Below are 92211 nucleotides of genomic sequence, written 5' to 3'. Positions count from 1 at the left end.
AACTCGTCCAACTTACACGGCTCGTTTTCACCGGTCAAACCCGGGTCGGTCACCATGCACAGCGGGGGAAGATCCGTCTCCGGGCGCTTGCGCGCCGTGCCGTCGATCTGTTCCACCTGCTGGTCGGAAGCCCTGCGTCGGCACCGTTTCCGGCCCGTTCCGCTGTGCTGTCCAACAAGAAGAACACTACCCGGCCCTGTGCGAGAACTCCAAATCGGGGTACCCCTCATGGTCGGTGCCCCTGCAATTGCAGGCACGGCTCCCGGCGTCGACGCCGCGAACGTCAGATGAACGTCGCGAGACGCGCGAAGTCGAGCACCGTCAGCTGCTCTCCGCGGGCCTGCGGCGAGAGCCCCGCCGCGACGAGCGCCTGCTCGGCGAGTGCGCCGGAACCCGCCAGGTTCGACAGGGCGGCCCGCATGGTCTTGCGACGCTGCGCGAAGGCCGCGTCGGCGACGGCGAACGTGCGCAGCCGCAGCTCCCCGTCGCCCGGCGGCTCGTGCCGCACCCAGCTGACGAGCGATGACTCGACGTTCGGCATCGGCCAGAAGACGCTGCGACCGACCGAGCCCGCGAGCTTCATGTCGGCGTACCAGGCGGCCTTGACGCTCGGCACCCCGTACGTCTTGGAACCGGGGCCGGCCGCCAATCGGTGGGCGACCTCGGCCTGGACCATGACCAGGCCCGTGCGGATCGTGGGGAACCGCTCGAAGAACGTCAGCAGCACGGGGACCGAGACGTTGTACGGCAGGTTCGCGACCAAGGCCGTCGGCTCCGGGCCCGGCAGCTCGGTCACCTTCATGGCGTCGGCCACCACCAGGTCGAACGACGCGGCCTGGTCGGGAGCGTGCTCGGCGATCGTCGCCGGCAGCTGGCCGGCCAGCACCTCGTCGATCTCGACCGCCGTGACGTGGGCGGCCACCTCGAGCAGACCGAGGGTCAGCGAGCCCAGGCCCGGGCCGATCTCGACGACGACGTCGTCACCCGTGATGCCCGAGGCCTTGACGATGCGGCGCACCGTGTTGGCGTCGTGCACGAAGTTCTGGCCACGTTGCTTCGTGGGCCGGACGCCGCATGACTCGGCCAGGCGGCGGACGTCCGCCGCACCCAGGAGCCGCGGCGGGGCGGGGGTCGACGGCGTCAGTTGAACCGCGCCCCGGCACAGCCCCACTGGCCCCACCCGGAGCGGGCCTGCAGGATCTTGGCGTACTTGATCTGGACCTCGCGGCTGTTCTCGTGAGGCAGGCCGGGCCCGCCGACGCTCTTCCACGTCGCGGCGCTGAACTGCAGCCCGCCGTAGTAGCCGTTGCCGGTGTTGATCGACCAGTTGCCGCCCGACTCGCACTTGGCGATCTTGTCCCAGACGCTGTCGGGGGGCGTGCGGCTCGTGCCGCGCGAGACGACCTCGGTGACCGGCTTGCTGACGGCGTCGGACGCGACCACCACCCGGTCGCGCAGCTTACCGTCGGCGTAGACCAAGGTGACGGTCTCGCGGTTCTCGCCGTTCTTGCCCTCGGTGAGCACCTCGGTCTCGCCCGCGAGCGCCTCTGGATCGTCCTTGACCTCGACGTCGTGCTTGACCTTGACGGTCTCGACCTTCTCGACCTTCTCGATGCGGACGACCCGCAGCTTCTGGTCGGGCTGCACGTAGTCGTCGACCCCGGGCTTGATCTCGTCGTCGGCGTCGAGCGCGACGCCCGCCTCGTCGAGGACGTCGGCGACGGTCGGCTCGGTCGTCGTCAGGTTCTTGGTCTGGCCGTCGGCCACCACCGTCACGTTCTTGGGGGTGCTGACGACCAGCGACATGCCGCCGCGCGGGACGGTCGCACCGGACTTCGCCGAGACGTACGACCCTGCGGCGGGGGCGACGTCGAGCGATGCCAGCGCCTTGCCGACGGTGGGTTCGTACACCAGTTGCTTGCTGACGACTCCGTCGACCGTGAGGGTCAGGGGCCGCCCGTACGCGACGTCGATCGTGTCGCCGTCGGAGATCGTCGAGGTCGGTGCGACGTTGAGGCGGTCGTCGGGCGACACCTCGACGCCGTGGTCGTCGAGGACGTCGGCGACCGTGCCACCGAACGTCCGGACGGTGTCGCTGCGGCCGTCGACCGTCAGCGTGACGGTCTGGCTGAGGGCACCGTAGGCGGCCGTGCCACCGGCGAGCACCATGACGATCGCGAGGTTGAGCGCGATCAGCGGCGCGGACTTGCGGCGACGGCGCTTGGCGCGGTGGCCGTGGGGCCTGCTGGCGGTGCCGGACTTCTGGTGGAGCACTGAATCCCTCGGACGTCGATGACTGGGCCGAATTTCCACGATAGCCAGCGACTCCTCACCGTCAAGTTCTGTGTGCCCAGGGGCCCCCGAAGGCCCTGCTGGTGTTGGCGTCGATCGCTCGACACAGGTCGTCGACCGAAATCCCTGCAACGCCAGCCATGAACCGGACCGTCAACGGGATCAGGAACGAGGCGTTCGGCTGACCGCGATGCGGGGACGGTGTGAGGAACGGCGCATCGGTCTCGACAAGGATACGGTCGATCGGCGTCACGCGGAGGGCTTCGCGCAGGTTCTCGGCGTTCTTGAACGTCACGGTGCCCGCGAACGACAGGTAGGCACCGCGGTCGAGGCACTCCCGGGCGAAGTCCGCGTCGCCCGAGAAGCAGTGCATCACGGTGCGGTCCGGCACCCCCTCGGCGTCGAGCACCGCCAGGACGTCGTCGTGCGCGTCACGGTCGTGGATGACCAGGGTCTTGCCGTGACGCTTCGCGATGCGGACGTGCTCGCGGAACGAGACGTGCTGCGCGTCGCGACCGTCCTCGCCCGTGCGGAAGTAGTCGAGGCCCGTCTCGCCGACCGCCCGCACGTGGTCGCCCGCCCCCGCCAACCGGTCGATCTCGGCCAGGGCGTCGTCGAGGCGGCCGGCCTCCGCGAGGAGCGGCGCCTCGTTGGGGTGCAGCGCGACGGCCGCCACGACCGAGTCGTGCGTCCGGGCCGTCTCGACGGCCCAGCGCGAGCCCTCGAGATCGCAGCCGACCTGGACGACCCGGGTCACGCCCACCGCGGCCGCCCGGTCGAGCGCCTCGTCGACCGGGATCAGCAGCCCGCCCTCGACGGCCCTGCTGTGCGCGCGGTGGTCGAGGTGGCAGTGGTTGTCGACGACCGGGAGGGGCAGGGCCTCGGGCGCGTCGGGCCAGCCGGCGGTCTGCGTCACGCGGTCTCGACGGTCTCGATGCGGGGGAACAGCGAGGCGGGCTTCGTGATCGTCGAGCCGGGGGCCAGACGACCCCACGTCGCGACGGCGTCGATCCGCTGGGCGGCGAGCGCCCCGAGCGTCGGCTCCGCGCCCAGGGAGTCCCACAGCACCGCCGACGCCTTGGGCATGATGGGGTTGAGCACGACCGCCAGCACCCGCAGCCCCTCGGCCGTCGTGTTGAGGATCGTCGCGAGCCGCGTGGCGGCCTCCTCGTCGGTGGCCGCGTCCTTCGCGACCTTCCACGGCGCCTGGTCGGTGATGTAGCCGTTGAGCTCGTCGACGATGCGCCAGATCGAGGCGAGCGCGTCCTGGGGCGCGACGGCCTCGATCGCCTCGTCGGCGCCGCGGACCGCCTCGGCCACGGTGTCGACGACCGCCAGCTCGGCGTCGCCCAGGTCGCCCGCCGCGGGCAGCGAGCCGTCGAAGTACTTGCCGATCATGGCGGCGACACGTGACGCGAGGTTGCCGAAGCCGTTGGCCAGCTCGGCGTGGTAGCGGGCCGAGATGTCCTCCCACGAGATCGAGCCGTCGCTGCCGAACGTCAGCGCCCGCGCGAAGTAGTAGCGGTACGCGTCCGAGCCGAAGGTGTCGACGATCTCGTCGGGACGGATGCCATTGGCCTTGGACTTGCTCATCTTCTGGCCGCCGACGAGCAGCCAGCCGTGGGCGAACACCTGGTGCGGGACGGGCTGGCCGGCCGCCATCAGCATCGCGGGCCAGATCACGGCGTGGAAGCGGGCGATGTCCTTGCCGACGATGTGGATGTTGGCGGGCCACAGCTCGGCGAAGCGCTCGTCGTCCACGCCGTAGCCGGCGGCCGTGACGTAGTTGAGCAACGCCTCGATCCACACGTACATGACGTGCTCGTCGTCCCACGGCACGCCGATGCCCCAGTCGAACGTCGAGCGGGAGATCGAGAGGTCGCGCAGCCCGCGGCTCACGAACGAGATGACCTCGTTGCGGGCCGACTCGGGCTGGATGAACGTCGGGTTGGCCTCGTAGAAGTCGAGCAGCTTCTGCTGGTAGTCGCCCAGGCGGAAGAAGTAGTTCTCCTCGCTCATGTACTCGACGCGGCTGCCGTCGAGCGTGCTGACCTTGAAGCCCTCGTCGTCGCCCTCGCCGTCGACGACGTCGTCCTCGCCGACGAACTCCTCGCTGCCGACGCTGTAGTGGCCCTCGAACGAGCCCTTGTAGACGGCGTCGCGCTCGTAGAGCGCCTGCCAGAACGCCTTGGAGCCGTCGATGTGCCGCTGGTCGGTCGTGCGGATGTAGTCGTCGTTGGCGATGTCGAGCGTCTCGAGCATCGGGCGCCACTCGTCGTCGACAAGCTGGTCGACCCACTGCTGCGGCGAGACGCCGTTCAGCTCGGCCTTGCGCAGGACCTTCTGGCCGTGCTCGTCGGTGCCCGTGAGGTACCAGACCCGCTCGCCGCGCTGCCGGTGCCAGCGCGTCAGGATGTCGCCCATGACCGTCGTGTAGCCGTGCCCGATGTGGGGCGCGTCGTTGACGTAGAAGATGGGCGTGGTGACGTAGAACGTTTCGGCGGACACGCCTGAAGTCTAGTGAGTCGTCTCGGCGGGCCCTGAGCGGTGGCGCTAGGAGTGCGCGGCGTCGTAGACGTCCTTCTTGCGGGTGCCCGTCTCACCGGCGACCTGCTCGATCGCGTCCTTGCGGCTGAGTCCCTCGCCCTGCCGCTGCGCGACGAGCGCCCGCAGGTCGTCGGGCGCGTACGTGCGGGCCTCGGCGACCATGCCCCCGACGACGATCGTGACCTCGCCGCGGACGCCCTGCTCCTGGCCGCCCGCCCACTCGACGAGCTCGGCGAGGCCGCCGCGGGCGACCTCCTCGTACGTCTTGGTGAGCTCGCGGCACACCGCGGCCTGCCGGTCGGCCCCGAAGACGTCGGCCATGGCCCGCAGGGAGGTCTCGGTGCGGTGCGGCGACTCGAAGAACACCATCGTGCGGCGCTCGCGCGCCAGCTCGGTCAGCGCAGTGGTGCGCTCCCCCGCCTTGCGGGGCAGGAAGCCCTCGAAGCAGAACCGGTCGACCGGCAGGCCCGACACCGCGAGTGCCGTGAGCACGGCCGACGGTCCGGGGATCGCGGTGACCGCGACGTCGGCGGCGATCGCGGCGACCACCAGCCGGTAGCCCGGGTCGGACACGCTGGGCATGCCGGCGTCCGTGACCAGGACGACCGTCTGCCCGTCGGCGAGCACGGCTGCGAGCTCGGGCGTGCGTCGCTCCTCGTTGCCCTCGAAGTACGAGACGATGCGACCGCCGATCTCGACACCGAGGTCGGACGCCAGGCGCTTGAGCCGGCGCGTGTCCTCCGCGGCGACGACGTCGGCCGACACCAGGGCGTCGGCGAGTCGTCTGCTCGCGTCCGCGACCTGGCCGATGGGGGTCGCGGCGAGGATCAGCATGCCGACCAGTCTGGCACCCGCCCGCCGAGGAGGTGGATCCGCGACCTCACGACGTCCGCGGGCCCGAGGAGGTGGATCGGCAACCGTCTGGGAGCTCAGACGGTTGCGGATCCACCTTCCTGCGGCGGGGCCGGGGCTTCGGCTGGCGGAACAGCTCGTCCCACATCGATCCGAAGACGGGCGACGGTCCGTCGTAACCCGCCGAGACCAGCTCGCGGTGGACCCGTCCGACCATGGCCTTCGGAGCGCGCAGGTGCTTCTTCGTCACCTGGACGTACGACCAGCCCTCGCGGCGGACACGGGCGTAGCGGTCGACGTCGCTCGCGATCTGGTCGGCGTCGGTGAAGTGCTGACCGCCCTCGTACTCGATCAGCAGCCTCCACAGCCGGTAGAGCAGGTCGCCGCACGCGACGAACGATCCCGCGTCGTCGTGCACGTCGACGTTCACCTCGGGTCGTGGCAGACCGGCAGCCTGGAGGCAGACCCGCACCTCCGACTCCGGGATCGATCTCGACCGGCTGTCGAGCAACGGCACGACCTCGCGCAGCTCGGCGACGCCGGGACGCCAGCTCTGCGCGTCGGCGAGTGCGAGCAGCCGGCCGACCGAGGTGAACCCGCGGTGCAGCAGCCAGTCGCCCACCACGACCCGATCGACCAGACGAGCCGAGGCGACGTACCCGATGAAGGCGGCCTCGACGCTGACGGCATCGTCGTCGTGCGGAGGCATCACGACGGTGCGGTGGAGCACGATGCCGGGCAGGTCGAGGTGCAGGTCGCGTGGAACCGTGAAGTGCAGCGGGAGGAGGGGACCGCGCTCGACGCCGAGCATCCGCAACCGGGTCGCGTGGCTGATCCGCGCGTCGGGCGGCAGGGCCAGACGCGCGGCTGCGATCCGACCGCGCTCGTCGAGATCGACCGCGCCGAGCCGGTAGACGGACGGGTGGACCTGGACGAACCGCGGGTGCTGGAGCATCCGCGGCGTGATGCCGGCGTCGACGGCCTCGGAACGGCTGAACGCCCGCCATGCCAGGTGCGGGGGAACGGGACGAGGTGGTCTCATGACGGCAGCCTCGGTCTGGTCGACGTCCCGCCGCACCGGGGCGGCGCTGACCTGTGGGCTCCGCTCGACCACGTCGGCACCTGAGGACATCCGGTCAGGAGGTGGATCGGCAACCGTCTGGGAGCTCAGACGGTTGCCGATCCACCTTCCCGGGGTGGGGAGCCGCGTGAGGTTGCGGATCCACCTCCTCAGGATCGGCCTCTAGGCTGTTCGGCGTGACGGTCCTGACACGCATCCCCCAGCGGGCCTGGGGATGGATCGGACCGATCGGCGTGACGCTGCTGGCGTTCGTGCTGCGCGTCTGGAACCTCGGGTTCCCCAACGCGTTCGTGTTCGACGAGACGTACTACGCCAAGGACGCCTACTCGCTCCTGCAGCACGGGTACGTGCAGGACTTCACCGAGACCGCCAACGCCCAGGTCGTCAAGGGCCAGCTCGACGGCATCATGACCGGCCAGCCGTCGTGGATCGTCCACCCCGACGGCGGCAAGTGGCTCATCGCGATCGGCGAGCAGCTGTTCGGCTTCGACTCGTTCGGGTGGCGCATCTCCGGCGTCGTCATCGGCGCGCTGACGGTGCTCGTGCTCGCCCGACTCGTGCTGCGCATGACCGGATCGGTCGTCGTCGCGTGCATCGCCGCCCTGCTGCTGTCGGTCGACGGCATGCACTTCGTGATGTCGCGGCTCGCGCTGCTCGACGTCTTCCTGACGTTCTGGATCGTCTGCGGCGTGGCGTGCGTCGTCGCCGACCGCGACTGGATCCGCGACCGGATCGACACCTACCGGCTCGTCCGTCCCTGGCAGCTCCTGGCGGGAGCGTGCTTCGGCATGGCGTGCGCCACGAAGTGGAGCGGCGTGTACGTCCTCGCGGCGTTCGGGGTCGTCGTCGTCGTGTGGGAGCTCCTGGCCCGGCGCACGGCCGGCCCTCACGACCACTGGGTCGTCCGGACGCTGAAGGTCGGCGTGCCCGCGTTCGTCTCGCTGGTCGGCGTCGCGCTCGTCGTCTACCTCGTCTCGTGGACGGGCTTCCTGCTGCACCACGAGGTGTACGAGGCCCGCTTCGGCCGCGGATACGGCGACTACTCGGCGCCGTGGGGCGCCTACGTCGACCGTCCGACGACGGGCTTCCTGGGCGAGACGCGGGACGCCTTCCGGTCGCTGTGGCACTTCCACGTCATGACCTACGGCTTCCACACGACCGACCTGAACACCGCGACCCACCCGTACCAGTCGAACCCGGCGAGCTGGCTCGTGCAGTGGCGCCCGGTCGGAGCCGACGCGCAGTTCGACCTGCCGGCCTCGACGCGGTGCGGACAGGCCGAGGGCAGCACGTGCATCCGCGAGATCCTGATCCTGGGCAACCCGATCATCTGGTGGACGGGAGTGCTCGCGCTGGCCGCGGCCCTGCTCGCGTGGGCGCGGACCCGCTCGTGGACGTGGGGGGTCCCCGTCGTGGCCGTGCTGGTGTGCTGGCTGCCGTGGTTCCGGTTCGACGACCGGCCGATCTTCTCGTTCTACGCCGTCACGTTCGTCCCGTTCACGATCATCGCGATCTGCCTGGTGGTCAACGGGCTCGTCCGGTCGGCGGTCACCCCCCGTCAGCGGTACCTCGCGTGCCTGACGACAGGGGTGTTCGTGGTGTCCGCGGTGGTCGCGTTCTGGTACTTCCACCCCATCTACACCGACGACCTGATCCCCTACGAGGCGTGGCGCGACCGGATGTGGCTGGACCGCTGGATCTGACCCCTCCCGTCCGCCGGCGGGGCACCGATCACCGGATTCGTGCCGGGATGCCCATAATGGTCGGGCACGCGCTCACATCGACATCGGGGAGGATCTGGTCGTGAGGACGCCCCGCAGGCGACGCCCTGCCGCGCTCGTCGTTCTGGCACTCGCCGCGGCGGGCCTCGGACTCGCGCCATCGCCGGTGTCGGCCGCTGGTGAACCGTGCCCCAGCGGTGCCGCCTCGTGCGTCGTCGTCACCTACGTGCAGACCGTCGACGGCCAGACGACCGACACCGGGACGACGCTCGAGTACTCGCTGGACGACCTGAAGGCACAGGGGAGCACCGCGGGTGTCTACAACCTGCGCAAGAACCCGAAGTCGCAAGGCGGCAAGGTCGACAAGCGGCCCGTCGCGGTGGGTCAGCGCGTGCCGATCGGTCAGCTGCTCAGGCTCGACCCTGACCGCGCGACGACTGCCACGTTCGTGGAGACGCTCAACGCCGACGGTGTGCCTGCCGTGCTGTCGGCCGCCGACCTCGCGACACCGGGCGCCTCCGACTACCCTTTCGCCAAAGGACTCCAGCCCGCCGTGTTCGTGACCGACAGCGGGAAGCTCGGCTACGTCCGCCCGTTGCGGAACGACGGCGAGGACACGAACGCCTCCGACTACTTCTTCAGCACCGGGCGACTCGACCTGACGGTTCACACGACCGGCACGCTCCTTGCGCCCGCCGTGGTCTCGAGTGCCGGCACCGAGCTCGACCTCGACGCCTCCACCACATTCTCGGCCTCGCTGCCCGAGGGGACCAGCGGTGACGTGCTCACGACGCGGTGGGACTTCGGCGACGGATCGACCAAGGGCACCAAGCGCGAGCAGCCGACCAAGACGTACGCGAAGCGCGGGACGTACCCCGTCTCCGTCGCGGTGCGCACCAGCGACGGCTCGTACGGCCGATCGGCGCCCCTCGAGGTCAAGATCGCGAACCCCCCGAAGGCCCCCTCGAGCGGCACCGGCGGCGGCAGCGACCTCGGCGGGGGTGGCGGCTACACCGGCGGAGGCGGCCTGCCGGCACCGTTCGACCCGTTCGAGGGCGACGTCGACCAGCCCGCCCCCAGCGACGAGCTGCCCGACGTCGAGGAGGACCCGGCGCCGACCGCACCGGTCGACGACGGCCTCGAGCCCGTCGAGGGGTACGTCCTCGCCGGCGCCGAGACGGTCCCCGGCGGGACGCCCGAGACGATCCCCGGGACCCAGGCCTCCACGGCCCCCGCACCCGCCACGCAGGCCTCCACCCGTCAGCGCATCGCGACGTGGGCGGTCGCCGCCGCTGCCGTGCTGCTGCTGGTCGGCCTGGGCGCCGCCAGCGAGACCCGATGGCTTCGACACCGACTGCGCCACCTCAGGAGAGCCGCATGAGCGACACGATCTACGACATCATCTTCCGCGTCGCGGAGGTGCTCGAGCTGCCGGTCGTGATCCTCACGCTGCTGGCCCTGGCCGCAGCGCTCGTCGAGGTCGGCGCGTTCATCGCCGAGATGGTCAAGCGCCGCGGCCGCACGTTCGCCTCGCTGGCCAAGGCCGGCGCGTCGGCCCGTCGCGCGGTCGACGAGAAGCGCTTCGACGAGGCGAGCGCCCTGCTGCAGACCGTCGCGTGGAGCGCGCCCGTGGGCAAGGCCTTCCGGGTGCTGGTCGACGCCGTGTCGAAGCCCGGGGCCGACACCCGCATCGCCAAGGAGCTCGCCGACTTCGACTTCGGCCGCCAGGCACGCCTGTCGCGCACCCGGCTGCTGGTGCGACTCGGTCCGGCGCTCGGCCTCATGGGGACGCTGATCCCCCTCGCTCCCGCCCTGGACGGTCTGGCACGCGGAGACGTCGACGCCCTCACCGAGAACCTGCGGCTGGCCTTCAGCATCACGGTGCTGGGCATCCTGATCGGCGTCATCGCCCTGGCCCTCTCGCTGTTCCGGGAGCGCCGCTACGGACAGGACTTCTCCGACCTCGAGTACGTCGCCGCGATCCTGACCGACGACGGATCGGCCGCTGCGTCGATCAACACGTCGTCCACGACGCCGGCGCCGCCGGCTCCCCCGGTCGCGCCGACCGCGCCCAGCACCTCGACGACGGATCCCGTCCCGAGCCCCTCGTCGGCGCCGACGACCACGCTGCCGCCTCTCGTCCCGCCCGCCAAGGACGCCGGGAGCCCGTCGTGATCAAGGTGACGCCGCGGGCCCGCGTGCACCACGACCGCGCCGGCGACCCGCTCGACGGCCTGGTCAACATGTTCGACATCGGCATCGTGCTGGCCGTCGGCTTCCTGCTGGCAGCCCTGTCGTCGCTGGGCCTCACGGATGCCGTCAACAAGGACGGGCTCACGAAGCCGACGCTCGGCGAGGTGACCCTCGAGCCGGGCCAGACCGTCGAGGACGTGCCCGGTCAGGGCGTCAAGACCCTCGGTCGTGGCACGCCCGTCGGGACGGTCTACCGGCTGGCCGACGGCCGACTCGTCTACGTGACGGGTGACGGCACCACGGCGCCCGTCACCCCTGACGACACGGCCCCCGACGAGTCGACGCCGGACGAGGGGCTGCTGCCCGACGAGTCGGGTCTCGACCCGTCCTTCCCCGACTCGCTGCCGACCCCGGACTCCTCCGACACGGCACCGTAGGAGGGTTCGGGCTCTCCTGCAGACCCTCCGTCTCGCTACGGTCGAGTGTCGGTGGTGGCTGCGGCGCCGTCGAGCATGAGGCCCACGATCCAGCCGATGTCGGCCGCGGCCTCGACCGGTGGCTTGGACGGGCGCGTGAGAGCCGACAGCACGAGCCGCACGACCGCCTCGACGACGACCGCGAACTGCTCGGGCGCGAGCCCCGTCGGGGGGTACAGCTCCGCGACGGTCTGCTGGATGACCATGACGGCGGCGGCGACGATCTCGCCCGACTCGGTCGTCAGGATCATCAGGAAGTCGTGATCGCGATCGGCCGGCGCGAGGCCGACGATCGTGCGCACCAGCAGGCTCTCCTCGCCCAGCAGCAGGGCCCCCTCGCACGCGGCCCGGATGCCGTCGCGCAGGTCGCGCTCCCCCTCCATGCGGGCGCGGACGACCGCGAGGAATCGCTGAAGCTCGCGCAGGGCCAGGTGCTCGGCCAGGCCGTGCTTGGTGCCGAACTCGTTGTAGACGGTCTGCCGGCTGACCCCGGCCACGGTCGCGACGCCGGACATCGTGACCGACGACCACCCGGAACCCTCGATCGTCGCCTGCGCGGCGTCGAGCAGCCGTTCGCGGACGGGCGCACGGCCCCCCGCCGTCACGTCGTGGCGTCCTCACCGATCATGTCGTCCAGCCTCGCACCTGCGGCGATCCACTCCCGCGCCGCCCTGACGTCACGGGGTCGCCCGACCGACACGACACCTCGCACCACGCCGTCGTCGAGCAGGTAGGCGACGAAGTCCCGCTCGTCCAGCGACCCGCGCACGACGAGGTCGTGGGCCGCGTCGGGCCATCCCGCCACCTGGAGGTTCAGCCCGTACTGGTCGGACCAGCACCACGGCACCTCCTCGAACGCGACGTCTCCCCCGGCCATGACCCGGCCGACGGCCGTCCCGTGGTTCTGCGCGCCCTGCCAGTGCTCGACCCGGTGACGTCCGCCCAGGACCGGACGCGGCTGGTTGGCGACGTCCCCGGCGGCGAAGACGCCCTCGACGGACGTGCGTCCGTGAGCGTCGACCAGGACTCCCCCGCCGTCGACCGGATCGGCCAGCGCGATGCCCGCGCCCTCGGCGAGCTCGGTGCGCGGCTCCATGCCGACCGCGACGACGACGACCGGGGCGGTCCACGACCGTCCGTCGGCGGCTCGCACCGTGGTGCCGTCCGCCCCGTCCTCGACGGCGGCCACCGACACCCCGGTGTGCAGGTCGGTGCCCTCGGCGCGGTGGACGTCGGCGTACATCCGGCCCAGCACGGCCGGCAGGAGGCGCGGCAGCGGGAGGGCCGCGGTCTCGAGCAGCGTGACGGCGCACCCCAGCTCGCGGGCGCTCGCCGCGATCTCCGAGCCGATCAGGCCGGCGCCGACCACGACGACGGGCGTTCCGGCGGCGAGCTCACCGGCCAGGCGCGGGACGTCGTCGAGCGTCCGAAGGGTACGGACGCCCGCGGCGTCCCACGGCGACCTGGCCCGGCCGCCCGTCGCCAGCAGCAGCCGGTCGTACGCCAGCGACGAGCCGTCGTCGAGGCCGACGGTCCGGTTCTCGACGTCGATCGCGAGCGCCGCCCGGCCCGTCACCAGGGTCACGTCCTTGTCGACGAACCACTCGGCCTTCTTGATGCGGATCTCGTCGGGCGACTTCTCACCCCGCACGATCTCCTTGCTGACCGGCGGACGCCGGTAGGGCAGCTCGGGCTCCTCGCCGACCAGGTGGATCGACCCGTCGTACCCCGCCGCCCTCATGGCCGCGACGGCGCTGACGCCGGCGATGCCGGTGCCGATGACGACGGTGCGGCCGGTCATCGGTGCGTCACAACTCGACCATGACGAAGTCGGCCTTGGACGCACCGCAGTCGGGGCACGTCCAGTCGTCGGGGATGTCGTCCCACTTGGTGCCGGGGGCGATGTCCTCCTCGGGCCATCCCTCCGCCTCGTCGTAGACGAATCCGCACTGCTGGCACTCGAACCGCTTCACGATGTCTCCTTCTGCTGTTGACGCGTCTGCGCCGCTCGCGCCTCTGCGCTGATGATCCGGCCGTCCTGGTCGTTGTGCTCGAACTCCTCGATCGGCAGGAAGTCGACCTGCTCGCGCACCCCGCAGTCGGGGCAGGTCCAGTCTGCGTCGATGTCGGCGAACGGCGTGCCGGCGGGCCATCCCTCGCGGGGGTCGCCCTTCGTCTCGTCGTAGACGTACTCGCAGTTGGGGCAGATGAACTGTGCCATGTCAGGCCGTCGCCTTCCCGTGCTTGCGCTCGTACGCATCCGCCATCCGCGGGTGCAGGTTGGTGCGGGCCAGGTCGCCGTCGTAGTGGTCGATGACCCGGTGGTCCATGACGCGCCGCCACACCTGCGGGACCCACGTCAGCACGATCATGCCCGCGTAGCCGGTCGGCAGCACGGGAGCCTCCTTGAAGTCGCGCAGCGCCTGGTACCGACGGGTCGGGTTGGCGTGGTGGTCGCTGTGCCGCTGCAGGTGGTAGAGCAGCACGTTGGTGCCGATGTTGTTGGAGTTCCAGCTGTGGCTCGGGTTGACCCGTTCGTACCGGCCGGACTCGAGCTTCTGACGCTTCATGCCGTAGTGCTCGAGGAAGTTGACCGACTCGAGCAGCCAGATGCCCGCGACGGCCTGCAGCACGAGGTACGGGAAGATCTGCCACCCGAACGCGACCATGAGTCCGGCCCAGAGGACGACCGAGAACGCCCAGGCGTTGAGCACGTCGTTCTTCGGCGACCAGTGGGACGTGCCGAGCCGCTCGAAGCGCTTCTTCTCCAGGCCCCAGGCACTCGTGAGGCTGCCGGCGACCGTGCGCGGCATGAACTCCCAGACCGTCTCGCCCAGACGTCCGCTGGCGGGGTCCTCGGGGGTCGCGACACGGACGTGGTGACCGCGGTTGTGCTCGATGAAGAAGTGGCCGTAGAACGTCTGGGCGAGCGCGGCGCGCGCGAACCAGCGCTCGTACTCGACCTTCTTGTGGCCGAGCTCGTGGGCGGTGTTGATGCCGATGCCGGCGACCATGCCGAGGCCGAGGGCCAGGCCGATCTTCGCGGCGACCGACAGCGGCTCGTCGATGCCGGGGAGGGTTCCCCCGCCCAGGAGGTACGAGCCCCAGATCAGACCGCCGATCTGCGCGGGGATGAACAGGTACGTGACCCAGCGGTAGTAGCGGTCGTCCTCGAGCTGCTCGAGCACCTCGTCGGGAGGGTTCTCACCGTCGCGGCCCGCGATCAGGTCGGCGATCGGCACGATCACGAACAGGAAGAACGGGCCGAAGTACCAGACGACGGTCGATCCCGTGAGGACGTACAGGCCCCACATGCTGACGGGGATCAGGGGGACGATGGCCCCGATGATCCAGAGATAACGCTTGCGGTCGCGCCACTGGACGGTCGTGCCGTCGACGGTCGCCTCGATGGTCATGGCTCCTCCTCGGTGCGCCGTGGGAGCGGCGCTTTACACGAAGGTAGCAAATGTAAAGTGACGTGGCAATGGTCACTTGCGGAGCCCGAAGACGCTGCACGTGCTCATCTTGTCGAGCGTCACGGCTGCACCGTTGAGCGAGAGACCGAGGCCCGCGAGCCCCGTGTTGAGCGCCGTCGTCAGCTGCGAACCCAGATTCACGCCTCCCCCGTTGAGGATCACCGCGGAGGTCTTCCCCGAGTTCGAGAGCAGCGTGGCGAGGCTGACCGGGCCGACGAGGTCGGAGCCGACGCCGCCCACGTGGTTCCAGGTGCTGGGCGACTGCGTGAACGTGTGGGTCGACGTCGAGGCCAACGCCTGGGGCAGGCCGACCTGCACCTGCAGCAGCGGGCTCAGCACCTCGAGGCTCAACGAACCGTTGGTTGCCGATGTCGTCGTCGAGACCGACACGTCCGGGCTCGGCTCGCACGCGTTGACGGCCGTCACCTTGGTGGTGGCGCTGACGGCCCCCAGCACGAGCTTGAACCGCAGGACGTCCATGCCGTCGCTGCCCCAGCTGCCGCCCAGGGTCGACAGCAGGGAACCCACCAGACCGCCCAGCGCGCACACGAGGTCGAGGGCGCCGCACTTCTTGTACTTCGGCACCGACAGCGTGACGTTGGCCTCGAGCGACACCTGCGACGACGTGACCTCCGAGCCGGCACCGCCGCAGACGGTCTTGGGAGGGTTGACGACCGTCGCCTTGAGACTCGTGATCGCGAAGCCGGGCACCGTCACACCGAGCTGCTTGAGATCGACGACGTGCGCACCGTCGAAGGCCATCACCGTGCCGGTCAGGAGGTCGAAGACGTTGACGTCACCCGACAGCACCGCGGCGCTGTTGCCCACTCCGAGCTGCAGGAGCTCGCCAAGCTTGATCGTCTCGGAGATGCCGGCGGAGCCGCTGACGGACGCGATCCGATTGAGCTCCGAGACGACCCCGGTCGCGGCACCGCCTGGCTGCTTCTCGAGCACGCGGACGGCCGCGCTGGCCAGGCTGCCGAGCGTCACGTCGGCGTCGAGGGGCGACGACGGGTTGGCGACGTTGAGCTCGGCGACGAGCTGGGCCAGCGGGACGCTGACGCTCTTGATCGCCACCAGGCCGGCGCTGGAGAAGACCGCCGCGGACGTCGGCGCGATCTCGTTGAGGAAGTTCGACAGGGGCGTGCCGCCGGCCGACGTGTCGAGCGCTGCGAGGTAGGAGCCGGCCGTGATGCAGGCCGAACGGGGCTGGCGCGCGGCGATCGCGGTCCGCCGTGGCTTCGCGGGGTCGCTGCCGGGCCACAGGCGTATCGAGCTGACGCCCGAGGCGCTGACCCGGACCGCGTTCGGGTACTCGGCCCCGCCGGCGTCCCGGAGCCACGTGCCGTCGGCCTTGGCCATGCCGAACGTGACGACGACGTCGGAGTCGGCGACCGTCGCGGCCACCGACGGGCGGTTGCGAGCCAACGTCGCGGCCAGAGCGGACGTGTAGGCGCTCGACGCCTTGATCTGGTCGGTCGTCTTCGAGCCGTCGATGACGGTCGACACGTCCATCGCCGTCGTGTCGGCCAACGACTGCATGTCGGTGCGGACGATGCGATCGATGCCGAGGTCGACGACGAAGGCCGCGACGACCATCAGGACCGTCGTGATGAGGACCGTGAAGACCATGATCGCGCCGCGCTCGTCGCGCGGGGCCCGGTGCGGGCGCCTCACTGCGACACCCGGGCGGACGACACGTACGTCAGGGCCGACGGGTACAGGGCGCCCGGCACGAACGGCATCGACCCCGTGACCTGGTGATCACGGTAGTTGTACGTCAGGCGCACGGTGACGCACTTCTTGTCACCGTCGCACGTGGTGGGAGCGCTGACCGAGCACGTGCCGGCTGCGACCCCCTTGCGGCTCAGCACCCCGCCTGCGCACGTGACGTCGGCCTGCGCTCCGAGGGTCCCGTTGATCGCGGCCAGCGCATCGCTCGTGCGTGCCGACGTCGTGGCGTTGAGCGGCTGCACGGCGGCCGCCCGCGCGCCCTCGGTCGCCGCCTGGCTGAGTGCCTGACGGAAGCTGAACATCGTGCCCATGCCGATCAGCAGGAAGATCAGGAACAGGAAGAACGGCAGCACCAGCACGAACTCGATGGTCACCGCTCCCCGGTCGGCCTCCTGCGACCGACGATTCCTCCGCTGCATCCGCATCTCCCTCAGCCCTCCCAAGCCGGGCACCCCGACCTCGGGCGCGTAGTCCCACAGTAGGGATGAAGGTCCCTACCTGGCGGTGGAATGCGTGATCTGAGCCACAAAGACCATGTCGGCGGGTCAACGCGGACAGGGGGTCATAGTTCTTTCGAACTATCTTTGGCGGGACTTTGGTCTTTTTGTCCCGAATCCTGTTGCAGACCTCTCCGGCAGGTCTAACTTCTTCTCAAGCGCTTCCGCTCGGAGGCGCTCAGGGAGTGGCGCTGAGGGGCGCCAACTAGGGAGAGGGAGTGTGATCCACATGTGGTCACCCATGCACACCATCGCGTTCGTCAAGTCGGTCCTGTTCCAGGCTGCGGAGTCTCGTGAGGAGCGCGGGGCCGCGTTCACCGAGTACGTCGTGCTGCTCGGCGCGGTCGTCGCCTTCGTCCTCGCGGTCGGATTCGGCCTGATCCAGACCGGCCTGACCAGCAGGATCACCGACATCGCCGGCAAGATCTAGACCAGCACCAGCTCGTGTCAGCGGGTCGTCTCTCGGGAGGCGCCCGCTGACGCGTGCTTTCACGACAGCACCGCAACCGTGAGGGTGGTTGAGCACGCGTGAACATCAACAAGCGAGTCGTCGCCGCGATCGCCGCGGTCGTCCTGGCGCTGCTGGGGATCGTGAGTCTCGTCGCCTACGTCAACGACGCCGACGACCGGGCCTTCGAGGGCACCGAGCTCGTGCCGGCGATCCGGGTCGTCAGCGACGTACCTGCCGGCACCGAGGCGTCCGGTCTCGGCGATGCCGTCGAGACCGTCCAGCTGCCGAAGGCGGCGGTGCCCGACACGGCCGTGACGACGCTCGACGACGTCGCGGGTCTGGTCACGACGTCCGCGCTGGTTCCCGGCGAGGTGCTCGTGTCCGGTCGGTTCGGAGACACCGCGGACGGCTCGGGCGCCGACGACGGCAAGGGCGTCGAGGTGCCGAAGGGCATGCAGGAGATCACGATCAAGGTCGCCGCGGTGCGCGCCCTCGGCGGGACGCTGAAGGCCGGCGACACCGTCGGCGTGGCCGCGAGCTACGACGCCGAGCGCCAGACCAACTTCGCGGTCAACAAGGTGCTGGTGCTGTCGAGCAAGGGGGTCGCCGGGATCGGTGCGGACGGTGCCACCGACGAGTACGAGGTACGTCTGGCCGTCATGTCGCTCGACGCCGAGAAGATCGTCCACACCGCCGAGTTCGGACGCATCTACCTGACCAAGCAGGGCGACGACGCAGAGATCGACCGCCGCCTCGTGACCGCGGACGGCGTCCTGAAGTGAGCACCGTCCTGCTCGTCGCGGTCGACCCGGCGTTCGGGGAGCGGGTCTCCTCGCTCCCCGGGCACCGGGTCGTCTCCGCTGACCGGCAGGCAGACCTCTCGCCGTCCGACGAGCCGAGGTCGGACCTCCACCCCGATGTCGTCTTCGTCGGATCAGGCGTCTCGGAGGAGCGGGCGCTCACCTACGCGCGCAACGTGCTGGCCGACTGGCCCGATCTCGTCATGGTGCTGGTGGCGCCGCCGACCCGCGGCGTCGCCCGTCGGGCCGCCAAGGCGGGCTTCGCTCACGTGATCGATCCCGCCACGGACGCCGCCGACCTGGCGCGACTGGTCGACGGCGAGACCCGGGACCCCGAGCAGGGCACCGTCGCGTCGGTCGCACCCCGGGTCGTCGTCGTGGCCTCGCCGAAGGGCGGCGTGGGCAAGACCACGACGGCGGTGAACCTGACGGCCGTCCTGGCGGCGGCGGCTCCGTGGGAGGTCGTGCTGATCGACCTCGACCTGCAGTTCGGCGACGTCGCCTCGATGCTCGACCTGCGACCCGAGCACACCGTCGTCGACGCGTTCGCCTCCGAGGGCGTCGACTCGATGTACGTGCGCACGTTGCTGTCGACCCACGCCGAGGGCTTCTACGTGCTGTGCGGCGCGACCGGCCCGGCCGACTGCGCCGACGTCACGGGCGACCAGATCCGCAAGCTCGTCAGCCAGCTGTCCGCCTCGTTCCGCTACGTCGTCGTCGACACGTCGGCCGGGCTCCTGGAGGAGACGCTCTCGAGCCTCGAGGAGGCCTCCGACGTCGTCATGGTGACGGCGCTGGACGTCGCGACGCTGCGATCGGCCCGCAAGGCCCTCGACGTCCTCGGCGACCTCGGGCTGCTCCCATCGGGACGTCACGTGCTGCTCAACCGCGCCGACCGACGGGCCGGGCTCTCCGTCCGCGACGCCGAGCGCATGCTCGGGCTGCCGATCACGACCGTCGTGCCGATGTCGGACCGGATCGCGCTGGCCGCCAACCACGGCCAGCTGGCCGTCGGGACGAAGAGGAACCCCCTCCGCAAGCCGTTGCAGGTCCTGACCGCCGAGATCACGGAGTCCAGGACCGTCCACCACACCCACCGAGGGGAGAAGCTCTCATGAGTCTCGCCGACCGCATCGCCGCCAAGCACCGCCAGGAACCCGGCCACCCCGCCCCTCCCCTGGTTGACACGCCGCCAGCGCGTCAGCACTCCTCCACCTCGCCGCGTGCGCCTCAGACGTCGTCGGACCTCGGGTCGACCACCGTGCTGGCACCTCCGCGTCCGCCGGTCCGGACCGCCACGACAGCAACGGCCCCTGCCCCCGCCCCCGTCACGGACGGCCTCGCGCAGACCAAGGCCCGCGTGCTGTCGGTGCTGTACGAGCGCATCGGCTCGCGCATCAACGATCCCGACCTGACCGAGGCCCAGCTGCACGACCTCGTGCGCTCGGAGCTCGCGAAGGTCGTCGATGACGAGCGCCTCGTGCTGGCCCCCGGCGAGCGACGCACCGTCCTGCAGGAGCTCGAGGACGACGCCCTCGGCCTCGGCCCCCTGCAGCGCCTGCTGGAGGACCCGACCGTCACCGAGATCATGGTCAACGGCCACGACACGATCTACGTCGAGCGCAACGGCATCACGCTGTCGGGACTGCGCTTCACCGACGAGGACCACCTGCGGCGCGTCATCGAGCGCATCGTCGCGCGCGTCGGACGCCGCATCGACGAGTCGTCGCCGCTGGTGGACGCCCGCCTGCAGGACGGATCACGGGTCAACGCGGTCATCCCGCCGCTCGCCGTCAACGGGTCCTCCCTGACGATCCGCAAGTTCTCCGACACCCCGTTCACGGTGGACGACCTGATCTCGTTCGGCTCGTTCAGCCCACGGCTCGCCGAGTTCTTCCGCCAATGCGTCGAGGCGAAGCTCAACATCCTCGTGTCGGGCGGCACCGGAACCGGCAAGACGACGATGCTCAACGTGCTGTCGTCGTTCATCCCCGCGACCGAACGCATCGTCACGATCGAGGACGCCGTCGAGCTCAAGCTGCAGCAGGACCACGTCGTGACCCTCGAGAGCCGACCCCCGAACATCGAGGGCAACGGCGAGGTGACGATCCGCGACCTGGTGCGCAACTCGCTGCGCATGCGACCCGATCGCATCATCGTCGGCGAGTGCCGCGGTGGCGAGGCGCTCGACATGCTGCAGGCCATGAACACGGGGCATGAGGGGTCGATCTCGACCCTGCACGCCAACAGCCCGCGCGACGCGCTCGCCCGTCTGGAGACGCTCGTGCTGATGGCCGGGATGGAGCTGCCGCTGCGAGCCATCCGCGAGCAGACCGCGTCGGCGATCGACCTCGTCATCCAGATCCAGCGCATGCGCGACGGCAGCCGCCGGGTCACGCACGTGACCGAGGTGATCGGCATGGAGGGCGACATCGTGACGCTGCAGGACGCCTTCGTGTTCGACCACTCACAGGGTCTCGACGAGAACGGCCGTCCACGGGGCGAGGCACGACCGACCGGGCTGCGGCCGCGCTTCCTCGACCGGTTCGACGAAGCCGGCGTGCCGTACGACCTCTCGATGTTCGACCCGGCGGCCTGACGTGTTCGCCGCAGGTGTGCTGTTCGTGCTGCTCGCACTGGCCCTGGTCGTGTACCTCCTGACCGCGCCTCCCGCGCCGCGCGTGCCGGTGGAACGACGCCTCGCCCCGGGCGAGGTGCGAACCTCCCCGCTCGAGACGCTCGTCGAGCACATGGAGGCGACGGTCGACCGGGTGCTGCGCAGCCGGGGCTGGAACCCCTTCCCGAGCCGCGACCTCGAGATGGCCGGCATCCGGATGCAGCAGTCGAGCTTCGCGACGGCCGTCATCGCGACCGCAGTGGTCGTCTCCATGCTGGGCTACGTGCTCGGCGGCGTGCTGGTCGGGCTGCTGCTGGGTGCGCTGGTGCCCTTCGGCGCGCGTGTCGTGATCGGCTCTCGCAAGCGCAAGCGACAGGAGGCCTTCGCCGACCAGCTCGAGTCGACGCTCGAGGTCATCTCGTCGGCCCTGCGCGCCGGGCACAGTCTGCCGAGCGCGCTCGACACCGTCTCCGCCGATGCCCAGAGCCCCACGGCCGAGGAGTTCGCGCGCATCGTGAACGAGGGCCGGCTGGGGCTCGACACCGTCGACGCGATGCGCGAGACAGCGACCCGCATGCGCAGCGAGGACTTCGGTTGGATCACCGACGCCGTCGCGATCCAGCGCGACACCGGCGGCAACCTCAGTGAGGTGCTCGACCGCGTCGGCGAGACGATCCGTGAGCGCAACACCCTCGCCAAGCAGGTGCGCGCGATCTCAGCGGAAGGTCGAGCGTCGGCGAAGGTCATGATGGCGCTGCCGATCGTGATGGCCGCGTTCATGTTCTGGCGGAACCCGAGCACGTTCACGCCCCTGTTCACGACCGGGACCGGCCAGCTGCTGGTGGGCGTCTCCGGGGTGCTCTACGTCGTCGGGTACTTCTGGATCGGCAAGCTCGTGGATGTGAAGGTCTGATGCTGCTTCTCGGAACCGCGCTGATCATGGGCGCCTGCACGCTCCTGTTCGTCAGTCTGGGACTCACCGTGCCCCGGCCCGCAGCCACCTCGGGCGCGACGTGGCGACGTGCACGGCCCTCGGGGTCGGCAGCGATCTTCGTCGACAACGACGTCGAGTCGCTCGGGCGCCTGAGGATGCTGACGGTGCCGCTGCTCGTGCGTCGCGCCGAGCGCAACATCGCACTGTCCGGGCACCGGGCCGGCTGGACGCTCCGACGGTTGATGCTGGTCAAGACCGTGGCCGCGACCGTCGCAGCCGTCCTGACGATGTCGCTGTGGGCCGCGAGTCCCTCGGGCCGGGGACTCGCCCTGTCGATCGTCGTCACGGGCGCGGCGTTCTTCTACCCCGATCTCTGGCTGAGCTCGCGGGCCAAGGAGCGGCAGCTGGCCTTGGAGCGCGAGCTTCCGGACCTGCTCGACCAGGTCATCATCGCGATCGAGTCGGGCATGAGCTTCGAGGGCGCTCTCGGTCGCGTCGGCGAACGAGGATCGGGGCCGCTGGCCCAGGAGTTCATGCGGACCCTGCAGGACATGCGGCTCGGCATGTCACGCCGGGCCGCCTACAACGCCTTGGCCGATCGGACGACTATCCCCGATCTCAAGCGCTTCTGCACGCAGATCATCCAGGCCGAGGAGTTCGGCGTCTCGACCGCGACCCTGGTGCGCAACCTCGCCGCCGAGATGCGCATCAAGCGGCGCTTCCGCGCCGAGGAGACGGCGCAGAAGCTGCCGGTCAAGATGATCTTCCCCTTGGTGTCCTGCTTCTTTCCTGTGCTGTTCGTCGTCATCCTGTTCCCCGCCTTCTACGGGATCGGCCAGAATCTCTGACCTCGAGCGGGGTGACGATCAGCCGATCAGGCGGATCCTGAGGCGCCGCCAGAAGCCGGAGGCCTCGGCCAGGCGCCGCCGACGCTCGGCGCGGCGGGCGTCCTCGTGGGCGCCGGCACCGGCGAACGAGGCGGCCCCGATGGCGTCGCCGACGGCGCCGGAGCCGTGGCCCGAGCCGATCGAGCCCGCCGCAGCGGCCAGGCCTGTCAGGGTGGCGAAGCACTGCTCGCACAGGGGCCGGCCGGTGGGCGAGACCTTGCTCGCGCGGCGGACTCCGCACTCGGCGCAGGTGTTGATCGTGGTTGCCATCATGGCTCCTTCGGCGAGCTCGGTCGGGGAGGATGTCGTGGGCGTCGGAGGGCGGACGCCGGCTCGCCGGCGGCACAGGCGGCCAGCGCCACCAGCCACCAGACGGCCGAGATCGCCAGCGCGGCCGGGCCGGCCGAGGCGCTGACCAGATCGGGGCCCGTGCCACCGGCCGCCACGCTCGTCAGCCCGATCGCGAGCAGCGCCTGCGGCGCCCAGGCGTGCGCGCCCACCAGCCGGACGGCCACGAGCCCGCACCCGCACAGCGCAAACGTCCAGGCCGCGACGGGCGTCGCGATCGGGCGGTCCAGCATGACCACGGCACCCGAGAGCGCCAGGGCGGTGGACGTCAGGCCTGCCGCCAGACGGAACCGTCGCGTGAAGCGCGCCGACTGGCGCTCGAGCTGGGTGTGCGAGGTCGAGGCCACCGGCAGCGAGAACAGGGCCATGAGCGACGGCAGGCAGATCCACAACGGCGTCGACCGCACGCCCAGCGGCAGCTCGACGCTGACCTGCGCCCAGTGGCGCAGGGCCACGGCTGCGACGACGCAGGCCACGGCCGCGGGCACCACACCATGCCGCCTGGCCCACAGCTCGAGCTCGATCACTCGACACCCGGCGGCAGGGCCACGGCGTCGAGATCACACGACAGCAGCTGGCCGTAGGTGCGACGGATCCAGTCGGCCTGGGCAGCGGTCGTCCGCGACAGCCACACGTGCCCGGGCTCGGCGGCGAAGGCAGCCAGCGGCTCGGCCCCCGTGCGCAGGAGGATCCATTGCTGCAGGAGTCGCTGCGCGTCGAAGAGTGCCTGTGGGGGCGGGGTCGAGCCCGTGTACTGGGGACAGCCGGCGGGGGTCGTCAGGTACGCAGCGACCGGCGCCGGTGACGGCGACCGGTTGAGCGCCTCGGACTCGATGAACAGCGGACCGGCGTCGCGGGCCAGGGCACGCCCCGGCACCACCTGCCGGTAGCGGTCGACGAGCGGCACGCCGACCTGCCGCAGGGGGCGCGCCGCCTCGTGCAACGCCTGAGCCAGCGGCTCGAGTCGGCGCGAGGTCTGCTCGGCCAGGCACACCCGGGGACGCTCCCCGCGGCACTCGTACGAGATGACCGCCGAGGTGCGCTGCAGCCGGTCGGACGGACCGACGCTCAGCACGACGTACGTCGCCGCGAACCCGGCGGAGCCGAGGGCCAGCACGAGGCGCGCGACACGAGGGCGGACCGGGCTGTCGGACAGGACCAGCGCTCCTGCGACCGCGACGACCGCGAGCACCAGCCCCGCCGCGACGACCAGGGCGAGGACGGGGTTCCAGGTCAGGCCCAGCAGGCTGCCGGTCGAGCCGCCGACCCGCAGGTACGGCGGCACGGTGCCGCCACTGGCCAGGTAGGTGCCGGCGAACAGCACGACCACCGAGCTGGGCGCGGCGAAGAGGGCGGGCAGCGCCAGCCCGACGCCGGCGCCGACCGAGGCGCTGGCCAGCAGCATCAGCAACGCCAGCGGGACGGTGCGCAGGTCGGGGAGCCCGCCGGCGCCCACGATCAGGTTCATCACCAGGACGATGGCCAGACCCCCGAGCTGCACGGCGCAGCCGACCGCGGCGTTCGCCGCCGTCAGCAGCACCGAGCTCAGCGCGCCGCGCGGCACGGACCGCAACAACCCGCGCACCCGGCTGCCACGCCACGTCGACACGTCGAAGGCCGCGCATCCCGCGACGAGCGGGCCGAGCAGGATCGTGGCGCCGTTGGCCCAGTCGACCGACCAGTTCCACTCGCCCCACCACGGCGTTCCGCGGGAGAAGATCGCGTACAGCTCCGCGACCACCAGCACCGGCACGGCCGTGAACGCGGCCGATCGCCGCACGAGCGTCATGCCCGCCCACCGTGGCCGACCAGGTCGAGGAATCCACGCTCGAGGGCCGAGCCGTGGACGCCCTCGCCCGGGGCGACCCGCGCTGCGATCGTGCCGGCGTCACCGTCGAAGACGACCCTGCCGGCGTCGAGCACCAGGATGCGGTCGGCGAGGTAGCCGATGTCCTCGACGATGTGGCTCGCCAGGACGACGCTGCGGGTGCGCCCGATCTGCTCGATGAGGTCGCGCACCTCGGCCCGCTGGTGCGGGTCGAGCCCCGCCGTGGACTCGTCGAGCAGGACGATCGCGGGATCGGCCAGGAGCGCCTGCGCGATCGCGGCACGCCGCAGCATGCCGCCGGACAGGTCGCCCATGCGCGACCGGAGGCGATCGTCGAGGCCCACCAGCGCACTGGCCCGCACGACCGCCTCCTCGCGCCCCGCCCGCGGGACGTCGCGCATCCACGCCATGTACCGCAGGAAGTCGCGCAGCGAGAACCGTCGCGGGAACTCGAGCTCCTGCGGCACCAGGCCGATCCGCGAGACGGCACCGCGCCGCGTCGCGTGATCGTAGGGATCGCTCCCCCCGACCGACACCGACCCCTCGGACGGCACGCACGTGCCGGCCGCGATGCTCAGCAGCGTCGACTTGCCGGCACCGTTGACCCCGAGGATGCCCGTGACACCCACGCCGATCCGCAGGTCGACCGAGGTCAGGGCCTGCAGCGATCCGTACCGGTGCCCGATCGCGCTGAACCGCAGCGGGACGTCGGGAGCGGGAGCGATCATCGACGGCCCCTAGTACGAGAAGGAGCGGTAGACCCAGCTGGAGCACGGGTCGCCGGAGTAGGCCTGGTCCTCGCAGACGTGGATCGCCCCGCGGGACTGGCTGGCCTTGGCCGACAGCGCGTCGGACACCGTCTCGGAGACCCACGTGCCGGAGGTCGTGCGTCCCGTCTCGTCGCCGCCGGCGTACACCCACTGCTCGCGGCAGCCGTCGGCGCCGCCCGAGCACGCGTACTGGTACAGGTAGAAGTCGGTGTCGACGTAGACGCCGTTGCCGCCGGCCTTGTAGTCCTTGCGGGTCGTCGCGTTCTTGGCGTAGGAGCCGTTGGAGTTGTAGTAGTTGCCGTAGGCGGCGCCTCGCGTGGAGCCGCCCTCCTTGACCTTGAGCGGGTCGGACTGCGAGTACCACGTGGCCGCCATGGCGGGCTGCGCCACGGCCAGGAGCGCCACGGAACCTGCCGCGACGGCACCGATCCTGCGCGAGAGAGACATCATCTGATCACCTGTCTGTCGAGGGGTGTCCAGGGTGGACGGACCCCGATTGCTACGTAAGAGTAGCGACGGGGTCCGACGTCGTCCAGACCCCGACGACGGCCTGTGGATGGCCGACGCGGGTCCCGGAGGCGGTGGGCACGACGAACGACGCGGCGCCCGGGTCGATGACCCGGGCGCCGCGTGGTGCTGCTACTTCTGGTGGTGGAGCATAGGAGATTCGAACTCCTGACCTCTTCGATGCGAACGAAGCGCGCTACCAACTGCGCCAATGCCCCAGGGTCGTGCTGATCGTGCTGGTGGTTCGTGCTCCCGCGAGCGGGTGCTCCGCAACTTTATCAGGCGCGTCAGTGACCGACCGCGCGGCGGTGCTCACCGGTGTCGTCGGACCGCGACGGCAGCTCGACGTCCTCGCCCTCGATGTGCCCCGAGGTCCACGTGTGGGGCTGCGAGAAGTCGATCGTCCGCACCGTGCGACCCGCCCGCGGCTTGGTGACGTACGTCGGCAGCGTGACGGGCAGCGGGTCCCAGAGGGCCTCGCCCGCGGTGGAGACCGACGGGACGGCGATGACGATCTTGTCGTCGAGCGCGTCGGCCTCGAGGGCGACGTCCTCCATGACGTGCTTGCGACCGGGGTCGATGTCCTCGAACTGGCCGGACACGATGACGGTGTCCTCCTCGACCGCGGCGGACGACGACGAGCGCTGGGCCTTGGCCTTCGCCCGCGGGGCCTTGGCCTTGGGGGCCTTGACGACGGCCGCGCCGGCCCGCTTGAGCCGTCCGAGCCGGAGGCGTGGCACCGAGATGCGACGCACGACCGAGCCGAGCCGACCGGAGCCGGCGACGCCGCGCTCACGGCGCACCTGCACGCGGCAGGCCACGAGCCAGGCCACGACGAGGGCGACGGGGGCCGCGATCCAGGGCAGGGCGATGACGCCGAAGCCGACGACGCCGCCCACGACGACGGTCAGGGCCAGCAGGGTCAACAGGGTCCGACGGCGGCGGGCGGCAGCCAGACGTGCTGCCGGGCGGTCGGCGCTGCGGGGTGCCGGACGCGTCACGGCCGGCTCGGCCGCCACGGCGGCGGTCTCGACCGCGGGCGCCGACTGCTGGCGGGGACGGTTCACGACCCTGCTGAGCGATCCGGTGGCCTCGACCGACGCGCTCTTGCTGGCCTCGTCGTACCGGCGCAGCATGAGCGGGATGAAGTACGCCGCCCACACGACCACGACGAACGCGATGATCAGACCACTACTGTGCACGATGGAAACGGTAGGCCGTCGAGACCTCGTTGGGCCGCACGCGGGGCCGTGTGTCGCCTGAGAACTTGTGTGGCCGGTGGGACGGACCGGGATCAGGCGGGTCCGGGGGCCGGGTCGAGCCGCGCGACGAGCCCCTCGGGCACGTCCTCGGCCAGGATCTGGAACACGCGGTGGTCGCGCCAGTGGCCCGCGATGTGCAGGTACGCCTTGGCGACGCCGACCTCGGTGAACCCCAGCTTCTCGACGACGCGCAGGCTCGCGGCGTTCTCGGGGCGGATCGAGATCTCGATGCGGTGCAGGCCGACGGTCTGCAGCAGGTGGTCGCAGACCAGCGCGACCGCGGTCGGCGTGACCCCACGGCCCGCGTGCGTCCGCGAGACCCAGTAGCCCATGCTGGCCCAGCGCGCCGACCCCCACGTGATGCCGTTGACCGTCAGCATGCCGACGACCTCGCCGTCCCACGTCACCGCGAACGGCATGACCTGGCCGAGCCGGGCGCGCCGGCGCAGCGAGCCGATCATGCCGACGTAGGACGTCGCGGCCGGCCCCGCCTCGCGCGGCAGCGTCGCCTCCCACGGTCCCAGCCAGTCGGCGTTGGCGGCGCGCAGGCGCGACCAGGTGCGCGCGTCGCGGCGGCGCAGCGGACGCACGCCGACCGGACCCCGGCCGAGCACGACCGGCCAGCCCGCGCTCACGCGGCACCGCTCACGACGTGCTGCCCGGGTGGTCGCCGCCCCGCAGCTGGTCGACCGCGTGCGGCAGGACGTCCGCGAGCACCGCGAGACCGTCCTTGACCCCGCCCCGCGAGCCCGGCAGGTTGACCACGACCGCCGTGCCGGCGACGCCCGCGAGCCCGCGCGACAGCACCGCGGTCGGCACTCCCTTCGCGACGCCCTCGGCACGCAGGGCCTCGGCGACGCCCGGCAGCTCGCGGTCGAGGTGCGGGCGGGTGGCCTCGGGCGTGCGGTCGGTCGGGTTGATGCCGGTGCCCCCGGTCGTCACCACGGCCGCGACGCCCGACGCCAGCGCCTCGCCGATCGCGACGCCCACGGGATCACCGTCGTGCACCACCACCGCGTCGCCGACCTCGAACCCCCACGAGCGCAGGGTCTCGACGATCAGGGGGCCGGTCTCGTCGGCGTACACGCCGTCGGCCGCCCGGTTGGAGGCCACGACCACGGCGGCCGAGGCGGGACGCGGGGACGTCATGGACGCCGCCAGTCGCCACTCTTGCCGCCGGACTTCGCGACGACCTCGATGTCGGTGATGCGCGCGAGCTTGTCGACGGCCTTGACCATGTCGACGACCGTCAGCGCGGCGACGCCGACCGCGGTCAAGGCCTCCATCTCGACGCCGGTGCGGTCGGCCGTGCGGACCGTCGCCTCGATGCGGACCCCGTCGTCGTCGACGGTCAGGTCGACCTCGACGCCGCCGATCGCGAGGGGGTGGCACAGGGGGATCAGGTCGGGCGTGCGCTTGGTGGCCATGATGCCGGCGATGCGGGCGACCGCCAGGGCGTCGCCCTTCGGCACGCCCTCGCCGCGCAGCAGGGCGACGACCTCGGCGCTGACGTCGACCCGTCCGCGCGCCGTGGCGGTGCGCGCCGTGACGGCCTTGGTGGTGACGTCCACCATGCGGGCGGCACCCGTCTCGTCGACGTGCGTCAGGCGGTCGGCCACGACGGTCCCGTCGTCCGGTGCGCCATCAGAACGGCCGGTCGAGCACGAGGGTGCGCACCGTGTCGCCGAGGTTGAGGGCCGTCTGGTCCTCGCCGACGATGATCAGCGCGTTGGCCTGGGCCAGCGTGCCGATCATGTGCGAGCCGGCCCCCGTCAGCGGCGTGACCTTGGCACCGCGGTGGGTGACCTCGAAGACCGCACGGACGTACTGGCGCACGCCGGGCCGCGACTGCAGGTCGGCGGCGAGGACCGCGTGCACCATCGGCCTGCGGTAGGGCGTGCGACCCATCATGCGACGGATCGCGGGGAGCACGAAGACCTCGAACGAGACGTAGGCCGACACGGCGTTGCCGGGCAGCGTGATGATCGGCGTCTGCTCGTCGAAGACCTTGCCGAAGCCCTGCGGCTTGCCGGGCTGCATCGCGACCTCGACGAAGTCGACCGTGCCGAGCGCCGAGAGCGTCTGCTTGACGACGTCGTGGTCGCCCTTGCTGATGCCGCCGCTGGTGACGACGAGGTCGGCGCGCACGAGCTGCTCGGACAGCACCTTCTGGAACGTGCGCGGGTTGTCGTCGACGGCACCGACGCGGTAGCAGATCGCGCCGGCCTCGCGGACCGCCGCGGCCAGCATGTAGCTGTTGCCGTCGTTGATCGAGTCGTAGTCGAGATGCGTGCCGGGCTCGCGCAGCTCGCTGCCCGTCGAGATGACGACGACGCGCGGCCGGGGCCGCGCCTTGACCCGCGGGGCGCCCAGCGCCGCGAGCAGACCGATCTCGCGAGGGCCGAGGACCGTGCCCTCGGCCAGCACGGTGTCGCCCGCGCGGACGTCGTCGCCCTTGGGCCGGATGCGCTGGCCGACCTCGGTCGGCGCGTGGATCTGGACCCGCGCGTTGCCGCGGTCGGTCTGCTCGTACGGCACGACGGAGTCGGCGCCTCGCGGGATCGGCGCCCCCGTCATGATCTTGACCGCGGTGCCCGCGCTGATCGCGAACGGACGCGCCGAGCCCGCGGAGATCTCGCCGACGACCGGCAGCGTGACGGGACGCTCGCGCGACGCCGACGCGACGTCCTCGGCGCGCACGGCATAGCCGTCCATCGCGGAGTTGTCGAACAGCGGCAGGTCCATCGGGGCGACGAACGCCTCGTGCAGGGGCAGCCCCAGCGACTCGACGAGCGGCTGGTCGTACGCGCTGAGGGGGCCGATGCCGCGCAGGATCTTCTCGAGGTGGTCCTCGACCGTCAGGAGGCCGTCGGGGATGCTCGCGGCGCGCAGGCGGGGCTGGCCGGTGGCCGGACGGGCGGGCGGCGGGGTGAGCTGGTCGCCGGACGGGGCAGGCGGGGTCGTGGCCCGGGGGGCCTCGACCGGCTCGGCCGGGGCCCGCGGGGTCGTGGGCGCCGCCGGGGGCGTGGGCTCGGGCCGGTTCGCCGGCTCCGCCGGGGGCGTGCGCTCGGGCTCGACGGGGCCGGCGGTGAGCCGCGTCGGCTGCGTCAGCTCCTCGTCGGCAGCCGTGCTGGGGGGCGTCTGCGCGGGAGCGTCCGGACCGATCGGCAGCATCTCCTGCTCCGATCCCGGGCCCGTCTCTCCTGTCGACATGTCGATCAGCCTAACGTCGACGCCACAGCCACGGTCCGGGCCTCGCCCGTGTCGTCGAGCGTGGCGTCGCCGCGCACCACCACGTCGGGCTCGAACGTCCAGTCGCCGCGCACCGTCAGCGAGCGCGCCTCGGCCAGCGACGGCGGGCTCGGGAGGCGGGCGTCGAAGTCGCCGATCGTGGTGAAGTAGCGCCGGTCGAGGTCGACCAGCGGCACGGCGTCGACCTGGGCCCGGACGCGGAAGTCGTCGCCGACCCCGTAGACGTCGGAGCGCAGCAGCAGCAGGTCGTTGGTGGTCTTGACCGGCAGGAAGCGCGACCGGTCGACCTCGATCGCGGTCGCACCGTCGAACACCTCGACCGCGGCACCCATCGCCGACTCGATCTGGATGACCTTGGTCGACGTGGGGTCGGTGGGATCGACGGTCTTGCTGTTGCGGATCAGCGGCAGGCCCAGCACGCCGTCGCGCTCCTCGAGCGTCCGCTTGAGGACCCGCAGGTCGAACCACAGGTTGTTGGTGTGGAAGTAGCGGTGACGCTCGGGGTCGGCGGCCGCCGCGGCGTCCTCGTCGGGCGTCTGGGCCGTCTCGCGCAGCACGAGCCGTCCGTCGTCCTTGCGGACGACGATGTGCCCGCCCTTGACGTCGGCGGGCGTGCGCCGGCACACCTCGGCGGCGTACGGCGCGCCGGAGGCCGCGAACCAGCCCATCATGCGGGCGTCGGGCGCGGCGCCCAGGTTGTCGGCGTTCGAGACCGTCGCGTAGCGGTAGCCCCCCTCGAGCAGGGCGTCGAGGATGCCCGACACCTCGAGGGCCGTGTACAGGTCGCCGTGCCCCGGCGGGCACCACTCGAGGGTCGGGTCGGCCGGCCAGTCGACCGGTGTCAGGTCGTCGGCGCGCAGCTTGGGCTCGCGGTTCTGGACGAAGTCGATCGGCAGGCCGTCGACCGCGAGGTCGTCGTACCGGGCGAGGGCGGCCAGCGTGTCGTCGCGGGTGCGGAAGCTGTTCATGAACAGCAGCGGCAGCGGGACGTCGAGCTCGGCACGCATCGCGCGCACCTGGCCCGCGATGACGTCGAGGAACGTCAGGTCGGCGCGGACGGGCAGCAGCGTCTTGGCCCGGTCGAGGCCCATCGACGTGCCGAGGCCGCCGTTGAGCTTGATCACGGCGGTGACGGCCGCGGCCTCGCGGCACTGCTCATCGCTGAGCTCGATCTCGTCGGCGCGGTCGATGTCGACCAAGGGCTCGACGTCGGCCTCGGGGATCATCCCCGTGGCGCCCTGCTCGAGTCGGTCGTAGAACGACGAGAAGACGTCGATCGCGCGTTGCGGGACGTCCCCGTCCCTCATCCGCTGCTGCGCCTGCTCCAGACCGCCCACGAGCTCTCCCTCTGTCGTCGGAGCCCTAGGCTAACGTCAGGTCGTGACCAAGGCACGGCAACGGGACGAGCTGCTGGCCCGGCGCCGCGCACGGACGCTCCCGCAGCGCGCCGAGGCGGCCGAGGCCATCGCCCAGCACGTGCTCGCGGTGCCGCTCGTCGCCCGCGCCCGGCGCCTCGCCTGCTACCTGTCGATGCCGTCCGAGCCGGGCACCGGCCCGCTCGTCGCGGCCCTGCACGACCGGGGGGTCGAGGTCGTCGTGCCGGTCAGCCGGCCCGACCGCACGCTCGACTGGGTGCTGCTCGAGCCGGGCACCGGCACGACGGTCTCGCCGCTCGGCATCCCCGAACCGGCCGGACGACCACTCGGCGCCGACGCGCTCGCGTCGTGCTCGGTCGTGATCGTCCCGGCGCTCGCGGTCGACCATGCGGGCCACCGTCTCGGGCGGGGTGCGGGCTACTACGACCGCGCCCTCGTCGACGTCGCCGCCCCGGTGTGCGCGCTGGTGTTCGCCGACGAGCTGCTGCCCGTCGTGCCGCACGAGCCGCACGACGTGCCGGTGCAGATGGCCGTCACGCCGTCGGGCCTGTTCCGCGTCCCGGGCTGAGCCCGCCCGGCGCGGTCACGGCACGGGCGTGAGGGTCAGGGTGTCGTCCGTCGCCTCGTCGACCGCCTCGCGGCTGAACGCCCACGGCAGCGTCCGCCCCGCGCGCCACGTGTCCTGCTGGTCGACGTAGTGCTCGTGGAACGCGTGCCCCGAGGCGCCGGTCAGGTTGATCCAGCGCGAGCGGTCGAGGTCGTCGAGGTCGACGACCATCCGCATCGACGGGACCGCCGTGACCTCGTAGCCCTTCGCGGCGTCCCAGCTCGTCGCGTCGACGATGCCGTTGCCGCCGCCGATCTTGTAGGGCCCTCGGTTGAACAGCCGGTCGACGAGACCGACGCCCGAGTCGCCGAGCGTCGGGTTGACCAGCTCGAGCCGGTGCATCGTGCCCCAGCGCCACTCCCCCGGGTCGCGGGACTGGATCATCGTCAGCTCGTCGCGGGCGTCGCGCATCGCGTCGGCCAGCACCTGGTCGCGGGTCTCGCGGACGCCGGGCGTCGTGACGTCGTCCCACCACCGGCTCGCCGGACGGTCGAGCAGGCGGTCGACGACCGCGAACCACCGCTCGCCCCCGTCGGGCCACTGCCCCTCGGGCAGCTCGTCGTGGAACGTGCGGGCGAGCAGGTGGCGCCACACCGACGCGAAGTAGGCCGCACCGGGCGAGTCGGCGTCCTGCATGAAGTCCCACTTGGCGAGGACCTCCTGCCCCTGCGAGTAGTACGTCGTGTCGAGCGGCACCGTGAGCAGCTCGGGCACGAGCCGTGCGGCGTTGGCGTTGTACGTGTCGGTCTGCAGGCGCGCCATGTCGTCGACCGTCAGGCCCTCGCCCGTCGACGCCGATCGTCCCGAGATCAGGTCGCGGATGCGCTCGGACCGGTAGCCGGCGGCGGTGTCGGCCCCGAGGTTGACGGGGTACTGGTCGCCGATGACCTTGTTGTTGGCCGTCACGACGAACCCCTCGTCGGGGTTGTAGACCGTCGGCAGCTGGTCGAACGGCACCGAGCCGGACCACTCGTACGCGGGGTCCCAGCCCGACACGGGCCACCGCCCGTCGCCCGTCGTGCGGATCGGGATCGTGCCGGGCGACTGGTAGCCGATGTTGCCGTCGACGTCGGCGTAGACCAGGTTCTGCGACGGCACCGTGAACTGCTTGGCGGCGACGCGGAACTGCTCCCAGTCCTGCGCGCGGCCGAGCGAGAAGACCGCCCTGATCGTGGGCTTCGGGTCGAGCGCGGTCCAGCGCAGCGCGACCTCGTACGACGTGCCGGCGGCGGTGCCGGCCGCCGCGTCCTGCGCCCGGCGGGTGGTCGCGACGGCGGCGGCGTCGTCGTCGAGGTCGGACAGGATCGGGCCGTGCCGCGTCGAGCGGACCGTGATGGTCTCGGGCTCGCCGCCCGCCACCTCGAACGTCTCCTCCCGGGTCTCGAGCGGCACCTGCTGGCCGGCGTACTCGTACGTGTCGCCCGTGACGCGCTCGACGTAGAGGTCGGCGACGTCGGCGTACATCGTCGTGACGCCCCAGGCGATCTTCGCGTTGTGGCCGACCACGACGCCCGGCAGGCCCGAGAACGAGAAGCCCGAGACGTCGTAGGGGCAGGCCTCGTCGACGGTGCGGCAGTGCAGGCCGACCTGGTACCAGATGCCGGGCATCGACGGCGCCAGGTGCGGGTCGTTGGCCAGCATCGGCCGGCCGGTCGCGGTCCTGTCGCCGCTGACGACCCACGAGTTCGAGCCGATGCCGTCGCCCGTGCCGAGCAGCGCGGGCAGCGCCTCGGCGCCGTCGCGGGCGGCCTCGAGGGCCGCGACCGCCGTGCGCGCCAGACCCGTCGTCGACGGGCCCCGTCCGGAGCTGAACGACCCGTCGACGACGGTGCCCTGGTCGCCCACGATCGTCGCGTGCCCCTTCGGGTAGTCGGGGTAGAGCTCCTCGACCTGGTCGACCGTGAGCTTCTCGGTCGACAGCACGCGGTCGATCTCGTCGGTCATGTTGCTGCGCAGGTCCCACGCCATCGCCTTGATCCAGGCCAGCGAGTCGACCGCCGTCCAGCGCTCGGGCCGGTAGCTCGGGCCCGTCAGCCCCAGGACCGCGTACTCGAGCGACAGCTCGGCGCTCGACCGGCCGTCGATGTAGCGGTTGACGCCCCGGGCGTAGGCGTTGACGAGCCGCAAGGTGTCGTCGTCGAGCAGCGCCAGCTCCTGCTCCGCGACACGGCGCCACCCCAGCGTCCGCACGTACTTGTCGGTGTCGAGCGCGGCGTCGCCCACGAGCTCGGCCAGTCGACCGGCCGTCACGTGGCGGCGGAAGTCCATCTCGTAGAAGCGGTCCTGCGCGTGGACGTAGCCCTGCGCGAGGAACAGGTCCTCGGGGGTGTCGGCGTAGATCTGCGGGACGCCCCTGCCGTCCCGCTGGACCGTCACGTCGCCCTTCAGGGCCGAGATCTGCACCTCGCCGGTCGTGTCGGGGAACGAGCGGCGCACCGTGACGAACGAGAACACCGCCACGCCGAGGACCACGAGCGCGAGCAGACCAGCGATGACCATCCCGATGCGACGCACCGGGACATTCTCACCCACGTGCGCCCCACCGGCCACATCGCCGGGACGTCGTCAGCGGGCGCTGCGGATCTCGCCCACGAGCTCCTCGAGCACGTCCTCGAGCATGATGACGCCCGTCACGCGGCCCGACGCGTCGGCGACCCGCGCCATGTGCGAGCCCCGCGACTGCATCGAGCGCAGCGCCTCGTACAGGCCCGACCCGGCGGCGACGGTCGCCAGCGGCCTGACCCACTTGTCGGCGATCGTCTCGCGGCGCGACGTCTCGTCGGTCTCGAGGACGTCCTTGATGTGGAGGTAGCCCGCCAGGTCGCCGCCGGCGTCGGTCACGGGGAACCGCGAGAAGCCCGTGTCGGCGCACGCGCGCTCGACGTCGATCGGCGTCGCGTCGGGCCTGATCGTCACGAGGCCCTCCAGCGGCAGCAGCACGCGGTCGACGGTGCCGTCGGAGAAGTCGAGCGCCCCGGAGACCAGCCCGTACTCGTCCTCGTCGAGCAGGCCCTCGCGGCGCGACTCCTCGACCAGGCCCGCGACCTCGTCGTGCGAGTACGTCGACGACACCTCGTCGACGGGCTGCACCCGGAACGACCGGACGATGAGGTTGGCGGCACCGTTCAGCAGGACGACGAACGGCTTGAGCACCAGGACGACGCCCAGCATGAACGGTCCCAGCACCAGGGCGGCCCGGTCGGGTCCGACCAGGGCGAGGTTCTTGGGCACCATCTCGCCCAGCACGACGTGCGCGCCGACGACCAGCGTCATCGCGATGACGAACGAGAGGGGGTGCACGAGCCCCTCGGGGACGTTCGCGGCCTCGAACGCCGGCTCCATCAGGTGCGCGATCGCGGGCTCGCCGACCGCTCCCAGCCCCAGCGAGCAGATCGTGATGCCGAGCTGCGCCGCGGCCATGACCTGCGTGATGTTCTCGATCGCCCGCATCGCCATGCGGGCCGGCCGCGAGCCGGCCGCGATGCGCGGCTCGAGCTGCGTGCGCCGGGCCGAGATCAGCGCGAACTCCGACGCCACGAACAGGGCGTTGAGCGCCAGCAGCACGAGCGTCAGCAGCACTCCGTACCAGTCACTCATGCGGCCCCTCCCCCACGGTGGTGACGGCGTCGACCGTCAGCGAGACGCGGTCGATGCGGCGTCCCTCGAGCCGCTCGACCGTCAGGGTCACGACCAGCGGCTCGGGATCGTCCTCGTCGTCCTCGGGGGTGCGGTCGAGCGACAGCGTCACGACGTCGCCCCGCTCGGCGAGCCGGCCGAGCTCGGCATTCACGAGACCCGCGATGGTCTCGTAGTTCTCGCTCTCGGGCAGCGCCACGCCCGTCTGCTCCTCGACCTCGTCGGGTCGCAGCAGGCCTGACAGCGACCACGTGCCGTCGCGGCGGTGACGGCTGCGGGACGACAGCCGGTCGTGCTCGTCGGCGATGTCGCCGACGATCTCCTCGACGAGGTCCTCGAGCGTCACGATGCCGTCGGTGCCGCCGTACTCGTCGGCCACGATCGCCATCTGCATGCCCTGGTCGCGCAGCACCAGCAGCAGGGGGTCGAGCTCGATGCTGTCGGGCACCGTCGTCGCGGGATCGAGCAGGTCGGTGACGCGGACCGAGCGGCGACGGCCGACGTCGACCCCGACGGCCCGCTTGACGTGCACGATGCCGAGCACGTCGTCGGGCGTTCGGCCGATCACCGGGAAGCGCGAGTGGCCCGTCTGCCGGGCGGCCTCGATGACGTCGTGGGCCGTGCTGCGTCCCTCGAGGAAGTGCACGCGCACGCGCGGGGTGCGGACGTCCGCGGCCGTGCGGTCGCCGAACGCGATGCTGCGGGCCACGAGGTCGGCGGTCTCGTCGTCGATCGCGCCCTCGACGGCCGAGCGCAGCACCAGCGAGCGCAGCTCGACGGGCGAGCGCGCCGACCGCAGCTCCTCCTGCGGCTCGACGCCCAGGGTCCGCAGGATCGAGTTGGCCATGCCGTTGAGCACGCGGATGGGCCACGCCATGGCCTTGGTGAACGCACGCTGCGGCAGCTGGGTCAGGGCGGCGGTGCGCTGCGGGAGCGCCAGCGCGAAGTTCTTCGGGACGAGCTCGCCGACCAGCATCGTCACGACCGTGCTGACGACGAGCGCGATGCCGTACGCGACCCCGCGCTGGGCCCCGCCCTCGAGACCCGCCGCCGAGAGCGGGTCGCGCAGCAGGGTGCCGATCGCCGGCTCGGCCAGGTAGCCGATCGCGAGGTTGGTGATCGTGATGCCCAGCTGCGCGCCGCTGAGCTGCGTCGACAGCGAGCGCAGGGCCACCAGGGTTCCCTGGGCGCCCCGGTCGCCGGCCTCGGCGTCGCGCTCGATCGTGGCGCGGTCGACCGTGACGAACGAGAACTCGGCGGCGACGAACACGCCGCACGCGAGCATCAGCACGAAGGAGGCGCCGAGCAGCAGCCACTCGGTCATCGACGGGCTCCGGGGGCGCGAGGTCCGGGAGGGATGGTTCCGGGAGGGAAGGGATCGGTCACGGTGCGCGCAACTGTACCCTTGGGACGCACCATCGACCGAGCGGGAGCAAGACGTGCCGAAGTACCAGTACCAGTGCAAGGACTGCGGAGAAGCGCTGGAGGTCCAGCAGAGCTTCACCGACGACGCGCTGACCGTCTGCCCGACCTGTGGCGGCGACCTGCGCAAGGTCTTCGGCGCCGTCGGCGTGGTGTTCAAGGGCTCGGGCTTCTACAAGACCGACAGCCGCTCCGCGTCCGGCTCGTCGTCGTCCTCCTCGACGTCGTCGAGCGCCTCGTCGTCCTCGTCCTCGTCCTCCGACACCTCGAGCTCGAGCTCGAGCGCGTCGTCGGCGGGCAAGCCCGCCCCCAAGAGCGGCTCCGACTCCGCCGCCTGATCCCCGGCCCCGGCCTGTGGACGGACGCGCGCACCCGGCGGTGCACCGCTCCTAGAGTCCGGGCATGGACCGCATCCGGCACCTGCTCGACGACCACCGCCGTCTGATCGCCGCCGCGTGCGCGGCGCTGGCCGTCCTGGCCGGCCTCTCCTCGCTGCGGCAGGCGCCCCGCACCCAGCCCGTGCTCGTCGCCCGGCACGACCTCGCGAGCGGTCACGTCGTCACGGCCGACGACGTCCGCGTCGCGTCCGTGCCACGCGGCGCCGCCCCCGATCACGTGCTGCGCCGCCGCGACGCCCTCGGACGCCGGGTGGCCGGCCCCATGCGGGCCGGCGAGCCGCTGACCGACGTGCGCCTCGTGCGGCCCGGCGCCCTCGAGGGCTACGGGCCGGGTGCCGTCTACACGACGATCCGCGTCGACGAGGCGGACGCCACGGCGATCGGCGTGGGCGACCGCGTCGACGTCGTGGGGGTCGATCCGGCCGGTGAGACGCCGGCCGAGGTCGTCGCGCGCGGCGTCGAGGTCGTCACGCTGCCGAGCGGCGACGCGGCGGCGGCACGGGCCGACGCGGTGGCGTCCCTCGGCGTCGTCACGACCGAGGCGGGTGCGCTGGAGCTCGCCCGGGCCGGACTGTCGTCGCGGCTGAGCGTCATCACCTCCTCCGGCTAGAAGGTCCGGCCGGTCGTCGCTAGTGTCGAGTCACCACACCCGACACCCCAGGGGGACACATGCTCAAGGGATTCAAGGACTTCCTGCTCCGCGGCAACATCGTCGACCTCGCGGTCGCCGTCGTCATCGGCACCGCGTTCACGACGCTCGTCGGAGCCTTCGGCTCCTCCTTCATCGACCCGCTGCTCGGGCTCGTCGGGGGTGGCGGACCCGAGGGGATGACGGTCACGGTCGACGGCCAGAACTTCCTGTTCGGCGCGTTCATCACGGCGCTGATCACCTTCACGATCACCGCAGCCGTGGTCTACTTCGCGATCGTCGTGCCGATGAAGACCGTGCAGGAGCGGCTCGCCCGCGGCAAGGAGGAGGCGCCGGTCGCCGTCCCCGAGGACATCCAGCTGCTGCGCGAGATCCGCGACACCCTCGCGGCCCAGCAGCGTCCGGGCGGCCCGACGCAGATCTAGGGCCTCGGCTCAGCCGTGGTGCGGGGGCACGTCGCGCAGCAGCTCGTCGTCGCGCGACGTGCTCCCCCGCTCGCCCCAGCCCTCGTCGGTCTCGTCCGACGTCGTGCGGGGCATCAGCTCGCCGAGCCGCTCGGCGGCGCGGCGACGACGCTCGCGCTCGGCGCGGTCAGGCCCGGACGAGGTCATCGAACCACTCCGGGGTGAGCTTCGGGTGGCTCGGGTACCAGCCCGTGCGGTCGGAGAACAGCTGCGAGCTGACCCGCTGCGAGCGCACCAGGATCTCGAGCTTCTCGGCCCCGAGCCGCAGGATCCACGGCGGCAGGAAGTGGCCGCCGCCCTTGCGCCCCGCCGCGAGGGCGATCGTGTCGACGTAGTCGCGTCGCTGCACGGGCTCGGCCCCCACGTTGTAGACGCCGCCGGGCGCGGTCAGCGCGTGGGCGACGGCCGTCCCGACGTCGGCGGGATGGATCACGTGCATCCACGACATCTCGTCGCCGAGGCCGATCGAGCGACCGGCCCCGGCCCGGCGGAACAGCCACGCCGTGTTCGGGTCGTCGCCCGTGATGAGGCCGAAGCGCAGGCTGACCGACGTGCCGCCGTCCGCGGCGAAGGCCTGCAGGTGGTCCTCGGCGACGACGACGGGCTCGGTCGCACGCGTCACGTCGACGGGGCTGTGCTCGTCGATCCACTCGTCGCCGTGGTCGGCGTAGATGAAGCTCAGGCTCTGCTGGACGATGCGCCCGACGTCGGCGCGACGGGCGGCGTCGGCGACGATCCGCGAGCCGTGCTGACGGATGCGGTCGATCTTCTTGAGCGAGCCCGGGCGGAGGGCACCCGAGCCGACGGGCACCTTGGTCGCCAGGTTCGCGACGGCGTCGCACCCCTGCATGCCGGCGGTCATCGCGGGCCGGTCGAAGATGTCTCCGAGGCACGGCTCGGCGCCGGCCGCGCGGATCAGCTCGGCGGTCTCGCGCGTGCGGGCCAGCCCGACGACGTCGTGACCGGCTCGGTGCAGTGCGTCGATGGACGATCGGCCCATCACTCCGCTCGCACCCGTGAGGAAAATCTTCACGATTCACTCCCTGGTGGGCTCCCCCGGCATGTGCTGCCCGGGCGTCTGCGTCGGGTCCGGTGGGATCGTCGGCAGATTACGAAACGATAACAAACCCCACGACACGGGCGTTACCGCCAGGTAACAACGAGCGGCACGCGGCCCCGGTCAGCTGACGAGCGGCACGACGTCGGCGATCGAGGCGAACACCTCGGTCGGCCGGAACGGGAAGCGCTCGACGGCATCGGCGGGCGTCGAGCCCGTCAGCACCAGGAACGTCCGCAGACCCGCCTCGAGGCCCGACAGCACGTCGGTGTCCATGCGGTCGCCGATCATGACGGTCGTCTCGGAGTGCCCCTCGATCTGGTTGAGGGCGCTGCGCATCATGAGCGGGTTGGGCTTGCCGACGAAGTACGGCTCGACGCCCGTCGCCTTGGTGATCAGCGCCGCGACCGACCCGGTCGCCGGCAGCGATCCCGCGGGCGACGGCCCTGTCGCATCGGGATTCGTCGCGATGAACCGGGCACCGCGCTCGATCAGCTGGATCGCGCGGGTGATGGCCTCGAACGAGTACGTGCGCGTCTCGCCCAGCACGACGTACTCGGGATCCTGGGTCGTCATGACGTACCCGACGTTGTGCAGCGCCGTCGTCAGGCCGGCCTCGCCGATGACGTACGCGGTGCCGTCGGGTCGCTGCTCGGACAGGAACTTCGCGGTCGCGAGGGCCGAGGTCCAGATCGCCGACTCGGGCAGGTCGATGCCGGCCGCGCGCAGCCGGGCGCACAGGTCGCGCGGCGTGAAGATCGAGTTGTTGGTCAGCACGAGGAACTTGCGGCCCGTGTCGCGCAGCCGCGCGATGAACTCGGCGGCACCCGGGATCGCCTGCTCCTCGTGGACGAGCACGCCGTCCATGTCGGTCAGCCACGTCTCGATCGGCTTGGTCATGACCGGGCTCCGGGGTGACGCTCGAAGAACGACCACAGCAGCGCCGTCGCGTCCACCGGGCTGTCCTGGGTGCGCGAGACCTTGCCGGGCGACATCGGCCCGCCGCCGGGCCAGCCGTGCACGCCGTCGACGACGGCGTAGATGTCGACGTCGGTTCCGCCCTTGCACGAGCGCCACGCGAAGTGGTGCACGGAGTCGTCGGCCGTCGTGAAGGCCCCCGAGGCCGGGCAGCGACCCCGCGTCGCCCACTGCGACATCGTGTCGTTGACGGGCGGGAGGCGACCGATCACGGTGTCGGCCCCCTCGTAGGGGACCGTCGTGTCGGCGGTGCCGTGGAAGTAGATGATCGACGACGGAGGTGCGTCGTCGCACCGCGCCTCGTAGTACGGACCCGAGACGGCCGCGTAGGCGGCGAACGGGGTCGTGCCGTCGCACGCCAGTGCCAGGGTCAGGGCCGAGCCGTTGGAGAAGCCCGCCGCGAACAGACGTGACGCGTCGGTGCAGGCGGTGCGCTGGACCTGTCCGACCAGGTCGTGCACGAACGCCAGGTCGGACGAGGGATCGGTGGCCGGCTTGCGGAAGCTCCAGTGCGCGGGCTCGCCACGCCCGAGCGGCACCACGAGGATCGTGCCGTCGGCGTCGGCCCGGTCGGCCATCCCCGTCGCCGCCAGGACCGTCGCCGGGTCGCCGCCGAGGCCGTGGAACATCAGGACGACCGGGGCGCGGGTCGTGCCGTCGTAGCCGGGCGGCACGTGCAGCAGGTAGCTGCGCTCACGACCGCCGGACTCGATCGTCCGGGTCGTCGTGCCGGACGGCAGGGGGCGCGCCTCGGCGCACGGCGCCGGGGCGGGACGCGGCTCGGGCGTCGCGCCGCTGGCCCCGTAGAGGACGATCCCGGCGGCCGCCATCGCGAGGACCGCGCCGCCCACGAGCAGTCGCCTCATCGCCCGCGCTCCGCGGGTGAGGGCGTGATCGGACGGCAGGACACAAGGGCGATCGTATGCGGTCGGACCCCGACTCGATAACCTGACTCCGCAGGCCCCCGTAGCTCAGTCGGATAGAGCGACCGCCTCCTAAGCGGTAGGCCACAGGTTCGATTCCTGTCGGGGGCACCACCGGGTCGTCAGGCCGTGGCGCGCAGCAGCCCGTCGACGTCCGCGACGCGCCCGGCCGCCAGCGCGGCGCAGACACCCGTGGCGACGTCCGCGACCGTCGCGCCGCGACGGTCCGACTCCCACACCAGCAGGCCCAGGGCGGTCTCCGACGTGACGTCGTGCTCGGCCATCAGCAGGGACTGGGCCTGCAGGATGGTCGCCATGCTCGAGGTGGTCATGCGTGATCCGTTCGTCTTCGTGGTCGCGCCGCTGGTGGGAGGAAGGAGGCGCCGTCGGCGCGTACCCGCGGCGGCCCGCGGCAAACCCGCCGGATGCCGGGACCGGACCGGCGGGACCAACGTCCTGAGCCGGACACCACAGGACTCGTCGGGACCTTTGACCTCCGCGCGGGGATACCCTGAGGGGAGACGGCACGGATGACCGGGGCGGGACCGTCCACGGCGACATCGCGCACCGTCCGCCACTCACCTCTTCGAACGGCGGCCCCACGTGCACGACTTCGCGGTCCAGGATCGGCAGGTCCTGGGCGACCTGGCCGAGTGGATCGTCGACCGGCGCACCTCGCCGGCGCCGTTGCGCCCCGGACGCACCGGGACGCTGCCGGCCGTCACGCGGCACGGCATCGGCATCCAGGCGACGTGGGCGGCCCTGCGCGACCTGCTGCTGCCGACGTCGTTCCCGACCGACCATCCCCGCTACCTCGCCTTCGTCGGAGGTGCGCCGACGCCCGCCTCGATCATCGCCGACGCCGCGATGTCGGCCGCGGCGGTGTACGGCGGCACCGAGCTCGAGGCCGGTGACGTCGTGGCGGCCGAGCGGGTCGCGATGCGCTGGCTGTGCGACGTCGTGGGCTACCCCGAGCAGGCGCACGGCGTCTTCGTCAGCGGCGGCTCGCTGGCCAACCTGAGCGCGCTCGTCGCGGCCCGGCACGGCCTGCACGCGCCCGACGGCGGGCCGCCCGGCGTCATCGTCGCGAGCGCCGAGGCCCACTCGTCGATCAGGGCTGCCGCCGCGATCATGGGATGCCGCGTCGTGACGGCCGGATCGCCCGACCAGCCGCTCGACGGCGAGCAGCTGACCCGGGTGCTCGACTCGCTCGACACCCGCGACGTCGTGGCCGTCGTCGCCAACGCCGGTGCCACGAACACCGGCGCGGTCGACCGCCTCGACGACATCGCCGACTGCTGCGAGGTGCGCGGCATCTGGCTCCACGTCGACGCCGCCTACGGTGGCGCCGCGATGCTGGCCCGCTCCCGCCGCGACGACTTCGAGGGCATCCAGCGCGCCGACTCGATCACGATCGACCCCCACAAGTGGCTGTTCACGCCGTTCGACTGCGCCGCGGTGCTCTACCTCGACCCCGACCTCGCCCGCGCCGCCCACCAGCAGCGCGCCGACTACCTCGAGGTCGTGGCCGAGGAGGCGGACGACAACCCGGCCGACTACGCCGCCCACCTGACGCGCCGCGCCCGCGGCGTGCCGGTGTGGGCGTCGCTGGTCGCCAACGGCACCGACGCGTACGTCGACGCGGTCGAGCAGTGCCTGACGACCGCCGGTTACGCCGCCAAGCAGGTCGACGCGCGTCCGTACCTCGAGCTCGCGACGGAGCCCCACCTCTCGGTCGTGCTGTTCCGGCGGCGCGGCTGGCTGCCGGGCGACTACGCCCGGTGGTCGGCGCAGGCGCACGCCCGCGGCATCGGTCTCGTGACCCCGACACGGTTCGGCGGCGAGACGACGCTGCGCCTGTGCTTCGTCAACCCCCGCACGACGGTCGAGGACGTCGACCTGATCCTCGACAGCCTCGAGCCGGACGCACCCACCACGTGGCAGCCGTCGGTCCGGCACCCGAACGACCCCGGGCGAGGGCGGTAGGCGTGGCCCCCGAGCGTTCCGGCACGTCCACCTCCGCCGCGCCCACGACGGCGGCCCGCTGGGCCAGGGCCCAGTCGATCGTCGCCCCGCTGCCGTGGGTCGTCGTCGCGACCGGGCTGCTGGTCAACCGGATCGTGCAGTGGCTGGGTGGCGGCGCGACGCCCACGATCCTGCTGGTCACGCTGTCGCTGTTCTTCCCGCTGCTGCTGCTGCGGCTCGCGCTGGCCGCGTACCTGCAGCCCGATCGGCGGCTCGCGCTGCTCGTCCTGCTGGCAGCCATCACGTGCTGGGGCCTCGGGTCGATCTCGGTCAACGCGACGCTCGACCAGGGCAAGGCCGAGTTCCCGGCCGACGGCGAGTGGCTGTTCATGCTGTCGTACCTCGGCATGGCGGGGTACCTCATGCGCGACGTCGACCGACGCCCGTCACGGCCGACCCGCGCGTGGCTCGACATCGTCATCGTGTGCGGCGGCACCGCGTGCCTGGCCTGCCTCCTGCTCGTGACCCCCGTCCGGGTGATGTCGCACCAGGACGGCGTGCCCCTGCTGCTGGCCCTCATCTACCCGCTGGCCGACCTGATCCTGGCCCTCGTGGTGCTGGGCCAGTCGCTCCTGCAGATCCGCTTCGACCGCCGCGCCTCGTGGATGCTCGGCGCGGGATTCATGCTGCTCGCGATCGCCGACTCGGGGTTCGCGCTGCTCAGCTCGGCCAGCACCTACGACTTCAGCGGGCTGCGGTACGCGCTGTGGGGCGGGGCGTTCCTGCTGCTCGTCGCGGCCGCCTGCCGCCCGCGGTTGACCGTCATCAGGGCCATGCCGCGCCCGGCGGGCACCCCGATCCTCGTCGGCGCGGGGCTCGTGGCCCTGGCCGTCCTCGCGATCCGCCCCGACGACACCATCGCGACCTACATGCTGCCGCCCGCGATCCTGACGCTCGGCGCCGTCGCCGCCCGCATGGCCCTGGCGCTGCGCGACGCCAACCGCGCCAACGAGGCCTTCGCCCTGTCCGAGACCGACGACCTCACGAAGCTGCCGAACCGGCGCGCCGTCCGCGCCTGGCTCACCGGCGACCTCGAGGCCGGACGACCCATCTCGCTGATGCTGCTCGACCTCGACGGCTTCAAGGAGATCAACGACTCCCTCGGGCACCGGGCCGGCGACACGGTCCTCACGATGGTCGCCGTGCGCATCAGCGAGGCCGTGGGGCCGCGCGTCCGGGTCGCGCGGCTGGGCGGCGACGAGTTCGCGATCGTGGTCGACAACGTCGACGAGATCGAGCTGATGGAGACGGCGCACCACGTGCTCGCCGAGCTCGCCAAGCCGTTGCTCGTCGAAGGCATCGAGATCGCCCCGTCGGCGTCGATCGGCGTCACGGTCGCCCGGGGCGCGACGATCGACGGCAGCGAGGCCCTGCGGCGCGCCGACGTCGCGATGTACCAGGCCAAGAGCTCGGGCCTCGGCGCCGCGCTGTACGACGCCCAGCTCGACGAGTTCTCGCGGTCGCGCCTGCAGCTCGCCGAGGAGCTGCGCAGAGGCATCTCGGACGGCCAGATCGAGGTCTGGTACCAGCCGCAGCTCGACGCGACGACGATGCAGGCCTCGGGGCTCGAGGCCCTCGTGCGCTGGCGCCACCCCCACCAGGGCGTCATCAGCCCCGTGTCGTTCCTGCCGGCGGCCCGCCGTGCCGGGCTGATGGCGCAGCTGTCCGAGGTCGTCGCGCGGCAGGCCGTCGCCGACATGCTGGCGTTCCGGCGCAACGACATCGACCTGACGATCGCGATCAACTGCGCTCCCCCCGAGCTGCTCGGCCCGAGCTTCCTGCCGATGCTGTACGCGCTGGTCGAGCGGGAGGACGTCCCGGTCGACCAGCTGGTCCTCGAGGTCACGGAGGACTCCTTCCTGGCCGACCCGCAGCACACCCGCGACGTCCTGCTGACCCTGCGCGACCACGGTGTGCAGGTGTCGATCGACGACTACGGCACGGGCTTCTCGTCGCTGGCCTACCTGCGCAACCTGCCCGTCCAGGAGCTCAAGATCGACCGCGCCCTGATCGGCAACGTCGCGACCGATCCCCGCAGCCGCATGATCGTGGCCTCGACGATCCAGCTCGCCCACGCCCTCGGCATGCGCATCGTCGCCGAGGGCGTCGAGAACGCCGCCGACCTCGCCGAGCTCGTCGCGATGGGCATCGACACCGTCCAGGGCTACCACCTCGCGCGTCCCATGCCCGCCGACGAGCTGGCCCTCTGGGCCAAGGGGCGCGCCCTCCTCGACCCACCGAGCGAGCTTCCGCAGCACGATGACAGAGAAGAGTCCCGATGACCGCCGCACCCCTGCGTTTCGTGTTCGACCCGACGGGCGACGAGCTCGACGCCGCCCGCGCCTGCGAGGCGGACGTCTTCCTCGAGACGTACGGCAACACCGCCGAGCAGTTCGCCGACGAGTACGGGCCGTACGACGACTCCACCGGCTTCATGACGGTGCTCGAGGGTGACGGCCACGCCGTCGCGACCGCCCGGTTCATCGCGCCCGGACCCGCGGGCCTCAAGACGCTCAACGACATCGGCCGCGCGCCCTGGGAGGTCGACGGCGAGCGGTCGGCGCGATCGGCCGGCGTCGACATCGACCGCACGTGGGACATCGCCACGATCGCGGTGCGCCGCGGCGAGGGACGCGGCGGGCTGTGCGCCGCGGCGCTCTACCACGGCATCATCACGGCGTCGTACGCCAACGACGTCGACTTCATCGTGATGATCATGGACGCCCACGCGCGACGGCTGCTGTCGAGCCTCAGCATGCAGACCCAGACCCTGCCGGGCACCTTCACCGCCGAGTACCTCGGCTCGCCCGAGAGCACGCCCCTGTGGGGCCACATCCACCGCGCCATGGAGCAGCAGCGCCAGGAGAGCCCCGACGCGTACCGCCTGATCTTCCAGGGCATCGGTCTCGACGGGATCGCGCTGCCGACCGACTGGACGTGGCACCGTCGCGGGGTCGCCGAGTCGGCCGGTTCTCGCTAGCGTCCTGCACGACGTGCCGACCCGTCGTGGTGGCCCTAGCGTGGACGGACCATGGTTCGCCTCCGTCGCACGTCCGCCAGCCAGCCCGGCTGGAGCCGCATCCGTCACGGCCGGGGCTTCCGCTACCTCGACCACGACGGCAACGCCCTCGAGCCCGCACAGGTCGAGCGCTGCAAGCTGCTGGTCATCCCGCCGGCGTGGACCGAGGTGTGGATCTGCTCGGTCGACAACGGCCACCTGCAGGCCGTCGGGACCGATGACGCCGGACGCCGCCAGTACCTGTACCACCCGGGGTGGCGCGAGCGCCGCGACTCGGAGAAGTTCGAGCGCATGGAGGGCTTCGCCGAGTCGCTGCTGACGCACCGGGCGCGGGCGCGACGCGACCTCTCGGGCGACGCGCTCGACCTGCGACGGGTGGCCGCCGCGACGTTCAGCCTGCTCGACCTCGGCATGTTCCGCATCGGGTCCGTCCGCTACGTCGAGGAGAACGGCAGCTTCGGCCTGACGACGCTGCAGAAGCAGCACGTGAACCCCTCCGGCGACGGACTGGCGTTCTCGTACGCCGCCAAGTCGGGCCAGGAGGTGCAGGTCACGGTGCGCGACGAGCGCGTGCAGACGGTCCTCGAGACGCTGCGTCGGCGCCGCGGCGGCAGCGACCAGCTGCTTGCCTACAAGGTCGGACGCACGTGGAAGGACCTCGACGCGAGCGACGTCAACGCGTACGTCAAGGACGTGCTCGCGGGCGACTACTCGGCCAAGGACTTCCGGACGTGGCGGGGCACCACGATCGCCGCTTTGGCGCTCGCCGGGGCCGACGCCTCGACCGCGACGAAGCGCAAGCGCACCGTCGCCGCCGCGATGCGCGAGGTGTCCGAGCACCTCGGCAACACCCCGGCGGTCGCCCGGTCGTCGTACGTCGACCCGCGCGTCGTCGACCTGTTCGAGCACGGCGTCACGGTCTCGCCCGACCACCGGCGCGTCAAGCCCGGCGCCCCCACGAGCCGCACGCTCGAGCGCGAGGTGCTGGAGCTGCTCGGCCGGGCCTGAGCGCCGCCCTCCGGATCAGAGCGCCGACTCGATGGCCCGCCAGAACGTCGGGTACGCGTAGATCGTGTTCGTCAGGGTCGCGACGGGGATCTCGGCGCGCACCGCGAACGCGAGCCCCGCGAGGGTCTCGCCGCCCGAGACGCCGACGCTGTTGGCCCCGACGATCACGCCGCGGTCGTCGTCGATGACGAGCTTGATCAGGCCCTCGTTGCCGGGCCCGTGGACGAATCCGCGGCTGCTCGCCGACAGGTCGGTGACGCTGGTGCGGACCGTGATGCCCCGCTCGCGCGCCTGGTGCTCGGTCATCCCGACCCCTCCGACCTCGGGATCAGTGAAGGTCACCCGCGGCATGCTCGTGTCGTACTCGCCGAGCGAGGGCTCGCCGAGGATCACGCGCGCCACGCGCTCGGACTGGTACATCGAGACGTGCGTGAACGCGCCCCGGCCGACGATGTCGCCGATCGCCCACAACCCGTCGGTGACGCGGAGGTCGTCGTCGACGTCGAGGTGGTGGCCCGGCTCGACACCCACGGTGTCGAGCCCGACGTCCTCGATCCGCGACCTGCGTCCCGCCGCCACCAGCAGGCGCTCGGCCTCGTACGTCACGTCGCCGCACGTCACGTGGAACACGTCACCGTCGTGGGCGACCGCGTCGATCGAGACGTCGTCGTGCACGCCGATCCCCTCGGCCTCGAAGACCTTCGCCAGCAGCTCGGACGACTCGGGCTCCTCGACCGCCAGGATGCGGGGGCCGACCTCGAGGACCGTCACCTCGGTGCCGAAGCGCGAGAACGCCTGGGCCAGCTCGAGGCCGATCGGGCCGCCGCCGATGACGATCATCGACGCGGGCGCCGACTCCGTCTCGAGGATGCCGCGGTTGGTCCAGAACGGCGTGTCGGCCAGGCCCGGGATGGGCGGGACGCCCGCGGACGTCCCCGTGTTGAGCACGACGCCCTTGGACGCCACGAAGGTCGTCGGTCCGTCCTCGCCGTCGGCGGTCTCGACCACGACGCGCCGGTCGCCGTCGAGGCGACCGTGCCCGCGGACGAGGCGGGCGCCGGCGTCCGTGATGCGGTCGGCCGCGACGGTGTCGTCCCAGTCGTCGGTCGCCTCGTCGCGGATGCGACGCGCGACGGGACCGAAGTCGGGCGTGACGGTCGCGGTGCCGGCCAGCCCGTCGACGCGGCGCGCCTCGGCCAGGGCGTCGGCGGCACGGATGATCATCTTCGAGGGGATGCAGCCCCAGTAGGGGCACTCCCCGCCGACCAGCTCCTTCTCGACGGCCACGACGTCGAGGCCCGCCGCGGCGAGCCGCGAGACGAGAGCCTCCCCACCGGGACCGAGACCGACAACGACGACGTCACACGACTGTTCAGCAGGCATGGACCCATCGTGCGCCACGCGCAGCGGCCGCGCGAGGCGAGGCCACCAGGGTGCGTCAGCGCCCGAGCAGGCTCCGCCGGACGTTGAGGAAGCCGTGACCGCTCGCCGTGTCGTAGCCCGGGGCCCCGATGTCGGTGGCGCGGGTCGTCAGCAGGTCGCCGACCGCCGCGGCACCCAGGCGGTGGCGGGTGCGGGCGATCACGATGGCCGCGGCGGCCGCGACGTGCGGCGACGCCATCGACGTGCCGCTCATCAGGCAGTAGCTCTGGCCGTACCGGCACGGCAGACCCATCGACGGACGCTTGATCATGGTCGACCGGATCGACACGCCGGGGGCGCTGACGTCGACCGCGGGGCCGCACGTCGAGAACGGCGCGACCCGGTCGTAGCGGTTGGTCGCCGCGACGCCGATGACGCCCGGCAGCGCGGCCGGGTAGGTCGTCGGCCCGGAGCAGCCCTGGTTGCCGGCCGCCGCGACCACGACGACGCCCTTGCGGACGGCGTACCGGACGGCCTTCTGCATCTGGACGTCGAGGTCCTTGCCCGCGAACGACAGGTTGATGACGTCGGCGCCCTTGTTGACGGCCCAGACGATGCCGCGCGACGCATCGACGGTGTTGCCGGCGCCGGCGGAGTTCAGCACCCGCACGGGCAGGATGCGCGACTGGGGCGCGAGGCCCGCGATGCCGCGCTTGTTGCCGGCCTTGGCGGCGATGACGCCGGCCACGTGGGTGCCGTGCCCGTTGCGGTCGGCGGCGTTGCGGTCGTCCTCGACGAAGTCGCGGCCCTTCAGCACGCGCCCCTTCAGATCGGGGTGATCGGCCTGCACGCCGGTGTCGACGACCGCGACCACGACCCCGCGGCCCTTCGACTTGCGCCACACCTGCTCGGCGCGGAGCTTGTCGAGGCTCCACTGACGCTTGCGCAGGCTGTCGTTGGACCGCTTGGGCTTCTTCGATGCCGCGGCGGTCGCGGCCGACGCGACGGGCGCCTGCGCCGAGGACGTGTCGAGCGTCGACGCGATCGACACGGGGTGGGCGACGTCGACCGTGACGCCGGGCTCGTCGAGCGCGTCGGAGATCAGCTCACGGGCGTCCTGGCGCGAGTCGGCGACCTCGGTCGTGAACTGCGGGCCCGTCGCGGTCTGCGTCGTCGTGACGACCGTGACCGGCTCGCCGGCCGGGGCCGACTCCAGCACGCTCGCGACCTCCCCGGCGGACGGGTCCGACGCCGCGACGGCCGGTGCGGAGCCCAGCGTCAGGGCGAGGCCGGTGGCCAGGGTCAGGATGATGCGTCGATGTGCCACGGTGGAGATCGTCCTCGGAGGTCGTCGGGCGGCGGGCCGGGCCCCACGTCGTCCGAGGCCCACGTCTCCGAGAACAGTACGTGCCCCCGCGCCGGGACGCTTCCTCGGACGTCCGGCGCCGCGGGCTAGGGCAGGTCGGCCGGACGCGGCTCGCGCCACCGCACGATGCTGTAGGCCAGCAGGCCCCACGCGGCCAGCGCCGACGCCCACAGCCCGAGCGCCGTCGCCCATCCCTGCGCCGGCAGCTCCGGCCCGAACCCGACCCCGAGCACCGTGAACCGTGGGATGTCGGGGCCGATCCACCAGATCACGCCCAGCACCGCGAGCCACAGCCCGCCGAGGAAGCTGACGAGGATCCGCGGCCACGTCTCGACGCCGAACTTCGCAGCCTCGGTCGCGCGCCGCTCGAGCGGGTCCATGAGGCGCTGCGCCCACACGTAGTTGCGCGAGAGGATCGCCAGGCCCGACACGACGATGACCAGGCCCGGCCCGGGCAGGGGCATCAGGACCACCCCGACGACCACCACGACCCAGCCCAGGACCTCGCTGCCCGTGCGCCTGAACCAGCCCACGAGCCTGGTCCCGACGTCCATGCCGCCAGTCTGCCGCATCACAGGAACTCGGATGGCGCAACCCCGACGCGAAGGGTTGACTTGGGCCCGTGAACATCGCATCCTCCCTCCTGTCGTTGGCCGAGGAGACGCTCGGCCTGAAGCTCCCCATCCGTCTGCGCGCGTGGGACGGCAGCGAAGCCGGCGTCCCGGGCGCCCCGGTCGTCGTGATCCGCAGCAAGCGCGCCCTGCGGCACGTCATCTGGAAGCCGGGCGAGCTGGGCGTCGCCCGCGCCTACGTGCAGGGAGACCTCGACGTCGAGGGCGACCTCGGCGACGGCCTGCGGGCCATGTGGAACGCCGTGCGCGACGCGCGGACCGCCGACGCGACGGCCGGACGCCCGAAGATCGGGCCCAAGCAGGTCGCCAAGGCCGTCGCGCTCGCGGTGCGCCTCGGCGCGATCGGCCCCCGCCCGCCCGCGCCGGCCGCCGAGTCGAACCTGACGGGCGAGCTGCACAGCAAGGAGCGCGACCAGGAGGCGATCTCGCACCACTACGACCTGTCGAACGACTTCTACGAGCTGATCCTCGACCCCAACATGGCGTACTCGAGCGGCTTCCACGTGACGCCGGAGATGACGCTCGAGGAGGCGCAGACCGCGAAGCTGCACCTCATCTGCCAGAAGCTGGGCCTGCAGCCCGGCATGAAGATGGTCGACATCGGCTCCGGCTGGGGATCGCTGACGCTGTTCGCCGCCGAGCACTACGGCGTCCACGTCACGGGAGTGACCCTGTCGGTCGAGCAGCGCGACTACGTCATGGGCAAGGCGGCCGAGCGCGGCCTCGCCGACCGGGTCGACGTCAGCCTCCGTCACTTCCGCGACCTCGAGGCCTCCGGCGTCCGCGACGGCCAGATCGACGCGATCGCCTCGATCGAGATGGGCGAGCACGTCGGCGACGCCGAGTACGTCGTGTTCGTCGACTCGATCCACCGCTACCTCAAGCCCGGCGGCCGGGCCCTGATCCAGCAGATGTCACGCAGCAACGACGCCCCCGGCGACAGCCCGGGCGGCGGGCCGTTCATCGAGACGTACATCGCGCCCGACATGCACATGAAGCCGCTGGCCAAGACGATCGGACTCATCGCGGCCTCGGGCCTCGAGATCCGCGACGTCCAGGCGATGCGCGAGCACTACCCGCAGACCGTCGCCGGGTGGGCCGCGAAGCTCGAGGAGAACTGGGACGTCGCGGTCAAGCTGATCGGCGAGGAGAACGCCCGCGTGTGGCGCCTCTACCTCGTGGGTGGCGCGCTGGCGTTCGAGGAGAACCGCATGGGCGTCGACCAGATCCTGTCGGTCAAGCCCAGCTCGCGGGGCGTCAGCGCGATGCCGACCTCTCCCCTGGCCTGGCTCCACGGCCGCGCGGTCGGCGGTGAGGGCGCATGATCGCGAACGATCTGTCGCAGACCGTCGTCACGCTGTTCGCGGGGCTCGGCGCACTGCTGGTGTTCATGGGTCTCGGCCTGGCCTACGCGCTGAAGAACCACCTGCTCTCGATCGTCGACACGCTGTGGGGCCTGGGCTTCGTGGTCGTGGCGGCGGTCTCCGCGATCGTCTCGCTGGGCGGCGACGGTGGCCGGGCGCAGCGCTGGATCGTGCTCGCGATGGTGGCGGTCTGGGGACTGCGGCTGGCGTGGCACGTCGGCGGGCGCAACCACGGCAAGGGCGAGGACCCGCGCTACGCCGAGCTGCTCGAGAACGGCGAGAAGGCGGGGCGCTCGTTCGCCCAGACCGCCGTCACGCGCGTGTTCGTGCCGCAGGGCGTCGCGATGTTCATCGTCTCGGCTCCGCTCATGGTGGGCCCCAACAACGAGCGCATGTCGGTCCCGCTGACGGTCGTCGGCGTCGTGGTGTGGGCGGTCGGCCTGTTCTTCGAGACCGTCGGCGACGCGCAGCTCAAGAAGTACAAGAGCGATCCCGACAACAAGGGCAAGATCATGGACACGGGGCTGTGGAGCCTGACGCGCCACCCCAACTACTTCGGCGACGCCGCCGTCTGGTGGGGCCTCGGCATCGTCGCGGCCGGCTCGTGGCCCGGCATCGTCGCGCTGATCGGTCCGGCGATCATGAGCTACTCGCTGGTCAACGTGACGGGCGCCAAGCTCAACGAGAAGAGCCAGCGCAAGAAGCCCGGCTGGGACGACTACGCCCGCCGCACCAGCTACTTCATCCCCCTCCCCCCGAAACGCTGACGAGAGGGTTGTCGCCCCTCGGCGAGGGGCTTGTCGCCCCCGAACAGGGGCCACAACCCCCTCCTCGGAGGGCAGCAACCCCCTCCTCACCGTCGGGTGGGGTCAGGCGGTGACGAAGATGTGGGCCGCGGCCTCGGTGTCGATCTCGGCCGTCTCGCCCTGGCGGGCCACGACGAGCCCGTCGTGGCCGACCGACACGAGCACGTCGTTGCCCGGCAGCGCGCCGACGCGCCGCAGAACCGACATGACCTCGGTGTCCTTCTGGAGCTCCTCGGCGATGCGACGCACCACCAGACGCGTCGGCTCGGTGGCTCGGCCGACGGCCTTGGTCATCGCGACGACGCCCGTGAGGAACTGCGCCTCGCTGCCCGACTCGCCGAGCTCGGCCAGACCCGGGATCGGGTTGCCGTACGGCGACTCGGTGGGGTGCTCGAGGATCTGGACGAGGCGACGCTCGACCTGCTCGGACATCACGTGCTCCCAGCGGCACGCCTCCTCGTGGACGAACTCGATCTCGAGACCGATGACGTCGATCAGGAGCCGCTCGGCCAGGCGATGCTTGCGCATGACCCGCGTGGCCAGCTGACGCCCCTTCTCGGACAGCTCGAGGTGGCGATCGCCCTCGACCGCCAGCAGTCCGTCGCGCTCCATGCGCGCGACGGTCTGCGAGACCGTCGGGCCGCTCTGGTGGAGGCGCTCGGCGATGCGGGCGCGCAAGGGCACGATGCCCTCCTCCTCCAGCTCGTAGACCGTGCGGAGGTACATCTCGGTGGTGTCGATCAGCTCGCTCACTCCCCCATTGTTCCATGCCGTGCGGACAGCGCGCGCACGCGTGAGGATGGGAACCGTGCCAACCTCCGTCATGTGCTTCCGGTCCGACTTCCGACTGAACGACAACCCCGCGCTGCGGGAGGCGATCGACGCCGGGCCGGACGGCGTCGTGCCGATGTTCGTGCTCGACGAGCACTACTGGGGCCCGAACGGACGCACCCGCTTGGCCTACCTCATGGCGCTGCTGCGCGACCTCGACGAGCGGGTCGGCGGCCTCGTCGTCGTGAAGGGCAAGCCGTGGGAGGTCGTGCCCGAGGTCGCTCGGGCGGTCGGGGCCACGAGCGTGCACGTGGCGGCCGACTACGGCCCGTACGAGAAGGAGCGCGACGAGCGCGTCGAGGAGGCGCTCGCCGAGCACGACGTCGCGCTGGTGCGCACCGGGTCGTCGTACGCGGTGGCCCCCGGGCGCGTGACGAAGGGCGACGGGACCCCCTACCGCGTCTTCACGCCGTTCTACCGCGCGTGGCAGGAGCACGGGTGGCGCGCACCGGCGCCGGGCGTGCGGTCCGTGCCGTGGATCCGCGCCGACGTGAGCACCGCGGAGATCCCCGACGTCGATCCCCCGGACGGTGTCACGCTGCCCCCGCTCGGCGAGGAGGCGGCCCGGCGGCAGTGGCACGCGTACCTCGACCACGTCGACGACTACGACGACGTGCGCGACCTGCCGGGCCGCGACGCGACGTCGCGCATGTCGGTGCACCTCAAGTGGGGCACGATCCACCCCCGCACGCTGCTCGCCGACCTCGCCGAGCGCGGCACGAAGGGCGCCGAGGCGTACGCGCGGGAGCTGGCGTTCCGCGAGTTCTACGCCGACGTCGTGCACCACCGCCCCGACACCCTCGCCGGCTACTACGACAAGCGGTTCGAGGCGATGGACTACGACGAGCCCGGCGACGACCTGCAGGCCTGGAAGGACGGCCGCACCGGGTTCCCGATCGTCGACGCCGGCATGCGCCAGCTGATGGCCGAGGGCTTCATGCACAACCGCGTGCGGATGATCGTGGCCAGCTTCCTGGTCAAGGACCTCCACCTCGAGTGGACCGTCGGCGCCGACCACTTCCTCGACCTGCTGGTGGACGCCGACCCGCCGTCGAACCAGCACGGCTGGCAGTGGGTCGCCGGCTGCGGCACCGACGCCTCGCCGTACTTCCGCATCTTCAACCCGACGTCGCAGGGCAAGAAGTTCGACCCCGACGGCACGTACGTCCGGCGCTGGGTGCCAGAGCTCGCCGACGTCCCGGCCAAGCACGTGCACACGCCCTGGGACATGGACGAGCCGCCCGCCGACTACCCCGCACCGATCGTCGACCACGCGGAGGAGCGCACCGAGTCGCTGCGGCGCTACGAGGTCGTCAAGTCGGCTGGGTAGGGTCGGCCGCATGGTGACGATCCCGGCACGGTTCAACGGTCCCGACCACTCCGGCAACGGCGGCTACGTCGCCGGCATGCTGGCCGCGGAGGTCGGCTCGGACGTCGTGACGTCGACGCTGCGCGTCCCGCCGCCGCTCGACGTGCCGCTCAGCTGGGAGCACGACGCGCACCACGACGGCGAGGTCGTCCGGCTCCTCACGGCCGGCGGCGCCCTGGTCGGCGAGGCCGCCCCCGGGGCGTTCACGCGTGACGCGCCCGCGGCGCCGACGTCCGCCGAGGCGGCCGCGGGACTCGCCGCCTACCGGGGGCACGACGAGCACCCCTTCGACCGCTGCTTCACGTGCGGCACCGCCCGCGGCGCGGGCGACGGTCTGCGACTGTTCACGGGCCCGGTCGGCGACGACCGCGTCGCCGCGTCGTGGACGCCCGACGCGGCCTTCGGCGCTCCCGGCGACGGACGCCTCGACGTGCCGACGACGTGGGCCGCACTCGACTGCCCGGGCGGGTGGGCCGCCGACTTCACGCGCCAGACCATGGTGCTCGGACGCATGACGGCCCAGGTCGTCCGCGCACCCCGCGCCGGGGAGCCCCTGGTGTCGGTGGGCGTGCTGCACGAGCGGGACGGCCGCAAGTTCCGCACCGACACCGCGCTCCACACCGCCGACGGCGAGCTGCTGGGCCGTGCCGAGCAGGTGTGGATCCAGGTCGAGCACGACGCCTTCCGCTGACGCGGCACGAGACGGGCAGGCGTATGTTCTCCTGACGTGGCCCGGCTCTCCCTCGCGAACGTCCTCGCCGACACCCGGCCCCTGCGCAACCAGCACTTCCGTCGCCTGTGGGTCGCGAACATCGTCACGGTCATCGGTGCGCAGCTGACGGTCGTCGCGGTGCCGGCGCAGCTGTACGCCGACACGGGGTCGTCGGCGTACGTCGGCCTGGCGGGGGTCTTCGGCCTGGTGCCCCTGGTCGTGTTCGGCCTCTACGGCGGGGCGCTGGCCGACGTGTTCGACCGCCGGACGCTGCTGATCGTCACGACGGTCGGCCTCATCGTGACGAGCGGCCTGTTCTGGGTGCAGGCGGCCGCCGGCAGCACGAGCCCGTGGCTCCTGCTGTGCCTGTTCTCGGTGCAGCAGGCGTTCTTCGCCGTCAACCAGCCGACGCGCAGCGCGATCATCCCCAAGCTCGTCGACACCGCGTTGCTGCCGGCCGCCAACTCGCTGAACATGACGGTCACGATGGCCGGGGCGATCGCCGGACCGCTCGTGGCCGGCGTGCTGATCCCCTTCATCGGCTTCGAGTGGCTCTACCTGATCGACACCGTGACGCTCTTCGCGACGCTGGCGGCGGTCGTCCGGCTGCCGAGCCTCAAGGCCGTCGAGGCCGCGACGAGCGTGCCGGGGGTCCGCGCCGTGATCGACGGCTTCCGGTACCTGCGCACCCAGCCGGTGCTGATGATGTCGTTCGTCGTCGACCTGATCGCGATGGTGTTCGGCATGCCGCGGGCGCTGTTCCCCGAGATCGCCCACCTCGACTTCAACGGTCCCGACGAGGGCGGCCTCGTGTTCGCGCTGCTGTTCGCGGCGATCCCCGCGGGCGCCGTCATCGGCGGCGTGTTCAGCGGGTGGGTCTCGCGCGTCGAGCGCCAGGGACGCGCCGTCGTCGTCTGCATCGTCGTGTGGGGCCTGGCGATGACGGGCTTCGGCCTCGCGGTCGCGCTGGCCGACCGCTGGACGACCCCGATGCTCGTGGTCGCCCTGGCGATGCTCGTGATCGGCGGTGCGGCCGACATGGCGTCGGCGGCGTTCCGCACCAGCATGCTGCTGGCCGCCGCGGACGACGCGATGCGCGGACGTCTGCAGGGCGTGTTCATCGTCGTCGTGGCGGGCGGTCCGCGCATCGCCGACACCCTGCACGGTGCGACGGCGGTGGCGGTGGGCACCGCCGCGGCGGCCGCCGGCGGTGGCGTCCTGGTGGTCGTGGGCGTCGTGGTCGCGTCGATCGCGGTGCCGTCGTTCGTCCGCTACCGCATCACCCGCGCCCCGGTCTGACGAGCACGCGCATACTGAGCGCGTGTCGGTCCGCGATCTCAGCCTCGAGCAGGTGCAGCGCTGGGTCGTGTCGTTCCTGATCCTCGCGGTCGCCTCGTTCCCGCTCGGCGCGCTGACCGCCGTCAGCCGGACGATCGCCGACGAGGGTCGCCGGGGCGACGCGGTGCTGCTGCTCGTCGTGATGGCCGCCCTCGGCACCCTGGCCCTCGGCGCGATCCGCATGGTGCACCGCCGGCCGCCGCTGTCGGCGTGGCTCGTGTGCGGCGTCCTGCCCGCCGCAGCGGCCGCGGTCGTCGTGCTCGTCGTCTGACTCAGGCGGTCGGGTGCGGATCGCCCGCCAGGGTCAGCCGCGGCTGCCGCGGCATGACGCCCGTGGCCAGCTCGAGCGCCGCGACCTCGGGCGCCGGCGTGGTGGGACGCACCCCGATGACGGTGCGCACCAGCAGCACCGGCACGACCGCCAGCGCCAGCAGCACCAGCACGAGCCACGACGCGCGGCCCAGCAGGTCGGTGGTCGCACCGGTGACGGCGGCGACGGCCGACCCCCCGCCGACGTAGGCCGCGGCCCACAGCGCCGACCCCGACAGCGACGCCGGCAGGAACCGTCGGTACTCCAGTCCCGACGCCCCCGCGGCGGCCGGCGTCAGCGTGCGGACGACCGGCACCAGGCGGGTCATGAACACCGCGGTGCCGCCGCGCCGGCGCAGCAGGTCGGTCGCCCGGTCGTAGTGCTGACGACCCAGGCGGCGCACCGCGCGCGTCTCGCCCAGGGCGTCGCCGTAGCGCCGGCCCAGCAGGTAGCCCACGTGGTCGCCGAGGCTCGCCCCCAGCGTCACCACGACGCCGAGGGCGACCATCTGCCCGGCCGACCCCATCGTGGCGGCGAGCAGGACGACCGCGGTCTCCCCCGGCAGGACCATGCCGAGCCCGAGGCCCGACTCCGCGAAGGCGAGGGCGAACCCCACTCCCAACGACATCAGCAGAGCGTTCATGCCTGCCACGGTGCCCCCGTGCGGCGTCCCGCCCCCGACCGTCAGGTGGACGTCAGGTGAACCGGGTGCGTCAGTCGTCGAGCAGGCTGAGCAGGTACGCGCCGTACCCGCTCTTGGCGTACGCCGCGGCCTGCTCGCGCAGCCCGTCGTCGCTCAGGAAGCCCTGGCGCCACGCCGCCTCCTCGGGGCAGCCGATCGACAGGCCCTGTCGGTGCTGCACCGTGCGGATGAAGTCGCCCGCCTCGGACAGGCCGTCGAACGTGCCGGTGTCGAGCCAGGCCACGCCGCGCTCGAGGACGTCGACCTGCAGGCGTCCCTCCTCGAGGTAGAGGCGGTTCAGGTCGGTGATCTCGAGCTCGCCACGGGCGGACGGCTCGAGCGTGCGCGACTTCTCGACGACGTCGTTGCCGTAGAAGTACAGCCCCGGCACCGCGAAGTGGCTCTTGGGGACCTCGGGCTTCTCCTCCAGCGAGATGGCCTTGCCGTCGGCGTCGAACTCCACGACGCCGGACGCGGACGGGTCGTTGACGCGGTAGCCGAAGATCACGGCGCCGTCGACGTCGTCGAAGCGTGCCAGCTGCGTGCCGAGGCCCGCGCCGTAGAAGATGTTGTCGCCCAGCACCAGCGCGACCGAGTCGTCGCCGATGTGGTCGGCGCCGATCACGAACGCCTGGGCCAGGCCGTCGGGGCTCGGCTGCTGCGCGTAGGTGATCGTGATGCCGAACTGCGAGCCGTCGCCGAGGAGCCGCTCGAACTGCTCCGCGTCGTGCGGCGTCGTGATGATCAGCACCTCGGAGATCCCCGCGAGGATCAGCGTCGAGAGCGGGTAGTAGATCATGGGCTTGTCGTAGACCGGCATCAGCTGCTTGCTGACGGCCTTGGTCACGGGGTGCAGGCGGGAGCCGGTTCCACCGGCCAGAATGATTCCTCGCATGCGCGCCATCCTAGGTGCACGGAGGGCCGGGGCCCGAGGGCGTCCTGACCGCACGACGCCCTGCCCTAGGCTGGGGCCATGCGTTCTGTCCTCGTCACCGGCGGTGCCGGCTTCATCGGATCCAACTTCGTGCGTCACGTCGTCGCCCACACCGACCTCACGGTCACGGTGCTCGACAAGATGACCTACGCGGCCAGTCGCGAGTCGATCGCCGACCTGCCCGAGGACCGGTGCCGTCTCGTGGTCGGCGACATCGTCGACGCCGCCCTGGTCGACGAGCTCGTCGCGTCCCACGACGCGGTCGTGCACTTCGCCGCCGAGTCGCACAACGACAACTCGCTGGACGACCCGAGCCCGTTCGTGCAGACCAACCTCGTGGGCACCTTCACGCTGCTCGAGGCCGCGCGCAAGCACGACGTCCGCTTCCACCACATCTCGACCGACGAGGTCTACGGCGACCTCGAGCTCGACGACCCGAACCGCTTCACCGAGGCGACGGCGTACGAGCCGTCCAGCCCGTACTCGTCGACCAAGGCCGGCTCCGACCTGCTGGTGCGCGCCTGGGTGCGCTCGTTCGGCGTCCGCGCCACGATCAGCAACTGCTCCAACAACTACGGCCCGTACCAGCACGTCGAGAAGTTCATCCCGCGGCAGATCACGCAGCTCATCGATGGTCTCCGCCCCCGCCTGTACGGCGACGGGCTGAACGTGCGCGACTGGATCCACGTCGAGGACCACAGCAGCGCCGTCCTGACGATCCTGAACACCGGCGAGATCGGCCAGACCTACCTGATCGGCGCCGACGGCGAGAAGAACAACCGCGACGTCGTCGCCGCCCTGCTCGAGATCTTCGGGCGCGACGCCGCCGACTTCGACCACGTCAACGACCGTCCCGGCCACGACCGCCGCTACGCGATCGACTCGTCCAAGCTGCGCTCCGAGCTCGGCTGGCAGCCCCAGTTCGGCGACTTCGAGAGCGGTCTGGCCGACACCGTGCAGTGGTACCGCGACCACGAGTCGTGGTGGCGTCCGGCCAAGGCCGCGACCGAGTCCAAGTACGCGGCCCAGGGCCAGTGACCATGCAGATCACCGAGAGCACGATCCCGGGGCTGCTCGTCGTCGAGATCCCCCTGCACGCCGACAACCGCGGCTTCTTCGAGGAGAACTGGCAGCGCGAGAAGATGGTCGCCGCCGGCCTGCCCGACTTCGGCCCCGTGCAGCACAACATCTCGTACAACTTCACCGCCGGCGCGACCCGCGGCATCCACGCCGAGCCGTGGGACAAGCTCGTCTCGGTCGTCGCGGGCCGCGTGTTCGCGGCGTGGGTCGACCTGCGCGACGGCGAGTCGTTCGGCACGACCTTCAGCATCGAGCTGTCGCCGGGGCGCGCGGTGTTCGTGCCCCGGGGCGTCGGCAACTCGTACCAGACGCTCGAGGACGACACGACGTACTCGTACCTGGTCAACGCGCACTGGAGCCCCGACGCGGTCTACACCAACGTCAACCTGCTCGACGAGACCGCGGCGATCGCGTGGCCCCTGCCGCTGCGCGAGGTGTCCGACAAGGACAAGGCCCACCCCCGGCTCGCCGACGTCGTGCCGTTCTCACCGCGTCGCGACGTGATCCTCGGCGCCGACGGCCAGCTGGGCCGGGCCCTGCGCGCCGTCCTGCCCGACGCCCTCGCGCTGACCCGGGCCGATCTCGACCTCGCCGACCCGTCGACCTACGACAACGTCCCGTGGGGCCAGGTCGGCACGATCTACAACGCGGCCGCCTACACCGCGGTCGACGCTGCCGAGACGCCCGACGGACGCCGCCAGGCGTGGGCCGTCAACGTGACGGCCGTCGCCGCGCTGGCCCGCCTCGCGATCGAGCACCGCCTGACGCTGGTCACGGTGTCGTCCGACTACGTCTTCGACGGCACCGTCGAGTCGCACACGACCGACGAGGCCGTGTCGCCCCTCGGCGTGTACGGGCAGACCAAGGCGGCCGGCGAGGCCGTCACGTCGACGGTCCCCCGCCACTACGTCGTCCGCACCAGCTGGGTCATCGGCGACGGCGGCAACTTCGTCTCGACGATGCAGCGGCTGGCGCGCGACGGCGTGAGCCCCTCGGTCGTCGACGACCAGCACGGTCGCCTGACGTCGGCGAGCGAGCTCGCGGCCGGCATCGTCGAGCTCGTCCGGTCGGGTGCCCCCTACGGCATCCACCACGTCACCGGCGGCGGCCCGGTCAAGACCTGGGCCGACATCGCCCGCGAGGTCTTCGCCGAGGAGGGACGCGACCCGTCCGACGTCACGGGCGTCAGCACCGAGGCGTATGGCGAGGGCAAGGACCTCGCCCCGCGTCCGCGCCACAGCGCCCTCGACTGACCCCACCCCGCTGACGAGGGGGTTGCGGCCCCTCGAGGAGGGGGTTGCGGCCCCTGCGCGGGGCGGCAACCCCCTCGCCGAGGGGCGACAACCCCCTCGCGAGCGTCAGGGGGCGAGGCGTTCGCGCGTCCAGGTGCCGTCGGCGGTCTGCGTGTAGCGGAGGCGGTCGTGCAGCCGCCCCACGCGACCCTGCCAGAACTCGATCGACCCGATCGCGATCCGGTAGCCGCCCCACTGCTCCGGACGCTCGACGTCGCGGTCCGCGAACGCCTGCTCGACATCGACGACACGACGCTCGAGCACCCCACGGTCGGCGATCGGCTCGGACTGCGGCGAGGCGGCCGCCCCGACCTGCGAGCCGCGCGGTCGCGACGCGAAGTACGCGTCGGACTCCCCGGCCGACACGCGGGTGACGGACCCCTCGACGCGCACCTGGCGCTGCAGGGGGTGCCACAGCATCGTCGCGGCGGCGAACGGGTTGTCGGCCAGCTCACGCCCCTTGCGCGAGCCGTAGCCCGTGAAGAACACCAGCCCCCGGGCGTCGAAGCCCTTGAGCAGCACGATCCGCGAGGACGGACGCCCGTCGGCCGTCGCGGTGGCCAGCGCCATGGCGTTGGGCTCGTGCACGCCGGCCTCGACGGCCTCGTCGATCCAGCGGGTGAACAGCGCCACCGGGTCGTCGCCCGCGGTCGTCTCGTCGAGCCCGTCGCGGGCGTACTCCGACCTCATGCGGGCCAGATCGGGGGTCTCCATGTGCCCACGGTAGCCGCGCAGGGCACAATGCCATGCATGACTGAAGTGCATCACGGACTGGAAGGCGTCATCGCGTTCGAGAGCGAGATCGCCGAACCCGACAAGGAAGGGTCCGCACTTCGCTACCGCGGCGTCGACATCGACGACCTCGTCGGCCGCGTCCCCTTCGAGAAGATCTGGGGCCTGCTGGTCGACGGGACGTACGAGCCCGGACTGCCGCCCGCGGAGCCGTTCCCGATCCCCGTCCACTCGGGCGACATCCGCGCCGACGTGCAGAGCGCCATCGCGCTGACCGCGCCGGCGTGGGGCATGAAGCAGCTCTACGACATCGACGACGTCCAGGCCCGCGACGACCTCGCGCGCGCCGCCGTCATGGTGCTGTCGTACGTCGCGCAGGCCGCCCGCGGCGTGGGCCAGCCGTTCGTCCCGCAGAGCGAGGTCGACAAGGCCGGCACGATCACCGAGCGCTTCCTGACGCGCTGGCGCGGCGAGGTCAACCCCGATCACGCCAAGGCCATCGACGCGTACTGGGTCTCGGCCGCCGAGCACGGCATGAACGCGTCCACGTTCACGGCGCGCGTCATCGCCTCGACCGGTGCCGATGCCGCCGCCGCCCTGTCGGGTGCCGTCGGCGCGATGTCGGGCCCGCTGCACGGCGGCGCCCCGGCCCGCGTGCTGACCATGATCGAGGAGGTCGAGAAGTCCGGCGACGCGACCAAGTACGTCAAGGACCTGCTCGACGCCGGCGAGCGCCTGATGGGCTTCGGCCACCGCGTCTACCGTGCGCAGGACCCCCGCGCCCGCACGCTGCGTCGCACCGCCAAGGAGCTCAACGCGCCCCGTGCCGAGGTCGCGATCGCGCTCGAGGAGGCCGCGCTGAAGGAGCTCAAGGAGCGTCGTCCCGACCGCGTCCTCGAGACCAACGTCGAGTTCTGGGCCGCGATCGTCCTCGACTACGCCGAGATCCCGCCGCACATGTTCACCGCGATGTTCACCTCGGCCCGCACGGCCGGCTGGAGCGCGCACATCCTCGAGCAGAAGCGCACCGGACGCCTGATCCGCCCCTCCGCGATCTACACCGGACCCGCCTCGCGCGGGGCCGACGAGGTCGAGGGTTGGAACCCCGACTGGGCCAACGCCTGACCGTCCGCCCCTCGGCCGGTCAGAGGTCGTGCTCGACGCCCCGGGCGTCGAGCACGTCCGCCAGCAGCACGCGTGCCCGCGCCTCGAACGAGTGCTCGGCCGCGACCCGCGCCGCATTGGCCGCGAGCGTCGCGGCATCGGGCCACCGCGTCGACGCGGGGTCGAGCAGCGCCGCGAGCTCGTCGCGGTCGGCGTACGTGCGCACCGACGGCCCCAGCACGTCCTCGATCCCCTCGACGGGGTCGCTGACGACCCGGGCGCCCGACGCCACCGCGTCGAACAGCCGGTTCGAGTAGAAGCCGAGGCGGGCCATGTCGGCCCAGTGGTCGTTGAGGACGATGCGGGCGCCGCGGTAGGCCGCCGGCACCGCGGCGTTGTCGAGGTGGTCGGACGCGACCAGGGCGGGGTCGATGAAGCGGTCCCACCCGTCGCCGTAGATCGTCAGGTCGGCGCCCACCGCCACGGCGTCGCCGACGACGGGGCGCATGACCTTGCGGGTGCGACCCACGAAGAGCGTGCCGAGCCCGGCCGTCGCCTCACCGTCGGGCGAGAACCGTGAGACGTCGGTCGCCTGCAGCAGCGTCCGCACCTCGCGCGACGTCGCCGCGGTCGTCTGCTCGGCCCACGCCCTGCCGGCCGAGTAGACCAGGTCGAAGCCCTGCGTCAGCTCGTCGGGCGGCACCTCGTCGGGGTGGCTGATGACCCACAGCACGTTGGTCGCACCGGGCTGCGACACGGCCGGCCAGCGTCCCCGCAACGCCAGCGTGACGTCGTCGAGGTGGTCGGACGCCGGACGCTGGTGGGCGCCGCGCCGGTCGACGAAGGCCTCCTGCCCCCAGGCCCGCAGCCCCCGGACGAGGTCGTCGGCGAAGTGGGTGTCGCCCCACGTGTCGCCGCTCGGCCCGCCCTGAGCCGCGATCTTGACGGCCCACCGCAGGCACGGCAGACCCGCGCCGGGCCCGGACCCGACGACGCACGCGGGCCGTCGCAGCACCGGCGAGCTCGTGGTGCGGCGGCGGCTCAGCGGTGCGCCCGGACCGGGACGGAAGCCGTCGACGACGAGCCCGGCCCGCTCCCACGCGTCGGTGCGGGCCGGGGGCAGACGTCCGCCCCAGCGGTCGAGCAGACGCAGCTGGTCGGCCTCGGACGGGTCGGCCAGCGGCGAGCGCGCCCGGCGGCTGACGCGCGAGGCCGTCGCGGTGACGAGGCGTCCCGGTGCCCGGGCCGCGAGCCGCAGCGAGAGGTCGACGTCGGCGAGGTCGTCGAAGGTCGGGTCGAGACCCCCGACCGCCACGAGGTCGTCGGCGCGCAGGGCCAGGCTCACGGCGCTCACGGCATCGGGCACGACGTCGCCGGGCGGCAGGTCGGACAGCGGGTGGGACGCCAGCAGGTGCACCGGGACGACGCGCGGCCCCGCGGAGACCAGGCCCGCCGAGCGGATCGTGTCGTCGGCCGTGACGAGCAGCGACTGCGCCGCGAGCACGCCCGGCGTCGACACGGCGTCGACGAGCGGCTCGAGCCAGCCGTCGTGCACCTCGACGTCGGGGTCGAGCAGCACGACGAGCTCGCCCGTCGACGTCGCGAGGGCCAAGTTGGCCGTCACGGAGGCGTGCGACGGGGCGGGGACGCGCAGCACCGTCACGCGGTCGTCACCGGCGTACACCGACGTCAGGACCGCCGACAGCTCGCGGTCGGAGGCGTCGTCGACCACGACGACCTCGAGGTCGCGCTCCCCCGCCTGCGCGAGGGCTGCGTCGACCGCCCGCCGCGTACGGTGCCGGTCGCCGCGCATCGTCATCAGCACCGACACCCGTCCGGGCACCCGCGGGCGGTCCACGGCCGGTGGCCGCTCGGCGTCGCGCACGACCTGCTCGTGGGTCGCGCTCCGGCCCGGGCCGAGCGGCCGCTCGCCGAGGTGGTCGCCGCGCACGCCGACGAAGGGCACGAACAGCGCCGGTGCGTCGTGGCGCAGCAGGACGTCCCAGTCCCACCGGTCGTCGGCCTCGGCGCGCGGGCCGGTGGCCCGCAGGAGGTCCGTCGGGACGAGGACCCCCGCCAGGGAGCGCGGGACGTCCCAGACCAGGGCCTCGCGGCCGGGCAGCTCGGCCCACCACCGTCCCGTGGCCTCGTCGACGGCTGCGCCGTGGACGACCTGCCCGGGTGCGGCGGCGACAGCGGCGGCGGCGGCGGTCAGCAGGGCGCCCAGCAGCAGCGGCGACCACGACTCCTGCGGCTGCCACACCGCCACCCGGGGCTCGTGGACGGTGGCCAGCACGTCGGCGGCCCTCTCGGCCCACGACCGTGAGGCGGTGGGCACCAGGACGACCCGCGCGTCGGCCTCGGCGAGGTCGCCCAGGGGCGCCGGCACCGGCGCGCCCTCGTCGACCGCGACACGCAGCGTCCACGCGGTGTGCTCCTGCGCCAGGACGGTCGCGAGCGTGTCGGGCAGCTCGCCGCCCCACTCGCGCGCGTCGGCGAGGATCGCGACGGCGTCGGTCGACGCGACCACCTGCGGTCGCGCGGCCGCCAGGTGCCAGCGGGCCGTGGTCGACGGCGGCGGACGCAGCAGCGCCCGCTGACGTCCGGCGTCGGCGGCGGTCCGCGTCATGAGCGCCCGCAGGTCGTCGAACGCGACGGGCTCGACGCCCGAGCCGGGCTCCGGCACGGTCAGGACCGCCCCGTCGGCAGCGGCCCGCGCGAGGAAGTGCCCGATCGCTCCCCCGGGGTGCCCGGCCGCCTCCGGGACCCGCGCGAGGTAGGTCGCTCCGTCGAAGTGTGGCCCGGCAGCACCGGCGACCTGGCCCGTGCGCAGGAGGTGCATCAGCGTCATCGGCATGCGGACGCCGGCCTTGCTGCGGTACCAGGCGCGCTCGAACAGCGGGGACGGCGACAGGGCCAGCGACTCCCCCTCCTCCAGGAAGTGCCAGACCGCCGCCCGGTCGTCGGCGAACGTGCGCCCCGCCAGGGCCTCGTAGTACGGCCGGTCGAGCACCCCGGCGGCCAGGATCGTGTCGAGGGCCGTCGCCTGCTGGCCCCGCAGGTGCACGAAGCGCCTCCACGACCGGCGGCCGAGCATCGGCACGGGAGCGCCGGCGTGCGCGTGCTGCAGGTAGAGACCGACCGGTCCGCCGGGGTGGTCGGTCGCGGCCGGCGCGAGGGCCACGAGCCCGAGGTCGTCGAGCACCGCGCGCACGGGGAACGTCCGGGCCGATCCGTCGAGCACCGCCGCGACGACCTCGCCCGCCGCGAGGCCGGTCGCGCCGACGTCGGTCAGCGGATTGGGCAGCAGCCCGGCCGCGGCGCCGTGCGCCACGTAGTGCTCGAGCGCCGCAGCGGGCGTCTCGAGGTGCTCGGTCGCCTGCAGCCGGTAGTACCAGGCGTCGAACAGCCACGAGTCGAGCGGGCCATCGCCCTGGCCCTCGCCCTCGGGGGAGGTGACGACCTCTCGGGCCTTCCGTGCGACACCGCGCAGGCGGTTCCTCGGCGACATGTCCAGCACCCTACGCAAGGACGCGGACGGCCCGTGGACCGCCGCACCGTCGGGGCCCACCGGCCCGGACGTGAGAGGGGGCCGGCCATCCCCCCGAGACGGCCGGCCCCACGACGCCTTCGCGTCGGTGCCTCTGAGAAAGACAGTAGCGAACTCTCGACCGCAAGTGCAGTCTTGACTTTCGCGGCGCGACTAGTTATTTAGGACTACGGCCGCGTAGTCCCGTCGGGCGGCGCCGGTCAGCGCAGGGCGACGAGCCGGGTCAGGTCGTCGGTCGGCAGCTCGTCGACGACGGCCGTGACCTTCATCCGCCGCAGGTCGACGGCCGCGCCGTGCTGCGACAGGAAGGCCGTCTCGGACGCGTCCTGGCCCGTCGCGATGCGCACGAGCGAGCTGCGCGGGGCCAGCGCCGTCGCGTCGACGACGTGCCACTCGCCCTCGACGTGCGCCTCGGCGACGGCGTGGAAGTCCATCGGGAACAGGCCCGGTGCGTAGACCGAGGCGAGGCGTGCCGGCACGTCGAGCGCGCGCAGCAGGGCCACCACGAGGTGCGTGTAGTCGCGGCAGACGCCGGCGCGCGCCAGCATCGTGGCGACGGCGCCGTCGGTGGGCTGGCTCGCGCCGGCGACGTACGAGAGCCGGTCGCCGACCCACGAGCTCACGGCGTCGAGCAGCTCCTTGCCCTCGACGCCCGAGAACTCCGACTTGGCGGTCGGGAAGAGCGTGTCGGACTCGCAGTACCGGCTGGGCCGGCGGTACTCGATGATGTCGAGCTCCTCGGTGCCGATCGGATCGGCCTGTCCCGTGACCTCGGCGGCGTAGTCGATGACCATCGGGCCGGGAGGGCCCACGAGGCGGTGCAGGCGCGTGCCGTGGCGTCCCGCGACCTCGTGCGCCTCGATCGAGGAGCCGTTCGAGATGATCGTCAACGTCTCGTCGGCGTCGGCCCCCTCGGCGACCGCGACCGACAGGATCAGGTCGGCCTCGCCGTGCAGGTAGAGCTCGAGGTGGGACGTCACGGATCGCTTCACCGGACGATCCTGTCACGCTGCCCGGCCATCGGCACAACTCGCCAGGAATGACTCCGGCCACACGGGCGTTGAACCGCCCATGACCACCATCGGACTCATCGGATCAGGCCTCATCGGCTCCCAGGTCGCCCGCGCGGCGACGGCTCACGGACACCACGTCGTCCTCAGCAACTCGCGGGGGCCCGAGACCCTCGCCGACCTCGTCGCCGAGCTCGGCGAGCTCGCCTCCGCGGCCACCCCGGCCGAGGCGGCCGCCGCCGGCGACCTCGTCGTCGTGACGATCCCGCTCAAGGCGATCGACACCGTGCCGGTCGAGCCCCTCGCCGGCAAGGTCGTGATCGACACCAACAACTACTACCCGCAGCGCGACGGGCACATCGACGTCCTCGACGACGGGTCGACCACGAGCTCGCAGCTGCTGCAGGACCGCCTGCCCGGCTCGCACGTCGTCAAGGCGTTCAACCACATCGCGGCCGCCGACATCACCGGGCACGCCCAGCCCGGCGGCACCGACGACCGTCGCGCCCTCGCGATCGCCGGCGACGACGAGCAGGCCAAGGCGACCGTCGCGGGCCTGATCGACCAAATCGGCTTCGACGTCGTCGACCTCGGCCCGCTGGCCGAGAGCTGGCGCATCGAGACCGACACGCCCGGCTACGGTCCCCGGCTCACCGCCGACGGCCTGCGCGACGCCCTGGCGGCCGCGCAGCGTCAGGAGTCGTAGGCCTCGAGGATCCGGTCGGCGGCGGTCGCTGCGGGCATCTCGCCCGACAGCACCGCCTCGCGGATCTCGGCCCGCACCGAGGCGACGGCAGGATCGTTGCGCAGCCGCTGGTCGAGCTCGTCGCGCACCAGCGCCCACGTGAAGTCGAGCTGCTGCTGGGCCCGCTTCTCGCGCAGCCCCTTGGCCCCCATGAACTCGCGGTGCCGCACGACGCGGTTCCAGACCGTGTCGATGCCCGTGCCCTCGAGCGCCGAGCAGGTCAGCACCGGGGGCACCCAGTCCTGCGTGCCGGCGTAGACCATGCGCAGCGCACCCGCGAGGTCCTTGGACGTCGCGTGGGCCTCCTGCGCACGGTCTCCGTCGGCCTTGTTGACCGCGATGACGTCGGCGATCTCGAGGATCCCCTTCTTGATGCCCTGCAGCTGGTCGCCGGTGCGCGCGATCGTCAGGAACAGGAACGTGTCGACCATGCCGGCGACCGTGATCTCGGACTGGCCGACCCCGACCGTCTCGACCAGGACGACGTCGAACCCCGCCGCCTCGAGCACCGTCATGGCCTGGCTCGTGGCCCGTGCGACGCCGCCGAGCGTGCCGGCGCTGGGCGACGGACGGATGAACGCGTCGGGGCTGACCGCGAGCCTCGCCATGCGCGTCTTGTCGCCCAGCACCGACCCGCCGGTGCGGACGCTCGACGGATCGACCGCGAGCACGCCGACGCGGTGGCCCTCGTCGATCAGGTGCGTGCCGAGCGCCTCGATGAACGTCGACTTGCCGACGCCCGGCACCCCCGAGATGCCGACGCGGATCGCACCGCCCGCGGACTCGGTCAGCAGGCCCAGCAGCTCGCGCGCCTCGGCCCGGTGGTCGTCCCGCCGCGACTCGACCAGCGTGATGGCGCGCGAGATCGACGCACGCCGGCCGACCCGCAGGTCGTCCGCCAGCTCCTGGACGTCGACCATCAGACGGCCCCCGTCACGGGGCGAGCGTCGTGCGCAGCTTGTCGAGCAGGTCGAGCGCCGAGTCGGCGATCACGGTGCCGGGCGGGAAGACCGCCGCGGCGCCCATCTCGAGCAGCGTCGGGACGTCGTCGGGCGGGATGACGCCGCCGATGACGATCATGATGTCGGGACGTCCGAGCTCGGCCAGCGACTCCTTGAGCGCCGGCAGCAGCGTCAGGTGCCCGGCCGCGAGCGACGACACGCCCACGATGTGGACGTCGGCGTCGATCGCCTGCTGGGCGACCTCCTCTGGCGTCGAGAACAGCGGGCCGACGTCGACGTCGAAGCCCATGTCGGCGAAGGCCGTCACGATGACCTTCTGGCCGCGGTCGTGACCGTCCTGGCCCATCTTCGCGACCAGGATGCGCGGGCGGCGGCCCTCGGCCCTCTCGAACTCCTCGGTCGCCTCGATGACCTGGGCGACGTTGCCGGCCTGGCCGGCCTCGGTGCGGTACACACCTGAGATCGTACGGATGACGGCCTGGTGACGCCCGTAGACCTTCTCGAGGGCGTCGGAGATCTCGCCGACCGTCGCCTTGGCCCGCGCCGCGGCGACGGCCAGGTGGAGCAGGTTGTCGTCGAGCGACCCGTCGCTCGCCGACCCCTTGGCGGCGCTGCGGGTCAGGGCCTCGAGGGCCGCGTCGACCTCGGCCTGGTCGCGCTCGGCGCGCAGGCGCTCGAGCTTGGCGATCTGCGAGGCGTAGACCGCCTTGTTGTCGACCTTGAGCACGTCGAGCGCGTCCTCGTCGGCCAGCCGGTACGTGTTGACGCCGATGACGGCCTGCTGCCCCGAGTCGATGCGGGCCTGCGTGCGCGCGGCCGCCTCCTCGATGCGCATCTTGGGGATGCCGGCCTCGATGGCCTTCGACATGCCGCCGGCCTTCTCGACCTCCTGGATGTGCGCCCAGGCGCGGTTCGCGAGGTCGTGCGTCAGGCGCTCGACGTAGTACGAGCCGCCCCACGGGTCGATGACGTCGGTCGTGCCCGACTCCTGCTGCAGCAGCAGCTGGGTGTTGCGGGCGATGCGCGCGCTGAAGTCGGTCGGCAGCGCGATGGCCTCGTCGAGCGCGTTGGTGTGCAGCGACTGGGTGTGGCCCTGCGTCGCGGCCATCGCCTCGATCGCGGTGCGACCGACGTTGTTGTACACGTCCTGCGCGGTCAGTGACCAGCCGGACGTCTGGCTGTGGGTGCGCAGGCTCAGGCTCTTGGGGTTCTTCGGGTCGAAGTCGGCGACGAGCCGGGCCCACAGGGCACGGGCGGCGCGCAGCTTGGCGACCTCCATGTAGAAGTTCATGCCGATCGCCCAGAAGAAGCTCAGGCGGGGGGCGAACGCGTCGATGTCGAGGCCCACGTCGAGGCCGGCGCGGATGTACTCGACGCCGTCGGCCAGCGTGTAGGCGAGCTCGAGGTCGTTCGTCGCCCCGGCCTCCTGGATGTGGTAGCCCGAGATCGAGATCGAGTTGAACCGCGGCATCTTCTGCGCCGTGTACGCGAAGATGTCGGAGATGATCCGCATCGACGGCGCCGGCGGGTAGATGTAGGTGTTGCGGACCATGAACTCCTTGAGGATGTCGTTCTGGATGGTCCCCGACAGCTTCTCGGGCGGCACGCCCTGCTCCTCGGCCGCGACGATGTAGAGCGCCAGCACCGGCAGCACGGCGCCGTTCATCGTCATCGACACGCTCATCTCGTCGAGCGGGATGCCCTCGAAGAGCTTGCGCGTGTCGTAGATCGAGTCGATCGCGACGCCCGCCATGCCGACGTCGCCGACGACGCGCGGGTTGTCGGAGTCGTAGCCGCGGTGCGTCGCGAGGTCGAAGGCGACCGACAGGCCCTTCTGGCCCGCCGCGAGGTTGCGGCGGTAGAACGCGTTGGACTCCTCGGCGGTCGAGAATCCCGCGTACTGCCGGATCGTCCACGGCTGCGTCGTGTACATCGCGGGGTACGGGCCGCGCAGGAACGGCGTCAGGCCCGGGTACGTGTCGAGGCCGTCGAGGCCCTCGAGGTCGGCGGGCGTGTAGAGGCCCTCGACGTCGATGCCCTCGGGCGAGGCCCACGGCTCGGCGCCGTCGGTGGCCCTCGCGTACGTCTCGGGATCGGGCTCGTGGGGCTGCTCGGGATCGAGCGGGAGCCCCTGGAAGGTGTGCGGGACCGTCATGCGATCTCCTGTCGGATCGAGCGGAGGAAGGCCAGCGCATCGACGCCCACCGCGATGGTCGTGTCGGCCCCGACGTCGGCCGTGCCGGCCAGGACGACGTGACGGGCGCCGGCGTCGCGCAGCGCCGCGACGAGCTCGGCGCCCCAGGCGTCGTAGCCCTTGTCGTTGCCGACCAGGCAGACGACCGCGGGGCTGCCCGCGGACGAGTACGCCGCGAGCACGTCGTCGACGCCCTCGCTGGGCCCCGCCACGACGGTCTCGACGCCTCCGGCGGCCAGCAGGTTCGCGGCGAACGTCGAGCGGGCCGTGAACGCCGCGACGGTGCCCATCGACGCGAGGAACACGGGCGCGGCGGCGGGCTCGTCGCGCAGCGCCTCGAACTCGCCGGCGTAGCGGTGCACGTCGAGCGGGCGGGCGTAGGGGCGGCGGTCGGGCAGGGTCTCGGCGACCTGCGGGAACTCCGAGACGCCCGTGATCGGTCGCTGCCGACGGGCGATCGCGAGGGCGCGGTCGGACACCGTCTGCTCGATGCGGCCCCGCAGCAGGTCGAGGGCCGCCTCGAGGCTCGGCGTCGCGTCGATCTCGCCGAACAGCTCCCAGGCCGCGCGGGCGAGGTCGTCGGTGAGCTTCTCGACGGCGTGGGAGCCGCCGGCCGGGTCGGTCACCGCGGCGACGTGCGACTCGCTGATCAGCAGGCTCGAGGTGTTGCGGGCGATGCGACGGCTGAACGGCTCGGGCAGGCCCAACGGCTCGTCGAACGGCAGCACCGTGACGGCGGCGGCGCCACCCGTGCCGGCGGCGAACGAGGCGACCGTCGTGCGCAGCATGTTCACGTAGGGGTCGTAGCGCGACATCATGGGCCGCGACGTGACGGCGTGCTGCAGCTGCCCGGCCGCGGCGGTCGTGACCCCGCTGAGCTCGGCGACGCGGTTCCAGAGCCGGCGGGCGGCTCGCAGCTTGGCGATCGTCGGGAACTGCTCGTCGGTCGCGGCGTAGCGGAAGTCGATCAGCGCCGCGGCCTGCTCGACGTCGAGGCCGGCCTCGACCAGCAGGCGCAGGTACTGGGCGCCGGCCGCGAGCGAGTAGGCGAGCTCCTGGACGTCGGACGCGCCGGCGTCGTGCACGGCGGTCGCGTCGACCGTGAGGGCGCGCACCCCCAGGGGCTGCGCGAGGTGCGCGATCTCGACCGTCGCGTCGAAGTCGACGACGCCGCGGCCGCGGAAGGCGGCGCCGATCGGGTCGGCGCCGAAGCTCGTGCCCGGGGCCGCCGAGACGCCCTTGTCGGCGATGACCGCCGCGAGGGCGCGGGCCGCCTCGAGCGGCTCGAACGGCGCGTCGAGCGTCACGGCGGCGAGGTCGACGAAGACCGGCTCGAGCACCGTGGCGAGAGCGTCGATCGGCACCCCGCCCGTGCCGGCGGAGATCCACAGCGAGTTGACGCCGTTCTCGAGGTCCGTCACGACGTCGCGGGCCGTGCGCTCGACGTCGGGATCGGTGAACCAGGCGCGGACGTCCCACCCGTCGAGCTCGCGGGTCGCCGTCGCGCCGCGGGTGAACGGCGCCTGGCCGGGCAGCCCGCCGTCGCCCAGGTCGGCCGACAGCGCCGGCGTGCCGAGCGGCGTCACACGGATGCCGTCGAGGGTCGTCGTGGCGAGCGTGGCCCACACGTCACCGTCGTCGGCGTCGTCGGTGAGCCGGCGCGACCTGCGGAGCACCGCGGCGGTCGCCGCCTCCCACTCGCCCTGCGTGTGCTCGAGGCCTTCCGAGAGGGGAACCTCGATCGTCGCCGGTGTCCCTGAGCTCGTCGCGGGGTCAGATGCCATGTGGGGCATCGTACGAACACCTTGTGACCTCGGCCACCCAATGTGACGAATGTGACGGATGCGTTACGCGTCGGGGGCGAGCTCGACGAGGAAGCCCGCCATGTCGAGCACCTGCACGTGCTCGGCCGGTGTCGCCGTGATCTCGCTCGCCGAGGTGCGGCGACGCCCCGTCAGCATGACGATGCGGACGATCGTGCCGGCGGCCTCGCCGTCGCCGTCGTCGTCGACGGCGCTCGCGACCTCGACGTCGTCCGCCAGGCCGTCGGGCAGCTGCGGCAGGAGCTCGTCGAAGTCGGTCGTCAGGACGGGCCACACGACGTCGTCCCCGACGGCGAACCCGCCCTCGACGACGATGTCCTCGGCCCCGTCCACCCATGTCCACACGCCCTCAACCGTACGGTGTGAGCGTCCTGAGAGACTGGGGGCGTGAAGATCCCCGCCGAGCTCCTGCCCCGCGACGGACGTTTCGGGTCCGGTCCGTCCAAGATCCGCGTCGAGGCGCTCGACGCCCTCGCGGCGACGGGCACGTCGCTGATGGGCACGTCGCACCGACAGGCGCCGGTCAGGGACCTGGTCGGCAGCCTGCGCGAGGGGCTCGGCGAGCTGTTCTCGCTGCCCGACGGCTACGAGGTCGTGCTCGGCGTCGGTGGCTCGCACGCCTTCTTCGACGCCGCGACGTTCGGCCTGGTCGAGCGCCGCTCGCAGCACCTCGTGCACGGCGAGTTCTCCCGCAAGTTCGCGACGGCGGTGCAGAAGGCGCCGTTCGTCGACGAGCCCGAGATCCTCGAGACCGATCCGTCGACGCACCCGCTCCCCCACGCGACCCGCGGCGTCGATGTCTACGCCTGGGCGCACAACGAGACGTCGACCGGCGTCATGACACCCGTCGCGCGGCCCCATGACATCGACGACGGCGCGCTGGTGCTGGTGGACGCGACGTCCGGTGCGGGCGGCCTGCCCGTCGACGTCAGCGAGACCGACGTCTACTACTTCGCGCCCCAGAAGGGCTTCGCGTCCGACGGCGGCATCTGGATCGCCCTGATGTCACCGGCCGCGATCGACCGCGCCGAGCGCATCAAGGCCGGCGGTCGTCACGTCCCCGGCTTCCTCGACCTGCCGGCGGCGATCGACAACTCGCGCAAGAACCAGACCTACAACACGCCGGCGCTCGCGACGCTGTTCCTGATGGACCAGCAGCTGCAGTGGCTGCTGGCGCAGGGCGGTCTCGACTGGGCCGTCGGCCGCACCGCCGACTCGTCGCGACGCCTGTACGAGTGGGCCGAGGCGTCGGCGTACGCGTCGCCGTTCGTCACGGCGCCCGCCGAGCGGTCGCTGGTCGTCGGCACGATCGACCTCGCGGGCGTCGACCAGGGCGCCGTCACGGCGGCGCTGCGCGAGAACGGCGTCGTCGACGTCGACAGCTATCGCGGGCTGGGCCGCAACCAGCTGCGGGTCGCGACGTTCCCGGCGATCGACCCCGACGACGTCACGCAGCTGACCCGCTCGATCGACTGGGTCGTCGATCACCTCTGACCCCCCGCTGACGAGGGGGTCACCGCCCCTCGAGGAGGGGGTCACCGCCCCTCGAGGAGAGGGTCACCGCCCCTCGAGGACCGTCCCGCCGCGGTGCAGCTCGCGGTGCCCCTCGTAGATCTCGGCATTGGTGTGCAGCTTCGCGATCTCGGCATCGGTCAGCTCGCGGCGCACCGTGGCCGGGACGCCGGCGACGAGCGAGCGGGGCGGCACGACCATGCCCTCGGTGACGAGCGCACCGGCGGCCACGAGCACCTCGTCGCCGATGACGGCCCCGTTCATGACGGTCGCGCTCATGCCGATCAGCACGTGGTCGCCGACCGTGGCACCGTGCACGACGGCCCCGTGCCCCACCGAGACGCCCTCGCCGAGGGTCACGGGCTTGCCCTGGTCGACGTGGAAGACGCAGTTGTCCTGGACGTTGCTGCGGCGGCCGATCGTGATCGGCTCGTTGTCGGCGCGCAGGACGGCGCCGTACCAGATGCTGGCGCCCTCCTCGACCACGACCGAGCCGGCGAGCGTCGCGGTGGGCGCCACCCACGCTCCGTCAGCGACGTGGGGGACCTTGTCTCCGAGTGCGATGCGCATGCCTCACGGTATCCACGTCCCGGCCAAGGGGCCGCAAGCCCCTCCCCGGCGGGCCGCAACCCCCTCGTCAGCCGAGCCAGCGGGAGATGGGGTCGATCGCGAAGTAGATCACGAACAGCACGCCGATGACCCACAGCAGCGGGTGCACCGCCGCGACCTTGCCCTTGACGACCTTGATGACGACGTAGGCGATGAAGCCCGCGCCGATGCCCGCGGTGATCGAGTACGTGAACGGCATGAGCGCGATCGTCAGGAACGCCGGGATCGCGACCTCTACGTCGTCCCAGTCGATGTTCTTGACCTGGCTCATCATCAGGAAGCCGACGAGCACGAGCGCCGGCACCGCCGCCTCGCTGGGGATGTGCTCGACCAGCGGCGCGAAGAACGTCGACAGCAGGAACAGCAGGCCGGTGACGACCGACGCCAGGCCCGTGCGCGCGCCGTCGCCGACGCCGGAGGCCGACTCGATGTACGACGTGTTGGACGAGACGCCCGCGGCTCCGCCGGCCATCGCCGCGATGGAGTCGACGACGAGGATGCGCTGGGCGCCCTCGGGCGAGCCGTCGGCGTCGTTCAGGTCGGCCTCGGCGCCGATCGCCGTCATCGTGCCCATCGTGTCGAAGAAGTCGGCCAGCAGGAGGGTGAAGACCAGCAGCGCGGCCGTCACGAAGCCCACGCGCTCGAACGAGCCGAACAGCGAGAACTCGCCCAGCAGCGAGAAGTCGGGCTTCTGCACGAGGCTGTCGGGCCACGACGGGACGTTGAGGTTCCAGCCCGTGGACGTCGGGTCGCCGCCGCTGGCGGGGGTGTCGGTCAGGGCCTGCACGACGCCGGCCAGCACCGTCGTGGCCACGATGCCGATCAGGATCGCGCCGGGGACGCCGCGCGCGTGCAGGGCGATCATGACCAGCAGGCCGATGCAGAAGACCAGCACGGGCCAGCCCGACAGGCTCCCGCCGATGCCCAGGCCGATCGGCGGCGCGGCGTTGCCGGTCGTGCGCACGAAGCCCGCGTCGACGAAGCCGATGATCGTGATGAACAGGCCGATGCCCACGGCGATCGCGGTCTTGAGCTGGCGGGGGACGGCGTCGAACACGGCCTTGCGGAATCCGGTCAGCACCAGCAGCAGGATGATGATGCCCTCGAGCACCACGAGGCCCATCGCGTCGGCCCACGTCATCTGGCTCGCGACCGAGAAGGCCACGAAGGCGTTGAGCCCCAGGCCCGTCGCCAGCGCGAGCGGGAAGTTCGCGACGACGCCCATCAGGATCGTCAGCAGACCCGCGACGAGAGCCGTGCAGACCGCGATCGTCGCGAAGCCCGAGCCGGGCTCCGACCCGCCGCCCAGGAAGTTGCCGTCCGCGTCGGCGACGCCCGCGAGGATGACGGGGTTCAGCACGATGATGTAGGCCATCGTCAGGAAGGTCACGACGCCGCCGCGCACCTCGCGGCCGATCGTCGACCCGCGCTGCGAGATCTTGAAGTACTGCTCCAGCGTGGTGGTCATGGGGCTCCCGTCACGGCCGGCCCGCTCGCCGTGAGACGGGTCCGAGGAGGCAGCATGCCAGATGCGTGTCTCCGCGGCGCAACCGTGTCGTGTCAGCGCCGTTTCGTGGTCATGGCACCGCTGATCGCCGCGAGCAGCGCGACGACGACGAAGCCCCAGAACCACGTGGCACCGGCGAAGCCGCCGCCGTCGGGCGGCACCGCGGTGCCGGTGCGTCCCGAGGTCGCCTCGGTCGGTGTGGCGCTCGGTCCGTCGCTCGCGTCGCCGCCGGCGGGCGGCGTGAACGGCACGCGGATCAGCGGCGACGCCGTGCCCTCGCTGCCGATCAGGTACGACCGTCCGCCCGCCTCCATCGCGAGCGTCTCGCCCTGGTCGACGGGCGGCAGCTCGGACGACGCCTCGATCTGCCACGTCACGGGGTCGAGGACGTACGCCTCGGAGTAGTCGCGGGCCACGACGTGGCGTCCGTCGGGCGTGAACGCGGCGTCGGTCACCAGACCGGGCACGTCGCCGGCCAGGGTCTCGGGCTGGTTGGGTCGGTCCTGGGCGAGGTCGTCGGGCAGCCGGAAGACCGTGCCGCCGAACAGCCCCTTGCTGATCAGGTACTTCGCGCCGGACGTCGGGTCGATCGCGAGCGCCTCGACGTCGATGGACCCGCCGGGGTACGTGACGGGGTACCGCTCGGCCGTGACCGACGTCGTGCCGTCCGCGATCTCGGGGAGGGAGTACAGCGCCGCGTCGGTGCGCTCACCGCGGTTGTCGCCGGTGTCGGCGATCCAGAGCGTGCCGTCGGGGTCGATCGAGAGGGCCTCGGTGTCGACGAGGTCGGCGTCGATCGTCGCGGCACCCAGCGTGCGGCCCGTCGAGATCGAGACGGCGTAGACGACGGGGGCGCCGCCGGAGTCGTTGATCGTGTAGGCGCGGTCGGGGTCGTCGGGGCTGACCACGAGGCCGCTGGACTCGTTGATGCGCCCGTCGGACAGCGTGCTCACGGTCTGCGGCCCCGCCTCGGCCGCGTCGGACCGGTTCGCCACCGAGCTGATGAGCACGACGACGAGCAGGGCGAGGAGCAGACCGGGGATCAGCAGCCGGCGATGACGCGGATTCATTGCAGATCAGCATGACAGGAGGCGACGACGCTCACGATCCGGGCGGGTACGGTGGTCACGTGAGCGATCAGGACGACTGGGTCATCCAGCAGGGCGACGGGCCCGAGACGATCGAGCGCAAGATGGGTCATCGCGAGATCGCCCGCCTCGAGCGCGCCGCGCGGCGGCACGAGTTCGGCCGCCCCGACGTCACCGAGCTCGAGATCGGCCGCACGACGCACCGCGTCGCCGAGGTCGAGCCGATGGACGTCGACGGCGTCCGCACCATGACGGTCGGCACGATCGTGTGGGGCGTCACGGCGATCGCGCTCCTGCCGTTCCTCGGCACCCTCGACGCCGAGGGCCGCACGTGGTGGCTGTGGACGGCGGTCGCCGGCTTCGGCCTGGGCCTGATCGGCATCGAGTACTGCCGCCGCCGCCGCAACGCCCTGCGCATGCAGCCCGGCCGCCGCCGCAAGGTCGACTGACGCCGGCCTGCGCCCAGGGTCAGGCCTGGACGTCGTCGGATGCCTTCCTGACCGTGGTGCGCAGGGGCACCTCCTTGATCAGCAGCGCCGCGACGAGGCTCAGCACCGCGACGACGGCCGCGACACCGAAGATCGTCCCGGTCGCGTCGCCGTAGGCCGCGCGCACGATCTCGGCGACCTGCGGGGGCAGGCTCTTGACGTCGAGCAGCGAGCCGCTGCCACCCGCGGTGTCGACGCCCAGCGCCGACAGCTTGGACGTGACGTCGTCCTTGACCTGCGCGGCCAGGATCGCACCGAGCACCGAGACGCCCACCGCGCCGCCGAGCGAGCGGAAGAAGGCGACCGTCGCGCTCGACGCGCCGACCTGCGAGACGTCGACGGTGTTCTGCACCGCGAGCACGTAGTTCTGCAGCAGCATGCCCATGCCGACGCCGACGAAGGCGATGAAGACCATCGCGTGCCACTCGGGCGTCGTGTGGCTGATCGTCGAGAGCAGTCCCATGCCGACGATCAGCGAGACCGACCCGATGACCAGGAAGCGCTTCCAGCGGCCGAAGCGGGTGATGAGCTGCCCCGACACGAGCGTGCCGACGAGCGAGCCGACCATGAGCGGGATCGTCAGCAGTCCGGCCTGGGTCGGGGTGCGGCCACCGGCGACCTGGAAGTACTGGCCGATGAACACCGAGCCGCCGAACATCGCGATGCCGACGGCGACGCTGCCGATGATCGCCAGGGCCGTGGTGCGCTCGCGGACGACCGCGATCGGCAGCAGCGGCTCGGGGTGGCGCAGCTCGACCCGCACGACCAGCAGCGCCGCGACGACGGTGCCGCCCAGGAACGCCGCGGTCTGCCACGACAGCCACGCGAACGAGTCGCCCGCGAACGTGACCCACAGCAGCGGCAGGCTCGCGGCGATCGCGATCAGCACGGCACCCGCGTAGTCGAAGTCGACCTTGCGGCGGATCGTCGCGATGTGCAGGTACTTCTGCAGCACGATCAGGCTGATGACGGCCAGCGGGACGCAGACGAAGAACGTCCAGCGCCACCCCAGGCCCGGGGTGTCGACGATGAGCCCGCCGAGCAGCGGTCCGCTGACGGTCGCGACGGCCATCGTGGCGCCCATGTAGCCGCTGTAACGGCCGCGCTGGCGGGGCGGGATGATCGAGCCGATGATCGACTGCGCGTTGGCGGTCAGGCCGCCCATCGCGATGCCCTGCACGACGCGCATCGAGATGAGCTCGGGCAGGTTGCGCGACAGCCCCGCGAGCATCGACCCGATCACGAAGATCACGATCGAGATCTGCACCAGGGTCTTCTTGTTCATGAGGTCGGAGAGCTTGCCCCAGATCGGCGTCGACACCGTCATCGCGAGCAGCGACGCCGTCACGACCCACGTGTACTGGGTCTGCGAGCCGTCGAGGTCGGCGATGATCGTCGGCAGTGCGTTCGACACGATCGTGCTGCTCAGGATCGCGGTGAACAGGGCCGCGAGCAGGCCGAACAGCACCTCCATGATCTCGCGGTGGCTCGGCTCGTCGGCGTCCGTGCGGGCGACGGGAGGAGCGGGGACGACGGAGGGCGATGCGTCGACGGACGTCCGGTTACCTAGTTGCATGCTGCAACCATACGTCGATTGCATGCATCGCGCAACAAAACACCGCCCCCCGTGAGCCGTCTCACGAAGGGCGGTGGGTCACACCGTGCGGGACGCGGTCAGAGACCGTCGACCTGGTCGCGCGTCAAGGTGTCGAAGACCGGGTCGGGCAGCTTCTGCGCACCGGCCGACCGGCTCAGACGGGCACCGGAGTGGGCGCCGCAGCCGTGGTCGAACGACACGACCCGGCCGTCGTCGTTGGCCTTGCCGTTGGCGCAGACGCCGAACCGCTCGGACAGGGGCCCGGCCAGGCTGACCATGAAGCCGCACGAGTGGCACACGCCGGACGCCTGCTGGGCGATCGGTGCGTCAGGACCCTGCTCGCCCTCCTGCCAGCGCTCGGCGGCCAGCTCGCGGCCCTCGATCGAGAGCACCCACTCGCGGCCCAGGCCGACCTCGCGGGCGAAGAAGCGGTCGTCGGTCTGCTCGTCGCCGTCGCCCGCCGACCACGACGGGACGAGGCGGATGTCGTCCTCGTCGGGAGGCAGCACGTCGCCGGGGCTCAGGTCGCCCGGGCGGATGCGATCGCGGTAGGGCGTCCACGCCGGGGCCGTGATGGCCTCGTCGCCGGGCAGCAGCACGACGTCGTTGACCGTGACGTGGTCGCTGTCGGGCGCCCGCGAGACGCTGACCGACCAGTACCAGCCGCGATATCCGGGCTTGAGGCACGTGAAGCGGTGCGAGACCAGCAGCTCGGCATCGGCCTCGACACCCGCGTGGTCACCGACCGCGGAGGCGTCGGCCGACTCGCCGAGCGCCGCGCGGGCGACGTCGACGGCTGCTGCGAGCTGGTCATCGAGGGGCATTGACCCATTGTCGCCCACGATGCCGCGCGCGTCGTGGCAGGGTGCACCGCGCGACGCCCTGGGGTGCGGCAGGATGAGGAGCATGGAGGAGCGCGACTGGCCGTACGACCACGCCACCGATCCCGCGTTCGGCGGCGACCGGACGCCGCCGACCCCTCCGCCGTCGCGCTGGAGCCGCGCGGCCCGGGCCACGCGCACGGCGTCGCGCGGCACCGCGCGGGTCGTCGCCAAGGGCGGCACCACGGCCTTCAGCAGCGCCCGCCGGTTCACGCACTCCGGGGGCGCGGGCGAGAGCGGCTTCTCGCGGCTGCTCGAGCTGCACGCCTTCAACACCGCGGGCGACGCGGCCGTCGCGATCTCGCTCGCGGGAACCCTGTTCTTCACGGTCCCGACCGGTGAGGCGACCGGCCAGGTCGCCCTGTTCCTGGCCGTCACGATGCTGCCGTTCGCGATCGTCGCGCCGCTGATCGGCCCGTTCCTCGACCGCTTCCGTCGCGGACGACGCTGGGCCATCGGCGCGACGCTGGCGCTGCGCGCCTTCTGCTGCTGGGTGCTGGCCGGGGCCGTCGCAGACTCGACGCCGCCGCCGGCGTTCTACGTCGCGGCCCTGGGCTGCCTCGTGGCGTCCAAGGCGTACGGCGTCACGAGGGCGTCGGCCGTCCCCCGCCTGCTCCCCGACACGTTCACGCTCGTGAAGGGCAACTCGCGCATCTCGCTGACCGGCACCGCCGCCGCCGCGATCTCCGCCCCCCTGGCCGGCGGTGCCGCCCTGCTCGGCGCCGAGTGGGCCCTGCGGTACGCGGCCCTGCTGTTCGCGGTCGGCACGGTCCTGGCGATCCTGCTGCCCGCCAAGGTCGACTCGAGCGAGGGCGAGGAGCCCGTCGACCTCGTCAACCCCAGCGAGACCACGGTCCGCAAGGGGCTGACGATCACGCGCTCGGTCGTCAACGGGCTGCGCAGCAACGCGGGCCTGCGGCTGCTGTCGGGCTTCCTGACGATCTTCATGGCGTTCACGCTGCGTGAGCCACCCGCCTCGATGGGCTGGGACCACAACGCGACGATCCTGCTGGGCCTGGTCGTCGGCGGCGCCGGGGCCGGCAACACGATCGGGACGCTGATCGGCTCGGCGGCGAGCACGCGGCGGCCCGAGCAGGTCGTGATCTTCGTGCTGGTGCTCGACGTGGGGGTGCTCGCCACGGTCGGCGTGTTCTTCACGTGGTGGACCGCCGTGATCCTGGGCCTGACGGTCGGCATCTGCCAGTCGCTGGGCAAGCTCAGCCTCGACGCGATGATCCAGCGCGACGTGCCCGAGCGCGTCCGCACCAGCATGTTCGCGCGGTCCGAGACGCTGCTGCAGCTCGGCTGGGTCATCGGCGGCCTGCTCGGGATCGGCCTGTTCAGCCTCGACGCCTCGCCGCAGGTCGGTCTGCTCGTGATCGGGGCGCTGCTGATCGGCTGGCTCGCGCTGGTCGTGACGCAGGCCCGCAGGCCCGACCGCGTCCCGGCGCCGTCGGCCCCCTCGACCCCCGTGCCGCCCGACCTCGACCTGCCGACGTTCGTGGAACGTCCTCGGCCGGACGACACCCAGCCGCTCTAGCCGCGCTCAGCGGCCGGGGGTCAGAGCTCGAGCTCGGTGGCGACGGCGCGCAGCACCTGCGCGACGGGCTTGGCCTTCTTGGCGTCGGGGTGGCGGCCGTGACGGTAGCCCTCGCCGACCGTGTCGAGCATGCGGATGAGGTCCTCGACGATGACGGCCATCGCCTCGGGGTCCTTGCGACGGGCCTGCGACTGCGAGCGGGACACCGACGTGACGGGATCGAGCAGGCGCACCTGCAGGGCCTGGTCGCCGCGGTTGCCCTGGACGATGCCGAACTCGACGCGGGCACCGGCCTTGAGCGCCGTGACGCCCTCGGGCAGCGCGTCGGCGCGCACGAAGACGTCCTCGCCCTCGTCGCGGCTGAGGAAGCCGAAGCCCTTGGCCGTGTCGTACCACTTCACTTTGCCCGTGGGCATGGCGCCACCTTCACGTAATCCATCGCGACGACAGGCGTCGTCGTCCTCAGCGTAGTGGTCCGGGGAGGTCGGACGTCAGGGCGTCGGGCGGGTGTCGTCCCGTGCCGGGGGCGGCGGCTCGACGTGCTCGAGGTGCGAGCTGTCGACGAACGTCACCTCGACCGACTGGAAGCCCTTGTGCCGCTGCGACTTGGCGTACGCCGAGTAGGCCCGCTGGTCGGCCTCGGTCAGGACCACGTTGTCGGTGAACGGGGTCAGCAGCGCCCGCGGGTACAGGTGGCGGCGCAGCACGACGTTCACCTCGAGCCCCAGCACGACCATGATCGACGCGACGTAGATGAACGCCAGCAGTCCGAGGACCAGCGCGAACGTCTGGTTGACCTGGTTGGCCTTGCCGATGACCTCGCGGACATACGTGTTGCCGACGTACTGCAGGCCCTGCCACAGCAGCCCCGTCACGAAGGCTCCCGGCAGCACCGAGCGGATGCCGGCCCGGCCGAGGCTGACGAGCCGGAACACCGCCGTGAAGATGCCGACGATCAGCAGGAATCCCACGATCCGCGAGACCCACCCGATGACGGGCTGGAGCTCGCTGCTGATCGCGTCGGGATTGGCCAGGATCGAGCTCGCGACGGCGATCGTCAGGATGCCGATGCCGCTGATCGACAGGAACACGATGCTCCTGAACCGCAGCAGGAACGGGTTGGCGCGGCTGTTGCGGGGCACCGACCACGCGATGTTGGCGGCGTTCTGCAGGGCCTGGCCGAGCCCCATCGCGCCGTAGAGGGCCGTGACGGCACCCACGACGATCGCGGTGGTCGAGCCCTGCAGGCCGTTGGGGGTGCCGAGCTCGGTGCCGATGATCGGGAACTGGCTCAGCGCGGAGTCGAGCAGCGTGTCGCGCAGCCCGTCGTCGCCCTGCAGCAGGAAGCCCAGGATCGACGTGCTGAGCAGCAGCAGCGGGAAGATCGCGACGAAGGCGTAGTACGTGATGATCGCCGACAGGTACGCGCCCTGGTCGTCGAAGTACTTGTAGAACACCGCGAGCGGCATGCCGACGACGCGGTGACGGCGCTGGAAGGCGTCGATGCGGGGGATCGACGGGGCGTCGCCGCCGTCGTCGTGGTCGTCGTGGTCGTCGCCGGCGGCGGGCTCGGTGCGGGTGTCGGTCATGCGACCTCCGTCCCGCGCGGCAGGTGCGGACGGGCGGCCTCGACGACGGCGTCGAAGCGCGGCTCGTCGAGGACCGCGCCCTCGCGGCGGACCTCGGCGGCGCGGACGGTCAGCAGGCGGTCGACCCGCACCTCGCTCGGACGTCCGGCCGGGTCCCACGGGCCGCTGCCGACGTCGTGCCAGAAGCGTCCGTCGCGTGCTTCCTGCTGCTGGTCGCGGTCGTGGTCCTTCGACGTCATGGGCAGGGCCACCAGGTCGTCGCCGTCACGGGCGATCAGCAGGACGGGGCGGTCCTTGCCCTGCCGGGGATCGTCCTCGTACGGCACCCACGTCCAGACGACCTCGCCGGGATCCGGCTCACCGTCGGGGTGGGGGTCGTAGGCGATGCGCACGGGCGCAAGCCTGCCACAGCCCCTGCGGCCCGCCCGTCAGGCGGCACGGGACCGCTCGAGATATGCCGTGCGGAGTGCGGCCCGGGCCCGGTAGCCGAGCGCCGAGACCGCGTTGGGCGAGAGCCCCAGCTCGGCGGCGAGCTCGCGGGGACGTCGGCCCTCGACCTCGAGCTGCCACAGCGTGCGGCGCCACCGGGGCGGCAGCGATGCGTAGGCCTCGAGCAGGCGGTCGTCGGAGCCGGACGGCCCGGGGTCCGCCGGCCACCGCTCGAGGTCCGCGAACGGCACGCACCGGCGCCTCAGCACGGCGCGCCGTCGAGCCTCGTGCCGGACGCCGGTCAGCAGGTACGCACGGAAGCTGGCCGTCGGCCCGCGGCCCGCGCGCATCTGGCTCAGCACGCCGGCGAACACCTCGGCCACGACGTCGTCGACGTCGGCGGGCGGCCCGAGGCGGCGGGCGACCCGCCGCGCGACCCCCACGTGCCGGGCGAACAGCGCACCGAACGCCTCGTGGTCTCCGTGGCGCGCCGCGCGCACCAGCTCGTCATCATCGGGTTCCGGGTCCATGCCCCTGTTATGTCCCAGATCGGCCGAGGCGCACCACCGTCCCCGGCGCCCCCTGTGGACGACGGCCGGCCTGTGGACGACGGACGACCCGATCCGCCCCGACGTCGCGAGACTGTCGACGTGGAGACCCTGACCCTCACGGAGCTGGCCGCCCGCCTGGCGCGGCGGTGGCGCATGCTGCTCACCGGCACCCTCGTGGGGCTGCTGGTCGGCGTCGCGGTCCACCTGGCGCTGCCCACGCGCTACCAGGCGACCGCGGTCGTCCTCGTCGACGCCGGTGACCCGTCGCGGGTCGACATGGCCGCCGAGGCCGCCGTCGCCTCGTCGCGACGCGTCAGCACCGAGGCCCTCGACGCCCTGGGCGAGCCCGGGCTGACGGTCCGGGCGCTCGAGCGGTCGACCGACGCGACGACGGTCGAGCAGTCGCGGCTGCTGCGCGTCAGCTGCGCCGCCGCCGACCCCCGGTCGGCCGTGCGTGGCGCCGACGCCGTCGCGCAGGCCTATCTCGCGGTGAGGGCGCTCGAGCAGCCGGACGCCCCGGGCTCCCCCGGTCGCGTCGACGGGCAGGTCGTCGACCCCGCCCGCACCCCGCTGTCGCCGTCGGGGCCCGGCGCGGTGCCGACGGCCCTCGCGGCGACCGTGCTGGGCCTGCTGCTGGCGGCGACCGTCGCCGCCGCGCCTACTCGAACCCGGGGAGGTCGCGCTTCATGACCTTGCCCGTGGGATTGCGCGGCAGCTCGTCGAGGAACATCAGACGGCTCGGCACCGCGAAGCGCGCCACGTGGCTGCGGGCGTACTGCGTGACGTCGTCCTCCGACAGCGAGGCGCCCGGCTTCAGCACGACGTAGGCCGCCAGCGACTGCCCGAACCGGTCGTCGGACACTCCCGTCACGACGACGTCGGAGATGTCGGGGTGGTCGATCAGGGCGTCCTCGAGCTCGCGCGGGAAGACGTTCTCACCGCCCGAGACGATCATGTCGTCGTCGCGACCCGACACGAACAGGCGTCCGTCCTCGTCGAAGTAGCCGATGTCGCCCGAGTGCATCAGGCCGTCGGCGAACGACTTGGTGTTGCCGTCGGTGTAGCCGCCGAACGGCATGTCGTTGCCGACGTGGACCACGCCCGTCTCGCCCTGCGGCACCTCGTGGCCGTCGGGGTCGAGGATCTTGACCGTCGTGCGGAACGGGGGCGTGCCGGCGGTGCCGGGTGCCTCGCGCAGGTCGGTCGGGTTGGCGATCGTGACCCATCCGGTCTCGGTCGCGCCGTAGAAGTTGTAGACCGAGTCGGTGAACAGGTCCATGTAGTGGTTGGCGAGCTCGCCCGCGAGGGCCGATCCGCTGCTCGCGGTGATGCGCAGCGACGAGACGTCGGCCTTCTCGACGACCGCGGGATCGACGTCGACCATGCGCTGCATCATGAGCGGGACGACCACCAGCACCTCGGCCCGGTACGTCTCGATGTCCTGCAGCACCTGCTCGGGCGTGAACCTGCGGCGCAGGACGTACGTCGGCGCCGTCGACAGCCCGAAGGCGAAGTTGATCAGGCCCCACGAGTGGAACAGCGGTGCCGCGATCACGACGGTCGAGTTGCCCCGGTACGGGATCGCGCCGAAGAAGGCGATGAGCGGCTTGAGGTCCTTGGGCTCCTCGCGACGCGCCCCCTTGGGCAGTCCCGTCGTGCCGGACGTGAAGATGATGATCTGCCCGTGCCGCTCGGGCTTCGGGTGGTCGGTCGTCGGCTGGTCGCGCGACAGGCTCGCGACGGTCGGCAGGTCGTCGGGTGCGTCGTCGTCGGCCCAGCCCAGCACGAGCAGCGACCGGTCGACGTCCTGGGCGACGTCGAGGAACTCCTGGTCGACGACGACCAGGCTCGCGTCCTCGCGCTTGGCCAGCTCACCGAGCTGCGACCGGCTGGCCATCGTGTTGAGCAGGAGCACGCGACCGCCCGCCTGCATGATCGCCACGATCGAGACGATCATGTAGCGGTGGTTGCGCGACAGCACCGCGATGGAGTCGCCCGGCCGGACGCCGCGGTCCTTGAGCGCCTGCGTCATCTGGTTGACCTGCGCGGCGAGGTCGGACCACGTGATCTCGCCGACGTCGTCGATGATCGCGGTCTGCCGCGGGAACCGCTTCGCGGCGGCGTTGACGCCCGACGGGAGCCCGGGCCCCCACTTCGCGAGCTGGAGGCCGGCCCCCAGGAGACGATGGGGGGCGACCGGCTTGAGCAGGCCGATCTGCCGAAAGACCTTCAGGCTGTAGGTCAGGTCGTTCATGGGACTCCCGTTCGATCAGGTGGCTCGACGGTAGCGGTGCCGAGACGTCGCCTCGAGGGTAACAACGAGTTACAGCCCGGGCCCGCCCGCATGAGAAGGCTCTCATCGACGGCTCACCCGGTCCTCATGCGTCGGGGGTGCCATGGGGTCATCACATCGACCTCACGACTGGAGACACGCCATGCGCACCCGCACCCGTTCCACCGCCGCCCTGACCCTCGCCGGCCTCGGCCTCGGCACGATCGCCGTCATGGGGCTCGCGTCCCCCGCCCAGGCAGCCGCCGCCGAGTGCCGCGGCGTCGCGGCGACGATCGTCGGCACGACGGGCGACGACGAGATCGAGGGCACGTCCGGTCGTGACGTCATCGTCGCGCTGGCCGGGGACGACGAGATCGACGGCAACGGGGGCGACGACCTGATCTGCGCCGGCTCGGGCGACGACGAGGTCGACGGCGGACGTGGCGCCGACCGCATCGACGCCGGCGCGGGCCACGACGACGTCGACGGCGAGTCGGGCCGCGACCGCATCTGGGGACGCGGCGGCAACGACGACCTCGCCGGCGGCTCCGGCGCCGACCGCATCCGCGGCGGCAGCGGGCGCGACGTCATCGAGGGCGAGCGCGGCACCGACCGCCTGTCGGGCGGCCCGGGCCGCGACCGGGTGTACCAGGGCAGCGAGCCCGACCGCGACAACGACGACGACTGATCCGCCGCGGCTAGTGCGCACCGTCGCGGGACAGGACGGCCCGGACGGTGCGCGCCAGGATCGCGAGGTCGAGGCGCAGGTTCCAGTTGTTGACGTACTGCAGGTCCATGCGGATCGAGTCCTCCCACGACAGCGCCGACCGTCCGCTGACCTGCCACAGCCCCGTCAGGCCCGGCCGGACGTGCAGGCGCCGCCAGACCCACTCGCTGTACTGCGACGTCTCGGCGGGCAGCGCCGGACGCGGGCCGACCAGCGACATGTCGCCCTTGACGACGTTGAACAGCTGCGGCAGCTCGTCGATCGACAGGCGCCGCAGGACGCGGCCGAGCGGGGTGATGCGCGGGTCGTTGCGCAGCTTGAACAGCGGCCCGGCCCCCTCGTTCTGGCGGCGCAGGTCGACCAGGCGGGCCTCGGCGTCGACGACCATCGTGCGGAACTTGTACATCACGAACGGACGGCCGTCGCGGCCCGACCGCTCCTGGCGGAAGATCGCCGGCCCGCGAGAGCCGAGGCGGATCATGACCGCGACGACCAGCAGCACGGGCGACAGCACGACCAGCGCGACCGCCGCCGTCAGCCGGTCGACCATCGACTTGACGACCAGCGACATCAGGTGGTCGTTGGGGGCCCGCAGCGACAGGGCGATCTGGTCGCCGACGCGCCGCGGGCTGAGGTACTCGACGTGGTCGCTCATGTCGGCGACCACGAGGCACTCGACCTCGGCACGCTGGAGCGCCCACGCCAGGTGCCGCAGGGCGGGATTGGTGAACGCGCGGCCGCTCGCGATCACGACGGAGGTGGCATGGCGCTCGGCGACCGCCGACAGCACCTCGCGCACGACCTCATCGAAGCTGTGGTCGGCCACCGCCCCCGCGGGCGCCAGCTCGTGCGGCGAGCGCCACGAGCACGTCGCGACGACGTTGACGTCCTTGCGGCCCGCCCAGCGCTTCTGCAGGCGCCGCACCGACTCGACCTGACCCACCAGGATCGTCGGCGTGCGCCGCAGCACCTGACGGTGGGCGATCGCCGACACCCCCAGCACCGCGGGACCGGCCAGCACCGACACCATCGCCTGACGGGCCGTGAGGGAGTTGTCGACGCCGACGATCACGAGCCCGAACGTCGCGACGCCCAGCACCTCGACGAGACGGACCGACGGCTTGAACGAGCGGGCCCGCTCGAACGCCGGCAGCGCCGCGAAGCTGTAGAGGAGCCAGACCCCGACGAGCGCCACGACGCCCGACGTCCACTCGCGCGGCAGACCGAACCGCTCGGACGAGAGGTACCACGGCACGGCCAGGGCCGCGGCGTACCCGACGACCCCCTGACGGACGACCGCGCCGCCCACCCGGTGCAGCGAGCGGCGTCGCGGGACCGACGACTGCCGCTCGGTGCGCAGCCCCCGCAGCGGCTGGCCGATGTTCATGACGGCCATCAGATGCCCCGGCCGAAGAGGTTGGCGACGCGCGCGACGAACCGGGCCGACAGCAGGCGGTACGAGATCAGCACGCCGAGCCAGGCCCGCACGTTCAGCGGCTGGAGCCGCAGCGAGCGGCGGAGCCACGTGCGGGCCCGACGCCCGCGCCCGTCGGCCGCGAGCGCGAAGCCGATCTGCGAGCTGATGCGCGAGTACGCGTAGTCGTCCGACCGGAGCGCGGGATGCTTGTCGAGCAGGTACGCGTGCCCCTCGGCGTACGGCGCCCACTGCCCGTAGAAGTACGACTCGCCCGACCACCGCACGGCCACGAGCGGACGGTTCACGAGGCGGATCGGCGCGAGCTGCGCGGCCATGAGCAGGGCGTCGTAGTCCTCGCCGTGCGCTCCGGGGATGCGCTCGTCGATCATGCCGATGCTCTCGAGCGTCCCGCGCCGGAAGACGAAGCTGCTCGCGTGCAGCCCGGCGATGCGGTCGTGCACGAGGTCGTCGTGCGTCACGACGGCGCGCGGCACGGGCCGGTCGTGGATCGTGCGACCGTCGTCGACCTGCATCGCGCTGCCGACGAGGCCGGCTCCGGGGTGCTGCTCGAACAGCACCATCTGGGCCGAGAGCTTGTCGGGCAGCCACCGGTCGTCGTCGTCGAGGAAGGCCACGAAGTCGTGCCGGGCGGCGACGATGCCGGTGTTGCGCGCCCCGGCCAGGCCCCGTGCGCGATCGTTCGGGAGGCCTCGCAGGGTGCGGTTCGCGGGCAGGTCGAGGTCGGGCAGGTCGACGTCGCACGCGTCGAAGACCACGATGATCTCGATGGCACCGGGGTACGACTGCTCGACGATGCTCTGCACCGCCTCGCGCATGCGCGCGGGCCGGTGGTGCGTCGGCACGACCGCCGTCACGGCGGGCGGCAGCCCGGTGACCGTCGGCCGTCGCTCCTCGGACATGATCACTCCCCGGCTCCGTCCTCGGCCAGGAAGCTGCGCAGCATCGAGCTGGACGTGTGGCGGGTGTACGGGAAGTAGACGACGTCGACGCCGACGCTCGCCATCGCGCGCTCGAGCCGGTAGCCCTTGGGGGTGCCCTGCCAGTCGCTGCCCTTGAAGATCGCGTCGAACGGACGCTGCTGCCATGCCGCGAGCTTGTCCTCGGACCGGTCGATGATGACCTCGTCGACGATGCCGAGCGCCGAGATGATGTCGATGCGCTCGTCGCACGGGACGACCGAGGGGCGGCCCTTCAGGCGGTCGACGTACTCGTCGCTGGCGACGCCGACGACGAGGTGGTGGCAGCGGTTGCGGGCGCGCCGCAGCAGGTTGAGGTGGCCGACGTGGAACATGTCGAACACTCCGCTGGAGTAGCCGACGTCGAACCGCGGTCGCACAGTGGTCACGGGGGTCCTCGTCCTTCGCTCGGTCTCCCCCTCCAAGAGAGCGCTACGACCCGTTCGTGACGGGACCCCGCCAGATCGTCGCCGTGAGCGGCGTCTCGGCCGCTACCGCCCGGTCAGCGGCGCGAGGACGTCGGGCACGACGTCGACCGCCAGCCCGACCCGGCCGATCGAGGCCGCCAGCCGGCCGGGGCCGACGTCGACCGACGTGCCGGTCGGGACCTCGAGACGCACGGTCGGAGCCGGCGCGGGCGACGCCGGGACCGGCACGGCGGCCGGTGCCCGGACGCGGCTCGGCGACGCGGCGGCATCCGGGGCCGGGGCGGGGGCCGGGGCCGGGGCCGGGGCGGGTGACG

At 72.1% G+C, this 92211-nt stretch carries 91 protein-coding genes, 2 tRNA genes and 1 pseudogene (1 of these 94 cut by a window edge); 34 read left to right on the top strand and 60 right to left on the bottom strand.

Annotation, left to right across the window (positions count from 1 at the left end; translation table 11 throughout):
- Nucleotides 1–283: 283 nt before the first annotated feature.
- The 6 genes from rsmA to ASD10_RS18120 form a co-directional block, all read right to left on the bottom strand.
- Nucleotides 284–1144, bottom strand: a complete 861-nt coding sequence (gene rsmA, locus ASD10_RS18145; protein ID WP_056612477.1) for a 16S rRNA (adenine(1518)-N(6)/adenine(1519)-N(6))-dimethyltransferase RsmA — start codon at nucleotides 1142–1144, stop codon at nucleotides 284–286.
- On the bottom strand, nucleotides 1141–2274 hold the full coding sequence (locus ASD10_RS19570) for a resuscitation-promoting factor (RefSeq protein ID WP_056612429.1): 1134 nt from the start codon (nucleotides 2272–2274) through the stop codon (nucleotides 1141–1143). The genes rsmA and ASD10_RS19570 overlap by 4 nt, the downstream gene beginning before the upstream one ends.
- A 61-nt stretch (nucleotides 2275–2335) precedes the next feature.
- On the bottom strand, nucleotides 2336–3208 hold the full coding sequence (locus tag ASD10_RS18135; RefSeq protein WP_056612426.1) for a TatD family hydrolase: 873 nt from the start codon (nucleotides 3206–3208) through the stop codon (nucleotides 2336–2338).
- Nucleotides 3205–4800, bottom strand: a complete 1596-nt coding sequence (metG, locus tag ASD10_RS18130; RefSeq protein ID WP_056612423.1) for a methionine--tRNA ligase — start codon at nucleotides 4798–4800, stop codon at nucleotides 3205–3207. The genes ASD10_RS18135 and metG overlap by 4 nt, the downstream gene beginning before the upstream one ends.
- Nucleotides 4801–4845: 45 nt before the next feature.
- Nucleotides 4846–5673, bottom strand: a complete 828-nt coding sequence (rsmI, locus tag ASD10_RS18125) for a 16S rRNA (cytidine(1402)-2'-O)-methyltransferase (protein WP_056612421.1) — start codon at nucleotides 5671–5673, stop codon at nucleotides 4846–4848.
- Nucleotides 5674–5719: 46 nt separating this feature from the next.
- On the bottom strand, nucleotides 5720–6733 hold the full coding sequence (locus ASD10_RS18120) for a hypothetical protein (protein WP_157432735.1): 1014 nt from the start codon (nucleotides 6731–6733) through the stop codon (nucleotides 5720–5722).
- 215 nt (nucleotides 6734–6948) lie between these two features.
- Here ASD10_RS18120 and ASD10_RS18115 point away from each other — a divergent pair, with 215 nt between their 5' ends.
- The 4 genes from ASD10_RS18115 (at nucleotide 6949) to ASD10_RS18530 (ending at nucleotide 11123) form a co-directional block, all read left to right on the top strand.
- A complete protein-coding gene (locus ASD10_RS18115) occupies nucleotides 6949–8475 on the top strand; it encodes a dolichyl-phosphate-mannose--protein mannosyltransferase (RefSeq protein ID WP_056612416.1) in 1527 nt (508 codons plus the stop codon).
- A 100-nt stretch (nucleotides 8476–8575) separates the two neighbouring features.
- On the top strand, nucleotides 8576–9874 hold the full coding sequence (locus tag ASD10_RS18110) for a PKD domain-containing protein (protein WP_157432734.1): 1299 nt from the start codon (nucleotides 8576–8578) through the stop codon (nucleotides 9872–9874).
- The gene (locus ASD10_RS18105; protein WP_056612411.1) at nucleotides 9871–10668 is read left to right on the top strand and encodes a MotA/TolQ/ExbB proton channel family protein; all 798 of its coding nucleotides are present in this window, start codon (nucleotides 9871–9873) and stop codon (nucleotides 10666–10668) included. The genes ASD10_RS18110 and ASD10_RS18105 overlap by 4 nt, the downstream gene beginning before the upstream one ends.
- On the top strand, nucleotides 10665–11123 hold the full coding sequence (locus tag ASD10_RS18530; RefSeq protein WP_200938369.1) for a DUF2149 domain-containing protein: 459 nt from the start codon (nucleotides 10665–10667) through the stop codon (nucleotides 11121–11123). Before ASD10_RS18105 ends, ASD10_RS18530 begins: the two co-directional genes overlap by 4 nt.
- Before the next feature lie 35 nt (nucleotides 11124–11158).
- Here ASD10_RS18530 and ASD10_RS18095 read toward each other — a convergent pair whose 3' ends face one another.
- From ASD10_RS18095 to ASD10_RS18065, 7 genes are all read right to left on the bottom strand, one after another.
- The gene (locus ASD10_RS18095; RefSeq protein ID WP_056612409.1) at nucleotides 11159–11767 is read right to left on the bottom strand and encodes a TetR family transcriptional regulator; all 609 of its coding nucleotides are present in this window, start codon (nucleotides 11765–11767) and stop codon (nucleotides 11159–11161) included.
- Entirely contained in the window at nucleotides 11764–12963 is a 1200-nt protein-coding gene (locus ASD10_RS18090) for an NAD(P)/FAD-dependent oxidoreductase (RefSeq protein WP_056612398.1), read from the bottom strand. Before ASD10_RS18090 ends, ASD10_RS18095 begins: the two co-directional genes overlap by 4 nt.
- Nucleotides 12964–12970: 7 nt before the next feature.
- Nucleotides 12971–13135, bottom strand: coding sequence for a rubredoxin (locus ASD10_RS18085; RefSeq protein WP_056612397.1), 165 nt, complete (start codon nucleotides 13133–13135; stop codon nucleotides 12971–12973).
- A complete protein-coding gene (locus tag ASD10_RS19645) occupies nucleotides 13132–13383 on the bottom strand; it encodes a rubredoxin (RefSeq protein WP_082556405.1) in 252 nt (83 codons plus the stop codon). Before ASD10_RS19645 ends, ASD10_RS18085 begins: the two co-directional genes overlap by 4 nt.
- 1 nt (nucleotide 13384) lies before the next feature.
- A complete protein-coding gene (locus ASD10_RS18075; RefSeq protein ID WP_056612396.1) occupies nucleotides 13385–14578 on the bottom strand; it encodes an alkane 1-monooxygenase in 1194 nt (397 codons plus the stop codon).
- Between the two features lie 72 nt (nucleotides 14579–14650).
- A complete protein-coding gene (locus ASD10_RS18070) occupies nucleotides 14651–16315 on the bottom strand; it encodes a hypothetical protein (RefSeq protein ID WP_056612394.1) in 1665 nt (554 codons plus the stop codon).
- Nucleotides 16312–16746 (bottom strand): TadE/TadG family type IV pilus assembly protein, encoded by a 435-nt coding sequence (locus ASD10_RS18065; protein WP_056612392.1) that lies wholly within the window; start codon nucleotides 16744–16746, stop codon nucleotides 16312–16314. Before ASD10_RS18065 ends, ASD10_RS18070 begins: the two co-directional genes overlap by 4 nt.
- 364 nt (nucleotides 16747–17110) lie before the next feature.
- Between ASD10_RS18065 and ASD10_RS18060 the strand changes: the two genes are divergently transcribed.
- The 6 genes from ASD10_RS18060 (at nucleotide 17111) to ASD10_RS18035 (ending at nucleotide 22519) form a co-directional block, all read left to right on the top strand.
- Nucleotides 17111–17299, top strand: a complete 189-nt coding sequence (locus ASD10_RS18060; protein ID WP_056612391.1) for a hypothetical protein — start codon at nucleotides 17111–17113, stop codon at nucleotides 17297–17299.
- Nucleotides 17300–17397: 98 nt separating this feature from the next.
- Nucleotides 17398–18102: a Flp pilus assembly protein CpaB gene (locus ASD10_RS18055; RefSeq protein ID WP_056612390.1), complete on the top strand. Its 705-nt coding sequence runs from the start codon at nucleotides 17398–17400 to the stop codon at nucleotides 18100–18102.
- Nucleotides 18099–19238, top strand: a complete 1140-nt coding sequence (locus ASD10_RS18050; protein ID WP_056612387.1) for an AAA family ATPase — start codon at nucleotides 18099–18101, stop codon at nucleotides 19236–19238. The genes ASD10_RS18055 and ASD10_RS18050 overlap by 4 nt, the downstream gene beginning before the upstream one ends.
- Complete coding sequence (locus ASD10_RS18045) at nucleotides 19235–20719, top strand: CpaF family protein (protein ID WP_082556403.1); 1485 nt, start codon at nucleotides 19235–19237, stop codon at nucleotides 20717–20719. The genes ASD10_RS18050 and ASD10_RS18045 overlap by 4 nt, the downstream gene beginning before the upstream one ends.
- A gap of 1 nt (nucleotide 20720) precedes the next feature.
- The gene (locus ASD10_RS18040; protein ID WP_056612373.1) at nucleotides 20721–21650 is read left to right on the top strand and encodes a type II secretion system F family protein; all 930 of its coding nucleotides are present in this window, start codon (nucleotides 20721–20723) and stop codon (nucleotides 21648–21650) included.
- A complete protein-coding gene (locus ASD10_RS18035; RefSeq protein WP_056612372.1) occupies nucleotides 21650–22519 on the top strand; it encodes a type II secretion system F family protein in 870 nt (289 codons plus the stop codon). The genes ASD10_RS18040 and ASD10_RS18035 overlap by 1 nt, the downstream gene beginning before the upstream one ends.
- 18 nt (nucleotides 22520–22537) lie before the next feature.
- Here the strand turns inward: ASD10_RS18035 and ASD10_RS18030 are convergent, their stop codons facing one another.
- The 12 genes from ASD10_RS18030 to ASD10_RS17975 all read right to left on the bottom strand — a co-directional run bounded on the left by ASD10_RS18030 (nucleotide 22538) and on the right by ASD10_RS17975 (nucleotide 31832).
- Nucleotides 22538–22828 (bottom strand): hypothetical protein, encoded by a 291-nt coding sequence (locus ASD10_RS18030; protein WP_056612371.1) that lies wholly within the window; start codon nucleotides 22826–22828, stop codon nucleotides 22538–22540.
- Nucleotides 22828–23433, bottom strand: coding sequence for a hypothetical protein (locus tag ASD10_RS18025; RefSeq protein ID WP_056612370.1), 606 nt, complete (start codon nucleotides 23431–23433; stop codon nucleotides 22828–22830). The genes ASD10_RS18030 and ASD10_RS18025 overlap by 1 nt, the downstream gene beginning before the upstream one ends.
- Nucleotides 23430–24695: a hypothetical protein gene (locus ASD10_RS18020; protein WP_056612368.1), complete on the bottom strand. Its 1266-nt coding sequence runs from the start codon at nucleotides 24693–24695 to the stop codon at nucleotides 23430–23432. The genes ASD10_RS18025 and ASD10_RS18020 overlap by 4 nt, the downstream gene beginning before the upstream one ends.
- A complete protein-coding gene (locus tag ASD10_RS18015; RefSeq protein WP_056612366.1) occupies nucleotides 24692–25462 on the bottom strand; it encodes an ABC transporter ATP-binding protein in 771 nt (256 codons plus the stop codon). The genes ASD10_RS18020 and ASD10_RS18015 overlap by 4 nt, the downstream gene beginning before the upstream one ends.
- Nucleotides 25463–25471: 9 nt before the next feature.
- On the bottom strand, nucleotides 25472–25954 hold the full coding sequence (locus ASD10_RS18010; RefSeq protein ID WP_056612365.1) for a hypothetical protein: 483 nt from the start codon (nucleotides 25952–25954) through the stop codon (nucleotides 25472–25474).
- A 199-nt stretch (nucleotides 25955–26153) separates the two neighbouring features.
- Nucleotides 26154–26229, bottom strand: a tRNA-Ala gene (locus ASD10_RS18005).
- Between the two features lie 69 nt (nucleotides 26230–26298).
- A complete protein-coding gene (locus tag ASD10_RS18000; protein ID WP_056612364.1) occupies nucleotides 26299–27213 on the bottom strand; it encodes a hypothetical protein in 915 nt (304 codons plus the stop codon).
- Nucleotides 27214–27305: 92 nt separating this feature from the next.
- A complete protein-coding gene (locus tag ASD10_RS17995) occupies nucleotides 27306–27908 on the bottom strand; it encodes a GNAT family N-acetyltransferase (RefSeq protein ID WP_056612359.1) in 603 nt (200 codons plus the stop codon).
- A gap of 10 nt (nucleotides 27909–27918) precedes the next feature.
- Nucleotides 27919–28422, bottom strand: a complete 504-nt coding sequence (locus ASD10_RS17990; protein WP_056612356.1) for a molybdenum cofactor biosynthesis protein B — start codon at nucleotides 28420–28422, stop codon at nucleotides 27919–27921.
- Entirely contained in the window at nucleotides 28419–28892 is a 474-nt protein-coding gene (gene moaC / locus ASD10_RS17985) for a cyclic pyranopterin monophosphate synthase MoaC (protein WP_200938368.1), read from the bottom strand. Before moaC ends, ASD10_RS17990 begins: the two co-directional genes overlap by 4 nt.
- A 25-nt stretch (nucleotides 28893–28917) precedes the next feature.
- Nucleotides 28918–30486, bottom strand: coding sequence for a gephyrin-like molybdotransferase Glp (glp, locus tag ASD10_RS17980; RefSeq protein WP_235502121.1), 1569 nt, complete (start codon nucleotides 30484–30486; stop codon nucleotides 28918–28920).
- 5 nt (nucleotides 30487–30491) lie between these two features.
- Nucleotides 30492–31832, bottom strand: coding sequence for a UTP--glucose-1-phosphate uridylyltransferase (locus ASD10_RS17975; protein WP_056612468.1), 1341 nt, complete (start codon nucleotides 31830–31832; stop codon nucleotides 30492–30494).
- Between the two features lie 73 nt (nucleotides 31833–31905).
- Between ASD10_RS17975 and ASD10_RS17970 the strand changes: the two genes are divergently transcribed.
- Nucleotides 31906–32469 carry a 5-formyltetrahydrofolate cyclo-ligase gene (locus tag ASD10_RS17970; RefSeq protein WP_056612355.1) on the top strand — a complete coding sequence of 188 codons (564 nt, stop codon included), beginning with the start codon at nucleotides 31906–31908 and terminating at the stop codon, nucleotides 32467–32469.
- A 15-nt stretch (nucleotides 32470–32484) separates the two neighbouring features.
- Here ASD10_RS17970 and ASD10_RS17965 read toward each other — a convergent pair whose 3' ends face one another.
- The 3 genes from ASD10_RS17965 to ASD10_RS17955 are packed head-to-tail and all read right to left on the bottom strand — an operon-like array spanning nucleotide 32485 to nucleotide 37468.
- The gene (locus ASD10_RS17965) at nucleotides 32485–35022 is read right to left on the bottom strand and encodes a penicillin acylase family protein (RefSeq protein ID WP_200938367.1); all 2538 of its coding nucleotides are present in this window, start codon (nucleotides 35020–35022) and stop codon (nucleotides 32485–32487) included.
- 51 nt (nucleotides 35023–35073) lie between these two features.
- A complete protein-coding gene (locus ASD10_RS17960) occupies nucleotides 35074–36105 on the bottom strand; it encodes a hemolysin family protein (protein WP_056612352.1) in 1032 nt (343 codons plus the stop codon).
- Nucleotides 36098–37468 carry a hemolysin family protein gene (locus tag ASD10_RS17955; RefSeq protein ID WP_056612350.1) on the bottom strand — a complete coding sequence of 457 codons (1371 nt, stop codon included), beginning with the start codon at nucleotides 37466–37468 and terminating at the stop codon, nucleotides 36098–36100. Before ASD10_RS17955 ends, ASD10_RS17960 begins: the two co-directional genes overlap by 8 nt.
- A gap of 115 nt (nucleotides 37469–37583) precedes the next feature.
- Between ASD10_RS17955 and ASD10_RS17950 the strand changes: the two genes are divergently transcribed.
- From ASD10_RS17950 to mscL, 3 genes are all read left to right on the top strand, one after another.
- Complete coding sequence (locus ASD10_RS17950) at nucleotides 37584–37904, top strand: FmdB family zinc ribbon protein (RefSeq protein WP_056612341.1); 321 nt, start codon at nucleotides 37584–37586, stop codon at nucleotides 37902–37904.
- Nucleotides 37905–37968: 64 nt separating this feature from the next.
- On the top strand, nucleotides 37969–38574 hold the full coding sequence (locus ASD10_RS17945; RefSeq protein WP_056612338.1) for an SAF domain-containing protein: 606 nt from the start codon (nucleotides 37969–37971) through the stop codon (nucleotides 38572–38574).
- Nucleotides 38575–38633: 59 nt separating this feature from the next.
- The gene (gene mscL, locus ASD10_RS17940; protein WP_056612330.1) at nucleotides 38634–39038 is read left to right on the top strand and encodes a large conductance mechanosensitive channel protein MscL; all 405 of its coding nucleotides are present in this window, start codon (nucleotides 38634–38636) and stop codon (nucleotides 39036–39038) included.
- Between the two features lie 9 nt (nucleotides 39039–39047).
- Here mscL and ASD10_RS18965 read toward each other — a convergent pair whose 3' ends face one another.
- From ASD10_RS18965 to ASD10_RS17925, 4 genes are all read right to left on the bottom strand, one after another.
- Nucleotides 39048–39224, bottom strand: coding sequence for a hypothetical protein (locus ASD10_RS18965; RefSeq protein ID WP_157432733.1), 177 nt, complete (start codon nucleotides 39222–39224; stop codon nucleotides 39048–39050).
- Nucleotides 39205–40110, bottom strand: a complete 906-nt coding sequence (locus ASD10_RS17935) for an NAD(P)-dependent oxidoreductase (RefSeq protein WP_157432732.1) — start codon at nucleotides 40108–40110, stop codon at nucleotides 39205–39207. The genes ASD10_RS18965 and ASD10_RS17935 overlap by 20 nt, the downstream gene beginning before the upstream one ends.
- A gap of 147 nt (nucleotides 40111–40257) precedes the next feature.
- Nucleotides 40258–41034, bottom strand: a complete 777-nt coding sequence (locus ASD10_RS17930; protein WP_056612325.1) for an HAD-IIA family hydrolase — start codon at nucleotides 41032–41034, stop codon at nucleotides 40258–40260.
- Nucleotides 41031–41978, bottom strand: coding sequence for a PHB depolymerase family esterase (locus ASD10_RS17925; RefSeq protein WP_082556402.1), 948 nt, complete (start codon nucleotides 41976–41978; stop codon nucleotides 41031–41033). Before ASD10_RS17925 ends, ASD10_RS17930 begins: the two co-directional genes overlap by 4 nt.
- 94 nt (nucleotides 41979–42072) lie before the next feature.
- Between ASD10_RS17925 and ASD10_RS17920 the strand changes: the two genes are divergently transcribed.
- Nucleotides 42073–42149, top strand: a tRNA-Arg gene (locus ASD10_RS17920).
- Nucleotides 42150–42157: 8 nt separating this feature from the next.
- On the opposite strand, the gene ASD10_RS17915 is transcribed toward ASD10_RS17920, so the two are convergent.
- Entirely contained in the window at nucleotides 42158–42367 is a 210-nt protein-coding gene (locus tag ASD10_RS17915) for an ANTAR domain-containing protein (protein WP_056612316.1), read from the bottom strand.
- Between the two features lie 271 nt (nucleotides 42368–42638).
- Between ASD10_RS17915 and ASD10_RS17910 the strand changes: the two genes are divergently transcribed.
- From ASD10_RS17910 to ASD10_RS17895, 4 genes are read left to right on the top strand one after another with little or no spacing between them, the layout of a single operon-like run.
- Nucleotides 42639–44021, top strand: a complete 1383-nt coding sequence (locus tag ASD10_RS17910) for an aminotransferase class I/II-fold pyridoxal phosphate-dependent enzyme (protein WP_056612311.1) — start codon at nucleotides 42639–42641, stop codon at nucleotides 44019–44021.
- 2 nt (nucleotides 44022–44023) lie between these two features.
- Entirely contained in the window at nucleotides 44024–46342 is a 2319-nt protein-coding gene (locus ASD10_RS17905) for a bifunctional diguanylate cyclase/phosphodiesterase (protein ID WP_056612308.1), read from the top strand.
- Nucleotides 46339–47040 carry a hypothetical protein gene (locus ASD10_RS17900; protein ID WP_056612305.1) on the top strand — a complete coding sequence of 234 codons (702 nt, stop codon included), beginning with the start codon at nucleotides 46339–46341 and terminating at the stop codon, nucleotides 47038–47040. Before ASD10_RS17905 ends, ASD10_RS17900 begins: the two co-directional genes overlap by 4 nt.
- A 51-nt stretch (nucleotides 47041–47091) precedes the next feature.
- Complete coding sequence (locus tag ASD10_RS17895) at nucleotides 47092–48087, top strand: DNA topoisomerase IB (RefSeq protein ID WP_056612303.1); 996 nt, start codon at nucleotides 47092–47094, stop codon at nucleotides 48085–48087.
- Between the two features lie 15 nt (nucleotides 48088–48102).
- On the opposite strand, the gene ASD10_RS17890 is transcribed toward ASD10_RS17895, so the two are convergent.
- The 3 genes from ASD10_RS17890 to ASD10_RS18960 all read right to left on the bottom strand — a co-directional run bounded on the left by ASD10_RS17890 (nucleotide 48103) and on the right by ASD10_RS18960 (nucleotide 51369).
- Nucleotides 48103–49470 carry an NAD(P)/FAD-dependent oxidoreductase gene (locus ASD10_RS17890; RefSeq protein ID WP_056612301.1) on the bottom strand — a complete coding sequence of 456 codons (1368 nt, stop codon included), beginning with the start codon at nucleotides 49468–49470 and terminating at the stop codon, nucleotides 48103–48105.
- A 55-nt stretch (nucleotides 49471–49525) separates the two neighbouring features.
- Complete coding sequence (locus ASD10_RS17885) at nucleotides 49526–50776, bottom strand: S8 family serine peptidase (RefSeq protein ID WP_056612298.1); 1251 nt, start codon at nucleotides 50774–50776, stop codon at nucleotides 49526–49528.
- Nucleotides 50777–50901: 125 nt separating this feature from the next.
- The gene (locus ASD10_RS18960; RefSeq protein ID WP_162248876.1) at nucleotides 50902–51369 is read right to left on the bottom strand and encodes a PGPGW domain-containing protein; all 468 of its coding nucleotides are present in this window, start codon (nucleotides 51367–51369) and stop codon (nucleotides 50902–50904) included.
- Nucleotides 51370–51437: 68 nt separating this feature from the next.
- Between ASD10_RS18960 and ASD10_RS17875 the strand changes: the two genes are divergently transcribed.
- Both ASD10_RS17875 and ASD10_RS17870 read left to right on the top strand, forming a co-directional pair.
- On the top strand, nucleotides 51438–52772 hold the full coding sequence (locus ASD10_RS17875) for a cyclopropane-fatty-acyl-phospholipid synthase family protein (protein ID WP_056612292.1): 1335 nt from the start codon (nucleotides 51438–51440) through the stop codon (nucleotides 52770–52772).
- On the top strand, nucleotides 52769–53578 hold the full coding sequence (locus tag ASD10_RS17870) for a DUF1295 domain-containing protein (RefSeq protein ID WP_056612289.1): 810 nt from the start codon (nucleotides 52769–52771) through the stop codon (nucleotides 53576–53578). The genes ASD10_RS17875 and ASD10_RS17870 overlap by 4 nt, the downstream gene beginning before the upstream one ends.
- Nucleotides 53579–53680: 102 nt before the next feature.
- On the opposite strand, the gene ASD10_RS17865 is transcribed toward ASD10_RS17870, so the two are convergent.
- Nucleotides 53681–54370, bottom strand: a complete 690-nt coding sequence (locus ASD10_RS17865; protein ID WP_056612287.1) for a metal-dependent transcriptional regulator — start codon at nucleotides 54368–54370, stop codon at nucleotides 53681–53683.
- Nucleotides 54371–54416: 46 nt separating this feature from the next.
- Here ASD10_RS17865 and ASD10_RS17860 point away from each other — a divergent pair, with 46 nt between their 5' ends.
- From ASD10_RS17860 to ASD10_RS17845, 4 genes are read left to right on the top strand one after another with little or no spacing between them, the layout of a single operon-like run.
- Nucleotides 54417–55778, top strand: coding sequence for a deoxyribodipyrimidine photo-lyase (locus ASD10_RS17860; RefSeq protein WP_157432730.1), 1362 nt, complete (start codon nucleotides 54417–54419; stop codon nucleotides 55776–55778).
- 10 nt (nucleotides 55779–55788) lie between these two features.
- Nucleotides 55789–56508, top strand: coding sequence for a hypothetical protein (locus tag ASD10_RS17855; RefSeq protein ID WP_056612282.1), 720 nt, complete (start codon nucleotides 55789–55791; stop codon nucleotides 56506–56508).
- Between the two features lie 36 nt (nucleotides 56509–56544).
- The gene (locus tag ASD10_RS17850; protein WP_056612281.1) at nucleotides 56545–57828 is read left to right on the top strand and encodes an MFS transporter; all 1284 of its coding nucleotides are present in this window, start codon (nucleotides 56545–56547) and stop codon (nucleotides 57826–57828) included.
- 22 nt (nucleotides 57829–57850) lie between these two features.
- Nucleotides 57851–58138, top strand: coding sequence for a hypothetical protein (locus tag ASD10_RS17845; RefSeq protein ID WP_056612279.1), 288 nt, complete (start codon nucleotides 57851–57853; stop codon nucleotides 58136–58138).
- A gap of 1 nt (nucleotide 58139) precedes the next feature.
- On the opposite strand, the gene ASD10_RS17840 is transcribed toward ASD10_RS17845, so the two are convergent.
- Nucleotides 58140–58820 (bottom strand): DedA family protein, encoded by a 681-nt coding sequence (locus tag ASD10_RS17840; protein ID WP_082556400.1) that lies wholly within the window; start codon nucleotides 58818–58820, stop codon nucleotides 58140–58142.
- A gap of 70 nt (nucleotides 58821–58890) precedes the next feature.
- The gene (gene rfbA, locus ASD10_RS17835) at nucleotides 58891–59754 is read right to left on the bottom strand and encodes a glucose-1-phosphate thymidylyltransferase RfbA (RefSeq protein WP_056612462.1); all 864 of its coding nucleotides are present in this window, start codon (nucleotides 59752–59754) and stop codon (nucleotides 58891–58893) included.
- Nucleotides 59755–59832: 78 nt separating this feature from the next.
- On the opposite strand from rfbA, the gene rfbB reads away from it, so the two are divergent.
- Both rfbB and ASD10_RS17825 read left to right on the top strand, forming a co-directional pair.
- Complete coding sequence (gene rfbB, locus ASD10_RS17830) at nucleotides 59833–60831, top strand: dTDP-glucose 4,6-dehydratase (protein WP_056612274.1); 999 nt, start codon at nucleotides 59833–59835, stop codon at nucleotides 60829–60831.
- Nucleotides 60832–60833: 2 nt separating this feature from the next.
- Nucleotides 60834–62126, top strand: coding sequence for a bifunctional dTDP-4-dehydrorhamnose 3,5-epimerase family protein/NAD(P)-dependent oxidoreductase (locus ASD10_RS17825; protein WP_056612272.1), 1293 nt, complete (start codon nucleotides 60834–60836; stop codon nucleotides 62124–62126).
- Nucleotides 62127–62231: 105 nt separating this feature from the next.
- Here ASD10_RS17825 and pdxH read toward each other — a convergent pair whose 3' ends face one another.
- A complete protein-coding gene (pdxH, locus tag ASD10_RS17820; RefSeq protein ID WP_056612269.1) occupies nucleotides 62232–62879 on the bottom strand; it encodes a pyridoxamine 5'-phosphate oxidase in 648 nt (215 codons plus the stop codon).
- 36 nt (nucleotides 62880–62915) lie between these two features.
- On the opposite strand from pdxH, the gene ASD10_RS17815 reads away from it, so the two are divergent.
- Nucleotides 62916–64022, top strand: a complete 1107-nt coding sequence (locus ASD10_RS17815; protein WP_056612267.1) for a citrate synthase 2 — start codon at nucleotides 62916–62918, stop codon at nucleotides 64020–64022.
- Between the two features lie 19 nt (nucleotides 64023–64041).
- Here the strand turns inward: ASD10_RS17815 and ASD10_RS17810 are convergent, their stop codons facing one another.
- Both ASD10_RS17810 and ASD10_RS17805 read right to left on the bottom strand, forming a co-directional pair.
- A complete protein-coding gene (locus ASD10_RS17810; protein ID WP_056612264.1) occupies nucleotides 64042–67512 on the bottom strand; it encodes a glycosyltransferase in 3471 nt (1156 codons plus the stop codon).
- Between the two features lie 239 nt (nucleotides 67513–67751).
- Nucleotides 67752–68543 (bottom strand): transglutaminase family protein, encoded by a 792-nt coding sequence (locus tag ASD10_RS17805; protein ID WP_056612257.1) that lies wholly within the window; start codon nucleotides 68541–68543, stop codon nucleotides 67752–67754.
- A 58-nt stretch (nucleotides 68544–68601) separates the two neighbouring features.
- On the opposite strand from ASD10_RS17805, the pseudogene ASD10_RS17800 reads away from it, so the two are divergent.
- Nucleotides 68602–69267, top strand: a pseudogene (locus tag ASD10_RS17800) (NADPH-dependent F420 reductase); the annotation flags it as partial.
- Here the strand turns inward: ASD10_RS17800 and meaB are convergent.
- The 4 genes from meaB to ASD10_RS17780 all read right to left on the bottom strand — a co-directional run bounded on the left by meaB (nucleotide 69255) and on the right by ASD10_RS17780 (nucleotide 74630).
- Nucleotides 69255–70226 (bottom strand): methylmalonyl Co-A mutase-associated GTPase MeaB, encoded by a 972-nt coding sequence (meaB, locus tag ASD10_RS17795; RefSeq protein WP_056612251.1) that lies wholly within the window; start codon nucleotides 70224–70226, stop codon nucleotides 69255–69257. The pseudogene ASD10_RS17800 and the gene meaB overlap by 13 nt on opposite strands.
- A 13-nt stretch (nucleotides 70227–70239) precedes the next feature.
- Nucleotides 70240–72423, bottom strand: coding sequence for a methylmalonyl-CoA mutase (scpA, locus tag ASD10_RS17790; RefSeq protein ID WP_056612249.1), 2184 nt, complete (start codon nucleotides 72421–72423; stop codon nucleotides 70240–70242).
- Nucleotides 72420–74246, bottom strand: a complete 1827-nt coding sequence (locus tag ASD10_RS17785) for a methylmalonyl-CoA mutase family protein (RefSeq protein WP_056612247.1) — start codon at nucleotides 74244–74246, stop codon at nucleotides 72420–72422. The genes scpA and ASD10_RS17785 overlap by 4 nt, the downstream gene beginning before the upstream one ends.
- A gap of 63 nt (nucleotides 74247–74309) precedes the next feature.
- A complete protein-coding gene (locus ASD10_RS17780) occupies nucleotides 74310–74630 on the bottom strand; it encodes a hypothetical protein (RefSeq protein ID WP_157432729.1) in 321 nt (106 codons plus the stop codon).
- Nucleotides 74631–74672: 42 nt separating this feature from the next.
- Here ASD10_RS17780 and serC point away from each other — a divergent pair, with 42 nt between their 5' ends.
- On the top strand, nucleotides 74673–75779 hold the full coding sequence (gene serC, locus ASD10_RS17775) for a phosphoserine transaminase (protein ID WP_056612242.1): 1107 nt from the start codon (nucleotides 74673–74675) through the stop codon (nucleotides 75777–75779).
- Between the two features lie 63 nt (nucleotides 75780–75842).
- Here the strand turns inward: serC and ASD10_RS17770 are convergent, their stop codons facing one another.
- From ASD10_RS17770 to ASD10_RS17760, 3 genes are all read right to left on the bottom strand, one after another.
- Nucleotides 75843–76367 carry a gamma carbonic anhydrase family protein gene (locus ASD10_RS17770; RefSeq protein ID WP_056612239.1) on the bottom strand — a complete coding sequence of 175 codons (525 nt, stop codon included), beginning with the start codon at nucleotides 76365–76367 and terminating at the stop codon, nucleotides 75843–75845.
- A 67-nt stretch (nucleotides 76368–76434) separates the two neighbouring features.
- A complete protein-coding gene (locus ASD10_RS17765; protein WP_056612236.1) occupies nucleotides 76435–77874 on the bottom strand; it encodes an NCS2 family permease in 1440 nt (479 codons plus the stop codon).
- Between the two features lie 92 nt (nucleotides 77875–77966).
- Nucleotides 77967–78983 carry a hypothetical protein gene (locus ASD10_RS17760; protein WP_056612234.1) on the bottom strand — a complete coding sequence of 339 codons (1017 nt, stop codon included), beginning with the start codon at nucleotides 78981–78983 and terminating at the stop codon, nucleotides 77967–77969.
- 59 nt (nucleotides 78984–79042) lie between these two features.
- Here ASD10_RS17760 and ASD10_RS17755 point away from each other — a divergent pair, with 59 nt between their 5' ends.
- The gene (locus tag ASD10_RS17755; RefSeq protein WP_235502120.1) at nucleotides 79043–79450 is read left to right on the top strand and encodes a DUF2530 domain-containing protein; all 408 of its coding nucleotides are present in this window, start codon (nucleotides 79043–79045) and stop codon (nucleotides 79448–79450) included.
- A 19-nt stretch (nucleotides 79451–79469) separates the two neighbouring features.
- Here ASD10_RS17755 and ASD10_RS17750 read toward each other — a convergent pair whose 3' ends face one another.
- On the bottom strand, nucleotides 79470–81065 hold the full coding sequence (locus ASD10_RS17750) for an MDR family MFS transporter (protein WP_056612230.1): 1596 nt from the start codon (nucleotides 81063–81065) through the stop codon (nucleotides 79470–79472).
- 98 nt (nucleotides 81066–81163) lie between these two features.
- The gene (locus tag ASD10_RS17745; RefSeq protein ID WP_056612228.1) at nucleotides 81164–81910 is read right to left on the bottom strand and encodes a DUF3027 domain-containing protein; all 747 of its coding nucleotides are present in this window, start codon (nucleotides 81908–81910) and stop codon (nucleotides 81164–81166) included.
- Between the two features lie 82 nt (nucleotides 81911–81992).
- On the opposite strand from ASD10_RS17745, the gene ASD10_RS17740 reads away from it, so the two are divergent.
- Nucleotides 81993–83507 (top strand): MFS transporter, encoded by a 1515-nt coding sequence (locus ASD10_RS17740; RefSeq protein ID WP_235502119.1) that lies wholly within the window; start codon nucleotides 81993–81995, stop codon nucleotides 83505–83507.
- Between the two features lie 20 nt (nucleotides 83508–83527).
- Here the strand turns inward: ASD10_RS17740 and ASD10_RS17735 are convergent, their stop codons facing one another.
- The 4 genes from ASD10_RS17735 to ASD10_RS17720 all read right to left on the bottom strand — a co-directional run bounded on the left by ASD10_RS17735 (nucleotide 83528) and on the right by ASD10_RS17720 (nucleotide 86055).
- On the bottom strand, nucleotides 83528–83923 hold the full coding sequence (locus tag ASD10_RS17735) for a cold-shock protein (RefSeq protein WP_056612224.1): 396 nt from the start codon (nucleotides 83921–83923) through the stop codon (nucleotides 83528–83530).
- A 75-nt stretch (nucleotides 83924–83998) separates the two neighbouring features.
- A complete protein-coding gene (locus ASD10_RS17730) occupies nucleotides 83999–85096 on the bottom strand; it encodes a YihY/virulence factor BrkB family protein (RefSeq protein ID WP_082556399.1) in 1098 nt (365 codons plus the stop codon).
- Nucleotides 85093–85488, bottom strand: coding sequence for a type II toxin-antitoxin system PemK/MazF family toxin (locus tag ASD10_RS17725; RefSeq protein WP_082556398.1), 396 nt, complete (start codon nucleotides 85486–85488; stop codon nucleotides 85093–85095). The genes ASD10_RS17730 and ASD10_RS17725 overlap by 4 nt, the downstream gene beginning before the upstream one ends.
- A gap of 36 nt (nucleotides 85489–85524) precedes the next feature.
- A complete protein-coding gene (locus ASD10_RS17720) occupies nucleotides 85525–86055 on the bottom strand; it encodes an RNA polymerase sigma factor (protein ID WP_082556397.1) in 531 nt (176 codons plus the stop codon).
- A gap of 120 nt (nucleotides 86056–86175) precedes the next feature.
- Between ASD10_RS17720 and ASD10_RS17715 the strand changes: the two genes are divergently transcribed.
- Nucleotides 86176–86766 (top strand): Wzz/FepE/Etk N-terminal domain-containing protein, encoded by a 591-nt coding sequence (locus ASD10_RS17715; RefSeq protein ID WP_162248875.1) that lies wholly within the window; start codon nucleotides 86176–86178, stop codon nucleotides 86764–86766.
- Here ASD10_RS17715 and ASD10_RS17710 read toward each other — a convergent pair.
- Nucleotides 86735–88330 (bottom strand): AMP-binding protein, encoded by a 1596-nt coding sequence (locus tag ASD10_RS17710; RefSeq protein ID WP_056612214.1) that lies wholly within the window; start codon nucleotides 88328–88330, stop codon nucleotides 86735–86737. The genes ASD10_RS17715 and ASD10_RS17710 overlap by 32 nt on opposite strands.
- 181 nt (nucleotides 88331–88511) lie before the next feature.
- On the opposite strand from ASD10_RS17710, the gene ASD10_RS17705 reads away from it, so the two are divergent.
- Entirely contained in the window at nucleotides 88512–89036 is a 525-nt protein-coding gene (locus ASD10_RS17705) for a calcium-binding protein (RefSeq protein ID WP_056612211.1), read from the top strand.
- A gap of 10 nt (nucleotides 89037–89046) precedes the next feature.
- Here ASD10_RS17705 and ASD10_RS17700 read toward each other — a convergent pair whose 3' ends face one another.
- From ASD10_RS17700 to ASD10_RS17685, 4 genes are all read right to left on the bottom strand, one after another.
- Nucleotides 89047–90471 (bottom strand): exopolysaccharide biosynthesis polyprenyl glycosylphosphotransferase, encoded by a 1425-nt coding sequence (locus tag ASD10_RS17700; RefSeq protein ID WP_056612208.1) that lies wholly within the window; start codon nucleotides 90469–90471, stop codon nucleotides 89047–89049.
- Nucleotides 90471–91412: a glycosyltransferase family 2 protein gene (locus ASD10_RS17695; protein ID WP_157432727.1), complete on the bottom strand. Its 942-nt coding sequence runs from the start codon at nucleotides 91410–91412 to the stop codon at nucleotides 90471–90473. Before ASD10_RS17695 ends, ASD10_RS17700 begins: the two co-directional genes overlap by 1 nt.
- A gap of 2 nt (nucleotides 91413–91414) precedes the next feature.
- Entirely contained in the window at nucleotides 91415–91858 is a 444-nt protein-coding gene (locus ASD10_RS17690; protein ID WP_235502118.1) for an adenylyltransferase/cytidyltransferase family protein, read from the bottom strand.
- Between the two features lie 102 nt (nucleotides 91859–91960).
- Nucleotides 91961–92211 carry the final stretch of a sigma-70 family RNA polymerase sigma factor gene (locus ASD10_RS17685; protein ID WP_056612202.1) on the bottom strand. Its footprint extends 1009 nt past the window's final position, so 251 of the gene's 1260 nt are visible here — the last part of the coding sequence; its start codon lies off the right edge, out of view; it ends in the stop codon at nucleotides 91961–91963.

It is taken from the genome of Aeromicrobium sp. Root472D3 (genome assembly GCF_001426485.1).
Classification (GTDB): Bacteria; Actinomycetota; Actinomycetes; order Propionibacteriales; family Nocardioidaceae; genus Aeromicrobium.
This window is presented reverse-complemented; position numbering and strand designations above follow the sequence as displayed.

Bases quoted from the DNA above. Each gene is read 5' to 3' on its own strand.
- ASD10_RS17900 (WP_056612305.1), top strand. From the start codon at position 46,339: ATGACCGCCGCACCCCTGCGTTTCGTGTTCGACCCGACGGGCGACGAG.
- ASD10_RS17700 (WP_056612208.1), bottom strand. From the start codon at position 90,471: ATGGCCGTCATGAACATCGGCCAGCCGCTGCGGGGGCTGCGCACCGAG.
- ASD10_RS17960 (WP_056612352.1), bottom strand. From the start codon at position 36,105: ATGAGTGACTGGTACGGAGTGCTGCTGACGCTCGTGCTGCTGGCGCTC.
- ASD10_RS17825 (WP_056612272.1), top strand. From the start codon at position 60,834: ATGCAGATCACCGAGAGCACGATCCCGGGGCTGCTCGTCGTCGAGATC.
- ASD10_RS17870 (WP_056612289.1), top strand. From the start codon at position 52,769: ATGATCGCGAACGATCTGTCGCAGACCGTCGTCACGCTGTTCGCGGGG.
- ASD10_RS17855 (WP_056612282.1), top strand. From the start codon at position 55,789: ATGGTGACGATCCCGGCACGGTTCAACGGTCCCGACCACTCCGGCAAC.
- glp (WP_235502121.1), bottom strand. From the start codon at position 30,486: ATGTCGACAGGAGAGACGGGCCCGGGATCGGAGCAGGAGATGCTGCCG.
- ASD10_RS18060 (WP_056612391.1), top strand. From the start codon at position 17,111: ATGCACACCATCGCGTTCGTCAAGTCGGTCCTGTTCCAGGCTGCGGAG.
- ASD10_RS18035 (WP_056612372.1), top strand. From the start codon at position 21,650: ATGCTGCTTCTCGGAACCGCGCTGATCATGGGCGCCTGCACGCTCCTG.
- ASD10_RS17760 (WP_056612234.1), bottom strand. From the start codon at position 78,983: ATGAATCCGCGTCATCGCCGGCTGCTGATCCCCGGTCTGCTCCTCGCC.
- rfbB (WP_056612274.1), top strand. From the start codon at position 59,833: ATGCGTTCTGTCCTCGTCACCGGCGGTGCCGGCTTCATCGGATCCAAC.
- ASD10_RS18965 (WP_157432733.1), bottom strand. From the start codon at position 39,224: ATGACCTCGTCCGGGCCTGACCGCGCCGAGCGCGAGCGTCGTCGCCGC.
- ASD10_RS18075 (WP_056612396.1), bottom strand. From the start codon at position 14,578: ATGACCATCGAGGCGACCGTCGACGGCACGACCGTCCAGTGGCGCGAC.
- ASD10_RS17955 (WP_056612350.1), bottom strand. From the start codon at position 37,468: ATGACCGAGTGGCTGCTGCTCGGCGCCTCCTTCGTGCTGATGCTCGCG.
- ASD10_RS17890 (WP_056612301.1), bottom strand. From the start codon at position 49,470: ATGCCTGCTGAACAGTCGTGTGACGTCGTCGTTGTCGGTCTCGGTCCC.
- ASD10_RS17785 (WP_056612247.1), bottom strand. From the start codon at position 74,246: ATGGCATCTGACCCCGCGACGAGCTCAGGGACACCGGCGACGATCGAG.
- ASD10_RS17695 (WP_157432727.1), bottom strand. From the start codon at position 91,412: ATGTCCGAGGAGCGACGGCCGACGGTCACCGGGCTGCCGCCCGCCGTG.
- ASD10_RS17810 (WP_056612264.1), bottom strand. From the start codon at position 67,512: ATGTCGCCGAGGAACCGCCTGCGCGGTGTCGCACGGAAGGCCCGAGAG.
- ASD10_RS17730 (WP_082556399.1), bottom strand. From the start codon at position 85,096: ATGACCGACACCCGCACCGAGCCCGCCGCCGGCGACGACCACGACGAC.
- ASD10_RS17765 (WP_056612236.1), bottom strand. From the start codon at position 77,874: ATGACCACCACGCTGGAGCAGTACTTCAAGATCTCGCAGCGCGGGTCG.
- ASD10_RS17750 (WP_056612230.1), bottom strand. From the start codon at position 81,065: ATGCAACTAGGTAACCGGACGTCCGTCGACGCATCGCCCTCCGTCGTC.
- ASD10_RS18960 (WP_162248876.1), bottom strand. From the start codon at position 51,369: ATGGACGTCGGGACCAGGCTCGTGGGCTGGTTCAGGCGCACGGGCAGC.
- ASD10_RS17930 (WP_056612325.1), bottom strand. From the start codon at position 41,034: ATGACCAAGCCGATCGAGACGTGGCTGACCGACATGGACGGCGTGCTC.
- ASD10_RS17925 (WP_082556402.1), bottom strand. From the start codon at position 41,978: ATGAGGCGACTGCTCGTGGGCGGCGCGGTCCTCGCGATGGCGGCCGCC.
- ASD10_RS18015 (WP_056612366.1), bottom strand. From the start codon at position 25,462: ATGATCGCTCCCGCTCCCGACGTCCCGCTGCGGTTCAGCGCGATCGGG.
- ASD10_RS18010 (WP_056612365.1), bottom strand. From the start codon at position 25,954: ATGATGTCTCTCTCGCGCAGGATCGGTGCCGTCGCGGCAGGTTCCGTG.
- ASD10_RS17840 (WP_082556400.1), bottom strand. From the start codon at position 58,820: ATGAACGCTCTGCTGATGTCGTTGGGAGTGGGGTTCGCCCTCGCCTTC.
- mscL (WP_056612330.1), top strand. From the start codon at position 38,634: ATGCTCAAGGGATTCAAGGACTTCCTGCTCCGCGGCAACATCGTCGAC.
- ASD10_RS17915 (WP_056612316.1), bottom strand. From the start codon at position 42,367: ATGACCACCTCGAGCATGGCGACCATCCTGCAGGCCCAGTCCCTGCTG.
- pdxH (WP_056612269.1), bottom strand. From the start codon at position 62,879: ATGGAGACCCCCGATCTGGCCCGCATGAGGTCGGAGTACGCCCGCGAC.
- ASD10_RS18020 (WP_056612368.1), bottom strand. From the start codon at position 24,695: ATGACGCTCGTGCGGCGATCGGCCGCGTTCACGGCCGTGCCGGTGCTG.
- ASD10_RS18120 (WP_157432735.1), bottom strand. From the start codon at position 6,733: ATGAGACCACCTCGTCCCGTTCCCCCGCACCTGGCATGGCGGGCGTTC.
- ASD10_RS18105 (WP_056612411.1), top strand. From the start codon at position 9,871: ATGAGCGACACGATCTACGACATCATCTTCCGCGTCGCGGAGGTGCTC.
- scpA (WP_056612249.1), bottom strand. From the start codon at position 72,423: ATGACGGTCCCGCACACCTTCCAGGGGCTCCCGCTCGATCCCGAGCAG.
- ASD10_RS17860 (WP_157432730.1), top strand. From the start codon at position 54,417: ATGGGAACCGTGCCAACCTCCGTCATGTGCTTCCGGTCCGACTTCCGA.
- ASD10_RS17720 (WP_082556397.1), bottom strand. From the start codon at position 86,055: ATGGACCCGGAACCCGATGATGACGAGCTGGTGCGCGCGGCGCGCCAC.
- ASD10_RS17735 (WP_056612224.1), bottom strand. From the start codon at position 83,923: ATGCCCACGGGCAAAGTGAAGTGGTACGACACGGCCAAGGGCTTCGGC.
- ASD10_RS17815 (WP_056612267.1), top strand. From the start codon at position 62,916: ATGACTGAAGTGCATCACGGACTGGAAGGCGTCATCGCGTTCGAGAGC.
- rfbA (WP_056612462.1), bottom strand. From the start codon at position 59,754: ATGCGAGGAATCATTCTGGCCGGTGGAACCGGCTCCCGCCTGCACCCC.
- ASD10_RS19645 (WP_082556405.1), bottom strand. From the start codon at position 13,383: ATGGCACAGTTCATCTGCCCCAACTGCGAGTACGTCTACGACGAGACG.
- ASD10_RS17895 (WP_056612303.1), top strand. From the start codon at position 47,092: ATGGTTCGCCTCCGTCGCACGTCCGCCAGCCAGCCCGGCTGGAGCCGC.
- ASD10_RS17745 (WP_056612228.1), bottom strand. From the start codon at position 81,910: ATGCCCCTCGATGACCAGCTCGCAGCAGCCGTCGACGTCGCCCGCGCG.
- ASD10_RS17740 (WP_235502119.1), top strand. From the start codon at position 81,993: ATGGAGGAGCGCGACTGGCCGTACGACCACGCCACCGATCCCGCGTTC.
- ASD10_RS18090 (WP_056612398.1), bottom strand. From the start codon at position 12,963: ATGACCGGCCGCACCGTCGTCATCGGCACCGGCATCGCCGGCGTCAGC.
- meaB (WP_056612251.1), bottom strand. From the start codon at position 70,226: ATGGTCGACGTCCAGGAGCTGGCGGACGACCTGCGGGTCGGCCGGCGT.
- ASD10_RS17990 (WP_056612356.1), bottom strand. From the start codon at position 28,422: ATGACGTCCCCGCGTCCCGCCTCGGCCGCCGTGGTCGTGGCCTCCAAC.
- ASD10_RS18045 (WP_082556403.1), top strand. From the start codon at position 19,235: ATGAGTCTCGCCGACCGCATCGCCGCCAAGCACCGCCAGGAACCCGGC.
- ASD10_RS17705 (WP_056612211.1), top strand. From the start codon at position 88,512: ATGCGCACCCGCACCCGTTCCACCGCCGCCCTGACCCTCGCCGGCCTC.
- ASD10_RS17710 (WP_056612214.1), bottom strand. From the start codon at position 88,330: ATGAACGACCTGACCTACAGCCTGAAGGTCTTTCGGCAGATCGGCCTG.
- rsmI (WP_056612421.1), bottom strand. From the start codon at position 5,673: ATGCTGATCCTCGCCGCGACCCCCATCGGCCAGGTCGCGGACGCGAGC.
- ASD10_RS17770 (WP_056612239.1), bottom strand. From the start codon at position 76,367: ATGCGCATCGCACTCGGAGACAAGGTCCCCCACGTCGCTGACGGAGCG.
- ASD10_RS17945 (WP_056612338.1), top strand. From the start codon at position 37,969: ATGGACCGCATCCGGCACCTGCTCGACGACCACCGCCGTCTGATCGCC.
- ASD10_RS17975 (WP_056612468.1), bottom strand. From the start codon at position 31,832: ATGAGGGACGGGGACGTCCCGCAACGCGCGATCGACGTCTTCTCGTCG.
- ASD10_RS18030 (WP_056612371.1), bottom strand. From the start codon at position 22,828: ATGGCAACCACGATCAACACCTGCGCCGAGTGCGGAGTCCGCCGCGCG.